Source organism: Clostridium sp. MCC353, from assembly GCF_018785315.1.
Classification (GTDB): Bacteria; Bacillota; Clostridia; order Lachnospirales; family Lachnospiraceae; genus CHH4-2.
In genome coordinates, this window is the sequence record NZ_WQPN01000127.1 from 1 (window position 1) to 115,343 (window position 115,343).

A 115,343-nucleotide genomic window follows, 5' to 3' on the forward strand; every position below is an offset into this window, starting at 1 on the left:
AGAAGCCGGAAATGTATTATCCGGAACCATCGCGGGAGACGGAAGCCTGGTGCTGAAAGTATACTTTAAACAGCAGTTCAGCGTAACCTATGAACCGGGAACCCAGGGAACCTTTAAGGCTGAGACCACAGAGAACCTGGATTACAACACGGCAACCCCTGGATTTAAGGGAACCACAACAGGAAACGCCGGATACACCTTCGCAGGCTGGGAGCCTGAGGTTGCGGATACGGTAACGAAAGATGCCGTCTATGTGGCCCAGTGGACAGCCGATGAAGATACCGAGTATAAGGTAGAGTACTACTATGAAAATGCGGGAGTATACGCAGATACAACCGAAGAGTATACGAAGAAAACCGGAACGACCGGAACATTGGCCGAGGTAACTGCCAGCGATAAGATCCCGTCAAAAGAGGGTTATGTATATGACGGAGAAGCCGGAAATGTCTTATCCGGAACCATCGCCGGAGACGGAAGCCTAACCTTTAAGGCTGAGACTACAGAGAACCTGGATTACAATGCGGCGACCCCGGAGTTTAAGGGAACCGCAGCAGGAAACGCTGGATACACCTTTATGGGATGGGCGCCTGAGGTCGCGGATACGGTAACGGAAGATGCCGTATATACAGCCCAGTGGGCGGCCAACGAAGATACCGGGTATAAAGTAGAGTACTACTATGAAAATGCCGGAACATACAGCGGCACAGCCGATGAATATGCTTTGAAGCGGGGAACTACAGACACCCTGGCAGAAGCAGATGCAGCCGATATGACCCCGGCAAGAAGCGGATATATCTATGACGGAGAAGCCGGAAATGTATTATCCGGTGTGATTAAAGGGGACGAAAGCCTTGTATTGAAGGTATACTTCAAACAGCAGTTCACGGTTAAATACCAGCCCGGAACGCACGGAACCTTTAGCGAACAGACCTATGATTCCCTGGGGTATGGCGATGCAACTCCTGGATTCAACGGCCAGATCACAGGAGCTGCCGGATATGAATTCGGCGGCTGGACACCGGCGGTTACAGCCCAGGTTACACAGGATGCAGTTTATGTGGCAACCTGGAACACAAAAGATTCTACAAAATATACGGTAGAATTCTATTACCAGAGCCAGGGAGCTTATCCTGCGGCTGCCAGCAGCGCTCAGGTGAGAAGCGGCAGAACGGACGAGAAAGCGGCTGTTACCGATGCTGATAAGTCCCCGGCAGCAGGCTATATTTTGGATACTGCGGCATCCAATGTATATGAGGGAACCATTGCAGGAGACGGAAGCCTGGTATTGAAACTTTACTTTAAGCAGCAGTTCACGGTAACGTATGAACCGGGAACCCGCGGTACATTTGGGGTACAGATTCACAGCGGTTTAAGCTATAATGATAAGACGCCTTCCTTTAACGGAAGTACAACAGGTTCAGGACGTTATGTATTTGACGGCTGGAATCCTGTGGTAGCGGATACTGTGACAGGCAATGTTACCTATGTGGCACAGTGGCGTTATGCAGGACCTTCCGGCGGCGGCGGTGGCGGCGGCAGCACCGGCGGCGGCCCCAACTACAATGCATCGGGAAGCAGTGACGGTCCGGGAGCAGCAGTAACGATTCCTCCGTCAGAAGTTCCCATGGCGGATGTGCCGGATACCAATAATATGACGGTGATTGACGACGGATTAGTTCCGTTAGCGGCGCTGCCTAAGACTGGAAACCGTACAGGCGCGTCAGGCTGGATGCTGATCTTATCCGGTTTACTGCTTTCCGCCTATACGATTGTGGCTAAAAAGAAGGAAGAAGAGAATTAACAGCAGAAATCACCCACGGTGATAAAATTTAACAGCAAAGCACAGCAGCCTGCGTCAGATACTTTTTATCTGACGCAGGCTGTTGCTTTCTTTGAAAATAACCGATATAATTGTAACAACTCAGGCGGCTGATCTTCCTGACCCAAAAGGCCGGTCAAGGAGCACTGGATGTCCGTCCGATGCGAAAACTGCGTTAAAGATTATACGTTACAGAATGGAGCTGAACTATGGGATATAAAATACTGTTGTTTGATTTAGACGGGACATTGCTGGATTTTGATGCCAATGAAGCCGATTCTCTGAAAAAGTTGTTTGAATCCAAGGGCCATCCGTTTACAGATGAAGTCCGCCGGACCTACCATTCCATCAATTCCAGATTATGGTCAGACTATGAGAAGGGGAAGATCGGCCAGCCGGAGGTGCTGAATACAAGGTTCGCTGAAACCATGGCCTGTTTTGGAGTCTCTGCAGATGGTGAGGAGTGGGAGCGGAGGTACAGGGAACTTTTGGGTAACGGCGCCCAGTTGATTGATGGAGCATTGGAACTCTGTCGCCTGCTTTCTGCCTCCCACCGGCTGTTTGCGGCCACCAACGGAGTGACAAAGACCCAGCTTAGGAGATTGGAACTGTCGGGGTTGTCTCCATTTTTTGAAGGTGTATTTACTTCCCAGGACATCGGTATTCAAAAGCCGGAGAAGGCTTTTTTTGAGCATGTTATGAGCCGCATAGAAGGTTTTGACCGCAGGGAGGCGTTAATGATCGGAGATTCCCTTACAACCGATATAGCCGGAGGAAATGGAGTGGGAATTGATACCTGCTGGGTGAACCTGAAGGGAAAAGATGCTGACGGCGCAGGATGCACTTATATGGTCACCAGCTTAGAAGAGCTAATCCCCCTCTGCGGATGAGAATCTTTAATAAATCGTAAGTGTTTCTTTTGGGTTTTCCTGTGGTCTGATAAGGGGAGTTTGTTTTATAATAGAAGCAGGAGGTGAAGCCCGTGAGAAAAACCGTGAAATTACTGACAGCCGTTGTGCTTCTGTCACTCAGCGCATCTATGGTGTCCTATGCCGGAAGCTGGAAGCAGGATGAGGAGAAAAAGAATATGTATGGCCCTGAAAACCAGGCGGAAGTGAGCAGCTGGTGGTATCAGGAAGACGATGGAAGTTATCCTGCCCAGTGTTGGAAACAGATCGGACAGAAGTGGTATTATTTTAATCAGGACGGCTGGATGCTTCAGGACACGATCACACCGGATGGAAAAAAGGTGGATGAAAGCGGCGCATGGGTGCCCGGATTTATCCAGTCATATCCGGTTGAAATCGGATATAATACCCAGCCTCCCCGCTTCAGCCACGGGAAGGAGAACGGCGTAACATTTACATCTCCCGAGATAATCGGAGATATTTTAACAGGCCTGGACCAGATAACACTGGAGCCATTGGATGAAAACTATGATGTCAGCTCCGTTGGAATGGTTACGGTGCTCACATTGAAATTTACGGACGGAACCAGCCAGGAGATCCACTATTCCGGATCCTATTTGGTGACCGGAGATAAAAAATACAAGATGGCGGATAAAAATGAAGCTTCTGTCAATGCTGTTCTCTACCAGTCCTATGCGAAAAAGCTGAAGGCTGAAGGGTATGAATCCACTCCGTTGGGAACTGTGGACAACATTAAAAAGGAAGACAGCGGCTGGGAACTCAGTTTCCGCCTGAACTGCCGATATGAATTAGGTGACGGGGACACCACCGGGATAACCTATCAGGTAAAACGCGGGGAGGCCCCGGTACTGGACGCAGCCGGAGACCATTGGATGGTTCTCCACTCCGGTGATCAGGTTCAGGTTATCTATGACAGCAGTGAAAATGGAGAGCTGACTGCAAAAGCCATATTGATAACAGAACATGCTAAAAATTATTGAGAAACAATCCCGCTTGAAGAAGATGAGCCCGGAAAAAGGCCAAAACAAAAGACCGTATGAATGAACAATACGGTCTTTTGTCTTTTATTATAAATTAAAAAATTAGGGGGGCTGTTTAACCGGCCAAAAGAGTGACATGACATTACTAAGGTCTTTTGACATTTCCTATTGTAACGGCTTTTGAACCGGAATGGAAGGGGTTAGGCCGCTCTTTAACGATTTTTTTATGGTATGTTAACAGTTTATTTATAGGACAGGAGAAAATGAAAAGAAAGCACATATTGATTTTACACGGATGGATGCATTCGGCGGCCCGCTATGAGCGGCTGAAGGATGCGCTGAAAGGATATGAGACCACATGTTATGAGTTTCCGGGGTTTGGAGACAGCCCGGCAGTATTTAAACAGCTGATTCTGGATTGTTATGCCAAAGAGCTGGCCTGTTATCTCAAATCCCATGAAACGGATGTGATCATCGCCCATTCCATGGGAGGCGCGGTGGTTTTAAGGGCGCTGAACCGTTTTTTACCCAAGAAGAAATATACGGTAATTTTGATCAATCCGGCTTACGGCGGAGTGCCCAAACTGCTGCCCGCGCTGTTTTTGCTGCCTTTGGTATGGGCGGGAATCTGGATACTGCGCCTGCTGCCTTATGGAGTTTCAAAACGGATTTACCGGCTATTGTCATTGGCCACCATTAACCGGAGTCAGGATATGGATGAGCTGATCTGTCTGGATGCGAAAAAAGGGGATCCTCTGACAGCGGCACTTCTTTTGGCGGAAATGGCCGTGGATCCTTTTCGGACCGGGCCTGTAAAAAGCCATGTGTTCCTGATCGTCAGCGGTAAAGACCGGGTTTTGTCCCGCAGATCCATGAAGAGGCTGAGACAGGATCTGGGCGGCTGTCCATGGGTGAGCTACCCACAAATTGGCCACACTCCTGTATTGGAAGCTTTTGAACATCTGGCCGGGGATATCAGGAAGATTGCCGGCAGTTGAATGGAGATTAAAAGGCAATAAAAAACCAGCGCATGGGAAAATGACATGCGCCGGTTTAAAGAAGAATTATTACATAAGATATTTTAAGGAAACGCATTGGATAAATCAAGTAGTTGCTTAAAAATTAACAAAAAATTAGCGGAAAAACGAGGAAAATCAGGCACAAAAAATACTTGCAATTTTTGCCATATCACTTATAATAAGGTGTAACTTTTAACGTCAGATGATGATTACCGTGATCTGGCGTTTTTGTATGAAACAGTTTGCTATTTAAACATATTGAGGAGATACCGTTATGACAAATGATATGACCTCCGGCAGCCCGGCCCGTCTGATTATACGCTTTATGATCCCCATGTGCCTGGGAAATATATTTCAGCAATTTTATAATTTGGCGGATTCCATCATCGCCGGCCGATTTATCGGAGTGAACGCCCTGGCTGCCATCGGAAGCACAGGTTCCTTGATTTTCCTTGTGATCGGCTGGCTCAACGGACTTACCAGCGGTTTTGCGATTTTAGTTGCGCAGTGTTTCGGCGCTAAAAAATATGATAACATGAGGCATTATATGGCCATGTCCGTCTACCTCTGCCTGGCCTTTGTGGTAGTGATGACGGTGGGGCTGATGGCATTTAATTACCCAATCCTCAGGATGATGAATGCGCCGGAAGATATTATTGGCGATATCGGAGGCTATATGGCGGTTATTTATGCAGGCCTGGCTGTTACGGCGGCTTATAATGCGCTGGCGGCGGTATTGAGGGCCCTTGGCGACAGCAAGTCCCCGCTGTATTTCCTGATTATTTCCGCTATAATCAATGTAGTGCTGGACATTGTATTTATTGTATCCCTGGATATGGGGGTTGTGGGCTGCGGGTATGCGACCGTAATCGCCCAGGGCATCTCAGCCCTGCTCTGCCTTATTTACATTGGGAAGAAATTTGAAATCCTGAAATTGAAAAAAGCGGATTTCCGTTTTTCCTGGGCCAGCATAGGACGGCTTTTGGGACTGGGAATCCCTATGGGGCTTCAGTTTTCCATCACTGCAATCGGGACCATAATTGTACAGGGAGCTGTTAATATCTATGGCGCGGTGTATATGGCCGGATTCTCGGCAGCAGGAAAGATACAGAATATTGTATCCACTGTATTTGTTTCCTTCGGCGCTACCATTGCAACCTATGTGGGCCAGAACCGGGGAGCAGGCAAGATTGAACGGGTGCATGAAGGCGTCAAAAAAACCCAGATCATGATTCTGATCTGGAGTGTGGCCATGATTGGGGTGATCCATTTCTGGGGAACCTATTTGATAAGGATTTTTATATCAGGATCTCAAACGGATGTGATTGAAGCGGCCAGAGTTTATTTCAGGACAGTGGCCTGGTGTTATCCCCTGTTAGGGAGCATATTCCTTTACCGCAATGCGCTGCAGGGGCTTGGGTACGGCCTGGTGCCCATGATGGGAGGCGTATTTGAGCTGATTGCCAGGGCTGCGGTGATCATGGTGGTGTCCGGGAAGGTCAGTTTTGCCGGTGTCTGTTTTGCAGATCCCATGGCCTGGATTGCGGCATTAATACCGATAGTTCCTTACTATTTTTATAAAATTCGCAAAATATAGTGTACATTTTGCTCTGAAAGCTTTATAATTATTGAAAACAATAAAAATGAGAGGTGATAGGTATGAAGATTATTTACGCAATCGTAAGTTCTGACGATGGTACCAGGGTGACGGATGTGCTGAATGAACATCATTTCAGTGTTACAAAGCTGGCAACTACCGGAGGATTCCTGAAAAAGGGCAACTCCACACTGATGGTAGGTACAGATGATGATAAAGTAGATGAAGCGATCGAACTGATCAAGGACACCTGTGGAAAGCGCCAGAGAATCACCTGCAACGTTCCTGCGCCTAATATCGGATCAATCTCAGCCGGATACATGATGATGCCTATGACTGTAGAGCTTGGCGGAGCCACAATATTTGTTACAGATGTAGAACGTTTTGAGAAAATATAATAACAGCCGGCTTTTATAAGCCGGTTTTGTGAAGAGAAGCCGGTTACCTGATTCAGCCTTTGGCGATTTAGGGGGCCGGTTTTCTATTTTACCGCAGAAAAAGATATTAATTGTTCGAAAATGAGAGAATAGGTGACTGTTCACAGCCCACGCTGGCGGACCCGGCCTGACGGCCGTGCCGCTTTGCAGGGCTCCACCTTCCGCCGTTTGAACTCATAGTTTCGGCCAGGACAACTCTAAGACCGGAAGGGGATAGAAACAAGGGGACCGATGACATTCATCGAGAAGTCCTGAAGGCCTTCTCGATTCAGGTCCTCTGAAAATCTGACTTTGAAGGTCAGATTTTCCCCCTTATTTCTATCCCCTTCCAGTCTAAGAGTTGTCGATGGCCTGCAAAAATCGTTCAAACGGCGGAAGGCGGAGCCCCGCAAAGTGGCACGGCCGTCAGGCCGGGTCCGCCAGCGTGGGCTGTGAACAATAATGAGAATAGTCTGAAAATAATAAAAATGCAAAAAAGAGTATTGACAAATGCAAGGCTATTGGATATAATAAAGACAACAAAAAGAAATACAAAACAAAATCTAAACAAGGAGGTACGGACCACCAAAATATTAAGCTTCGTTTAGTTTATTACTTGAATAAACTGAACAATAGGACAAACCAATCTACCAAAGCAAAAACAAAAGAGAATCAAATCTAAGATTTGTTTATCGAATGAAATACGAAATGGATCGTTTGGTGATATGACGAGAAAGTATTGCTGGTGCGATAAGAAATTTCGAAAAGCTAAAGATAACACTTAGAAAAAAGATGTAAAAGAAAAAAGATTCAAAAAGGTAATAGCAGAGGTAAATGGAAAAACTGAATAAAGAAAATGTACATATCAACAAATGATAAGACGATGTACAGCATACTAAAGAATTGTGAGGTATTACTCCAATGGACGAAATAGTTTGAGAACGAGTATCGAAGGTAATAATTAATCGATACTCGTTCTTATTTTGTTTCTGCATTTACTTGATGGGCAGGCGGAGGATAAAACGGGAACCTCCGGCGGCGCCGTCAGTAACGGCAATAGAACCGTTATGGAGCAGCATCAGTTCTTTGGCGATGCTGAGCCCCAGCCCATAATGCTGTTTGTTGTTTCTCGAATCATCAGCCCGGTAAAAGCGTTCGAATACGTGTTTTTTTAATTCATCGGGTATTCCGCAGCCTTCATCCTCCACCCCTATGATGAGGCTGTTTTTTTTGTGGTTCAATTCAGCCTGTATCCTTATGGTTCCCTGGACGGGAGAATAAGTCATGGCATTGTCCAAAAGAATGGTGAACACCTGCTGCAGGCGCTGTTTATCGCCCCTGACATGGGGCAGGGGAGTTTCCGGCAGCAAGAGATCCAGTTTTAACCCCTTTTCCTGGCAAAGCGGCTCAAAACACTCGTAGATGTCAATGAGCAGCGTGTCCATATCCAGACTTTCCGGATGGAAACTCCAGGTTCCGGTATCCGCGGAAGCTAAGAGAAGCATGTCATTGATCAGATGAGACATGCGGCAGCATTCATTGTCAATGTTTTTCAAAAACTGTTCCTGCCGGTCCGGGGCAGCGGTAACGGCCGATAAACTGGAACGGATAACCGAAAGAGGGGAACGTAGTTCATGAGAGGCGGCGGCAATAAATTCGTTCTGTTTTTTTCTGCTCTCCTCAATGGGTTTTAAAGATCTTCCCACAAAGAACCAACTGACTGCAAAAAGGCCTGCAATGCCCGCAATTTCCAAAAACAGCAGGAAAAACCGCTGCTTATACAGGCTGGAGGCGGCCGGGTCCTGATAAGATAACAGGGTCAGGCTTTGGAATCCCTTCTGGGAGGGGAAAACCAGGACAGAGGCATAGTATGTGTCATTGAAGTCTCCGGAAACCGTAAAAACAGAACTGCGGAGAAAGGAAGAGGATACCGGCGCGCGTTCGGTACTGATCCCTTCCGAACGCGCATATTCCCAGGCGCGGTCAATCAGGACGGCGCGGCCGGTCAATGGCTGCCAGCTTCCATTATACAGGAGAGGGAAACCATTATCTTCAATATGTATGATCAGCCCGTTTCTGCTTTCTGTTTTGGAAAGCCAGGTCCAGTCTATGCCTGTTCCCGATTGGATACGGGAAGTGATGTTTAAGATGTTATTCTGAAAATTGTCCAGATTCTTTTTTTGGGCGTCTTTGGCGCTGACTAGCAAAACTCCGATCACAACCGCAGTCAGGATCAGGCCGGTGGTGACGGTATAGAGCGCGGTTAGCTGCCGCCGCAGTTTTTTTATCATGCAGCGCCTCCCTCTTCCAGCCGGTACCCCACGCCATGTATGGTTTTAATCTGTACCAGAGCTTGTACGGATTTCAAACGCCTTCTTAAAAAATAGATATAATTATCCAGGTTGCCTTCTTCCACTTCTGAATCAGGCCCCCATATGTAGGAAAGAATTAATCCTCTGGGCAGAATCTGATTGGCATTCCGGATCAGATATTCTAAAAGCGCGGCTTCCCGTTTGCTGAGGGTGACAGTGCCCCCAGGGCCGGTCAATTCATGTCTGTCCGCATCCAGGGAGATATTCGAGAAGGATTTGCATAATGCGGGTTCCAGTCTGGCCGGGCGCCGGGTCAGGGCGCGGATTCGTGCCAGAAGTTCTTCCACCGCGTAAGGTTTTACCAGATAATCGTCTGCTCCCGCGTCCAGTCCGTCAATTCTGTCATTAATTCCGTCCAGGGCAGTGGTGATAATCACAGGGGTGGAAATCTGCTGCCTTCTCAGGCTTTTTAACAGGCTGATCCCATCGATTCCCGGCAGCATGCGGTCCAAAATGATCACATCGTAAGGGTGCCCGGCAGCGTAGTAAAAGGCATCCTGGCCGGTATAGCAGGCATCCGTTTCATAATTCGCATGGATCAGCTGCAGTTTGACCGTATCGCATAATTCTTTATCATCTTCGACCAATAGAATTCTCATGATAATTTCCTCATCTTTAAATAGATTTATTTCTTCATTATAACAGACAAATCTCTAAAAAACCTAAAAGAAATTGTTTCCATTTAGTAATAGTTCAGACGGCTCATCTTCCTGACCGAAAAAACCGTCTAAATTTTTATTCTGTTTTACAGATTTTTTAGAGAAGTATTTGATATGATGATGGCAGATACGAAAAACATGGATTGGAGGAAAATTATGAGAAAAAAACAGATCATACCGATTGCGCTGGCAGTGAGCATGGCTGCCGGCCTGCTGGGAGGATGTTCTCTCGGATCAAATACAGATGCGGACACAGATATATCTGCGGATACAGATTTATCTGCGAATACCAGCAAAGCGGCAGAGGCCGGGGAAACCAGCCCACAGGGGGAAATAACGGCTAAGGGCAGGTACGCGGAGAGCAATATCGCTGTTCCGGGAGGGGCAGGTGATATGGTTGCGGATATCATACAGCTGGATGACGGCACTCTGGAATTATATATGAATAATGAGAGTGAATACAGCCGTTATCAGCTCCGTGACGGCAAGTGGGAAAAACAGGAAACGTCATTTTTAGAGGAAGTGAAATTTCCTTATGGTTTTAATATGATATACGGACAGGATGGCATCCGCTATGTGGCTTACAATGATATGGAAGATTACAGGTCGCATTTGCTGAAGCTGGAAGAAGGGCAGCCGCCGAAAGAACTGTTGGAAGATATTTTATCCGTAAAAAAAGAAAGCGGATATTACGCGGTGCATCCCGATTATTATGGGATCATGGCTGACGGGACTATTTTGATGTCCGATAAAGATAAAACCACCGCTTATACACAGGATGGAGTCGAAATTTTCTCCATGCCCCAGCAGTGGAGTTCCATGGACTGGCGTCAGGGCGGTTTCCTGTACGGAGATGTCTATATGACAATCGGCGATAATGGTTTTCTGGAATATAGCGTGAAGGAACAGTCAGGAATGGCTAAGGCGAATTATCCCTTCCAATCCAAATCAGAATATGGCGATCATTTTTCAGCCATGGCATCCGACCGGAAAAATGGTTTTTATGTATTGAATGCGGAAGGCATTCACCATATGAATCTGGGAGGGAGCATTTGGGAAACAGTTGTGGACGGAAAATTGAATTCCCTCAGCATGCCAAGCGCCAGCCTTAATAAATTGTTTGTGGGGACTGAGGATGATTTCTATGTTTTGCTGGGAACTGCGGACAGTGACGAAATCAAACATTATGTGTTTGATCCGGAGATGCCTGCCGTACCGAGCAAAACGCTGACCGTATATGGCCTGGATCTCAGTGAAAATGATACAATCCGCCAGGCCGCATCCATGTTCCAGCTCAACAACCCGGACGTCATCGTAGAGCTGATAGACGGCAGTGAGGCATCGGGAAGTACCACGGTTTCTGATACGATCCGGACACTTAACACGGAGATTTTAGGCGGAAATGGGGCGGATATCCTCATATTGGACGGACTGCCTGTGGATTCCTATATAGAAAAAGGCGTTTTGGATGATATGAAGGATCTTTTAAAACCCATGATTGATTCAGGAGAACTTTTAGATAACGTGACAAGGCCTTTTATGGAAGAGGACGGAAGCCTTTACCAGATTCCCGCCAGAATGATTCTGCTGGCGTCCTATGGAGACCAGAAGGCCATAGACAGCCTGGGATCATTGGAAACCATACGGGCTTATCAGCAGAATCCGGCCAATAAACCGCTCCGGCCCAAGACCAATTACGAAAACCTGCTGCGTCAGATGATCAGTCTGACCTATGATGAAATTGTGGATCAGGACAGTAAACAATTGGTTCCGGGAAAGATCAAGGAGCTTTTGGAAACCGTCCAGATAGTAGGAGAAGCCTGTGGGGCGAAAGCCATTTTTGATGAGGATGAAGATTCGGGCAAAGGCCGCGTTTATAACATGATTTTCGGAAAGGGAGGCTTTTCAATCGGTGAATATGACCGGGTGGATACCGGTAAATCCAGCATTGCCATTGAAAATATCAAAGGCCTCAGTGATATGATGCTTCCGTTTGCGGTCATTAAAAAGAATCATTTTACCCTCCAGCCTGTGAACCGCTCTTACATGCCGGTCGGAATCCTGGGGATTAATAAAGGAAGCAAAAACCTGGAACTGGCCCGCCAATTCGTACAGTATGTGGTGGGAAGCGAGGTGCAGGGCAGTGATTTAACGGATGGGCTTCCCGTCAATACCAAAGGGATTGAGGAATGGATGATTGATAAAAAGACCAGCATGTATTCCATCGGTGTTTCAGGAGGGGATGGATATGAGTTGTCAGGAGAATGGCCAAATTATGAAGAGAAGAAACAGATATTCCGGCTGGCGGAGGATGCAGACCATCCGATCGTCGTGGACCGTGTATTATTGGGGATTATCATAGATGAGACAAAAGGATTGTTTGACGGGACCCTGTCGCTTGAGCAGGCGGCCCAGAATGCGGAAAACAAAGCGAAATTGTATTTCTCAGAATAAAAAAGCATTTCTTTTTCTGGCTCCCAGCCTGATTGGAGTTTCTGTTTTTGTATTGGCCCCTTTTCTGAATGTGGTATTCAGATCTTTCTATCAGGCAGTTGGAGGCAGATTTGTAGGCCTTCGTAATTTCAGAGAGGTTTTAAACAGCCAGGCATTCCGTCTGGCTGTTTGGAATACGTTCCGTTTCACTGCGGTCTGTATCCCTGCGCTGCTGGCGCTGTCTTTACTGCTAGCGCTCTTAGTACGGGCGGCTAAAAATGGGGCGGGGCTTTACAAGACCAGCATCCTGCTGCCCATGGCCATACCTGTGGCCTCCATTGTATTGCTGTGGAAACTGGTATTTCACAATAAAGGGATTCTGAACCAGATATTACTGCTGTTTGGGGCGGCGGGAAAGGATTGGATGGGCGGGAAGAGCGCGTTTTATGTGCTGGCCGCCACTTATTTATGGAAAAATACAGGGTATGACATGGTGCTTTGGCTGGCCGGACTGGATGGGATTTCCGGAGAGCTGTATGAAGCGGCGGAAGTGGACGGGGCCGGCGTGGTCCAGAAATTTATCTACATCACTATGCCGGGGCTGAGGCGCACGGTGCTGCTGGCGGGTATCCTGTCAGTGGTAAATTCCTTTAAGGTATTCCGTGAAGCCTACTTGGTCGCAGGAGATTACCCGGATGAGAGCATATATATGCTGCAGCATCTGTTTAACAACTGGTTTGTGTCCATGGACATTCAAAAAATGAGCGCCGCTTCCGTCCTGATAGAAGCCGTAGTGCTGGTTCCCGTCATTTTGTATATTCTGGCGGGCAGACGAAAGAAGAGGGGGATGGAAGAGTGAAAAAGGTCTGCGTCAAGGTGATCCTCATATGCTTCAGCATTCTTGTGTGGCTTCCGCTTCTCATGATGGCAGGAAATTCCCTGATGTCGGAAAGTGAGATGCTGGACCGGTTTGCTGTGATATTCGGAAGCGGAACAGGGCCGGTAAAGCAGGCATTCCTTCCGTCTTATCCCACCCTCAGGCCGTATGTGGAGCTGCTCATCGATTCACCGGGATTCTATGTGATGTTTTGGAATTCCTGCTTTCAGACAGGAGCTGTTTTAGCGGGCCAGATGCTCATCGCCCTTCCCGCCGCCTGGGGATTCGCCAATTTTTCTTTTCGGGGAAAAAGGGCCTTATTCTTTCTTTATATTGTTTTAATGGTTCTCCCATTTCAGGTGACCATGGTGCCGAACTATCTGGTGCTTAAAAACATGAATCTGCTGAACAGCCACTTTGCGGTGATTCTGCCGGGGATATTTTCCACTTTTCCGGTGTTTATTATGACGAAGTTCTTTGAGGGCATCCCAACACCTCTTTTGGAAGCGGCCAAACTGGACGGGGCCGGGGAAATTACCATATTTTTTAAAGTCGGGATTCCTTTGGGGATACCGGGAATTGTTTCCGCCCTTGTTTTGGGGTTTTTGGAGTACTGGAATGCGATTGAACAGCCGATGGCATTTTTAAAAGACAGACGGTTATGGCCGCTGTCCCTTTACCTACCGGAGATTACGGCGGATAAAGCAGGGGTGGCTTGGGCGGCCTCAATTGTTATGATGATATTGCCGGTCACCCTGTTCATACTGGGACAGGGAAATTTAGAGCAGGGAATTGCTGCTTCCGGAATAAAGGAATGAGAAAATGGATCGAAATAAGACGGACAGGAAAAAATTCGATAAAGAAAAAATTGGAGTTTGGTGCAAAAAGACATTAGCCATTTTTCTTGTATCCATGGTGATCCTCACTTTTTTATCCAGGGTGATGGATGCGGTAACGGTAGCGAAAGTACAGACCGGACTGGCAGGACAAGGGGTGGTCGTCTATGAGTTTACAGGTGATGGAACTTATACGGCGGATGATATGGTGTACATAAGCCTTCCGGAAGGGATGAAGGTTGGAAAAGTGGAAAAACAGCCGGGGCAGGAAGTGAAGGCCGGTGAAGGCGTTCTATCCCTTCAGATGGAATCCCTGACAGAAGAAAAGGAAGCTCTGGAACTGGAGCTGGAAAAGGCCAGGATTCTGCTGGAACAGGAACGGCTGTCATCGTCCCCCATACCGAGAGTGACCCAGGAAACCCTGGCGCTTCAGGCCGTTGAAGCGGATCAAAAAGCGCTGGAGCTTGGAAAACAGGATTTATTGGAGGCGAAGGACGAATATGCCGTAAAAACAGCCGATTTAAAACAGGAATATCAGAGAAAGCTGGGCAGATCCAGGGAAGAGGTAAAAGAGGATGCCAAACGCACGTATAAAAGCGCCAGACGTTCCTATGAGACGGCCAGGATCAGCCGGGATTCGGCGGTAAAGCGTGCGGAGCGGGAAGTGAGCGACAAACAGAAGAAGCTGGATAAACTGATTGAAAAGGATGAACCGGAAGAGGACATCGCCGATGCGGAACTGGAGCTTGCAAGGGCAGAGGAGGATTTGGAGGAAATAAAGGAAGAACAGGATGTGCTGGTGGAAGAAGCCAGAGCCAGGATGTATGCGGCGGAAGAGGATTATGAGGATGTGGATTACGGCAGTGAAGAGGCGAAGGAAGAATTGAGGAAGAATTATGAGACGGCCGTTGAAGCGGAGGAAGATAAGTTAAAAGAGGCAGAGCGGAAGGTAAACTCTCTGGAAGAAGCGCTGTACCAGTCCATGCAGAAGCTGGAAAATGCCAGGGTTTCGGATGCGGGTACTATGGCTGAGGAACAGGCACAGAAAGAGGCGTCCCGTCTGAGGCAGAGGTCCATGGAACTGGATATCCGGGAGATTGAAAAGAAGCTGGAGAAAATCAATGGCCTGATCGGCCAGGAGGGAATGATTTTCGCTTTGACTGACGGCATTATCGTGGATTCGGAGCTGAAAGACGGAGAACTGATTTCCCAGGGAAAACAGATAAAGATGGCCTGCGGAGCCCTTTTACTGAAAGCCCGGATCAATAAAGAGGATGCAAAGCTGATAAAGCCGGGGCTGAAAATGACGGTAAAGAATCCGGGAGAACAAAAAGGGATAGAAGCTGAGATCGGGATGGTGAACCAGATGACCGGCAGCGATGAGGCGGAAATAACGGCGGTTATGCAGGAAGGCCAGGGAGTGCTCGGTGGAAATGCCGGTTTTAAAATCAGGATGGAATCAGGGCCCTATCCCACAGTTATCCCCATTGAGGCTTTAAGAGAAGACAGCACAGGATATTTTTGTCTGGCAGCGGAGCCGAAAAAGACCATATTGGGCGAAGAGTTAACTGCAGTGAGAATACATCTGGAAGTGCTGGAAATGAGCAGCACGTCGGCAGCCGTTTCAGGAGCCATAAGCCCGGAAACCAAGCTGATCATATCCGGAAATAAAACGGTCGGTGAAGGAGACCGGGTACGGGTGGTGACGCAATGAGACGATGGACAGCCATAATGGCGGCGGTTATCTTTCTGGGAATCGGTCTGGCGGCCGGTTTCTCCCTGCGCGGTTACAGCGGCCAGGTTTTCCTGCATTACCCGGATGGAAAAGGGCCGGATCAGAAGGCCATCGAAAAAATGGAAGACGGGGAAAAAGAGGCGGCAGAGTGGAAGCTTCCCCGTTTTGCAGCCTGGCGGATGGAAGAAGGGGTGGAAGTGAAAGCCAATACGCCGGGTAAGAAAATTATAGCTGAATGCATGACCGTTTATGGAGAAAAAGGGCTGGCGGCGCCTCTGCCGTTATATGCCGGGAACTTTGGATCTGCAAAGGACAAGGTAGGGTGTGTAGTCAGCCAGGGCCTTGCCATGGAATTATTCGGTTCCGGCCAGGTGGTGGGAATGGAACTTCTCTGTATGGATAAAACCTATAAAATACGCGGAGTGATGAAAGAAAAGAAAAACCTGGTTTTGCTGCCTTCTTCCGGCCAGCCGGCATTTGAATCTCTCCTTTTCGATTATGGGGAAGGGGAGAGCGGTAAAATGGAGGTACAGAAGCTTTTATTCCGCTATGGGATTGATTCGGAATCCCTCAGCGCGGACGGGGCTCTTTTCTTTTCGGGAACTATGTTCTTCGTATATCTGGCCGCCGCTTCTTTTTTTTTCTGCGGCATATATGAGTTTGGAAGGCAGTACAGGGAACGGGATGCCATGGACGTGATTCCTGTATTTTTAATTGTATTTTCCGCAATGGTTTGTTTCTTTCTCCTCAGCCGGGGGGGAGCTTCGGTTCCCCAGGAGTTCATTCCGACCCGGTGGTCGGATTTTGATTTTTGGGTCAATAAATATAGAGAAATAAAAGGGTGTTTAACCCAGCTTTTTAAACTCATGGATCTGTATTGGCCGGCCTTTGTGGTAAAAAGGGCAGCGGTGGGCATAGGATCGTCCTTTCTGGCGGTTTTGGCCATGACTTTCAGGTGAAAATGTTTTACAAATCCTTCTGTATTTGGTATTCTTTTAAGTAAGAAAGAAACATTTCAGAATGGAGGAAATTATGAATTACAATGAAGAAGCACTGAAGCTGCATGAAGAAAACAAAGGAAAGATCGGCATTGTGAGCAAGGTGCCGGTTCAGACCAGGGATGATTTGAGCACAGCCTATACGCCCGGCGTCGCAGAACCGTGCAGAAAAATCCACGAGGATAAAAAAGACGTTTACAAATATACGGCAAAAGGCAACCTGGTGGCGGTCGTATCCGATGGAACCGCCGTTTTAGGACTTGGAAACATCGGGCCGGAAGCGGCCATGCCGGTGATGGAGGGAAAAGCCATATTGTTTAAATCCTTTGGCAATGTGGACGCCTTCCCCATCTGCCTGGATACCACAGATACGGAAGAGATCATAAAGACCGTAAAGTACCTGGCCCCCACCTTTGGCGGAATCAACCTGGAAGACATCGCTTCACCCAAGTGTTTTGAGATCGAGGAGAGGCTGGAAAAAGAACTGGATATTCCTGTATTTCATGATGACCAGCATGGTACGGCCATTGTTGTTACGGCAGCTTTAATCAATGCGTTAAAGGTTGTGGACAAGAAGATGGAAGAGATCCATGTAGTTTTAAATGGTCCGGGATCTGCGGGAACGGCTATCATTAAAATGCTTCTTGCAGCAGGGGTGAAGCATATCATCGCCTGTGATGAGAATGGAATTTTATATAAAGAACGTGAAATAGGAATCAAAGATCACAAGAAGATGCTCTGTGAAATCACCAATCTGGAGGATAAGAGGGGAACCCTGGCCGACGCTTTGGTCGGAGCCGATGTGTTTATCGGAGTGTCCGTGGCAGGCGCGCTGAAACCGGAGATGGTCAAAACGATGAACCAGGATCCGGTGGTATTTGCCATGGCAAACCCAACTCCTGAAATCATGTATGAGGAAGCGGTTGCGGCAGGCGTTAAGGTTATGGGGACAGGGCGTTCCGATTTCCCAAATCAGATCAACAATGTATTGGCATTCCCGGGAATTTTCCGAGGTGCGCTGGATGCGGGAGCCAGGGATATTAACTATGAGATGAAAGTTGCGGCAGCCTACGCGATTGCCGAACTGGTTGAACCGGAAAAACTCTGCGCGGAATATATCATTCCGGCGGCTTTGGATCCGAGAGTGGCCCCTCATGTGGCAAAAAGGATAGCGGAAGCGGCGGTAAAATCAGGCGCTGTGAGAAAATAATGAGGATTTACGGCGGGGCCGGGCGGTGATATCCCTATCATCCCCGGCCCTGTTTCGGTGAGTTATTGGATTCCTTCCAGATTAAAGGGCGGCGTGTATTCTTCTTTCGCGCTGCTTTTTTCTTGCATAAAACCCTGGTCAAGCCCCAGCTCAAGGGCCAGGTCCACCACTTTTTGATACTCATAAGACGTGATCCGGCGGTTGATTTCAGGATGGTCCTTACTGTGGTAAAAGGGCGTGTACTGGCTCAGAAGGCTGATATAATACCGGCCTTTGGGCAGATTTCCGGCAATCCAGCGCAGGATGGCAGACGAATCGGCCCTGCATCCGGGCAGGACCATGTGGCGTATGATGACGCCCTTTTTCATCATGGGAATTTTGGGGTCCTGGCAGTCAAAAACAGGGGAACCGGTTATTTCTATCATATGGGCGACGGCCTGGGATGCGGTTTCAAAATAATCGGGAGCGTTGGAGTAGCGTTTGGCCAGTTCGCCGCTGTAGTATTTAAAATCCGGCAGCCAGATATCCACGTAACCGTTTAACAGGTCAATGGCCTCTGTGCGTTCATACCCTCCGGTGTTATAGACCACGGGGATGGACAGCCGGTGTTTCACCAGGTCAAGGGCTTTGATGACAGAGGGCAGGAACTGGGAGGCGGTCACCAGGTTGATATTATGAGCCCCCTGGTCCTGGAGGCGCAGAAAAATGTCCGCAAGCTGATTGACTGTGATTTCTTTTCCGAACCCTTCCTGGCTGATGGAGTAGTTCTGACAAAAACAGCAGCCCAGGGTACAGCCTGAAAAGAAGACGGTTCCGCTGCCGTTTCTGCCGCTGATACAGGGCTCTTCCCACATATGTAAAGCGGCCCTGGCGACTTTTGCTTGGGAGCCGCTTTTACAGTAACCTGTAGTTTTTGTCCGGTCAGCCCGGCATTTTCTGGGGCATAATTCGCAGGATTGATAGTTCATTGGACAACCTCATTTCTTATCTGATTGACAAAGAATCGGATTCTCTGTAAAATGATTTTTAATGGCTTTTTTAGAGAGGGGTTTATAGCTGTTGAAAAAATAGTTTTTAAGCCTATTCTAGTATACGAAAGCTGGCTCAATTACGCAAGACAAAAGGGAGCGGACAACGGAATTTGCGTAACGTAATAAATGTGCAACGTAATAAATGTGTAACGTTATAAATGTGTAACGCAATAAATGTGCAACGTTATAAATGTGCAACGTTATAAATGTGAAACACAATAAATGTGAAACACAATATATGAAAAACACAATATATGCGAGACACAATATATGCGAAACACAATATATGCGAGACACAATATATGCGAAACACAATATATGCGAAACACAATATATGCGAAATACAATATATGCGAAACGCAATATTTGCGAAACGCAATAATTGCGTTTCGCAGTAGTTGTGTAAAAAAACGCTCTGGAATGGAGATTATTATGGAAAATAAAAGGACGGCGGCTTTAAAATATGCGTTTCCGAGAACCGTACCGGTCATGGTGGGGTATTTGTTTTTGGGAGCGGCATATGGAATTTTAATGAATGTAAATGGATATGGGATCTGGTGGGCGCTGGCAATGAGCGTCTTTGTGTACGCTGGAAGCCTGCAGTATGTGGGAATCACCCTGCTGGTGGCGGCCGTCAGCCCCATAACCGCTTTTTTAATGGCCCTGATGATAAACGCCCGTCATTTATTCTATGGGATATCCATGCTGGACAAATACAGGGATGTGAAAAAATTCAAACCGTATCTGATCTTCGCCCTGACGGACGAAACATTTTCCGTTTTGTGCAATGAGAGGGTGCCGGGAACCCTTGACAAAGACTGGGTTTATCTGTGGGCCTCTCTGCTGGACCAGTGTTACTGGGTGGCAGGAACTTTGATCGGGGCGCTGCTGGGCAATCTGATAACCTTTGATACCACAGGGCTGGATTTTGCCCTGACCGCATTGTTTATCGTGATTTTTGTGGATCAGTGGAAGGCCAGAGAAGGACATGTCTCTGCAGTAATCGGTGTGCTGGCCTCAGTGGCCTGCCTGATGATCTGGGGAGCGGATGCCTTTATCATACCGTCCATGGTTTTGATTCTGGTGATACTGACCGTTAAATATAAGAAGGGGGAGAAGGGAAATGAATGATGTAACTCTGGGAATATTGATAATCGCGGCTCTTGTGGCAGGTACGGCCATCACCCGTTTTCTTCCTTTTCTTTTGTTTCCGGCCGGAAAAAAGACGCCCAGGTATGTGGAATTTCTTGGAAAGACCCTTCCTTATGCCACAATCGGGCTGTTGGTGGTGTATTGTCTCAAGGGGATTTCCTTCCAGGCATACCCTCATTCTCTGCCGGAACTGATCGCTGTGGCGCTGATCGTTGTCCTTCACCGATGGAAGGGCAATTCCCTTCTCAGCATCGGAGCGGGTACGGTGATTTACATGATATTGGTTCAGGTGGTATTTGCCTGAAACGGCGCTGCCGGAGGGCTACATAACGTAGTCCTCCGGCATTTTATGTTGTTCTTTAAATTCTTTTGGGGAAGCGCCGAACTCCTTTTTAAACGCCCGGTAGAAGCTGGTGTAATCGTTAAAACCATACTGCTGATAGACCTGTCCAAAGGGAATTCCGGAAAGAATTCCGTTTTTGCTTGCCTGGAGCCGTTTTTTAGTGATGTACTGGTGAAGGGAAATGCCCATGTTATCTTTAAAAATGTGGGAAATATGGTATTTGCTCACATAAAAGAAGGAAGCAAGCTGTTCTAAAGAGAGGTCCTCGTCCAGATGATTGTTGATATAGTCGCACAAATTCAGGTAAAGCACATTTTCATAAGAGGCAGGAACCTGGTGGAGGAGATCGTAGCTTAAACGGTTGATATAGAGCAGAAAGGATGCGCTCATCAATTGGCTCTGCATCTCTTTAAAGGGCCGGTTTCCATTGCATTCTTCGATCAAATCCAAAAGACGGCCCTGGATTTCCTGTGCCGTAATAAAATCCGGCCTGAAGTGATAATGCTGGTTTTTCAGGGCATAATCATAACCATAGGCAAAATCCCGTCCAATCTGGCAGAGTTTGTCAAAATAGGACGGATTCATCCAGAAAACAAAACGCCGGTAAGGGATATCGCCGCTGTGAAAACGGGGCTGGTGAAGGATGTCAGGGGGAATCAGCATATAATCCCCATATTGGAGGGAGTAGGTGATCCCGTCCACTTCGTAATCCATATCGCCTTCCATAAAAAAATAGAATTCATAATGGCTGTGGGAATGGGCTGAAATCCGGTTGATTTTGGCGTCGCTGTAGTAAAAAATTTCATAATCCCCGGGCATCATATACTGCCTGGTATCAAATCCGGTGGAGAGATCTTTTTTCATCAGGGTTCCTTTCTGATCGTAATGATTGTATTTATTATAGTGCATTACAGCAACTTTTGCAATGTGAACGGCAATTATCTCAATGGTATTTGGAGGCAGTTTTGTTATAATGAGACCAGAAACAAGAAAACGTGAAACTGCTCAAGAGAAGAGCAGGAGCGGTTTGAGCAGAGCCGTTAGGGCGGCGGAATGGAGGAAAAGATGAAATTATCATTCAGATGGTATGGCGAAGACGATAAGGTGACCCTGGAGAATATCAGACAGATACCGGGGATGAATTCAATTGTAACGGCGGTTTATGATGTGCCCGTAGGCGAGGTGTGGAGCAGGGAGAGCATTGCCAGGCTGAAAAAAATGGTGGAGGACGCAGGGCTTGCCTTTGACGTGATTGAAAGCATACCGGTGCATGAGGATATCAAACTGGGCAAACCGAACCGGGACAAATATATTGCCAACTACTGTGAAAATATCCGCCGTGTGGCAGAGGCGGGAATCAAATGTATCTGCTACAATTTCATGCCTGTATTCGATTGGACGAGAACCCAGTTAGACCATGTTCTGGATGACGGTTCCACATCCCTTGTCTATTACCAGGAACAGGTGGATCAGGTGAACCCGCTGGAAAGTGAAAGTGATTTAACCCTTCCCGGCTGGGATTCCAGCTACACCAGGGATGAATTAAAAGCGGTTGTGGCGGAATACAACGCCATGAGCGAAGAGGACCTTTGGAACAACCTGAAATATTTCCTGGAAGCGGTTATTCCGGTAGCTGCCGAATGCGATGTAAATATGGCCATTCACGAGGACGATCCATGCTGGAGCATTTTCGGCCTCCCAAGAATCATCACCTGTGAGGAGAACCTGGACAAATTCCTGAAACTGGTGGATGATCCCCATAACGGAATCACGCTCTGCACCGGTTCTCTTGGATGCTCCGGAAAGAACGATGTTGTCAGGATGGCAGGAAAATATGCGGCTATGGGCAGAATCCATTTTGCCCATGTGAGAAATGTGGCTGTTCTGGACAATGGTTTTGAAGAGAGGGCACACCTTTCCAGCTGCGGTTCCCTGGATATGTTCGCTATTTTAAAAGCGCTCCATGACAATGGTTTTACGGGATATGTGAGACCGGATCACGGACGGATGATCTGGGGTGAGACGGGACGCGCCGGATACGGCCTTTATGACCGGGCCCTTGGGGCAACCTATATCAACGGATTATGGGAAGCGATTGAGAAAATGAGCTGATTCTGCCGGGTGGAAATATAAAGCAGAAATTATGAGACGGAAATCATAAAGCAGAAATTATGAGGCAGAAAACATAAAGCAAAAATTATTATGAAGCGTTAATTATGAGACGGAACTATTTTATAAGGAAATATTTAACAGCCAATAAGCTGCGGCGAAATTTTAACAGGGCCGCAGCGACGGCAAAAATAGAAAAGGAAAGCGGGTATTTATCATGGGATTATCATTCGGAACAGATTTAACAGGTAAAGTGGCGGTTGTAACAGGCGCAGGCGGAGTTCTTTGCGGTATGTTCGCAAAAACCCTTGCTGAGGCAGGTGCGAAAGTGGCTGTGCTGGATTTGAATGAAGAAGCGGCTAAACAGGTAGCGGATGAGATTCAGGCGGCAGGCGGCGCTGCCCGGGCATACAAAACAAATGTGCTGGACAGAAACAGCCTGGAAGAAACCCATGCCAAAGTATTGGTGGATTTAGGTCCATGTGATATTTTAATCAACGGCGCAGGCGGAAACAATGCGAAAGCCCAGACGACGAAAGAATATTTTGAAATCGGAGATATTGAGGCGGATACGGTTTCCTTCTTCGATCTGGATCAGGGGGGAGTGGAGTTCGTATTTAACTTAAACTTCATCGGAACCCTGCTGCCGACCCAGATATTTGCTAAGGATATGGTGGAAAGAAAGGGCTGCAATATCGTCAACATCTCTTCCATGAATGCATTCACACCCCTTACGAAGATTCCTGCATACAGCGGAGCCAAGGCTGCGATCAGCAACTTTACCCAGTGGCTGGCAGTTCATTTTTCCAAAACCGATATCCGTGTAAATGCAATCGCACCGGGATTTTTCGTTACAAAACAGAATGAAAAGCTTCTGTTCAACGAAGACGGAAGCGCCACGGCCAGAACCGCTAAGATCCTGGCTGCAACTCCCATGGGCAGATTTGGAGAGGCGGAAGAGTTAAATGGAACGCTGCTGTATCTGCTGAACAATCAGGCGGCTGGATTTGTCAATGGGGTTGTGATACCGGTTGATGGTGGATTTTCCGCGTATTCAGGGGTATAAATGTTAAAATTCCTTCCGCAGTCTGGCTGACGGCAGTTACGCAGAGAATCGTCCGGACGCAGGAAGTTCTAAAACAAAACAGACGTAAAAAAGGCAGAACCAGCGCCGGTCGAGAAGATACCAAACGGCATCTTTTCGTCCGGCGTTTTAAAATTGATTCGAAATTCAGTTCTAATCTGCCTTTTTTGCGTCTATTTGTTTAAGTCGGAGCTGCGGTCTATGTAATGGGTGTGGAGGAAGTTTTCCGCCTTAGGGCTCAGCGGGGTCCCGTAGAAGTCCCTGTATATTTTTTGAATATCAGGGTTTTCGTGGCTCAGGCGGAGAGGCATGGAGCTGTCACGGTTGTAGAGAGAGGCGATTCGGGCGAAGCGGACCATGTCGGTCAGGGGGACTTCGGTTTTTGGCTGGCCGCCGCCTCCGATGCAGCCGCCGCGGCAGGTCATCACTTCGATGAAATCATAGGGACTGCTGCCATTTCTCAATTGTTCCAGAACAGGAATGGCGTTTTTGATTTCGTGGATTACGGCGATTTTAAGTGAAATGCCGTTTATGGTTACGGCGGCTTCCTTAATGCCGTCCACTCCGCGGACAGGGACGAGGGAGTAGTAGTCTTTTGGCGGATTTTCCCCGGTGATCAGGTAATAGGCGGTTCTGGCAGCGGCTTCCATGACTCCGCCTGTGTTGCCGAAGATTACGCCTGCGCCGGATGCTGTGCCCATGAGGGAATCATAGGTTCCTTCAGGAAGGCCTTTTAATTGAATGTTTTCTTCTTTCATCCATTTGGCCAGTTCTCTTGTGGTGATAACGTAATCCATGTCCCGCATATCTTCTAAGCCGTGGTATCTGCCTGCTGCATTCATCTCTTCACGGCGTATCTCAAATTTTTTAGCGGTGCAGGGGGTGAGGGCTACGTTGACGATCTTTTTTGGATCAATGCCCATCTGTTCCGCAAAATATGTTTTGATGCTGGGGCCCTGCATTCCTATGGGGCTTTTTACGGTAGAGATGTGGTTTCTCAGGTCGGGATAAAAGGTTTCTACGAATTTAACCCAGGCCGGGCAGCAGCTTGTGAATTGGGGAAGAGGGGCGGATTTCCCCTGAACCCGTGATACCAGCTCGGAGGCTTCTTCCATAATAGTTAAGTCGGCGGCAAAATTTGTGTCCAGTATGTAGTCGCCGCCCAGCGCCCGGAGAGCGGAAATCATCTTACCTTCCACAAAACTGCCGTTGGGCAAACCAAAGGCTTCTCCCAGTCCCACCCGGACAGAGGGGGATGTGCTGAAAATAACAATGGCTTCCGGATCATGAACGGCGGCTTTCACTTGAAGATATTCTTCTTTTTCTGTCAGGGAATTCACAGGGCATACGTTGGTGCACTGGCCGCAGTGGATGCAGATTGGCTCGTCATTGGTCTTAAACAGATCGTAAAGCCTGCCCACCGCCACATCTTCTTCACAGACCCGGCGGCATTGGCCGCATTTTACACAAAGGTCTTCATGGCGGAAAATGGATGGATTGGATTCTGATACGGGGATGCGGATGTCGGAAAATAGATGTTTTGTCATGGATGATTCCTTTCTTTTGTTTAATATAATAATAGTAATTAATACTAATATTATAATTGAGATGGAAATATATGTCAAGGAGTTTGATGGAAGATTGAAAAGTAACCAGACAGAAGTTTGATGGAAGATTGAAAAGTAGCCAGACAGAAGTTTGCAGGAATATGAAAAAAACAGATTTCCGCCGGTGTTGTAATTCCCAGAATCCGATGCCTCGAAAATGGAAGACATGGAGGACCGTGCAAAAATTTAAAAATGCTGTGCGGCGGAAAATCTGTTTTTAAATGCTGAAATCACGGCTTCAGCGGCTGAATAACATAACGTTATGCCACTGCCCGATATAGGCCCCTGAAAGTTAGAACCAGATTAAAAATCAGCTTTTGGCTTCCGGTTCAAATGGGTAAAGCTGGTTATAATTTTCCAATTCCTCATCGGTTTGAGGAAGAGAGGGGATCAGGCCGGTGCAGTCTGTTGTGGAACAGGCCATGATATCGATATCGTCCAGTTCCGATACTTTTTTTTCTTTCATGAGAATCTGCCTCCTTCATTTGATGAAAGGTTCCTGACATATTGGTGCATTTCATCCCTGGTTTTAACCTGGCGCGCTCCATCGATGACGTGTTCCTGCTGGCTGGCGGTCATGTTGGAGAATCTGATCATGGAATCCGTATTTTGGGACAGAGCCATGGTAAAGCCAATGGGCATTTCTTCGTTGTCGATCATTTGCTCCACCTTCTTTCTGATCGTTTGGATTATTGATTGGGATTATTCTTTTATTATGTCCGGGAAGAGGATTTTGATTAGGCGTGTGATGAAAAACCAGAAGACATTTTTAGTATCTTCTGGTTTATTTTGAAAAATATATGGGAATTGTTTCAATGGTCTGTTTTATGCGTTTAATGCCGCTTCTATGAAACCTTTGAACAGCGGATGAGGGCGGTTGGGCCTGGATTTCAGCTCCGGATGGGCCTGAGTGGCGATGAACCAGGGATGAGAGGGGATCTCTATCATTTCCACGATCCGGCCGTCAGGGGAAATGCCGGAAAGCAGCATGCCTGCTGAAGTCAGGACGCTGCGGTAATCATTGTTGACTTCATAACGGTGTCTGTGGCGTTCGTAAATGGTTTCTTCCTTATATAATGCGTAAGCCTTGGAAGATTTGTCCAAAACACAGGGATAGGAGCCTAAACGGAGGGTTCCGCCGATGTCTTCGACGCCGTTTTGATCCGGCATCAGGTGAATCACCGGATGGGTTGTGGAGGGCATCAGTTCAACGCTGTGGGCATCTCCATATCCGACCACATGTCTGGCAAATTCTACAATCGATAACTGCATCCCCAGACAGAGGCCCAGGAATGGAATGCTGTTTTCGCGCGCATACTGAATGGCAAGGATCTTTCCATCGATGCCCCGGTCGCCAAAGCCGCCGGGAACCAGAATCCCTTTTACATCCCCCAACAGCCCTTTTACGTTATCCGGGGTCACTGTTTCGGAATCGATCCATTTGATGTGGACGTCAGTATGGTTTGCCACGCCGCCGTGTTTCAGGGCTTCCACAACTGAAATATAGGCGTCGTGAAGCTGGGTGTATTTGCCCACAAGAGCTACGGTGACCTCGTGCCGGGGATGTTTCCATGCTTCGATCATAGCCCGCCATTCTTCCAGGTCAGGTTCCGGACAGTCCAGTTTCAGGCATTGGCAGGCCACCTGGGCTAAATGTTCTTCTTCCATAGCCAGCGGGGCTTCATAGAGGACTTCCACATCCAGATTCTGCAGCACATGGCTTTGGGGAACATTGCAGAATAAAGCGATTTTTCCCCGGATGCCGTCGTCCAAAGGTTTTTCTGAGCGGCAGACTAAGATGTCGGGCCAGAGCCCCATGCTCTGCAGGTCTTTTACGCTGGCCTGGGTGGGTTTCGTTTTTAATTCGCCGGAGGCTTTTAAATAAGGGATTAAGGTGACGTGAATCAGGATGGCGTTTTCCCGGCCGGCCTCATGCTGGAATTGGCGGATTGCTTCCAGAAATGGCTGGCTTTCGATGTCGCCCACAGTGCCGCCCACTTCAATGATGGCGATTTCTGTTTCATTTGCAGAATAGTTTCTGTGAAAACGGCTTTTGATCTCATTTGTTATGTGAGGGATAACCTGTACGGTTCCCCCGCCGAAATCGCCGCGGCGTTCTTTGGAAAGTACGGTCCAGTAGACTTTTCCAGTGGTTACATTGGAATTTTTTGTCAGGCTTTCATCGATAAAACGTTCGTAATGGCCAAGATCCAAATCAGTTTCAGCGCCGTCGTCCGTAACGAAAACTTCCCCATGTTGAACAGGGTTCATGGTTCCCGGATCGATGTTGATGTACGGATCAAATTTCTGCATGGTGACTTTGTAGCCGCGGGCTTTTAACAGCCGGCCTAAAGATGCGGCGGTGATGCCTTTTCCTAATCCGGATACAACGCCGCCGGTGACAAAGACATATTTTACTGGCATAATCTTAACCTCCTTCATGTGTACGCAATATTGTGTCTGCAGCGATTAACTGGTGTTTATTATGTGCATATGGGTTTCGGCATATGTACGCCGGCCTCTATGCCGTTTTAAAAAATAACTTTCATATTATACAACTAGGGATTAAAGAAATCCAGAACTTTTTGAAAAAGTTAAAAAAGTAAAGTGGGAGGCGCCCGGCTCTGCGGTATCCGGTTCTGAGAGCGGAAAATCCTGCGCCAGACGGGCCGTCACAGTTATTTTCAGACAGTAAAAAGGCCAGCGGGGTAGCTGGCCTTTTCAAGGAGAAGGTATTTCGTTTCTTATGGGGTGTAGCAAAAACTATATAATGTATTGGGGGGGTTTACGTTAATTATAGTATCATACCAGTAAAAAAATGTCGATTAGAAGGATGCACAAACTTTTGGAAAAAAATGAAGTTTTTTTATTCATTTTCTGCAAATGCCGGGTTACTGATCACAACCCCTCAGGCGGACCGGCCTGTCGGCCGTGCCGCTTTGCGGGGCTCCGCTTTCCGCCTGAGGGGCTGTGAACAGCGACAATGCCGAATCTCTTTATAACAATTTTATATTTCTTTTCTTGATTTATGTTTAGAGGAACACTATAATAGAAAAGAATGGTCATATCAGGCTGTTCAGATAGGAGATTATACACATATGGAGAATAAGAACAATCAGGATAATAATAGCAAAACGCCTAAGAATGGTCAGACGATACTCATACTGGTGATTGCTGCTGTGATTACATTCTTTTCTATCAGTTTGATGAAAGATTTGATGACGAAGAGCTCAACAGAGGAACTGACCTATGATAAATTTGTCAGCATGCTGGAGAACAAGGAAGTGGAATCGGTCATCATTGACAGCTCTACAATCCAGATTATACCGAAAAAGGATGTGGCAGGATATTCAGCCTTTATCAAATATTATACGGTACGCATGAATGATTATAAATTATCTGACCGTGTTCTGGAATCAGGCGCTGTAGTGAAACAGGCCAAGCAGGACAGCAGCATGATTTTGGAAACGATTTTAAGTTTCCTGATCCCGTTTATCTGCATCGTGTTCTTTATGAACCTGATGATGAAGCGGATGGGCGGCGGAGGCATCATGGGCGTTGGCAAGAGCAATGCCAAAGTCTATATGCAGAAGGAAACCGGCGTTACATTTAAAGACGTGGCAGGACAGGATGAAGCCAAGGAATCTTTGGTTGAGATCGTGGATTTCCTGCATAATCCGGGAAAATATACGCATATCGGCGCTAAACTTCCAAAGGGCGCTCTGTTGGTAGGCCCTCCCGGAACAGGTAAAACACTGCTTGCAAAGGCCGTGGCAGGTGAGGCAAAGGTGCCGTTTTATTCTTTGTCCGGTTCTGATTTTGTGGAAATGTTTGTAGGTGTGGGCGCATCCCGTGTCCGTGATTTATTTAAACAGGCTCAGGAATCCGCACCGTGTATCATATTTATCGATGAGGTGGATGCCATCGGTAAAAGCCGTGATTCCAGATTTGGAGGCGGCAATGACGAACGGGAACAGACACTGAACCAGCTTCTTTCTGAGATGGACGGGTTTGATTCTTCCAAAGGTCTTCTCGTTCTGGCGGCCACCAACCGTCCGGAGATACTGGATCCCGCGCTTTTGAGGCCGGGCCGTTTTGACCGCCGTATTATCGTGGATAAGCCGGATTTGAAAGGGCGTGTGAATATTCTCAAAGTCCATGCAAAGAATGTCTCCCTGGACGATACCGTTGATCTGGAGGCCATTGCGCTGGCAACTTCGGGCGCGGTGGGATCTGATTTAGCCAACATGATTAATGAAGGCGCAATCCTGGCCGTGAAAAACGGAAGGAACGCGGTTTCCCAGAAGGATCTGTTCGAAGCCGTTGAAGTGGTTTTAGTGGGTAAAGAGAAGAAGGACCGGGTGCTCAATAAAGAAGAGAGAAGAATTGTCTCTTATCATGAAGTGGGCCACGCGCTGGTAAGCGCCCTGCAGAAGGATTCGGAACCGGTTCAGAAGATCACCATTGTCCCCAGAACCATGGGCGCTCTTGGATATGTAATGCATGTGCCGGAAGAAGAGAAATTCCTGAACACGAAAAAAGAAATCCATGCGATGCTGGTTGGATGCCTGGCAGGACGCGCAGCGGAAGAAATCGTATTTGATACGGTGACCACGGGAGCTGCCAATGATATCGAACAGGCCACCAGACTGGCCCGGGCCATGGTTACCCAATACGGCATGTCGGAGAAATTCGGATTAATGGGCCTTGCGACCCAGGAAAACCAGTATCTGACCGGCCGTACCGTAATGGACTGCGGAGACGCCACAGCAGCAGAGGTGGATCAGGAAGTGATGCGGATCCTGAAAGAATCTTATGAGGAAGCCAAACGCCTTTTGAGTGAAAACAGGGGAGTGATGGATAAGATAGCGGAATTCCTGATTGAAAAAGAAACCATTACCGGTAAAGAATTTATGGAAATTTTCCATGAGTATAAGGAAATGGAGAGCAGGGCGGAAGCTTCGCCAGAAGCCAATGAAGAAAAAACTGCTGATTTTCCTGAGGAAATCATGAACTCTGAAGCAGATCCTGCTGCGGAGGAAAAGATGGAGGCGGAAAAGATGGAAGCGGCAAAGATGGAAGCCGCAAAGATGCCGGATGAGCCGGAACTGCCGGGGAAGACAGAAGAGGCATAAGGGATGAAAACTGGCACTTTTTGTGCCAGTTTTTTAAATGGTATTTTATATAAAAGGAAAGGAAAAAAGAACATGAACCAGAAGGAACGAATGCTTGCAGGCCTGCCGTATAAAGCGTGGGAGGATGGACTGGAAAAGGAGAGGATGGATAATAAGCTGAGAATTTATGAATATAACAACACCTGTCCGGATGATGCGGATAAATTGTCCGCCATGATGAAAAAAATCCTGGGTAAAACAGGGGAACAGGTATATATTGAACCTCCATTCCGCTGCGATTATGGCTATAATATTGAGGTGGGAGAGAATTTCTATGCGAATTATAATGTGGTGATATTGGATGTGGCAAAGGTGACCATCGGTAAAAATGTGATGTTTGCCCCCAATGTGGCTGTCTACACAGCGGGACATCCCATCCATCATGAGCCGAGAAATATGGGATACGAGTATGGAATACCGGTGACCATCGGAGATAATGTATGGATTGGCGGCAACACGGTCATCAACCCTGGTGTGACCATTGGCAGTAATGTTGTGATCGGTTCGGGCAGCGTGGTGACTAAAGATATCCCCGATAACGTGATCGCAGCAGGAAATCCCTGCCGGGTGATCCGGGCCATCACGGATGACGATAAAAAATACTATTATAAAGACAAAGAATTTGATATGGATGACTATGATCTGTAATCGTTCAGACTGGCCTGAACAGGAACGCTTTTGGGAATAATTATAAAAATTTAAAAGATATTTTAGATATTATTTGGGAGTTTTGTGATATACTGGTTGTGACAAAAGATAACAGATAGGAGACCGGATATGAATATATTGTTTTTTTTGACACCCAAAAGTGATGTGGCTTATATTTACGATCATGAAACCCTGAGACAGGCGCTGGAAAAGATGGAATACCACAAATATTCCGCCCTGCCGATGATTAATAGACATGGAAGATACATAGGAACCATTACGGAAGGCGATCTGCTTTGGGGAATCAAGAACCAGTTTAATTTGAATTTAAAGGACGCCGAGACGGTGCCTATTACGGCAATCCACAGGCGGCTGGACAATCAGCCGGTGCGGGCTGACGCCAAAATGGAGGATTTGATGGACAAGGCCCTGAATCAAAATTTTGTTCCGGTCATCGATGACCAGAAGAACTTCATTGGGATTATAACAAGAAAAGACATTATTAAATTTTTATCTGGAACAAGAACAGTGAAGTAGGCCGGCGGCCTACTTCATTTTTTCTTTTTCTTCATTTAAAATCTGACGGGATTCTTCAAGGGAAGTGTCCATAATGCTCATCAGCACTTCCTGGCTGAGGGTTGGGGAGTAATAAAATCCCTGCTGGTAATCACATCCGAAAGCAGTGAGCTGGGAAATCTGGTTTTCCGTTTCCACGCCTTCTGCGATGATATTCAATTCCAGATGTTTTGCGATCTGTACGAGGCCGTTGATGATGTGGGCGGATTTGGGATTCGTTTCCAACTGCCATACGAACAGGCGCTCTAATTTTAACGTATTCACCGGCATGTCCAGAATATTGGAAATTCCCGAATAGCCGCTGCCGAAGTCGTTCAGAATCAGTTCCACTCCCATCTCCGAAAGCTGCTGCATCATGATATTGATATTGAGAAATGCGGTGGTTAAAGCGCTTTCCTGGATTTCCAGCGCCAGTTTACCTTTGGGAATCTGATATTTTTCAATAATATGCGTTACTTCGTCTAAAAAGTCTTCCTGAAGGAACAGGACGGAAGAAATGGGAAGGGCGATGGACTCGAATTCTTTCCCTGCCTTTATCAAATCTGCGATACATGCCCCCACATGATCCAGAGCAAAATATTCCACTGTGCGGATTTGGCCGGAATCTTCCGCAATAGGAAGGAATTCCGCAGCTCCGATCAGGCCAAGGCCTTTGATAAAAATGCGCATATAGTATTCTGCCCGTGTAAAACGCTTCCGGCCGATATGATAAGTGGGGCGGTAGCGGACTTCAATTTCATTGTTCTCCAACGCGGTGGAAAGATACATGGCTATGGTCTGTTTGCGGATATACTTGTTATGCAGGGCGGTGTCGAAGACTGCCGACTGGTTTGGACCGTGTTCGGAAGCCTGGGCGATGGCCAGATCCAGATATTTTAATAATTCAGAGGCGCTGGCCGGATGGCCCGGATAGGAACAAAGTCCGATCTGGACGGAACACAGACAGTCTGTGTTATCGATTTTCCAAACGGAATCAAAACGCTCCAGCACTTCATCAGCCAGTTGGGAAGCCTGTCCCTGGGTAAATCGGTCTAAGATGATGATAAATTCCACGCCGATATAGCGGTAGACTACGGACCCGGTGGTTTCCTCCAGATAATGAATGATCTGCTTTAACAGTTCCTCACAGTAATTATAGCCAAAAACGTCATTTAAACGTTTGAAATTCTCTATGTACAATTTAAGCACAACGCCCTTGGAACTGCTTTCGGGCATAAATAATTTCTCAAGCTGTTTATAACATAAATTACGGCTGTTGTCGGCAGATTCAGCAGGAGCAGCTAATGGTGAAACCGGTTCAACAGACGCCTTCGTTCTTTCATTATTGTCTTGCTTTTTCCGAAATAAGCTCATGGTAGTAACCCTCCTAAGATTCACTAGTTATGTTATTAATTGTAATACAGATTACCAATAAAAACAAGGATAATCAGTTTTTGAGAGTTTTCCAACGTTAAGAGCTGTCTGAATAGTTAAAAAGATTCCGGGGGAGTGGAACGAATTCCATTCCCCCGGAATCGTGAATTAACAGCTTCCGTTACAGCCAGAGTTGCAGCCGCCGGAGCAGGCATCGGCGATTACAGGGCCAGGGCCGTCAATCGGCATCGGCAGGTTGGTGCGTGCACCGTCTGCAAAACCGTTCTGATAACCATTCTGGAAGCCCTCGCGGTAGCCGGCGCGGAAAGCACGGCGGGTTGCCGTGTTGCCGCATCCACAGCCACATCCGGTATTGCTTGCGCATCCGCTGTTAACGCCGCATCCGGTGTTGCTTGCGCATCCACAGCCGCTGTTAATGCCGCATCCGGTATTGCTTGCGCATCCCCATCCGCTGTTAACGCCGCATCCTGCGTTGCTTGCGCATCCGCTGTTTACACCGCAGCCGCATCCACTGTTGATACCACAACCATTGTTACATCCACATCCACATCTATTACAAGAATTCCAACATCTATTACACATAATTTATATCTCCTTTTAATTATTTAGGTTTGTACTATATCATATGAGAAAGCAGACAAAGTGTTCCTGTTTAAAAGGAGATGTCCATTTACCGGTTTAAATGATTCCTATTATAGAAGAAACAGAATATTTACGAAGCCTTGCACAAGAAATAAGGTCTTACATAGATTAATAGTATAAGTCTCAACTATGAAAGGAGCAATCTATATATGGATTGTAATTATACGAATCAGAGACGTTCGCAGTTAGGATGCCCTCAATTTAGTGACGGCGCCGGCCAAAGCTGCGGATGCAATGCAGGAATGCCGCCGTTAAGGCCTCCTGTAATCCAGCCGCGCCAGGCCGTGGAGCCGGCCCGCAGCGCTATGCCGATGCCTCAGGTACCATCTGCCTGCCCGGATACTTCAGTGGGAGGAATGGAACGCTACTCACTGGCCATGGCATATGTGCCCTGGCAGCAGTGGAAACAGACTTACGCTTTAGACCGCGGATTCCAGAGGGGAACTATTTTCCCGGAACTGGATCTTCCGTTTGTGATGGGGAGGTGCCGTTAATGAACTATGACTGCAGCCAGCTTTTGCAGATAATCTATCAGTCCAGTTTTGCGCTTGACGATGTTACACTTTTCCTGGATACACATCCATGTGATACAGAGGCATTAAACTATTATCAATATGTAAGGAAACTCCGTGAAGATGCGATGAACGCATATCAGGCACAATGCGGCCCTATCATGAAAGACCAGGTTAATCCGGGTAACTATTGGAATTGGGTTAATGATAAATGGCCTTGGGAAGGGGGAAGCAACTAGTATGTGGTCTTATGAAAAACGATTACAGTATCCTGTAAATATCAGCACGCCGAATCCTAAAATGGCGCAGTTCATTATGAGCCAGTATGGCGGCCCGGACTGTAAAAACTGATAATGGTTCCGAAAAGCCTTATTTTATGCGGGTTTGCGGGGCACGGTGAAATAGGACTTAACAGAAATGTAAAGAATTATGTCAATAAACGTTTTTTTTGAAAAAACCTGGTGCATTCTCGTGACTTCAGACATAAGAGCAAGTTCACAAGTTACACTATACATAGTAATGGAAATGGAATGCATTATTTTTGCGGTCAAAGTCAATCTGTTTTATTATGTGGCGAAGGGAGTTTCCCTTAATCTCATAGTCAACATTTGGATCAGACAGCAGGTCATACACATTCTGGATGCGGGAAAGCACTTCCTGTTTTGAAGGCCCTGAATCCTGATCTTCTTCTTTTTCAAGAGTGGCCGCTTCTGCGATAATCCGGTCACGCTCTGCCCGTAACCGTAATTTATTATTCTTGTATTCCTCCAGCGTATCAATTCCGTTCTCATACGCATCTTTTATTCTTTCTTCTTTGATGTCAATGCGTGCCAAAGCTTCTGATAATAAGGCCTGCCGGTCAAGTGTTTCAGGATCTTTTTTCTCCTCATATTCAAATTCAAGCTCACCGGTTTCGAGTACTGATCTGAGAGATGCCATAATGGCTGCTTCCGCCCTGGAAACGGATATGGAGCAGGAAGTTTCATGCGCCCCTTTTGAATATTTCCAGCATTGGAAGTAATCCGGCCGCCTTTTAGGATCATTTGACCGGCAGTATCCAAGGCTTGCCCCGCAGACCGAACACTTTAACAGGCCAGATGCCCAATGGCGGCAAGATGAGACTTGGCGGCGTCCCTGGGGCTTAAACTCATGTTTCATCCGCTCCTGATTATCTTCAAAAATCGATGTAACCGATTCACGGGTTTCGTGGTTTCCCTGGAAGCTGATTCCGTTCCAGGATACGGTTCCCTTGTAAAATGGATTAGAGATTATACCACGGACCGTGCGCAGGGTGAATTTGTTGCCGCGCCGGGTACGGTATCCCCTGGCATTGGCAGCCCTTGCAATAGAGGTGAGATCCATCCCGTTATGATAACTTTGCTGGATAAACTCAACGATTGCATAGGTTTCCTCATTAATGATAAAGGGTTTTCCTTCACCTGCTGAATCATAGCCCAGGCAGGGCGTCGTCTGATAGCCCTGCCGGAGGGCTTTTTCTGTCATGCCGCGGACCACTTCTCCGGACAAATTATAGGAGTAGTATTCATCAAACCATTCGATGATTGTTTCAATCAAACGTCCGAACATCCCCTGGGCAATGGGTTCGGAAACGCTTATGATTTCAATCCCGCATTTTTTACGGAGAATCCCTTTATAAAAGGTGCTTTCGTCCTGGTTTCTTGCAAACCGGGAGAATTTCCACAGATACAGCCGTTTAAAAGGCGAAGGCTGCATTTTTGCAGTTGATATCATCCGCTGGAACTCTGGCCGGTTATCGGCCCGGCGGCCGCTGCGGCCTTTGTCCTCAATAAAAATAAACTCTTTTGGTATTACATATCCGTCCGCTTTTGCCGTCTTCAGAATTTCCCTCAGCTGGGCATCCGGTGATAACTCCGTTTGATCGTCCGTACTGACGCGGATGTAAGCGGATGCGATTTCCAGGGTGGAAGAGGGGGCAGATGCGGGGATACCATCAAGCAGCTGGCTTAAATTATCTGGCATATTATATCACGCTCCTTATTGATTGTATTAAAAAAAGGTACAAAAAATACGCCTATACAGGCGCTAAAGGTTTGTGATAGGTTCTGGTTCTTCTGCATTTGCCAATGCAAATGTTCTTCATAAGATAATGTCTAAGAAGAATGGGGATTAACTCCATAGATATCATTGATAGAAACATTTAGGATTTTGCAAACTTCATATAAAATATCTATGGTTGGACAAGTAATACCTGTTAACACAGAAACCACTGCATAGAGCGTAACCAGCGCTAATTTGGCAGAAATTATAAATCCAGGCAACAAGTACAACCAGCAGCACATAGAATCTACCAGAGGGGGCGGTGATATGGCGGAACCTAAAATTGTAAATTCTATTGAGATCGATGGTAAGGAGGTTCCTTTTGAATCTTTACCGGAAGAGAAAAGGAAAGAGCTTGCGGAGCTGATCCAGGAACGGATCATGTTCCTGGCTGGCTACAAAAGAAAAACCGGCTAATGCCGGGGCATATCGCAGGACAAGCTTATGAGTGTCCGGCAGAAGGAGGGCAAGCCTAATAAGATTTTTCATGGGTATGGGAAATCACCGGGCCTGCCTGAATAGAATAATAAAAAGGATATGGTGAATTTATGAGAGATATAACTTTATGCCATCCGCGTCTTCAGATGCTGGCCGGACGATTGCTGGATGAGTGCAGCCAACAGGGAATAAAAATAAAGATTGGAGAAACCTTACGCACCGTAGCTGAACAGGATGCTTTATACGCCCAGGGACGAACACAGCCAGGGAATATCGTAACCAATGCACCAGGAAACAGCTACAGTTCCTATCATCAGTGGGGGACTGCGTTTGATTTTTACCGTAATGACGGCCAGGGCGCCTATAATGAATCGGGGAAGTTCTTTGAGCAGGTCGGGGCAATCGGTGTTGCCCTTGGTCTGGAGTGGGGAGGAAATTGGAAGAGCATTGTTGATAAGCCCCATTTTCAGCTGCCGGATTGGGGAAGCAGTACCAGCGGCATCAAAAAACTATACCGGAATCCGGAAGAGTTTATGAAAACATGGCAGTCAGAAGACAGAACCGGCTGGATCAGAACAGGGATCGGCTGGTGGTACCGGCGTCCGGACGGAAGTTTCCCAGCCAATCGGTGGAGCATCATCAACCATCATTGGTATCTGTTCAACCGTGACGGCTACATGTGCACCGGCTGGCACCGGTGGGACGGTAAGATCTGCGATCCGGATGATGGTTCAGGGGCCTGGTACTATATGGATCCGACATTAGGCGGAGCGCTGGAAGGAGCCTGCTGGCACAGCCGGGATAACGGGGCTATGGAGATCTGGTATGTGGAGCAGGAGGACAGCATATAGATGATAAGGAGCGGTGCCGTTTACACAGAGGAATTATCTATTGTGGAAATTTTCCAATAAGTCTTTAATGATTTAAAACTAATAAGTAGTTGCTAAAAGGCAGAATCGGATTATGGATTCTGCCTCTGTAGACCTTGCGGTTACATAGTGATTGACGAATTATGTCGAATTAAAAAGATTGTTTTCCATTATCATCCATTTTACGATATTTTTGCGTTTCTATATTATAGAAACTATTTATTTAGGGAGGCAATCTTAAAATGAAGCATGAAGAGATAGTGGCAAAAATTCTGAGACACTTCGAGGTAACGTCGGTATATCAAGGGTATGATTATACAATCTATGCGATGGAGTTAACTATTAAAGACAATGAGTGTCTAAAATATGTTACTAAAATGCTTTATCCTGAAATAGCGAGGAAGTACAAAACCAGTTGGAGCTGTGTGGAGCGAAACATCCGCACAGTTGTTGAAATTGTCTGGAAAAATGGGGGAGATAAGTTTTTCTATGAGGTTACGGGAGAATACATAGAAAAAAGGCCCAGGAATGCAAAATTCCTTGAACTGATGATGGTATGCGTATTGTGTTTGGAAAACAGTGATCCGGAAGTGTTCGAGGACCGCTGCAGAAACTGCCCGATTGTCAAGGCGGTGGAGAGCGGTGCTGAGAAATTGGAAAAGAAAAATAAAGAGCTGAGCAGTACCATAAAGTGGATGCATGACCTGATTTGGAATTTGATTAATAAATCAGGAAAAGAGAATATGGAGGATTAAGTCCTGCTGAGTATGTAAAAAATAGCCCCGGATAAATGAAATCAGGGGCTGTTAATCATTATCGGTTTTTGATGTCCGGCGGCCCGGACGGTGAGTCTGCGGCAGCAATGCGTTATCTCTCTCAAAGGTACGCCATGCCTTACAAAGAATGCAAAGCGGTGCTTACTGACATCGGTACGGAAGAGCAGGGCGTCTGAGGGCGTCTGTAAAGGACTATAGTTTTACATGGATGACCAGTTCAAAGCTGTCATTTTTTTCCCCATCCCTTCCTCCTCGTTCAGTTTTTGAATAGTCGATTCGTTTTATGATCAGTTTCAGCAGAGTGTTTTTATAGAGGGGATCGTTGGATTTACGGTAGGAATCGAGTATGTGTTCGCAAAATTGCGGAAATGCATCTTGAGCTGCCATCCGCTTTCCGGCGTCTTCGAGTTCGCAGTCCAATTCTTTCCGCTGTGCCAGTTTTTCTTCCAATTCGTGTTTAATGGCCTGGCTGCGGGCCGTAAATGTTTCCAGATCATAGATCTCTTTTTCAAAGTAATTATGAACTTTGGAAAGCTGACATTCCAACGACCGGATGGCATTGTCTGTTTCCTGCCTGATGTGCAGTTTGTAATCCAGGACGGATTTCCAATTCTCGGGTGCATGGGCATTGATCTTCACCTCATAGTCTTCGAGCCATTGATCCAGAACTGTTAAAAGCCGGTCTTCTACCAGGCTGTAATAGGATCCGACAGTGGAGCAGCGGCAGGTCCGGCATTGGAGGGTATCTGCCTTACACCGTTTCCCGGCCGGGCGGCGGCGCATGACTTTGCCGCAGACGGAACAGTATACCAGCCCTGCCAAGGGGCTTTGGATGGTAGGGAAGGCCCTGCTTTTAGTGTTGGCCTTCAGTTTTTGGCATACCCGGTCATAGAGGGCAGGATCGATTTGACCTTTCCAACGGGCCGGAACCAGGATGCAGTCGTCATTTATGGGGCGTGAGACTTTCAGGCTTCCATGTTCCATGACCTTTTTCTGTCTGCGGTATCCGATTCTCACCAATCCTATGTTTGCCGGATTTTTGACAATTCTTGTGATGGAACCGGTATCCCAGTGTTCGCCTTTCGGCGGCTTGATCCCCATGCCGTCCAGGGTGCGGGCGGTGACGGAGGCGCCCGCCGGTATGTAATTGGTTTCGGAAGTGCCGGAATCCATGAGCGTGTAGATGAGCTTTAACACCCAGCCGGTATCGGGACACGGTTCCAGAATATAACCTTTCTCGTGATCCAGTTTTTTTCTGATCCAGCCGTAAGGAGGGATATTTCCGATGTATTTTCCCTGCATGGCGGATGTGGTCCGTCCATTCTGCATTCTGCGTTTTATGGTCCGGTATTCCATGCGGCTGCGCATTAAGCCGAAATCCAGCCACTCTTCATCATTCTCTTTTTGAAGATCGTAAATTTTCACAGGTGTTATGATCAGAGTGCCGGCATATTTAAAGGTATCGGTCACTCTGCCCTGATCCTGTGGATTGCCGCGGCTCAGACGTTCCACCTCTACCACCAGGACTCCGTCCGGATGAAGGCGTTCGATATGGGACAGCAGAAGCTGCATCTGCGGCCGGTCCGTGATGGTTTCTCCGGAAACGACTTCCCGGAACCATTTGGATATGGTGATGTGGTGCCGGGCGGCCAGGTCATTTATGATGTATTCGTGACGCGCCAGCGTGTCTTCTGCACCCCATTGTTCCGCGTCCCTGTCTTCCCGGGATTTTCGTAAATAGGCGAAATAAACGCCGTTTGGATTAAGCATTCGATCATCTCCTTATTGATTGTATGTGGATGAGGGCATGAAAAATGCACTCTTTGCCGGAGCGGTGCATAAATGGAAGCAAAAAGTACAACCAGGGCCGCATACATTTTAACAGGAGGTGGAATACGTGGTTGTTATGGAAATGAGAGTTGGAAACAGCGTATTGAAAATAGACGACGATTCCAGGCCAGTCTGTGAGAAGGAACGGGAACATTTGTTGGAAATGGTTGTAAAACTGATTACACAGTATTATATGCGTGAAGGGGAAGAAGATGGGAACTGGAGGGGATAGCGTTTTGTATTATCAGAAGCAGTTGTATTATATGCGCGGATAATGCTGCTGGAGAAAGAGAGGCTTATGCCTCTCTGTTTTATTCTCCGCCGGGGCCGTCTCTCCGTGGCCTGGTTGATTCCGGCAGCGGCTCCACGATCTTCATTTGATACGGTTCCGTGTCAACTTCCGGGACGTCTCCGTCCCCATAAGAATCGGTATCATTGTGCACATATAAATCGTCCATTTTTATCACCTCCGCTGTTAGTATGTGATAAAAAAGATAAATTATGATTGTAGAAAAACGGATAAAAGCTGAAAATTCACCTTTTTGTAATAATTTGTAAAAATAATTTGCTTAAACATAAGGGATGTATTATATTTAGATTATGTAAGGAGATGATAGCATGACAATACAAGAGGCAACAATCAAAAGGGTGAGGGAACTGTGTGAGGAACGGAAACTGTCGGAATACGCATTGATTTATTTGACCGGGATGCCGTCTTCAACTGTAAAAAGTATTATGAACGGAAAAAGTAAAAATCCTGGAATTGCAAACATTAAGAAAATTGCGGAAGGTTTGGGGATCAGCATTCGTGAATTCTACGATTCAGATATATTTGACGATTTGGATCCGGAGGACTAGACTGTGAAGGGTTTTTCAAATGAATTCTAAGGTAAAGGGCGGGAAATGAAAATTTCCCGCTTTTTTTCAATAGGAAAGTGCTCTTATTGAATAAAAAAGCCCTTCTATGCCAGCTTTGCAGGCTATGGGATCGCTCTGCGTATCGCATAGAATGCGTTGGAAAGGAGTTATGCCGCTGAAGCGGCCCGCTGCAGGCGGAGAATCCCGTGAGCGGGATTCCTTTCGGTTTACAGGTGAATACAGCCGCTTTCAGACGCCCGGCGAACTGGCGCACTGGGAAATCATTGCCGCTATTGTCCACCAGTTAACCAAAGGGCTGACAGCGGAGCAGATCGCAGATTCCGGCTTAGGTCCTTACTATATCGACCATACAAACGGTATCTGGCCACAGGCGGCAGCAGGGATTCCTTTCAACGCCTGTGAATTCCAGTCCAAAGGTGATATTATTACAGACCTCCATGAAGACATGGCGGCAGAGCAAAAGGCCAGAACCACATATGACAACATCCTGCGTGTGGTGAAAGATCCTGAAGTATGTGATCCAATCCGGTATTTAAGAGAACGGGAAATCGTTCATTTCCAGCGTTTCGGCGAAGCGCTCAGGGTTTGCCAGGAGAAGCTTGACAGCAAGAATTTCTACGCATTTAACCCGGGATTTGATAAACCTCAGGGCGGCGTTATGAAATAACAAGTTTGTAACAGTTCAGACGGCGGAGAAATTGATATAGAAAGCAGTGTCAAGTCCGTTTGTAAGCTGCTTTCTGTATCAATTTCCACATCGGATGGGCAGTCGTATTGATGTTCAAAATAGGAATTGTTTTTCTTCACAAACTACTTACAAAACGTTCATATTTTTGCAACAGACTGCTCATATTTTTTGTTTATACTTTATCTTGTAAGACAAAAGCTTTAAAATTTTTTTCATAATACTTGGCCGGCGGGACAGATCCTGACCGGCCTCCTCCCTTTTATAGAACCAATTCTGTTCTCGTCCTAAGACTTATCTGTGTATCGTTACCAAAATCCCAAACGCAGCCCGGATTCGTATGAAAAACGGTAATTTTTGCCATTATATTATCGGTGTATTTGATAATAATAATAACAAAATCAAAAGGAGGTGTACGATCAATGAAGGAAAAAAACCCAAGCATTATGTGTTCTATTTATAACTGTGCCTATCATGCGCAGACTGACGAATACTGTACTCTGGACAGAATCAAAGTTGGCACTCACGAAGCAAACCCAACCAAAAAAGAATGTACGGATTGTGAATCATTTGTAAATAAGGAGCAATAAGTATATCTGACGGCTTTTGATTGTGCACGATAATTTGTTAAATTTGAGACTGCATGTATTGATTGGTCAAAGAGTATTAAACCAGCGCGGACCCATGGGATTAACCCACGGGTCCGCGTTTATTTTTAACGTATAAGTTCAGGCATCAGGCTGTGCAGGTAAAGCTGTTTCAGTAATACACGCTAATGAAAGAACGTTTTAATTGAAGCATAAAAAGCAACACAATATTTTATAACAAATGTTAAAATAACCAAAGCGATTAAAAGCTGACCCAGCATAATAACACCTCCTCATGGTAATATATGCCCGGATCGAAAAATGGATAAAAATACAGATGAAGACAATTAATCGGTCAGAGCTATATTATATTTTAATTTGCGGTAGAACTTCCAGATGATCAGACCCGGCATGCCAAAAAAGAGAAAGAGAGTGGAAAGTCCTCCAATTATTCCATATACAATCATTATAAGCAAAATTCCTATATTCATAGGGGTATACCTCCTTTTTGTTATCATTTCTTTTATGCTTATATTGTAGTCTTATTTGAGCCGTTATGAAAGGGATTGACAGGGTTTGTAACGAGATCTGAACGGTTTATTAACGGATTATTAATATGCCCGGTTTACGGCTTCAGAGGAGGCGGATTCATTGCCGCCTACATAGAAAAAGGCTGCCTGGCGAATACTAAAGTTTGTATGGAGAGTGTTTAAAAAATGCTTTCGTAGATAGGTATGGGCTGTATTGCCGGGCCTGCAGACACCGGCAAGATTTTTTACAACACACTCCGGTAAATGACCGATATTATCTGCCGGTAAGGAGGAGAACGCAATGGACAAGGATAAACAGGAAAAACTGAATCAAAAGAAATCAAATGAATTATTTAACAGCATTACGGAAAAGGTGAAGCCTGAAAATCAGAATCAGACACACAATTCCAGACGGGAAGGCATGGGGCCCAATACAAAAAGAAAACCTGGTTAACGATATGCTGAAAAAGCCAGCTCCTTATTATGCTGAGATGTTTCGGGCAGGAATAGGAGCTGGTTTTTTCGGCATACCGTGATGGGCTGCGGGGATATTTTGTAATGGAGGTTTGCAGTTTAAACAGAGGCCCCGCCGTGATATGAATGAGGGAATTAAATGGACGAATGGAGGATCGAAATAGGAATCTGTCAAAATGCACTAAAATATTTTTGGCCTTTGTATAAATTAGGTATTGCAAAAGCCGTTTAGATGTGCTAATTTATATACATAACAACTTGTATACAGATTATAAAGTTTGTATACAATCAGAACCTTATAATTATTTATTAAGAAAAGGAGAATGAACCATGAATAACATTAACAACTTCTCATTGGACGGCAAAATTGCTTTGATTACAGGCGCATCCTATGGAATCGGTTTTGCAATCGCAAAATCCATGGCTGAGGCAGGAGCGACAATCGTATTTAATGATATTAAACAGGAATTAGTGGACAAGGGAATTGCAGCATATGAAGCAGAGGGCATCAAAGCTCACGGATATGTTTGTGATGTTACGGATGAGGACGCGGTTAACGCGTTAATCGCAAAGATTGAAGAAGAAGTGGGAGTTGTGGATATTCTGGTTAACAATGCCGGCATTATCAAACGTATCCCTATGATCGAAATGTCAGCAAAAGATTTCAGACAGGTGATCGATGTGGACTTAAACGCTCCATTTATCGTTGCCAAAGCAGTGATTCCGAGCATGATCAAAAAAGGAAGCGGAAAGATCATCAACATCTGCTCCATGATGTCTGAATTCGGACGTGAGACAGTTTCTGCATACGCGGCAGCTAAGGGCGGACTGAAGATGTTAACAAGAAACATCGCATCTGAATACGGTGAATACAACATTCAGTGCAACGGCATTGGGCCTGGCTATATCGCAACCCCTCAGACAGCTCCTCTGCGTGAGAAACAGGCAGATGGTTCCAGACATCCATTTGACCAGTTCATCGTTTCCAAAACACCGGCAGGACGTTGGGGAGAGGCTTCCGACTTAGGCGGACCGGCTGTATTCCTGGCATCTGAGGCATCCAACTTCGTAAATGGACAGATCCTGTACGTAGACGGCGGTATTCAGGCTTATATTGGAAAACAGCCACAGTAATTATTTTCAGTCAGGAGGCTGACATGGTGGAGAAAACCTATAGGAACCGCGGGGAGATGGTATTCGACATTCTCAAGCGGGAAATTCTGGATCTGGAATTGAAACCAGGGCAGTCGATCAGTGAAAATGAAATCTGTGCCAGATTTGAGGTGTCAAGGACGCCCGTCAGGGATGCGCTGCAGAGACTTCAGGAACAGGGATTTGTACATACGGTTCCTTATTCAGGCACCTATGTCACACTGCTGAATCTCAATAACATCAGGCAGATGATCTATATGAGGATGGCGGTGGAAAGCATGGTGCTGAGGGATTTCCTTGAGATATCCACACCGATGCTTCTGGAAGATATCAGATATATGATCAGGAAACAGCAGCTTTTGATCGAGCAGCCCGGTTTTGAAGCGGAGCAGTTTTACCGGATGGATGCCCAGATGCATGCCCTTTGGTTTGAAGCGACGAACAAGATGAAAGTCTGGGCTGTGATCCAGGAGCAGCAGCTCCATTACACCAGATTCCGGATGCTGGATTTTGTGACGGAAACGGATTTCACCAGAATTATAAAGGAACATACGGAGCTGTTTGAACTGATCCAGGCGAAGGATATGGAACATCTGGAAAAGGCATTGAGCGCCCATCTTTATTATAGTATGGAGCGGATGAGACATACGATAGAAGTGGATTATAAAGATTATTTTGAACAACAGATATAGAAGAAGAGGACCGGGAAGCAGAAAGGAGAGATCTGCTTCCCGGTTTTTGATAATTTATCGGTTCTTTGTCGGTTATGGCTGCAGATCGTTGGTTACGGGCAGTTATGAGCAGAATACAATGATTTTATGTGGAGTGGTTTGAGGGGGAACACTGCGGGTGGTGGCCTGATAGTAGACCATCAGGATATTTCCTCCCGGATTGCAGGTGAAATATTGTCCGTTAGCAGTCTTAATAACAGTGGAATCGGACAGATTGAGCATTAAGCTATTATCAGAGGCCACCAGGTTATTGTTAAAATAATGCAATGTCACGTTGTCGTTGTCTTTTATGCTTGTGACAGCCAGGGCCTGATATGAAGGCGGATAGATGAGTGGAACCGGCTGATTTGGATCGAAAAAGGCAGCGATGGTCATGCCCAGCTGAAGGGTTTCATTCTCTGCTACATAAGTATCGTTATTCAAAATGATGGAAGCAGGGCCGTATCCTGTGTTTATTGAGATCACCTGTCGGCTGCAGTCATTATCATTGGGTTTTATTTCGTAAATGGTACCGATTATTTTGGAATAAGAGAGTGTGGACATAAAAGATCCTTTTTTATTTAGGATATGCGGGAGTGTGGGGAAGTGTTAAATGAAAAAAGAAAGGCATTGGTCCAGTGAAATGCCGCCAGCAACCGCGTGTTCTCGGGATGGTTTTTTTGTGAGACCGGACACCGGTTATACGGGCAAAACCGCACTCTTTCCAGAACTGGCGGATATAAATAATTATGGAATAATTATTTATGTTAGTATATTAACTGATCGCAGGGTGTTTTGACAAGTGTTTTTTTGTAAAAAATCGTATTTATATGAAAAGGAAATTTTAACAGTTGAGTTTCATCGGATTTTTCAGAAGTTATGCTTTGGTGAAATCGTATGGAATGATACTCTATTCGGCGATTGAATAACCGGCAGGGGAAGAGGTATCTTTTTCCGGCCGGTAGATGCCGTCTCTATCTGCGAAGTAGTAGACATCCCTGTAACGATCTTTAATCCAGGCGTTTTTGGCCATTTTTCCCGTGTTGGATAAATAATACCAGTTCCCATCTGGCTGCTGTATCCACTGGCTGGTTTTCATAGCTCCGGTGGAAGATAAATAGTACCAGTTTCCATCAGAGTTTAAAAACCAGGTATTACAGATCATTTTTCCTGAATTATCAAATACATACCAAATACCCTGGACGTTCAGCCACCCTGTTGCGGCAGATCCCTCCTCTGTGAGATAATACCAGCCGTTGTCTGTCTGAAGCCAGCCTTTGTGCATTTCACCGGATTGGTTTAAGTAATACCACTTATCATTGACCTTTTGCCATCCCTGGGCCATGCCGCCGTCACCGCACAGATAGTACCACTGGTTATTGGAATCCAGATACCAGCCGGTGACCATGGCGCCGGAGCTGTTGAAAACGTACCAGCGGTTATTTATGTATTTCCATTGGTTTTTGACTGTGGAACCGTCGGAAAGCTGGTATTTCCATATCGTACCGGATTTCATCCATTTTTCGCCGGACGGATCTCCGTAAATGGGCCTGCAGAATTTGTGCCCTTCTCTTTTGACCGCGGCCAGGGAGTAGGTTTTTGGGGCGTAACATCCGCCGCCATTTCTGAGTGCGGAACCGGAAGAAGAATTTACGGAAGTATTTGCACCAAAGGTTTTGATTACATCCCCTTTTACATCTAAAACAAACTCTGCGTGGTAAAATCTTGTTCCGTTCCAAAATACCATGATGTCGCCGTATTTAGGGGTGATGAATACCCGGCCTTTTGATTTAAATAGATTGTAGGTGGTTTGACAATTAATCATGTATGATTGCAGGCATAATTTCTGGGCGGTTTCCAGCCCGTAGGCTTTTGTCATGCCCCAGAAAAGGGCGGCGATACAGTAGTAGGAACCCTGGTAATTTGTGAGCCCCAGATCGGCCAGGTCTTTCCAGTATTTGGTCCAGTTGTCGGATCCGTCGTAAGCGCCGGTTTTTTCGTATAGATTTTTGGTGGGACAGTTTTTACTTTTTTCTATGTAGCCGGATTCTGCTAATAATATGTTTTTTAGGTGATCGATATTATACATTTTATCCTCCATGCCGGGGCAGGTTTTGTGTGGGTTTGCGCGGGGAATTTCAGATTCCCAGATGTGGTTAAAAGTTGTGGCTCCGGCGTAAATTTTGGGGTGAAAATAATTCTGGCGACTGATTATTTCATTAGTCTATGGGGGCCGGGGATGAGAAGAGGGCGGAAATGATGGGATGAAATGATAGGATGAAATCATTTCCGCCTGTTTTTGAGATGTTTAGTATAAATAATTTGATTGATTTATTTTGTGATTAAGAAGTGGCATTAAGAATCGATGCGACTTCGGCCCGGATTTTTTCCGGGACTTGTTCTAGGGTTTTGATTCCTTTGCGGATTAAATCTGCGTATACTTTAGCCATGGGTTATGCCTCCATTTTTTCATATAGTTCGGTTAGGGCTAGCTGGGTATTGGTTACTTCTTGTTCAAGGATTTGATTGGCTTCATATTGTTCGGCTAATGCTGTTTGAGTGGATGTTAGCTGGTCTTCCAGTATTAGATTTTTATTTTGTAATAGATTAATTTGTTCATCTTGTGTTGGTATATATTGAGCGGGCAATTCTGTTCCATCTTCCAATTTATTATATAAAGTCCCATTTCTATAAATATCCCCCTCCTGTACAAGATATCTATATTCTAATGCTAATGCATTATTGCCATACACTGTTCTTGCAACAACATTGGCCTCTTCATAATTTAAGAACAGGGCAATATTTTGCACTAATCCTGTTTCATCTATCAATATAAATGGCTTACTTAATTCAACGATCATCGATTACCTCCATCTGTATTTATTCATTAATAAAGTTTTATTAAAACAACTCCTGAACCACCGGCTCCACCAGCGCGATATAAATAATTATATCTTCCCCCATAGCCACCGGCTCCACCACCGCCGCCGCCAGTATTGGCTGAACCAGCGGAACCATTTGTTCCCAAACAACTATAAGGATACTCGTCACTATCACTTACTGTCATGAAACCAGAATCCCCACCACGACCTCCTCCGGGCCCACCATTTCCTCCTCGTGTATCTAATGGTCTATTGACTTCATCATAGGATGAAGAAGGAAACTGATTATCATAGTTATATTTTCCGCTAGCACCACCACCACCACCAGAGGCATATAATGTGCCGGAAGATAACCCAAATGCCCTTGTTGTCGTGCCCTGTCCTTTTCCAGGATTGTAATAATAGGAAGAGCTTGCACCATTCGCGCTTCTTGAGCCAGAGCCTCCATCAGACCCGCCATTTCCTCCAGATTTGCAGTTAACTCTATAGTATCCGGCGGCTCCACCGCCAGAACCGCCGTCACATCCGGCAGCCCCTGAACTAGTATCGGAACAACCGGAAGCATTGCATAAAATGACACCACTTCTGGTTATTGAAGAGTTTCCACCTGCATTTGCTGGTCTGCCGGAATAATTTTTATCACTTGTACCAGAATTGCTTTGAGTTTGAGCGCCGCCGCTTCCGACCAAGACGGATAAGACTTGACCTGACGAGACTGCAATTGTTTTTACAGTGGAAGTATATCCGCCGCCACCACCACCGCCGCCATCAAATTGAGCTATTCCACTTCCACCACCGCCGACACAAAAGATATCCATTGTATTGTAGCCATTTGGAATCGTATAATTTTGTGAAGATGTAAAAGTTTTGTTAAGGATATTACTTGTTGTAACAGTGGCATTGACAGCGCTGCCTGTTAATTCTCCAACGCTGCATGTCACGTAAGGATAAGCGGATAAATAATATTTCGTACATAAATTGGGCAATGTTAAATAAGCAGTGGATGTCCCTCCGCTGGATGTATTATTTCCAGATCCTTTATATATCTGAGTTCCGCTTGTTTTTCCTGGATATCCGCTTGTACTGTAACGGATATAAATTCCACTATAAGGTTTACCGGAAGCCGCCGTTGGATTTTTCCATGTCGCAAGAACTCTGCGGCCGGAATTGGCGGCTACACTAAAAGACAGTAAACTGTTAACTGTCATATTCCCGGTTATTTTACTCCCATTCACCCAAGCCGTTTTCCCACTATAAATATATCCAGCCGTAGCAGTAGCGGAAGTCTGGCTGGCTAAGCTGTTTGCTGTGATTTTTCCGGAACCGTTATGATAGCCATTTGGTATCGTATAACTTCCGCCGGCATTTAATGCCTGGGTTACTGCACCGCGGTTAGGCATGCTGCCTGTCTGAGGCTCATCACTTCCGGAGCCGCCGAATGATTTACCAGTTAAAACGTGTTCAGGAAGCGCATTCAACTCATCAGGGTCAATCCCCCCGCCTCCGCCAAAATTAATTCGTCCGGTTTTAGCCATTTTTCTTCACCACCTTATAAAAATCAACTGTTATTGTTCCAATCGGAACCTTTTTTGCTTTTAACATAAAATTCCCTGGGCCTGAGCTACTCATTACGCGTATTTGGGCCTTGGAGACGGCTGTGTAGCTGTCTGAATTGAAATAAACCTCTACGATATCATCTTCACCAATGGAAGCGTCCTCGTGGGTATACGTAAAATCACTGCTCCAATCGGAGACGGCGATTTCAAATGAATTGGAATAGTATCCGGTCAGCTGGTCTATTTTATTGGCGGAATAGGTATTTGTGATTTTTTCGTCACCGGCCGCATCGTCTTTGATTCCGATTGTGTGCTGGGCCACGCGGTCTATAAATGTCTGTACGTCATTTAAATAAAAACGTTCCATGGAGATAATGGCATCCCTGAGTTTATTCCATTTGTCGGCATTGAATATTGTGTTTACCAGTCCGGGATTATTCTCTAATAAGGTATTGGCGCCGGTTACATCACCGGATTCCCACAGCGTGTTATACTGCTGGGCCACGGTGATTAGGTTAACCGTGATGTCCTGCATTCTTGCCCAGGTGTCTTCTGTATCAGGAAAATTTGTTAATGGAAGATCGTTATATTTTGCCAAGTTAATCACCTCTTTCTATTTTTTGGGTTCCTTCTGTCATAGACAAAAGAAAAACTCTCCAAAAATTTATAGAGAGTTAATGTCATAGTGCCTGATCCTGTGGACCAACTGAAATTTTTAATGATGTATTGGTTGGTTTCCCTGCTATATTTTGGGGTATACCTTATTTTTGTATTGACTTCTAACCAGGGGATAACGATTGTATTTAAGGTTATGGTATCCATCATGGCGGTAGAAGTGTATGCTAAATATTCCGCCTGGTTGTAACAGGCTGCGTCATCACTTAAACTTTCATAATCCACGGCGTTCATGATTTCGTAGCCTAAGTTTTTTACTGAGAAGGGGCATTCATCTGAATTTTCGATGTATTTGCCATAACATTGATACTGGCCGAGGAGGAATAGGGCGGATGTGACCCCGGATTCGCCGGCATTTAACCTGCGGTAGCGGAATACATAAGCAGTATCCGGCAGCAGAGTTCCGGCAGCTAGGGGGCTGCCGTCTCCATCGTAAATGGGGATCGGAGCGTAGTTATTGACGGAGAATTTCGGGGCATCCAAATTTGTAGCATTTATTTTAATGCCAAATTGTGTCAGGTGGTCGATATCATTCCAGGATGAACAGCCGTCTAATGAGATTTGATAGGTGTTATTGGTATAAGTGGAAGTATCCGCATAGCGGTCAGACGCGCTTAATTCCAAAACTTTACCCCATACTTCAACAACGTTATAGATATTGTCAAATGAAGTGCTTGCGCTTTCATCCAGTACGATATGCTCCATGACAGAATCGTCCAACAGGACGGGATCAGAGGCACAGTTGGGGATTTCCCGCCATATGAAGGTGCCGTCTGCGTCAAAGAAGAATTCCCATGAATCGTACAATTCACAGATTTTAGTCCAGATTTCGCAGTAAGTAACGCCGGTATTAAACTCCAAATCATATGGAACTTCTTTTCCTATGTCTTCTACAATGTACCGTTCAATATTTGCGTCATCCAGCAGAGCTATGACGGACTGGCGTATATCCTGGCCGGCGGGAATTTTTAATCCCTGGGCTATATTGTTGGATTCTGAGTTGGCGGAACCATAGCCGCCAAGCTGTCCATTTAAGGTGCCGTCATATTCGGCCATTAAATCGGCACAGGTGAGAGAGAGGGTGCGTTCATTTTGGGAGTATTTGTAGTTCATTGAAACGTAGACAAATGTACCGATTCTGTACCAGATGATTTCATTTTGACGCAGTGATTTTATCCCATAATATACCTGCAGCCGTTTATCCAGCCAGATTTTTTTATCCTTTCCTATGATGAAGCTGGAATTGGTGAGAACCAGATCGCAGGTATAGGACCTTCTCTGTACGGAATCATTATTTACGCTGAAGCTGTCATTGATGATGGAACCTTCAAGGGAATCGAGGACTTTAAACTGTTTGTTCAGCAGTTCGACCCGGATGTATACTTCGTGGGTTCCCTGCCGCAATAAATCAAGATCACTTTGTTTTACATCATACATAATTTTTACCTACCTATCCAGATCCGTATCTATCAAATCATTATCGTATAAATCGCCAACCTCGTAAGCGTCACCGCATTCGGTCCAACTGAATTTGGATTTTACATAATAAAAACCGCCGGTGTCTCCATAGACATATTGGCGGTCTGATTCGCTTATGCTTCCGGTTACATTGACCAGCAGCAATTTGCCTTCGCTGTCCTTTAAAATTTTAGGTTTTCCGTTGATCAGCATCTCATAAATGATGTTCCGGTAATGAAAGGCATGATCGGTATCTGCAAAATCCTGATCGAACTGGAGAAACAGGCACTCCATTTCCCCGGATTTATAACCGCTGCTGCCATTGATGACTGTGACGGGGTATTTTCGTCCGAATGGTTTGACCTGGCTGGTTTCATAGTTAATGGTTTGAGTGTAAGACGCATCCAAAATCAGCGGGTAGGATCTGTCTTTTTCACATAAAAAGAAATTGTCGAAACTGGATTCCACCTTGCTGACGATGTAACTGTTTTCACCGCCGGAAATGACAGGGACGTAGGCGTATTCCACAGTTCCTATGGGTTCAAAGTAATCGATCAGTTCGACGGAGAGATCATCATTTTTCTCTATTTTACGCTCAAAAATAGTTTTGAATTTATTGTCTTTGGCTGTACGTTTCTTGATTCTGATGGAATCTACAATGGATTCGGTGAAGTTAACATTACCGCCATACAGGGTGTCATTGAAGATCGCATGAAAACGGGTGTCAAATGTCCATTCTGTGGGGATTGTACCGTCAAAATCGGTTATTTCTATTAGTTTTACCGCTGCATAGATTTCGTCAAAGACCGCATTCTGTATTACTAATTTCTCAACTGTATTGGGATTGGCGGCATGGGAAATAAGAGTATCGTTACTGGATGCAAAAATGTGTCCGCAAAACATTGGATCACCTCCTTTCTGGTGCTGTTATTTTGGTATGATAACAGCTTTTGTATCAAAATATGGGCCTTTTCTGGTTATACAATAGCTGATACATTCCGAATCTGTCGGAATGCTGAAATAGTTGCTGTATAAAGTGTAATTCACGCCCGATGAATTGGCAGTCAGTTCTATTACGCCCTTCTTGCCATTGGAATCATCAAAGATTCCTTCTCTATAAGAGCAGCTGATCTGCATTGTATCATCAGCATCCTTTAAGAGAAGAAGCTGCTGGTTTACTGCAGGTTCATAAAATTTAAATACATGGCTGAAATCACCGGTGATCTGATAGCCGATGTCGAACTGAACAGAATTGTCTCTCAGATCGGCGTATCTGCCGTCAATGAATACCACATCTTTATCAGGTATTCCTTCTGTAGAGATCAGATTGCTGCGCAGTTCAATCGCTCCAATATCGGGGTGATTGTTGGTTTCCAGAACCGCGAAGGGCTGCAGGTTTTCATAAGCAACGGTAAATAAGATTTCAGGCGTTTCTAAGCGCATACCCTGGACAGTTGTACCGGTTGCTTTGATATAGTATTGGTTGGCATTTTCGAGAGAGGATATTATGTAAGATAAATCTCCGCTTGTGAAGTCCTGCGGCGGGTATACGGTTCCGGAAGTCTGCAGGGCTACTTTTTGATAGGAATATAAAGTTATGGTATAGGACTGCAGGAGTTCATTTTCTGTTTGGCTGTAGTGAAGGGCAGTTTCATACACGGAGGTCCTGATTACATCGTTAGGCTGGATTGACAGTTGGAACGTTGGGGCGGAGTAGCTGTAGAACAGGACTGCATCCGAAGTATCTGATTCGAGATCATTCATGTCAAATACAGTGATGTAGCAGGTGTAACAAGCGCCGTTTACCAGGCCGCTTTCAGTGGGTAAATGATACTCTGGCCTCATGGTTTCCGTGATTTCGTTGTATATGATTGTTCCAGATGTTTTTTCTTTGATGATACACCTGGATTTAAAGAACCGGTTTCCGTTCCAGGTGAAATTGATTTTTGTGCCCAGAGAGGAATCAAAAGGTTCTATTGGGTGGATGATTGGTTTTATGGGGGTCACCTCTTTCTGTAAATTGTTCTGTTTTTATTTGAGAAATGATATTTATAAAGCGTGTAAAGGTTGTGGAAAATCAATTCTAATCCTTTAGGCTACACGTTTCCACATATAGCAGGTAATATATGGCTGAACGATTGATTGAGAAGACGATAGCTGGGCATTTGTACCGGGACCCGTAACGCCTGTGTTGCCATGATTATGAGCCTGGTTACCACCGATATACTGGGTTTCCCAAATAGTGCCCTTTTTCCATTCCATAAACCAGCCGGAATTGTATAAGGAGCTAAAACCTGAAACGCCTGCGTCGAACTGATTGGTTGCGCTATTGCCGTTATTCACAACAATTGCCCCATTTGCTAACCAATGGTTGTGGGATGGTATCTGGTTAATGTTTAAAGTACAGTTATTTGTACTGTGTGTATGGTTATTAACGGCATGGCTGTGGCTTAGATTAACGATTTTTGTTCCGCCTTGTTTTTCTGGTAAGGAGAAATCAGGATCATTTTCGTTGACGCCTGTCGGTATCCGGCCATTTCCCCAGCGCTCCCATGAGCCTCCAATGAAGGTGCTTGGATTTACATTGTTTACGCTGAGGTATATTGATCCTATGGGATAATATTTTGACAGATCGTTTTTTAGGGACAATAGTTCATTGTTTAGGTAATGAAAGCATTTTTTGATAGTTGAAAACAGGGTGGATATAAGGGAAGAACTGATGAGTTGGCTTTGTAGCGTGTCGAATGACGGGATATCATCGGTAGCTGCCAGATCATCGAATGTGACTGTGTAATTGGACAAATCATTTTTGAGTTTGTCGGTTGCTATATTTCCGGCAACTTTTTTCTGGCCTTTGTATAGAGACATGTATATCACCTCCTTTTGAAATCGAATGTGATTATGATAGTTTTCTTGCAGACAGCAATATATGATTCGCATTAAAAGCGATAGCACCCCAAGTATGGATATAAAATCTTTCTGCAATTGTGGCCATAACCACCATATCTAAAGAAGCTGAATAGATATTACTATCTGCAGCAGTTACAGATTGACGGCCTAATTCTTCACTTCCCTTTAATAATTTAAGAGTGACACGATTATTTGTACCTGCTATGTTGATTTGTGCATGAATGCTGTAAACCCCAGGTGGTAAATCTATATATGCGCTGTTGGTCCATGAATTGGTTATGGAAGGATTTGTAACTGTTCCATAATATGGTATGCCAGAAGATGCAGAATCTATTTTATATAATAAAAAAGAATCTATTTCTTGTTCAGTATAATATCTTTCGTCATGAGTGTGTGAAATGTTTGCTTTATTATCTAGCCGTTGATTTAGAGTATTTGCAGTGTATTCTAAGGCATCGTTTAATAATTTTATTTTATTATTAAGAAAAGAAAGACCATTTTTAAATAAAGAAATTAGTGATGAGAGTTTAGAATTACTGGTTATTAAATTCTGTATGGTATCAAATAACTCTATTTCTTCTATAACACTATCATTAAATGTGACTGTATAATTCGCTAAATCACTTCTAATTTTCTCATTTGACGTATTTCCAGCTACTTTTTTTCTGCCTTTATATAGAGATATGTTTATCACCTCACTTTAGAAGTTGGAATAGTAGTTTATGAAAGATCACTACCGCAAAACTGTGGGTATTTTTATAAATTCTGTAAATTCGGCGTTATCTATTATTATTTCAGTGTCCCGACTATTGTATACCAAGAATGAGTTATACCTCCTGTGGTAAGTGAATTACTCATATAAAATTTAAGAACTGTACCATCTGCGAGTACGGACACGTTTTTTTTGTCTGGAATACCAGAAACGAGAGTTGCTGTAACAGAACTTATACCTGAAAATATGGAACTCATATCTAATTCTTTAGCCGCTACACCATTGGGAACTTGTTCTATTGGGATTGCCCCATAATAGATGCCCATTTTTCCAAATTTAATGAGATGATCAGTTTTGTCAATATCAGTAAAATCCACATTTGTCATATAGCTGTACCAATTAGACCATACATGGCTGCTGTTATAATAATTTCTTACTTGAGTATTAAAATTATTTACATTATAAGTGCCATGCCGTAAGGCGATTTGTTTGCTTGACTTATTGCTGCCAATTGAATTGGGAAGGCATAACAGCCAGCCATTACTCCATGGAAAGTTTATACAAGCCTCGCAAAAATAAAGTTTGGGCATTAAATCATCAAAAGATATAAAAGTGTTAATATCAATACCAGAAATTACTTTGACACTTATATTATTGCTTATATCACTGATTTTTGTATCCATTTCAGTTTCCGTATAATATCTATTGTCGTGATCCGATGAGCGTTGATGAGTCTCCATTTTGTTTAATAATGATGTGTTAAGATACAGAAGACTAGTTTTTATTAATTCCATCAATGATGATACTAATGTACCGGTGGCTATTTGACTTGAAATAGTATCAAATGATTCTACCCCTTCAATAACTGTGTGGTCATTAAATGTTACTGTATAATTACCTAAATCATTTCTGAGATTCTCGTTTGCTACATTACCTGCAAGCTTTTTTTTACCTTTGTATAAAGAAATAAATATCGCCTCACTTTCTCAAAAATAAATTGTTTTGGTATTAAGATGTTGATGCAATGATAATGGGGGATAGGGGGCTTATCAGGCGCATATTCACCGTGCTGATGCTTGGTTTATGTATAATTTGGGATACCTACTATTTTAATAGAATAGGGGCAGATTGGGATATGAAGCCCCAATTTTATCTGCCTCAGAAGTATATATATTCAAATCATAAGAGGCCAGTAAAATATTCTGTATAACATTCAAAATATAGTCTTAACTTTTGAGTTTAAAACTATTTATTTACGAATTTAAATTTGATTCTTCAGCTCTCTCTTTACTGTAAAACATTGTTTTAATTACCATTATTTATTAGAATGTTTTTCATTTTAAACTGTACTTTTTGGGGATTTGATGGAAATGTGGTGATTTTATGCGTGTTTTTATTTTGTAATTAGTAATGACTAAATATTATAGTGATTTGGATAAAAAAGTATCAGTCTCATATTATGCAAATAATTCTGATTATCCAGAACAATATTTCGTTAACATAGCCGGATATATCTCGGATTATGTGGCACTGGAGATAGGTAGCCGATCTGATAAAGGCCTTCCTTATGTGCGGTCAAAAAGCAGTGGCGGTTATACTGAATGGAAAAGAATTCTAACTAATGATGATTTAAACGGGCATCTTTATATTACACCTGGCGGTAATGTTGCCATAGAAGCCGCCGCAAATGGTAGTAATACTCGATATAGGCTACAACTTGGTACTGCTGGAGATGTGGCAATATTTCGGTCTACCGATGGTGGTAAAACTTGGCCGGATTCGAAAAAAATCGCATCCTATATATAATAATTTTTTACTTGAATACTAAGTGATTTAACATTACCGTGAGTGTTACTGTTGTTGCAAATTCGATGTATGATGTTATTGAAATAAATGGATACCTATTAGCGAAGCGATGCTATGTATTTTGTTATACCAAAGTAAAATCAACAGAATCTGCGGATTTAATAACAATTACAATTGGGCTACCAGTAATAGTACCAAAACAGATTGTGAGGGAATGGTTTTCACCGTTAAACAATGTTCAAAGGCATTCCATGGGAATAATTATGACACACTTATCACCTTGGTTTTAATCCAACTTTCTCCGTTATCTTCTGTTTTATATATAGCGATTTTACCTAAAACATTAATCCGTAATTGATAAAATATATTACTAAAAATGGTAATTGTGTTACTAGAGTAGTATCATCAAAAACAAGCCCCCACTCATAGCTACGCTAATATGATAACTGTACCGATTAGACCATACTCGGTTACCTTTATAATAATTTGTTATTTGGGTATTTAGTTATTTGCTATACAACTACTCTGATTGAGAAATTAAAGTGAACACAGTTTATAAGCTCTAAATTAGGTGTTCCTTGTGGTAAATAAAAAAATAATCGGCCATCAGTCTCCATTTTTCCGACACCAAATGCTGCCGCTACCCCCGGTAAATTTCCTTCGATTGTGTCAGGCTGAACCGTATAAGTAGTTGGAAAATAGGTTCTTCCGGCATATGAATATCCTGTTACTTGGGCAAGAGCTAACCACATTCCTGTTTGCCGTACATCAATACCATATAATGCATAATTTAAATACATTCTACCATTTTCAATATAGCATTGATTAAGAGCTGCATTTAGTGGTTCACAAGAACTACGATTAATTGTTACCTGTTCCCACGACACCTTATTATTATCTGCTTTATCACTATAATACTAAGTACTCATTCTGCAATTAAAATCGCATCATACAGCCATTTAATAGAAATAAGGGTAAACTTAATAAAGCACCTCAATTCAGCCGCTTAAAATCGCCATATTTTTCTATAATCTATGCATATTTCCGGAAAGATTCCCTGACATTCTGCTCTTTGACAGTACAATAAATCATTGTAGTGTCCAGTTTCTCATGCCCCAGGTATTCTTTCACTTGTTCTACCGGCATTCCACGGCTTAAAAGATCCGTTGCAATCGTTCTTCTGAATCGGTGAGGATGTACGTGGGCTACACAGGCTCGGTTTCCCAGTTGTCGGAGCATATACTGCACCCCAGCAACGGTAAGACGGTTAAAAGGACGATCTAATGTCACAAATAGCGGCTGCTTTTCAAGTCCTTCCATGGATATACCAGCCTGGCTACTGCGCTCACGCAAATATCTTTTCAAATAAAACTTTGCATTATCTGTTAAATACACCCTTCTTTCTTTACTCCCTTTGCCATAAACAATTAATTCCTGTTTTCCCATCTCAATATCCTGAACATTCAGCGCTACCAATTCGGATACACGGACGCCAGTGCTGTACAAAAATTCCATCAGGGCACGATCCCGTAGTACCCCGCAATTAATCCGTAAGGCTTCTAATTCCTCTTGGTTGAATGGCTTTTTAATAGTACGTTCCAGCATTAAACTGCCGATCCTTCTCACTGGATTGTCTGTAACCATCCCTTCCACATTTAAAAAGTCCCAAAATGATGACAGATAATGAAGCCGTGTCTGCATTGTAGACATTGCGATCCCATTTTGCCTTGAAATGCTGTAATAATACCGGAGATCCATGGTTGTCACATCCTCAATTTTCTTTCCAAGGAACTGTAGCATCTTATGAATCTCCGTACTATACTGTTTTAATGTGTTCATTTTCCGGCCAGTTGTGTGTTTGGAGCCAATAAAAGCGTTTATTTTAGCTTCATTTCCGTTGATGGATTCTACTAGTTCATACTTTTCTTCGGTTACTTGGATTCCATGGAACTGGATATACAGTACATTTTCCAATTCATCCAGTTGATCTGGCTGTAGACTTGGCGTCATAGCCTGAATAACTGCCTGTAGTATCTTTTCAAGCATAAAAATAACCCTCCTTTCACAGACAATTGTAAAGGATGGAATCCAAAAGCTCCACTACGTACTAAATATTATAGTGATTTAAATACGATCAGTATTAATCAAATTATTGTAACAGTTAAAGATTATGAGATGGCAACAAAAGCGGATAGTAATGTCTTAGGAGGTTATTCCTATTCTTGTTCACTGGTGTCAATGGGAGAAGTTCCTACTGGAACGATACTTGTTGTGCCAATAGCATGTGGCCAAAAGGATAACTGGAATAATAATGGCCTGATATCTGTTCATCAAAATGATTTTGTTCGTATAAGTGCAAATAAAGCAACTACATATTCTGTCCGCATTGCTTTTATCAGACGTGGTAAAGTTTAAGCAAAATAATAATTATTATGATGAACCAAAAATTATAGCCTCAACCCATATTTTCCCATTAAAATTAGTGCCATCATTTAACCATTTGGCTGTAAAGGTTATAACTGAACCTGATATAGAATAGTCCATCATTAATACCTCAATTCTAGCTATATTATCTTTGTATGCCTTTGTCTGTCCGAATAAAAGCGCCTTATATGAACAGTCACCTATTCCATAAGCAACAGCATCATATACTCCTTGTCCATCTATAAAAGTCACTTCATCTACAAAGTACTTAATAATGCTGCTTCTGATCCCTAAACCTAAATAGTAAGATTTTATGTTACTATCAGATAGATACTGTTCCCATCCACACCATATACCTTCGCACTTTTTAGCTTTATAAAAATAGTGTATGGCAGGCGAGGCTGGAATTGCTTCAATAATTTTGTTATTATCGTTAACCAAGTTAACATACAGCCAAAATGCCTCTCCAGATTCACGTGGCGGCATATTGGTACACTCCGGATAAGCATAATACAGCCCTTGTCCGAGAGTGAGAATATCGCCACTCTTTAACACTTTGTAATTCAAATCACTATTTAATTTAGCCACAGAACTATTCAACCCCGTCAACGCCGCCACAATATTCCCAAGTATAGTTTTAAACTTCCCCCCTTTGGTAATATTTGCAATATTAGCAGATGTATTAACATCCACGTTATCATAAGCTGTATCCAGTTGTAATTCGCCATTATCGAGTATGTTTATGTCATTGCCGCCCTTAACTAAGCCTAATGCGGAGTTTGTAGCTTTTGAGCCGAGATCGGCTATTAATTGTTTCATAAAATTCCATCTCCTTACTCTTATTCTGGGAAGTTATAGTGTAATTTTTTAGTTACATCGTCAAAATAGAAAGGGTTCACTTCATCATCGGGATAATATGCATACAGTTTTCCATTCTCAAAGGACAATGTATAAATTCCTGCCAAATTTACAAAGGTATTTTTAACTTCATCATCTGTTACCATGTAGAGCTGATTTTCATCGATGGCGTCGTTTGTAATGAGAGCATCATATTCATCCTGGGTCAGATAGATAATATTGTCGGCAACTTCGATGTCGCTTGTACCGTCAAAGGGAACACCATTTATATTTCTTGGCGTCGATAATTTTGTGGCGCTCAATACATTTTTTTCAGAATCGGAAGTATTATCTGCATTTCCAAGGCCCACGTCATTTTTGGTAACTCCATGAGGGTTGTTTTTATCTGAAATGTGGGTGAAGGCGAAATTCCATTTGTCAATGAAGGCAGAAGTAATGGTATTCAAAATACTTTGATTTTCATGTTTATGACGGTTATTTAAAATATCTATGTAATTTGAATCAGATTCATTAAGCGGTGTATATCCAAGTGCGGAAGAAATATTTTGTGATGTTAATTCGCTGAGGATGGTGGAAGAGGACTTGTTTTCTACATTGCCAAGCCCCAGATTGGCGGGAGTGATGTTAACATTTCCTGTTCGGTAGCTTGTTTCGCCGGAACCTTTTACGCCGGATACGCCGGCAACGCCGCCGCTGCTGGAGGTATTGTTAACGGTTTGTATAAATAGTTCGCTCCAGTTATTTTGTGGAGCGCATACGATGACAATCTGGTTGGTGGATAATTGGGCATCGCATGAGGCGGCAAATGTTTTGCCTCTGTATGAGATTTCATATCTGCCGTCGGATATTTTTCCAATTATTTTGGCTTTAAATGTCCTGTCAAACTTTGCATTTTTATTTAAATAATTATCCAGGTAATCTCCGATAGAGGAAGATACTTCGTCTATTATTTGTCTATAATTTATCTTTTCTATTTGAATCCCTCCAAATAAAAGAGACGGCAAAAGTGACTGCCGCCTCTTTTTAAATTTTAAAATTACTAAAACTGTGCTATCTGCGTCCCAAGTCTATTCTCAGAGAAGATCTGAGTTCAGATCCCAGAGCTTTGGCAAAGCCATCAGGATTATCACATTTTTGAATTTGAATGTCGCCAAAATTAAACTGCTGCATAGGCTGATCCTTTTTGATGGTGGTTAAACTGCTGTAGTCAAGGGACGGAATATCCAAATCTGGTATGCAATTATATGCAAATGCAAAATTGTCTAATAGCATTTTCTGCTGAAGTGGATTATAGACGGCTTCTCCTTTATGAAGTATAGCCTTCACTTCATCATTATTGAGTTTTTTCAGGCCGAGAAGTTTTAAGACAGCTTCACGGCTGGTGGCACTGTTGCTGCCAACAAGACCATGTTTAATACCTTCAGCTAGAGATACGCCGGGACCGACTTCTGAGGATTTGTCATCTCCTTTGTAACTGTGACCTCTCTTTTTGCTACGGTTTTCATCATCATCGTCGTCGTCATCCCGTCCTTCTAACGCATCCGCCAGATTCTCCCGCACATCTTCCAAGATGTCCTTCATATTGGCAACATTATCCGTGAGCTGCTGCCAACTGGATGTATATTCTGAGATCATACCGCTGTTTTCATTGTACTGCGCCATGGATTTGAGCAGTTCATCGGCAGTCTGTGAGAGAGACTGCTGTACTGCGGCTAAAATGCTTTCGGCATCAGCAGATGTGCCTCCCACCGCGCCCAGATAGTCATAGATATTCTGCAGATTGTCTTCTGCGGACATTTTTTCATTTATCTGTGACAGCAGATCATTGATTCCGGTCATGGCCTGATCGTAGGAGAGCGTTCCTTCTTTGTATGATGTAATATAATTTTCCAGCAGGGAAGAAATGTTTTCGGTGGTGTTGATCTGTTCCTCATAATTTGTCATCTGCTGGGATAAGGATTCATTCAGACCTTTGAACAGGTTATAGAGCTCCGTATCATCGCCGTTTAAAATGGTATTTTTCCATCCGGCGCCGAGGTAATCTGCGGCCAGGGCTTCATTTTTGGCTGTTTCAATATTGTCTTTGATTTCGGACCATTTTTGGGAGATCTTTTCCAGCTTTTCTACCTGGCTGTCATAGGCTTCATTGATTCCGTCCAGTTCTTCCTGGAGGCCGTCCATTTTAGTCTGGAGATTGTATTTTTCCAACTCGTATTGGGCGTCTGCCAGGCTGTTTTCTGCATTTCTGACTGCTTCGGAATCGGATTCGTATGTGGTCTGGCCGCCACGGATGACCCGGGTTGTCTTCTGGTTTCTGGCCTTTTCCAGTTCGTACAGGGCCTGCTCTACGGAGAGCTGGTACTGGCGGGCTTCATTTGCTTTATCCAGGAGATCCAATTGTTCCTGTAAGGCGTCAATCTGGTTTTGGTAGGTATCGTTGGTCAGCTCATTTTCCTCTTGGAGAGCGTCGATTTGTTCCTGGATCGCGCCGGTGACAGCGGAGAGGACTGCATCGTAGTCACTTTGCAGATCGGTCATTCCGTCCAGGGCCTGCTGAAGGGTGGAAGAGTACTCCTTTATTGAATCCAGGGGCATTTGGAGAAGGGCTTCGTTCCACTGGTGGAGATTTTGGACCATGGAGGACATTTCGCTGTTGATGGACTGTAATTTGCTGTATAACTCGTTCCAGGTTTCACTGCCTTCTTTGTATCTGCCCATGAGGTTTTGGACGGCGTCGGCCTGCTTTTTGTGGTGGTCGATGATGGTGGCGCCGTTGGTGATTAGGGTTTGGTAGTAGGATGTGTCCAGCTTTTTGCCGGAGGCTTCGTAGACGGAGCCCCAGTTTTCGATGGCTGAGGTGATGTCGTTATACATGTTGATGATGGTGTCGAGGTTGTCGATGGGCATACGAAGAAGTTCATTATTCAGTTTCTTTTGTTCTTCTTTCGTTCCAATCAGCTCTTCATGTAATGATGATATCTCATTTTCAATATTATAATATTCCTCTGTACCTTCTTTGATCTCGCCAGAGCTTAACAGTGCATTTAATTCAGCTTCTTTATCTTTGATTTTACGGTTAATGAGGTTTTCCTGCCTGCGTAAATTCGAAATAAGGATTTCATACGAGGCGGCATCAACAAGACTGCCAGATTCTTTAAGATAGCTGATTTGTGCTTCGATGAGTGAGTTGTTGTTTTTTAGCTTTTCAGTTTCAGCATTTGCATATGCGATGTCATTTTCATAATAGGATTTAGTGGTTCCGATATGCTTTTTCTGTAAATCTTCCTGGTCTTTTAATTTACTCTGCCATTTATCATAATAATCAATGACTTTCAGGATCTCTTCGCCTTGATCTCCTGGAAAGAGTTCAATATCATCGCCGCCATTCTCGATTTTATTTTTGATATCATCAGGAAGCTTAGCAACTGCATCTTCATATTTCTTTTGATAATCCGGGAGAAGTTTATCATATTCAGATAAAAGCGTTTTTTCCAGTTCGAGCTGGGAGAGGAGAGAACTGCGGCGGGATTCCGTGCCGCCGTCTTCAATTGCCTTATAAAATTGGGACATTGACATACCGGCATTTGCGGCAATTTCAGATAATTCTTGTAAATCACTGCCTGCTGGTGAGACGGTTTGCGATAAAATCTCTTTTGCACGGTTTAGTTCGCTTTCAGTCAGACCGAGATAGGAGAGGAAAGACGAGGAAGATTTCTTTTCAAGATTTGAATCTTTATCGGAGAGCAGCTTTAGTTTTCGGTCGCTCCAGTTGATTTCCTGTTCGGATTGAACTTTGCCAGATCCCGTTGCGCCAGAATTAACGAAATTATTTATACCATTATAATCGGTATTTCCTAAATTAGAAAGAACGTCGTTAATTTCTTTCTGGGCTGCAGAAAGAGTTTCTTTTCTTTTCTGTTCCTTTTCTTTTGCAGATTTATAAACTGAAGGGTCTGCCATTAAAGGCATGGAAAGTGCCTGCATTTCCTCAAAAGTTAGGAAATCAGAGGTATTGCCCGATTCAAATCCTTCTTTAGCCGTAGCCAATGCATTTAGAGCAGTTACTCCACCACCACATGTTGCAACTAAGCCGGCAATATTTTGGATATCGGCACTTGTTTTTAGCGCAATATTACTTGTATTTAGTTTAGCAAGACCAAGTAGTGCGATATTCTTTTTTGCCTCATTGGAAATGGAGGCCATTTGGGAAAGCCTTATTATTTCTTCAGTTGTAGCATCAGAAAGGTCGTAACCATAATACGCAGCCTCCTCAAATGCTCGAGCCATATTAATGGTTATAAGATTTCCGGCATTTGATAAACCGTTGAGTTCTAATTGGGCAATGATTTGATCGCGAGTTTGGGTGTTTAATCCTGTTAAAGCTTTTGTAGCGAATAACCATTCTGTTACTAATGAATTGAATGCTTTTTGCAATGTTTCCTCGGTACCGGTACCATTTGTAAATAGTTTATTAAATTCTTCAAAGGAAGGAAGATCTTTAAAACTACTGTCAAGCCCTTGGAGATCCACTGCATCAAAAATCAGAGGTTTGTTATTGTCTAGTTTATTATGAAAGTTACTGTATAGTTCGTCTATAGTGTGTAACTGTTCAATAACATTAGCAAAAGTACTTGAGGTAAATACATTTTTATCTCTTCTGTCATCATTAAGCTGATTTTTGTAATCTTGAATTTTTGTAAGTAAATCATCCCAGGATAACTTTGTACCTTTTGCAACTGAGATTTTATTAAAGGCAATTTCCAAGTCTCCGAGCGATAATTCACCTACTTTATAATCAAATTCATTTTTTAATTTCTTTTGGACATTGTTAACCATTGTTTTAATGTCAGAGCCGTCCGAGGAAGTAACATTAAAAATTAAGTCTATAGTCTTTTTTGTTTGATCGTCAAGATTACTTAGATGGATTTTGAGATTAGAAATAGCTTCCAGATATTCATCGATGTTAATCAAGCCGTTATCCAGTTGGACTTTGAAATCTAGTGCGTTTGAAATTCTTTCACCATTTTTTCCTTGGAATAATGTAAAAATATTTTCCCGTATATATTTTTGAGCATCATCCCAAGTGGAAAAATCCAATGAGCTCCAATCAATATTATAAATTACCTGTTGAAGAGATGCCTGCATAGATTCAGACAGGGAGGAATATAGAGTGTCTGTTTTAAGCCATGATGCAATGATACTTGATAAAGATGACCAATTACTTTGGATTTTTTTATTTTCTGCTTCAATTTCGCTAGTTAATTCATCGATTTTACCAGAATATTTTTTTTTCAGTGCGTCAATCCCTTTTTGAAGTGAAGCTTCCGCTTCTTTAATTTCTTCATCGGATGATAGAATTGAAATTGTGTAACCAATAGGTATTTCGATGCCATATTCATTTATAGAGGTATCTGCTTTTAATTCTATGGATTCAAGATTATTATCTTTTAATAGGTTTAGTAAATCATTATTTAATTCTGAAAGATATTCATAGTTATCATTTTCAATATGAATCCATTTTTCAGATAATCCATTGGATAAATTTGCTGTGATGTCATCATCAGATATATAACTAAGACTTTTATTGATCGCGTCTACATCATTTTCTAAATTGTTGATATTTTCTACATATTTCTTTGAGTCTTCGGCTGTATTTTTAAATAAATCGCTTAATGCTTCTGCATTTTGCCTATTAACGATATCTGCTTGAGCTTCAACTAGATTATTTAAAGAACCTACAATTGTATCAATATCTCCGCTTAATTGTACAATGGCATCTCCATTTTCAGTATAGTTTCTGCTTAAAGTGGGGAAAACTTCTGCTAATTCATTACTGAGATTAAGAAATTCTCTGTATTCATCATCATTTAAGGAAATATTTTTACCTGTTAACTGATCGACACCTTGTGCAAGTTCGGCATATCGTTGTCCGCTGTCGGATACAAGCTTTCGATTATCTTTTAATTCATTGTTTAGAGCTGTAATTTCCTGTTTTGTTTTTTCAGCAGCGGCTTTCATAGTTTCTGATTTGTTAATCCAGGAAGATATTGCAGTGACAACGCCGGAAACAATCAATGAAGCACCCATTGTTAAAGCTGTATTAAGAGCGATTGTTGCTACTCTTAGGGCAACTGTTTTTAATGTTACGCCAATAAGTGACATTATATATCCGCCCAGACTGGCTTTAGCTCCATTTAATCCTAATAAATAGGCGCCAAGCGCTCCGTTTGTGATACCAATGGCAGATGCAAATGAGGACTGTTCTTTTATGCCTGATGATGACATTGTATTAAACTGCTGAATAGCCGTAGAAACCTTTCTGAATCCGGTCACATTTCCCTGCAGTGACATTGTATAAGCCGCCATAGAAGCATTAGTGCCTTTTATATTTGCCAAATATGTCCTTAGTCCACTGTCAGATTGGGCTAATATTCTTTCCCAGCCCTGCTGTGATAATGAATTGTGTTCGATCGCCTGATTATATTTCCAGATTATTTGTTCGGCATTTGCAAATGGCCTTATAACTCTATCATTTATAGAAGAATTAATTCCATTAAACCACGAATTTACTGTTTCTTGTTTAAAGATCATACTATATAAATAATCATAATGTTATGACACAAAATCATAACGATATGATACAATTTTAATGCTTGTTTGGAAAGCAATTGTTTTTTGTGGTTTATTTTGTTATTATACCTATAATAATAGAGGGGGGATCAATGCATGTTAAAGTGTAAAAAACTAATAGTTTGTGGTGTGTTCAGTGTGATTTTAATTAGCCTGGCCGTTTCAATATTTTTATTTTACCAAAGGGATACCCGAGACTGCCCTTTAATAGATATAAATCTTGGAACACCTTATGAAGAGGCAATTCGCATATTGGATAGGAAAAAGCTTGAATATGAAATATTTGATCATGATAGGAAGCATATTCTAATTGACGATATAATGCTCAAGGATATTTCTGGAAAGATTGAACTACGCACTGAGGAAGATAAAAAGTACATCAGTTCAATTGGGTTTCTTGTTGAGGCTATATCGGATCAGGAACTTTCAGATTATACAACTGAAATGATCAAATATCTTACTGATTTATACGGATCAGATAGAGAGTATTTAGCTTTGGGGATGGAGGAGTTATATACGTATAAATCGGATGATTTAAGTATTTATATTATGTATCCAAAAGAACATAAATATAAAACTAGTTCTATTCAAATTGGTTGGCAAAAAATTGTACGATAGCAAAACATAGTTATATAGATTTATTTTTGTATACTGCTCGCCGAATATTAAGAATAACCTGTCAAAGGAGTTCTTAACTTGTTTCAGTGTATGAATCGTCTTTATTGCAGTTAAGTTGTGTACATATAATAAATGGAGGCATAATGCATGTTAAAGCGTAAAAAACTAATAATCTGTGGTGTGTTCAGTGTGATTTTAATTAGCCTGGCCGTTTCAATATTTTTATTTTACCCAAGGAATACCCGAGACTGCCCTTTAATAGATATAAACCTTGGTACACCTTACGAAGAGGCAATTCGTGTATTGGATAAGAAAAAGATTGTATATGAAGCAATGGAACATGATTATAAGCATATTTTCATTAAGAATATAATGCTCAAGGATATATCTGGAATGATTGAACTTCGCACTGATAAAGAGAAAAAAAACATCAGTCTAATGGGGTTTATTGTTGAGGCTACATCGGAACAGGAATTTTCAGATTACACAACTGAAATGGTCAAATATCTTACTGATTTATACGGGGCCCCTAAACAATATTTAGATTTGGGGACAAAGGATTTTTATACGTATATAACAGATGATTTAAGCGTTAGTATTATGTATCCAAAAGAACATGATTATGATTATAAATCTTTTATTCAAATTTCATGGAATAAAGTTGTGCGATAGCAAAGTACGGTTTTTATAAATTCTTGTTCCGTATACAACTCGCAGAATATGAGGAATAAGCGGTTCATCTAAGAATCATGTTTTTAATGTTTATCTAGGCTTGCCGAAATAGCAGGCCTTTTTATAGTTCGAAGCACCATTCTCCGTTTCTTCCAAACTTACGGCTAGGAGAAATCCTGAGTGCTTTTGCGGTGCACAAAACCGAGTACCGAGCGCATATTACCATAGTATCATTTCATATAGCTATGGCCGCCTGTTGTCGCTGCAGTGAGGGCTTTTCTCATAGAGAACTGTCCCTGCTGACCCAAAGAGCGTAATCTCTGTTCCAAATCTAATATGTTGCCATAATAGAAGAGGGTATTACGTTGTACAATGTTCCCAGCATATTGAGGCTTCGTTTACCTTAGTGTATTTCACTAAGTATGTTATGAAAACTGCTGTATCCAACAGAACACATAACATTGTCGGTAATTTAGATCAAAAAACAGTAATTGAGGGAAAACATTCTATCCCTGCCGACGTTTTTAAGTGATGCAAATATTCCAATTCCGGCTGCTAAAGTGGGGATAGCGCCAAATGCATTTGATAATTCTTTTATAGCAATTGCAATTCCATTAATAGTTTTAAGAATTCCGGTGACAGAATCATCAGTTACGAAAGTTTGAACGAATCCCGTCCAGTTGAATGCAATTTGCTGCAGCAGTCCTCCCCAGGAGTTTGCAGTTGTCATTGCATCTTCTAAAGCAGATCCTTCTGAATTATTATAATCAGAAAACATTTTGCTATAGCTGTCCCAGTTTTCTAAAATTGAACTTAATACATCGCTTCCATATTCTCCGCCAATATCTGAAACGATACTGGCTCTGTCTTTACTTCCTTTTGGTAGTGAATTATAGATATCTGCCAGTTCATTGAGCAATACAATAGGATCACGAAGTTCAATGATGCCATTTTTCATATTTTTAAGCTCTATACCAAGGCTGCGGCATCTTGTTTCTGCTTTTTTTAATGAGGTTTCATCAATAATTTGGCCAACCGCGGTTTTACCTGTTATTTGTTGGAGGTTCATTACAATACCATTTATGGCATTGCCCACAGCTTCGCCAGACTTGTTTGATGTAGATATCCCTACACTGAGCAATGCTGTTAATTCTTTTTCGTCAATACCCATTTGAACGAGTTGGCTGGCGGCGGCTTTTGTGCCGGCTGCCAGTTCTGAAAAACTTACAGCATTCCTGTTGGCCACTTGATTTTGGGAGTCTAAAAGAGCATTTAACTTTTGAAGATTGCCATGATACCCATAGGCTGCGTCAGAAGCAATTAAATAGCTGTCTGCTAATTCAGCGGTCATAGCTCCGGCTGATTGGGCGATGGCGGACAGTTCAGCAAGCTTTTCGGATCGGGTGTCATGAAAACCCGCTTGGGACATTTCCTGTACACTATTCAAATAAGTACTGGGAGATGTTCCATATTTACTTGCATTGTTTACTGCGGATATTCCTAAGCTTTCAAGGGAATCTTTTGTTTTTGGGGTTGAAACTGAAATATCAGTTAAAATGTCATCGATTTTCTTTAATTCACCAATGGAATTCTCCGTAAGCTGAAAGACAAATTTTTCGAATATGTTTAGTTTCAAAAAATCTGCTATTTCAGAAAAAGTGCCTTTTAAGGTATCGCTCCATGATTCTGTTGCACGATCTGCAGCATGAACTTCAGTCTGGAAGTTTCCTAGCTGTTTGTTTAATTGATTCAACTTAGTTTCAGTGGAGAGTGCATTTAATGCTGTTACGATTTGATCCAATTCCGCCATCAACTCAGGATTCTTTTTTAAGGATTTCCATTGTTTATTAAATTTTTCCGTTTGGGACTGGATCAATTTAATTGCCTCATTCAATCTATTTAGTTGTAAGTTAGAATTAGAAACACCCAATTTAATTTGTGAGGTGTTTGAGTAGCGTTTACTGTCTATTTTGCGGTCTTGGGGAGAAGTTTTTATAGAATTTAAAACATTTTTTGCAGCAAGATTCAACTCTCTCTTTTTAAAGATTTTATCCATATCTTTAGATATTTTAACAAGATCTTTTTGAAACATTTTTCTGTCTATAATGGGTTTTATCATTACGTTTTGAGAATTAAAAAATTTCTGTATATCCTTAAATTCCTTCCCCAATTTCGCCTTATCCAGCACCGCCTCTATTAATACTTTAAAATCATCCACGATATTTAATCACGTTCCTTTCTTATTCATAGCAGCAAAAAAGAGACGCCGTTGAAACGTCCCTTAATTTAGCTCCGATAAAGAGAAGGGTTTATCAAATGGTGATAAACCGGAATCTCTTCATATCCGTATAGTTCTGTATGTAATCAGCGGCCTCCTCAACAGGTATGATCACTTCATCATAAACCTCGGCTCCTAATACTTTTGTTATATCGATTACCACAATCCTTATCAATCCCATAATCGCCTCCGTTAAAGAATTATTGCTGTTTTGAGATAGGTATCTGTGTGCATACAGGTGCTTCCTGTACTGTATTCGGGTTTCATATCCTGGAACACCTCTATCACATTTGTTAAATTATTAGATAAGGGTGAAACATTATGATCGGTCAAATATTTTCTTAAAATGCGGTATATCGCCTTTGAATCCGTATAGGGATAACAGGTCCAGTCCTGCATTTCCACTTGGTCTGCACGGGAAGCAACCTTTAAAAATGCATTGGTAAAATCCCGGTTGGGTTCACTTTTTTCTAAAATCCTGATGATACAATTGGAATATCCCATGCTGAATGTTTCAATATATAAGGCCTTGGCAGTGGGAAAGTTATAGGAAAATAAGTTTTCCAAAACCAGCCTATAAGGGACATGCTCCAAATCCGGCATGAGGGAAACAGCAACAGCAGCTTTTTCCTTCGGGAATAAAGGTAAAACACTGATTTCATAAAGGATTTGGGAGACAAAGTTTTTAGTGTGCCAAGCAGTAGGATAAAGGTATTTACATCTCAGATACTCTGCGGCAAAGTTCACCAGATCCCCGGCTTTGTAATAGCTTATCATAGCGTTTTTCATCATTTCAGCTTGGGCTGGCAGACCGATTAATTTGAATGTAGATTCTACTAAGGCCACTGCTTTTAGAATCCTATTCTCAGGACTGTCAATTTTAAGGCTAAGTTCCGTTTTCATTTTTACCTCCTAATTGATGATGGTATGAATATGTGGTATAATATGTAATATATAAATAATGCCAAACCATATATGGCGATTTATAAATAAGTAATACCAAATATGGGCTGATATGAATTTAATATACCATAAATTATATTGTTCGTCAATGGGAGAGGAGCCATAAATTGAAAGAAAAGGAATCAATACCATTTTTGCTTGATAATATTCGGTATTTATGCAGAATGCGGAAAATAACAATACACAAATTAGCGTATGACTTAGAAATACCGGTTTCAACAATTTCAAAATGGAATTTTACAACACCGTCGGTATTATATGCATTGAAGGTCGCTAAATACCTTGATGTGCAGTTGGAAACGCTCTGCGATACTTCATTGGAGATGAAAGAATATGATCTGTTTATTGAGAGTTTGATTACAAAAACACAGAGCAACGAGGTATGTTGGAACTTGAACACGGATGATGCTATTACTAATAGTATTAAATGGCATGAAAAAGTGACTGCAAATGTAGAGAATTTTTATAGCCGGCCATGGGATGAATTCAAGGATGAGGCATATGGAAGTTTCGGCGGCATCTATATTTTGAAAAAAAATGATGACAGCGCTGTTGTTTTTGCCCATCAGCAGGAACCTTATACTCCAGAGGATGAGGAACGGTTCCACGATTTTTATCACCTGTTTTTATATTATGATAAAAGGCTGCACTATATAGACTGCAGTAAAAAAGAAACCCTGCTGAAAGCGATTCAAAAGCAGGTGCATACGGATGTTGAAGAGAAAAAAAATAAGGAGTTTATCGAGAGCTTTTTTGATTGATGAAGATGGGGGATACGCCGGATTTTCTGCCGTATACCCTGTTTTTCTGCCGTTTATTTTATAATGATTCCTGCCTTTGCCAGGTTTTCTTTTAAAAGTGCGGCAATTCCGGCTTCACCGCCTAAATCCCGGATTGCGAGATCCGCCAGATCCTGGCTGCCGCCGTCATTTATATGGATATTTTGGCCGTCATTGAGTAATCCATACTCTCTGCCGGCCTGCGAAGCTGTGCTGCGTCCGGCAGGAGAGGAAGCAGGTTTTAACAAATCAGGATCGGAAAAGAGATCGTTTGGAGATGAGCTGTCGATTATTCTCTGCGTGTGTTCTAAGGCAGTTCGAATTTTAACGTCCAGCATTTTATCCAACTGGGATCTGTTTTTTACTGTTATGGCAGCCATAATCAGCCGGCATTTTGGGAAGTTTCGTTATGTATGATTTCGCTCAGGGTCTTAACGAATTCTTCCTGATCCACGCCTTTCATTTTTTCAGCCATTTCGAGGAGGGCAGAAGTGTCCACGGATCCATCTAAAAACTCGATTGCTCCGTAAATTTTGCTGAGGATTATTACCTCATATCTCAATTTTGCCGCCTTTAATTCTTTCAGTTCTTTTCTGGTTTTCAGCCATTCAGTCATAATTGATCTCTCCTTCATAAATTGTATTATTATTTATAGAAGCCCAGCTTCATTTTTTCTTTGTAACATTGATTTATAATATCCATGGAATTGGTGACCTGTCCATTTAATAATTTATTTTCTTTGATATACGCTTCGTATTTATTGTGGGTGCCGATTACGTGGTCAAACTGCTCTTTGCTGTAGTTTCTTCCGGCAGATAGTGCTGAGGCGAAATCTAAAATTTCCCAACGCATATCTTCCACATTTTTATCAATTACCATTTCTGTCAGTTTTTCTAATCCGTCCTTCAACTCTTTGTCGTGCCGTATGGACTGCTGTACATCTTTTTCCCGTTGGTTTTCCAGAGTTTCCAACCGTTTTGCAACGCTGATGATCAGTTCGTGTTCTTCCCGTTTTTTCCTTGTGGATTTAAATTCCAGACCAATTTTTGTGGTAAACCATTCTAAGACCGCCCAGGCGTATTTTAATCCGATTAACACGATGAAGATGTCCATAATGAAGGAAGAAAAATCGACCTGGGTCAGCATGTTAATTTCATTCACTCATATGCACCCGCCCTTTCTGTAATCCGGTATGTAATGAAATCCGGTGTGAGAGGAGGCTATCTGCCGGATTCTGTGTTGGGTCTACGTTTCAGCCACTCCGAATAAAGTTTTTTTGTTTCACCTTTGTGGAAATAGCAGCAGATATGGCCTTCATTATTGGCGCTTTCACAGATCCATTTTGGCTGTATTTTGTGGCTGGTGTAGAAAATAATCTGTTTTAGAGCGGTGACGGGGATAATATTATGTTCGCCATAACATTCATATACTTCTTCTAAATTTTTAAATATGTTCAAACGAAAGTCTCCTTCAGGTGTAAAAAATGAGGTAAGCGCTGTTTACAATTGTATTGTAGAAGCGCTTACCTCAGGCTTGTGAAAATACAATTATTATTATTTTTTTACATAGAGGGCGAAGGCATTTTCGAAAATGGCTTCACCCTTTACATTAAATGGCTAAGTCATTTTCAGAAATGGCTTCACCCTTTACATCACCCTTTACATAAAAAAACACATTATTCAGCCTCATCCGCCAGTTCAACCATATCAATCACATTCCCGTCTTTGTCTTCCATCACCGAGAACGTAATCGTAACAGATGCCGGATCTCCCTCGGAAGAGAAGGATAAATCTAAAGATTTCTGTGGTTTTGCTTTATAAGCTGTAATGATATAAGGAGTTAAAACGCCGGATTCATCTTTCTCAACGGTATTCATTGTGATATAGTAATCCAACGGATTCCGGTTGTTGTTGAAGGAAATTCTCTGTACGCCGTCTGATTTAGAAACCAGGTAACCCACTTCATAGCTGGAGCCCACAGCGATTTCATCTGCTGTTGTGGCAGTAAATGTATTGTTGGCACAAGTGCCTTTGATCTCTTTTCCAGCGAAATCGTCGGCCGGATAAACGAAAATGGTTCCGGCTTTGGCGCCTGCGGGAAGAGTGAGAGTTCCGGCTGTTTCGCATTTGAGAGTCTCTCTCCTGGCGACAACTGCGGTTGTTTCGATGACGCCGTCTGATAAAAGCGCATAGAGTTTGAACGGAGCTACCTGGGCCTCGATGGTCATGGTTCCTTCCATAGGATTTGTAAATGCGATCTTATTGGCGCCCTTTGCCTTTGCGTATGTATCTTCAGATGAAAAACCTGCAGTAGTCGTATTGGCTGTATCAAAGAATAAAAACGGTTCCATGGTCTTTAAAACTCTGATATCCACATCACATACCTGTCTGTTTGCTTTATTAATGTTTGCCATAAAAAAATCCTCCTTGATATAAAATGTTTTTTAGTTTTAGTCGTCAATTGGCTCAAACCATAGTGTTTCTTTAAAATTACCGTCAGAATCGCCCCATGCTGCCACGTTCATGGACTGGATTTCATAGGAATCCAGATAGCGCTGTCTTTTAAACTGGTCGTATAGCTGATATACGGTGAGATCCCAAATGTTGGTCATGTTGATACTGGAATGACGGGAAGCGAGAGCGGATATCAGATTTGGAAGTTCCATTTTCCCTTTGTCCCTGGAATCTTTGGTTTTTTTGGCTTGTTCCATTCTGGATAATAATTTCTCAGCCGTTTTATTTTTGATTTTGACCGGCTGGGATGCCGGATCATTTTTAGAAATTCCATTGAGCTGCAGAATAATATGAATGACTTCATTATAATTTTCCCTGTTAATCCAGCCGGTAACGAGTTTTTCCTTCTCGTCATTTTCGGTGCCGTTATATAAGAGAAAAGCGCTTTGGCGTGGGTCATATTTTATTTCATCAACAAAAAAGAATTGTAAAGCGGCCATAATTGTGCCCAGTGTCATTTGGTCAAGCTGTGCTAAATCCCAAAAGGATAAGGTTTTTCGTTCCTCCGGTGATAAGTTCCAGTATTCTTCTTTGACCTTTTTTAGCAGAGATAATTCGTCTGTAGCATACAGTTTATAATATTCTTCATTTATTCCGTCAATGGACCGGAAGTAGGAATCGATGTCCATTGACAGAAAATTCAGAAAGAGAGAGTACGCCGAAAACGTTATTTTTGCAATCTCTTTTAGTAAAGGTGATTTAACGCTTCCAACTTTGGGAATGTTAACCGGTTCATAGCTGAGCAGTGTGAAATAGTCTAATTTCGTAGTGATCACCTGCTTTTTACTTTGAAATCCGAGATTGTGTAGATCAGCTGACGGCCGTAATGATTGTCATTTGGGAAAAAATGAGTGTCGGATTCCAGTGCGGGGCGTCCGATTCCAAAGTCATCAGAGCCTGTAATGCACCGGTCCGCCATGTCCGCCAGAATGTCGGCGCGGGTTCCCCGAAAATCATCTCTGGAATACTTCATAATGCTTTTGTGGCAGTATGCCCATACAATGATCTTCATGTCTTTAATCATTTTAGTAGGGATTCGTGGCACCTCTACTTCAATGCAAAGATAAGACTGTTCTTCGGTTTGAGTGTTATTGACATATAGATAGGGGAAAATCCGGCTGTAGACCAGATTTTCCACGTTATCATCGGTGATCGTATCATTGAGCAGTAAGGAAACGATATCCTGAGAACCGGTCAGAAGTGAGATGATCCGGTCTTTATATGCTCCTATATCTCGTAAAACTGAATCCATGTTGTCCTCCTTAATAGAGACTTTCTATATTAATTTCAAATTCGCAGCAATAATTGGAAAGCTGCAGGATAAGTACGGAACCGGCGGCATTTTCATCGTTTATTTCGAGCAAAATGCAGTTCTCATCAATATGATGAAATACCTTATAATCGCAGATAATGTTCCATTTTGCAGTAATGCCGGTCAAAGGCCTGTTGTCCTGGCCGGTGAAATGAGCGCTATAGGCTGCGGGGCATCCTATTTTCAACGTGGGGCTGCCATGGATAGAAGGAATCACCTGCCTGTCCGATAATGCGGATTCGAAATGATCAATAACTTCAGCAGCCTGGGTATGATTGTTTTTCACACGATCACCTCTTTACAGTTTTTCATTTTCACCAATTAAGTTTCGAAACGCTTCATATAATCCTGTGCTCGCCAGTCCGGTAACGGCGCCGGCCACAATGGAGTTTAAGGTGACGCCCCCTGAATCGATGCAGGTTAAAACAGCTCCCGCTATCGCTAAGATAGAAGGAATGTACTGGTTGCTGATCCTGTCTAAGCAGGTGATGTGTTTGACACAATACCCGATCACTAAACAGGCAGCCATGACGATTGGAACATACATTTGCGTGATATAATTCAAATCCATAACCGTTACCTCCTGATGTTGATTTCTTGTATTTCCATACTTGATATATACACACATAAAAATGGAGGAAAGGGCCGGAAATTCAAGGCTTGGCGGCAGCTTTCAGCTTTTCCACACGGTAGGTTTTCTGCTTAATAGTCTTGTTTTTCCTGGTAAATCTGCTCTGGCAGTTCCCGCACCTTTTCTGGTTTCCGGTTTTTTTGATATAAAGGCCGCCGCAGTCTGCGCATCTGCCGTATTGCTTTCTGGTATTCTGGGGCAGGCCGTAATATTTCTTCTGCCATTTCCGTATTTCGCCGTCCAGACACCGGTTGATGTATTTTACGTAAAAATGGTCTTCCGTCAGGAAGTCCAATCTGGTGGGAACGGAGGCTTCCCCTTCATAATCCCCGATTAACATACAGTGATCCAATATTTTTTGCAGAAATGATTCCATGAGCGTTTTATATTCACTCCAGGATAAAGACATCTTTTGTTTCCCCAGTTTTTCCCTGGTCTCTTGGGAAATCTGCATCGCTTCCTTAATTAAGGAAACAGCCTCATCTTTGTTTATCTCGGTTCCGGATATCCAGTCAAAATACAGTTTTTTCGGCGTCTTTATGGAATCCATATATTCTTTTCCCAGAATGACCTGGCTGTCAAAATACCTTGTATAAAGATTGTTTATCTTTTGGCGTATGAGATCATACCATTTATCCGATGAGGTTACGGATTTATAATAATTGTATTCCACAGAAGACCAGGCGGCAAAAACCTGTCCCAGTTCCGTTTCCAACAGATCTTTGCGGACGTTAAAATGAATTGTTTTGCTGTAGATGCGTCTTTTATTATCGCAGCACCAGATCAGAGAGCAGAATGACCTGAATAGTTCCTCTTTTTCCGCATCTGATCCGGCGTATTTATAATCCTCAATGATTTCATATAGATAGTTTTCCGTATTATATATGGCTGTCACCTTCCTCAAATTCGTAATATTTACCTAAATACTCATAGGCGCCCTCTGTTTTATGGGAGACTTCTTTTATGCGCACATGTTTCTGCGGGTCCGTATTGGCTTTCAGATTTTTAATGATATATTGGCCAAATGCGGACCAGGCCAGGGATTTGCTGATCGACATGCTGGAATAGGATATGTCGATCACGTAATTGGCGGCGGCTTCTTCTGAAAGCGGCAGTTCGCAGAGCAGTCTGCTTTTAAAATCATCGGCAACGGTTTCCAAACTGAATTTATAATCGTCCTCGTCGGAATTTTCATTTTTTAAATCCATATGCCTTTTAATCTCCCGGGCGAAATCGTTGATGTAACGCCGGCATATGCGGATGATTTTTCTGTCGGTCAGATGAAAATGGGGATTCACGATCAGGTTACGGGAATTGACCAGCCCATCAATGCACCCAGACCATAAAATATGCTTTTTTTCCCATGAACAGATGTAATCGCAGAGTTCATTCAGGGGGGATGGGGAACGGTAAGCGTTTAATTTGAGCTTTTTGTCCTTTTCCGCTATGGATTTATTTTTTTCACGGACATTTTGGTAAGTCTTCATTTTATCAGGATAATTGTAGAGGAGAAAATAGGGCAGTTGTTTGGACTGCCTTTTGATTTTCTGGGGAATATTCCACCTGAGCCCTGTTTTCAGATAATCGATTTCCTTGCCCTGAAGGATGCGCAGCAAACTGGAATAGTCGGAAAAAAGCTGTTTTACCGGTTCTTCGGTTATATAACGGTTTTCTATGCTGGTTGCCGCATTGGTGATTTCTCCAATACGGCTGTCCCGGGTCATCAGTTCGTATTCAATGATCGTTTCTTTTGTATATTTTTGCGGAACAGCCATGGCCTTGTCATTGATGTCGATGATAATCGGCTTGTCGATCCTGGATGTTACGATAACCGGTTCATTGCATAGGAAAACAATATCCCCGTCACAGTCTGCGCCTCCCTGCTGGGGCAGGGACAGATCGTACATGTTTAACATCACCACATCCTGATCCTTAAAATGGGAAAACCATTTTTGGATGACTGCGTTGCCGACGATTTTAACCTGATTGACTTCCGATTGGTCGACCAATGGAGAGCGGAAGGACAGGCAGTCGCCTTTTTCCATGGTTTCGCAAAAAAATTCATGGGCTTTTAAACAGCCCACAGGCTGTCTGCCAACCGCGTACTGGAGATATCCGATCATGTCCCCGACAATCGTATGGTAGAAGCCGTCCGCATAGATTTTCCCCACCTTGGCTTCATCGATGGCCTTTTTCAGTTTGCGGTAGATGAACTGTTTGACGGCGGGATCTTTCAGCATCCCATCATTGATGAGGGCGGCCTGAAGATAGGCGCTTTCCGGTTCGTAATTTTCCGTATCGCTAATTCCCATGAATTTATAGGTGTAAAATTTGTCGCCGGAAATGATTTTTTCAAACAGACTGGTGGTGTACTCCGCAATTTTAATCACCTTTCCTTTATTCTCTTCGGATAAAATATCATAGGAGCCGGGTCTGCCATTTTCAAAATAATCAATGTATTTTGGATTCCACAGATCCAGGCATTGGAGATACTGGAAGTTGGTCCGTATTTTTTTATTCAGATTTTTCATGTGGTGGCTGTATTTGCTGATTCCCAGCTTATACTGATATTTATTTACCGTCTCAATGTATTTTTCCCACGCGTCATTTCCGTATGTTTCTTTGAATATCTTATGGCCTTTGAACATGGACGTGTTCCAGATACAGTCGATATCGTCCACCCGGTGACATTTTCCATAAATGTCCGTTATGGTTTCGCAGCCCCATTCATGCAGGATCTCTTTAAATGGAACATAAACGGAATATCCTTTGATAAACGGCATACGGATTTGTGAACCGATGGGCGGATAGTCTAAATCCAGCGCATTTTGTACCTTTATCATGAATTTCTTTTCGTGACATCCGCATCCGTCAAAGGGGGACAGTTTTACATCCCTGTATCCCTCTTCAATTTCCCGGCTGTTATATACCCCGCTTTCGCCGGTTTCATTATTCTTGAACTGCCGTTCCCTCTCCACGACGTATTTGATAAACTGGCTGCTCAATGTCTTTTCATATTCTCCTATGATCACAATATTGGGAATGTAATCGGGAACAATGGTACAGGAACTGAAGGGCAGGCATCTTTGGGCTTCGTATTTGGATATCACACATTCGTCTATCGAAATGTCCATCTGGGTAATTCTGTACAGTTCGTCGAAAATCTTGTCGCATACAAAAGCAGTAATGCCTTGTTTGCCTTGGGAAGCCGATTTGCCGAACCTGGAATAATGAATGCCGTTGTATGTAAATCCATCCCTTAAAAGCTGTTTTAAAAGGTTTGTTTTCTCTTCTTTTTGTTCTTTTTTTGCCACGACCAGAATGACTTCATTGATATGCGAATCATTTTTGCCCGTTTTGCGCAGCCTGAATATCTGGTCGAACAGGAGGGAAGAGCCTTGGGCGATCAGATATTCATTCTGTATTTCATACTCCCGGGTGAGTGAGACATTAAAATTCTGGCTCACAATTTCCTTTACAGGCAGTTTGATCAGCGTATATTGGGTTTTGTCCATTTTTATTTCCTCCGTTTTTATTACCATTTGGTTTGCCATTGGATCTGTTTATTGGCAAATGTTTCATCAAACCGCATGTTGGAGGCTATACGGTTTGCCATTACAGAGCCGGTTTCTGAAGCATTTCCTTTATACTCCGTATTAAAATCCGATTCATACAGGAAACCGCCAAATGTCCGGTGGCGTTCTTCCCGGGTTAAGGGGCGGGCCGGGCTAGCAATGCTTCGCGCTTTGGCGGTTATTGGCGCTGTTTTTGTATTTGTCTTCATTTCGATTTCCTCCTACTGATTATTAAATTTCTTATAATCCCTGTTCCGATTCAAAAGTAAGGAAACGGGAATGGGATCATATGGGGCATATTGTTTATTTCTCCTTTTTAAAATTTATTTTTGCAAAATGAATATGCCGGGAGGAAAAAGCATTGCTGTCCAATGGATATAGTAGAAGTTTTGATATTAGAAATGCTTTGACGTCAGGAATTTTTTCGATTTTAAATGAAATTGGGAAGTTTATGTTCGAATACAGAAGAAATTTTGTTTCTATATACAGATGCAGTTCAGACAGAATTTGATATCGGAAATAGTTTGATACCGGAAAAATTTACGATTTAAATGAAGTTGAAAATTTTATGCTTAATATAGAAGGTATTGTGATATCCGGATGTGGTTGATAGGGATTTTGAGATTGAAAAACTTAGATATCTGCATAAAATTATTTTTTTAATACAAAACAGAACACACGTTCGAAAATGGGGTTGACAAGAACGGATGTTCGCCGTATAATCTAAGTATTCCATAGAGGAAAATTTCTTTGAAACAAGAAAGAATCCCATGAGCGGATTATCCGCCTGGGGCGGGCCGCGTTGGCGGCAGGATTCCTTACCGCCGCTGTGCGAATCTGCCCTGGAGGGCTTTTTTATTCAGTAAGAGGATTCTCCTGATTGAATAAAAAACGACCCATCCCTCAAACGTGTTCCAGCACATCGGGATGAGTCGCACTCAGCATAGCAGAAACTATACTTCACTTATTATCACACAATCATATGCCGCCAGTCAAGTGAATTCCGGTTTTCTGCCAGCAGTTTCCAATTATTACGTTGTGTTTCAGATCGTTTTTATTAACTGAACATTTTTAGCCCATTGGCCAGGCAGCAGGGCATGAGGTGGTGCCGCGCATGTCACAGGCGGGAACCTGTATGGGCTGTTTATTTTCTGTACGAAAATTTCAGTAAATGATGAAAGGCGGATGTTTGATGCAGGATATATTAGAATATTATTATGTGGACAATGCGAAACGTCTGCATAAAACGGTGGACAGGATTTTATGCAGATACGGAGGGATAACTTCTAAGGATTTAGATGATTTTTACAGTCTGGCCAATGAAGTATTCGCCGATGTATTGGAGAAATACGATAAGAAACAGAGTTTTGATGGATTTCTCTATTCCTGCCTGTCCAATAAGATTAAAACAGAGATTACAAAGCGGAACAGGGAGAAGAGGAGGGCGGATAGAAACTCGGTATCCATGGATGAACCGGTGGGGGAATATGAAGAAACGACGATTGGGGAGCTGATTGCATCTGATTTCGACCTCGAAAAGGAATTGCTGGAAAAAAGTGATATGCAGAAAGATGAAAAGATAGAGAGATACTTTGAAAACCTTTCAAAAAAGCAGCGCCGTATTGTGGAATTGCTGATAGAAGGATTTACTCCTTATGAGATACGGGAAACGTTACATTTGAAAGATAAAGAGTACTCGGATCATTTGGCATGGATCCGGTCTTATGAAAACATATCAATTTTATTTTAGCGGGGGCATGGAATATGGAGTTAGTGAGAGATAAAACAAAGCATGATACCTATATGAATTCTACTCTTCAGAAGATGTTTAAGCGCGGAGAGCTGAGGAGGGATCATCCACAGCAGAGAAAAGCGGATCAATGGGATATCCAGACCAGGGATGGGTTTGTGGCAACTGTCATCAAGCACGAGGATATAGATTCCATCAAAATATGCGAACAGCTTGGAAAGAATGGTGTGACCTTATGGCTGATCGACGGATTACAGAGATTAACAACCCTGGAAAAATACCGCAATGGAGTTTTCAAACTGGGAAAGTCAGTGGAGATGCCTATCGTACACTACCAGGTGGCAAAAAAGGGCGGGAAGGATGAACTTCTGACGGATGATGAAGGAAATCTGATGTACGAGAGCGTACAGTATGATTTGAGGGGAGCCGGATATGAGGATCTTCCGGAAAAACTGAAAGAAGAGTTTGATAACTACCCGGTGGATGTAGTCAAGCATCTGGACTGTACCGATGAAGAGATCGGCTACCATATTCGCAGGTACAATCATCAAAAATCCATGAATGCGACACAGAGCAGCATTACCTATATGGATTCGGTTGCAAGATATGTTAAGAATCTATCAGGCGGACACCGGTTTTTTAAAGACTGTGGTAACTATACTGCCAACGAAAAAAAGAAAGGTGTGATCGACCGTGTGATTTCCGAATCAGTAATGGCCATGTTTTTTATCGATCATTGGCAGAAACAGAGCAAAAAGATGGGAGAATACTTAAATGACCACGCAGGCAGGGAAGAATTCGAATTATTGGAGGAGAATCTGGACCGGCTGAAGGAAATTATTGATGAAGATTTGGGGCAGATGTTCAACAGCAAGAATTCTTTTATTTGGTTTACCCTGTTTTATAAATTCACCAAACTGGGGATTGATGATCGTAGATTTGCGGAATTTCTCCGCGAGTTTATGAACCGGCTGCATGAAATGAAGCTTCCCCAATATGATAATCTGTCTTTTGACAGCTTGGATGCCAATAAATCCACAAAGGATAAGAGCATCATAATGAAAAAACTGAATTTACTGGAATGTCTTATGTTAAATTATCTTCAAAGGGAGGAGTCCGCATTCTCCGCATTCCCGGATGAAGGCGCCGCAGGTTTGGCCGGTTTTGTCAGGGATAATGTGAGTATGGATATCACAGAGTATGATATAGACCAATATATGGAAGTGCTGGAGGATTTGACATTAAATGTGGACAACTCCTCTAAACTGCTGGATGAAAAAAACAGGATGTCGCTGATTGCAATGACAGCCTATTCATTCCAGGCGGATATTGACCTGGATGACTGGATTGTGGACTTTTTTAAACGGAAGAAGACCTATATTAATGACCAAAAGGAGAATTATTTGGATATGAAAGCTGATTTGCTGAACTATATAAAAAGGCATTAAGGAAGAACCGTTAAAGAGTGAACTATTAAAATATGACAGGAGGAGCCGGCAATGGAAAAATTAAAACCATGTCCTTTTTGTGGAGGAAAAGCTTTGTTTTGTATTAAAGAGAACAGGACAACGAATTGCGGTGTAGGATTTGTTTTTGAGGTGGAATGTGAGGCATGCAGGATGAAACTGCCCGGCAGGTATGTTGTAGACTTTAATTTACAGTCCGAATCAGGAGAGATCGATATTCTGAATGACAGAAGACAGGCAGCAATTGAAGCATGGAACAGGAGAGCAGATTGAAAGGCTGGCACATATTTTATATAGTATTGAAATTCTGCCGGCAGGGAAATAAAAAACCCCGGATTCAATTAAGAATCAAGGGTCTGCATTCATCGGAGTAACAGGATTTGAACCTGCGACCTCTCGGCCCCCAGCCGAGCGCGCTACCAAGCTACGCCATACTCCGTATGTCTTGTGTTATTATAGCAAATGAATTGCAGATTGAAAAGAGGAATTTTAAAAAAATTTAAATTTATTTTTCTTTTTATCAGGTGACTGATTTCAAAATACCGCCACGGGCCGCCAAAAAAGTATGTTTTATAAGGGATTTCCGATAGAAGACTTCACAATTGTTTCACAATTTTTACAAACTTTAGTCACAAAATATCGGTATATTATGTACATCAACAGGTTAACAAACCTTTTACATAGATTCTTTTTCATACTCTGGGGCAGTTCCGTATGGGGACTGCCCTCCTCCTTTTAGCTGGAAATGGGATCAGGAGGCATTGGGGTATGATAGAAAGGGAAGGGTTCATGATTTAGCGGAAATCTGAACTATCAATCTGAAATATCGCAGATGACTGAGATTGCAGGAATTAACTATTTATGATATTGTATTTACTAAAGCATGGTTGAAATTATTTTCCCTCAGAGCTGGGTTTTGTCCAGGGGGAAAGTGAATTTTAAACAGTCCATAGAATTGGATAGGATGTCCGGAGGTATGATATGAAAGCAATTATAAGTTTTGATTTGGATATGACATTATTGGATCACGGGACATGGACCATTCCGGGCAGCGCGTTGGCGGCCCTGGACCAGCTTCGTAAAAATCATATTATTGTCCTCGCCACCGGGCGCGATATGGATAATTATTACAGCCGCCCCTTTACTGATATGGTGAAACCGGATGCGATTATACATATGAACGGCACGAAAATTACGGTAGGTGGCAAGCTGATCTATGAACATTATATGGAGCAGGAACTGCTGCAGAACGTGATGGAGTATGCAGAAAAACAAGGGCACAGCATCGGCGTTACCATAGGGGATGATGATTATTATATACATCCGGAAAAAGTGGTGGAGCATGATATGAGACGCTGGAATGAATCCGGCAGGAATTTTAAGGATCCCAGCAGGCTGTTAACTCTGGGAGTGCGGACTCTGGCCTATATCGGGGATGAGACGGGGGCAAGAGACATGGAAGCCCGGTTCCCTGAACTGAAGCTGCTCATGTTTGCCGGGCGCTGTGGGGCTGATGTGGTGGAAAAAAAGGCGTCTAAGGCCCAGGGCCTGATCCGGCTTTGTGAATATTATAATATTCCTATGGAACATACCTTTGCGTTTGGAGACAGCATGAATGATTATGAGATCGTAAAACAGGCGGGAACCGGAATTGCCATGGGGAATGCGCTGCCGGAATTAAAGCAGGCAGCCGATTACGTGACCTCTTCCGTGGATCAGGATGGAATTTGGAACGCCTGCAAACATTTTGGGCTGGTGGAATAAGGGGGCTTGACGCTGCGTTCTTTATGTATTTTCACGCCGCTTGAACGGTTGCCTAAAAAATCCTTTTAAAAATCCTTTCTCATACATCTTGCTTTTTTGCCATATTGTGGTACAATAAACTCCATGGGGATGTAGCTTAGCTGGGAAAGCGCTACGTTCGCAACGTAGAGACCGCGGGTTCGAATCCCGTCATCTCCATTTGAGCAAGCAGATCCGGACTCATTCTTGGGTTCGGATTTCTTTTTATCTGTTCTATTCAAAAATTTGGGTCCGGATTCTTTTGCAAGGGTGCGGATTTTGCATTATCAGCCCCATGTTCATCTGCTTATCAGAATTTTCCTGAACTTTTATTTTTTCAGTCTGTCCTGGGTTCCTGGATGAAATACGGCAATTTTTCTGGACAGGTGTTCCTGTGCTTTCATTCCTATATTTGGAATACCCGTCCTTAAAAAATAAATGGTCAGATGGATTTCCCTATGATATAATTGTCTCATGTGTAAAACACCTGGAACGGGAATGAGGTTATGACAGGTGGATGCCGACATACCTTTTACCGGGTCTGCCGGTATTTTTATTATATTTTATTTAAGGAGAGCTTTATGTTAAGGATTGTTGAACGTATCAGACATACAGGCCAGCCGTATACGAATAAGCAGAAGTTTATGGTGCTTGGCTTGCTCCCCACATTTTTTATGATTGCCGGGCTGTTTTTGCAGCCGCCGGCCAGTATAGTGGAAGGGATTATTACGATAATCAGGGAGCCGGATTTCCTGATTACGGATTACATTGCGATCGGCGGAGTCGGGGCCGCCCTGATCAATGCCAGTCTTTTGACTTATATGTGCATTGGTATTGTCTATTTTTTAGGAATGGAGATGGATGGGCATACCATTACTTCCAGTTTCCTGATGTTCGGTTTCTCTCTGTTTGGAAAAAATATTCTGAATATCTGGACCATTTTGCTGGGCATCTGGGTATATTCCAAATACCACAAAACGTCTGTTACCCGTTATATTTATATCGGTTTTTATGGAACCAGTTTGTCACCCATCATTACGCAGGTGATGCAGATTTGGGACCTGCCGGTGAGCGTAAGGCTGCTTCTCAGTTTATTTGTAGGGGTCAGCATCGGATTTCTGCTTCCGCCCTTATCCACTCATGTGTATTATACCCATAAGGGATATTCGCTTTATAATGTGGGGTTTTCTTCCGGTATCATTGCTACGGTGATCATTTCCCTGTTTAAATCATTCGGTATTAAGACGGAGAGCCGGTTGATATGGGCGACAGGATATAATGAGCTGTTTATCGTTCTGCTGACCATCTTTTTTATGGGGCTGATTATTGCGGCAGTGGCCTCATCACCCCATGTATTTGAACGATACCGCCATATTTTATCCACCTATGGATTGGGCGGAACCGATTATGTGAAAAGCGAGGGGCTGGCCCCGGTTCTCATGAATATGGGAATTAACGGTTTATTTGCAACCGCTTTTGTCGCTATGATCGGAGGGGATTTGAATGGGCCGACCCTTGGCGGAATCTTTACAATCGTCGGTTTCAGCGCCACGGGCAAACATCTGCGCAATATTGTGCCCATCATGATGGGCGTATGGCTGGCCAGTTTTTTAAAGACCTGGAACATTACGGATCCGTCTCCTATGCTGGCTCTGCTGTTTTCCACCACGCTGGCGCCCATTGCAGGAGAGTTCGGAGTGTTTGCCGGCCTTCTGGCGGGATTCCTGCACTCTTCCATGGCGCTCAATGTGGGGAGCGTGTATGCGGGCATGAATTTGTATAACAACGGTTTTGCCGGAGGTATCCTGGCGGCGTTTATGGTTCCGGTGATTTTATCCATCCGGGACAGAAAGGCCCGGGCGAAAGGAAATATTTCGCTGTAAACATGTGCTTATATGAGAATCCCCTGAGCCGGTTTTTTGACCGGTTTGGGGGATTTTTAACGTGAAAAATTAGTCAAGCAGGATAACGGTTGCACCTTTTCCATTTCTTTATTATAATCCTTATTAGTGAAGAGGAGGGCTTGTATATGGCAATTAAATATGATCTGATTATTATTGGCGCGGGGCCGGGCGGATATACGGCGGCGCTTAAAGCGGCTGGATTCGGCATGAAAGTCGCTGTGATAGAAAAGGAAAAACTGGGCGGGGTATGTTTAAACCGCGGCTGTATTCCTACAAAAGCTTTGCTCCATGCCTCCAGCATTTTTTCCATGCTCCAAAGGTGCGATGATTTTGGGGTTTCGACGGATTTCATCTCTTTTGACTTTGGCAAGATACAGGATTATAAAAAGAGGGCGGTGAAGAAATACCGGGATGAGATACACAGCCTGTTTGAGAAAAACCACATCGACCTGATAACAGGAACCGCGACAATCAGAAGAAATAAGACGGTTGAAGTCAGAAGTGTGGATGGAAAAGACTATTATGAAGCAGATTATATCATTATAGCGACGGGCGCCAAGCCGTCCAGCATTCCGGTTCCGGGGGCTGATCTGCCGGGAATTTTAAACAGTGACCGTCTGCTGGCCGCATCCAACTGGAATTTTGACCGCCTGACCATTATTGGCGGGGGCGTAATCGGTGTGGAGTTTGCAACCATTTTTAACTCGTTGTGCTCTAAGGTGACGATTATCGAAAAAGGAAGCCATCTGCTGGGGCCGATGGATGAAGTTGTGGCAAAGGAACTGGAAAAGGAGCTGCGGGAAAAGGGGATCACCATCTACTGCGACGCCACAGTGACCGGAATTACGGAAGAAGAGGGGCTGGTCTGTCATATACGTCATGAAGGCCGGGAGCTGAACATAAAATCGGGCCAGATCCTGATGTCCGTCGGCAGGAAACCGTGTATGGACGAACTGTTCGGAGCGGATGTGGAGTTTGAAATGAAAGACGGGAAGCTGGCGGTGGATTCGGAATTTATGACCAGCGAACCGGGAATTTACGCCATTGGGGATGTGATTGCGTCCATCCAGCTGGCCCATGTGGCAGCGGCACAGGGAACCTATGTGGTGGAAAAGATTGCGGGAAGGCCCCACGGAATCCGTTTGTCCGTAGTGCCAAACGGTATGTTCGCCCGGCTGCCCATTGTTCCCAACTGTATTTATACGGACCCGGAAATCGCTACGGTTGGAATTACGGAGGAGACCGCAAAGGAATTAGGGATGAAGGTGCGGTGTGGAAAATATTCCATGGATGGAAATGGGAAGTCGATCATAAGCAGAGAAGAGAACGGATTTATCCGCCTCGTGTTTGAAGCCTATTCCAATAATATCGTAGGCGCTCAGATCGTATGCCCGAGGGCCACGGATATGATTGGAGAGATGGCTACGGCCATTGCTAACGGCCTGACGGCGCAGCAGCTTTCCATGGCCATGCGGGCTCACCCGACTTACAGTGAGGGAATCGCGGCGGCCATTGAGGATGCGATGAGAGAAGGAGATGAATGAGTTTGAAAATAGCGGCATTTAACTGCAGAAAAGACGAACTTGAATTTTTTGAGCTGTTTGGCAGAAAATATGGAGTGGAGATTGTCACCTGTCCATACAGCCCGGCCGGAGCCAATTTGGAACTGGCAGAGGGGTGCCAGGCGGTGAGCGTGATTACGGTGCCGATTGACGGGGAAACCGTTGAGAAGTTTCACGAAAAAGGGATTCAAGTCATTTCCACCAGAACCGTTGGATTTGAGCACATTGACTGCAGGCGGGCATCGGAATTGGGGATTGTGGTTTCCAATGTGGGATATTCCGCCCATACGGTGGCTGAATATGCGGTGATGAGCATTTTGATGGCAGTTCGGAAGATGAAGGCGATTATGACCAGGTATATTGGACAGGATTACGGTCTCGAAGGAATCAGGGGCAGGGAGCTTTGCTCCATGACGGTGGGCGTGATCGGAACCGGACGGATCGGTGAGACCGTAATCCGCAATTTAAGCGGGTTTGGATGTCGGATTCTGGCCTATGACCTTTATCAGAAGGAAAGCGTGAAGCAGTATGCTTCCTATGTTACGCTGGAAGAGTTATGGAAACAGTGCGATGTGATCACCCTTCACACTCCGGCCACGGAGGAAACCCATCATTTGATCAGGAAAGAAACCATTGGTAAGATGAAGGACGGAGTGGTGATTGTCAATACGGCCAGAGGAGTCCTGATCCGGACGCCGGATTTGATTGAGGCGCTGGAATCGGGAAAGGTGGGGGCCGCTGCTCTCGATGTCATTGAAAATGAGGGAAAGATCTATTATAAAGATCATAAATATAAGCCCACGGGGCATCATGAAATGGCTGTGCTGAACGCGATGCCCAATGTTCTTATGACGCCTCATACCGCATTTTTTACGGATAAGGCGGTTGGGGATATGGTGGAACTGTCCATCAAGAGCTGTGTGGATACAATAAATGGCGGGGAGAATCCCTGGAGGGTAAATTAAATGGAAGTAACGAAACGGATTGAATGTTTGAGAGCGCTTATGTCGGAACGGGGGATTGATGCGTACCTGATTCCCACGTCTGATTTTCACGAATCCGAATATGTGGGCGGCTATTTTAAATGCCGTGAATATATGACGGGATTTACCGGTTCTGCCGGAACGGCGGTGATAACCGGCAGTGAAGCCCATTTATGGACAGACGGCCGGTATTTTGTACAGGCGGCCAGGGAACTGGAAGGCAGCGGTGTTATTTTGGAAAAAATGGGGCAGCCGGGAGTTCCTTCTGTGGAAGAGTATTTGCAGCAGGTTATGCCTCAAAACGGGGTGTTGGGATTTGACGGAAGGGTTATCAACTGCAGCCTGGGAGAAAGTCTTGGGGACGCATTGGAAGAGAAGAACGTGAGATTTTCATTTGAAGAGGATCTGGTGGGGATGATCTGGAAGGACCGCCCCCAACTCAGCGCCCAGCCGGTCTGGATACTGGAGGAAGCTTATGCCGGCATGCCGGCTTCCCATAAGCTGGCCAAACTTCGTGAGGAGATGAAAAAGGCCAGGGCGGATCTGCACATTCTGACCACCCTGGATGATATCGTATGGCTTCTCAATATCAGGGGAAATGATGTGCCCTGCAATCCGGTGGTTTTATCCTATGCCGCTGTTTCGGCGGATGAAATGATATTGTTCATCCAGGAACAGGTATTAAATCATGAGGTCCGGACCTATCTGTCGGGTCTGGGTGTGTCGGTGAAGCCGTATGAGGATGTGTACGAGTTTGTGAAATCATGCCGGAACAAAGCGGTCCTTCTGGAAAAAGGAAAGGCTAATTTCGCTGTCTGCAGTTTGCTGGATTCCTCCAACAAGATCATCGACAGCATGAATCCAACGGTTATGGCAAAAGCGGTAAAGAATCCGGTAGAAGTGGAAAATATGAAGAGAGCGCATATCAAAGACGGCGCTGCCATGGTCAAATTCATCTGCTGGCTGAAGAAAAACATCGGAAAAATCCCTATGGATGAAGTGAGCGTATCGGATTATCTGGAAACATTGAGAAAGGACCAGGGATGTCTGGATCTGAGCTTCTCCACCATATCCGCTTATGGTGCCAATGCGGCTATGTGCCATTATCATGCGGAGAAGGAAACCTGCGCGGTTTTGGAACCCAGGGGGCTTTATCTGGTGGATTCAGGCGGACAGTATTATGAGGGAACGACGGATATTACCAGGACGGTTGCCCTGGGGCCGGTGAGTGAGGAAGAACGGAAACATTTTACCCTGGTTGCCATGAGCATGCTGCGGCTGGGAGATGTGAAATTCATGTATGGATGCAGAGGGCTGAACCTGGACTATGTGGCTCGGGAGCCCCTTTGGAGAGAAGGGCTGAACTTCGACCACGGCACGGGCCATGGCATCGGATATCTGCTCAATGTCCATGAGCGCCCCAACGGAATCCGCTGGAAAATGGTGCCGGAGCGCCAGGACAGCTGCGTGATCGAGCCGGGAATGATCTGCTCGGACGAACCGGGCATCTATATAGAAGGGAGCCACGGAATCCGGACGGAAAACCTGATCCTCTGTGTGGAAGATGAGGAAAATGCATTCGGAAAGTTCCTGAAATTCCAGTATTTAACTTATGTGCCCATTGATCTGGATATAATCGATAAGAATTTGATGGATAAACGGGATATTGAGCTGTTGAATGAATACCACAAGGCTGTTTATGAAAAAATCTCTCCTTATTTGACTGAGGAAGAGGCAGAATGGCTGAAGGTGAATACGAGAGCGATATAGGGGAGTGTGGGAAACAGGGCTGCTGTGCAGCCCTGTTTTTTTGGGCGGCAAGGGCCGGGGGAGATTTGCGGTAGGGCTGGGGAAGATTTGTAGCAGGGCCGTGGAAGATTTGCGGCAAGGGCCGGGAAAGATTTGCAGCAGGGCTTGGGAAGATTTGCGAAAGAGCCGGAAATCGGGTGGCAGCAGGAACCGTTGGAGAAATATGATCCAACAGGCTTAAAAGCGGACACCCGGACAGCGTCCCCGTCTGATAAGCCTCTGCCTGGATCGATATTTTGTTAAATATTATTAAGGTTCAAGATAAGGAAGATCAACCAGGGTGTAATCGTGTTCTACATAGGGCAGGAACCGTTCCAAAAGATCCCTGGTTTTCACACGGATGCTGGAAGTATTGATACAGGGATGGCAGCCGATATATTCATGATTTTCTACCACATCTTTATCGATCAACAGCCGGACTCTTTTATTTTTATCGTTCATCAGGCCCAGTACGCTGACGGAGCCGGGGGTGATGTCCAGAAATTCTTTCATGTATTCAGGCGCTGCAAAAGACAGGCGGGAACAGCCGATCTGTTTGGTAATAACCGCGGTTTTGAATTTTTTACTGCCGGGGATCATGAGCAGATAAAAGTCTGTTTTCTGGGCATTGCAGAGAAACAGGTTTTTGCAGATTTCAATATCCAGCAGTTTGTCCACATCATGACAGTCTTCAATGGTCGCGGTGGGAGAATGATCCAGCCGTTGGTATGTAATATTAAGCTGATCCAGCAGATCATAGGTGCGTATTTCTTTTAAAAGCCGTCCGTCCGTATTGACAGGTCTTCCGGTATATAAAACAGGATCCAGGTAAAAAGTATCCTGTAAAGGTTCAGCAGCGCTCATGATGGCACCTCCTAAATGTATTTTAGGATTTATTATACAGAATTAGGAGGAAAATGCAAGTGGTTTATCAGGATGGAGAATCTGTTGTGGGAGGACAGGAAGCGGGAGAATTGTGGGAGGCTGAGGATAGATAGGGATTATACATTTTAAAAGCACAAATAAGATTAAAAAAAGTTTAAGAATCGCAACAGTTCAGACCTGTCCGAACTGTTACTGAAAATCGATTAAAAAGGTATGTTTAATATGGAAAAGATTGCGCTTGACTGAGGAATCGATTATAATTATCAGATTGAAAGTAACAGACAGACGCTGTTTATATAAGTAATTATGGTGATGCGAATCATTTAAGTGTAACAGGTCAGACGGCAGGGAAATGAATAAAGAAAGCAGCGTTAAGCCTGCTCGTAAGCAGCTTCCCTTATAAGTTTTTACGCCGGATGGATAACCGAAGTTTCCTGACTGGCTTTTTCGGTCAAGAAAATCAGCCGTCTGAACAGTTACTTTTATATTTAGGATAACAGGAGAAGATATCATGGATGAGAAGAAGAAAAAAAGTAAGTGTCCGGTGTTTAAGCAGTGCGGAGGATGTCAGTATCTGGACATGCCTTATGAAAAACAGCTGGCGTTAAAACAGGAAATGCTGGAAAAACTGCTGAAAAAACACTGCAAAGTAAATAAAATTATTGGGATGAAAAATCCGTATTTTTATAGAAATAAAGTCCACGCCGTGTTCGGACATGCAAAAGGAAATGCGGTTTCCGGCATTTACAAAGAAGGAACGCATATTCTTGTTCCGGTGGAAAAATGCTGGATTGAGGATGAAAAGGCGGATGAGATCATCGGTACGATCCGTGGAATGCTGAAATCATTTAAAATCAAAACTTATGATGAGGACAGCGGTTACGGCCTTCTGCGTCATGTTTTGGTGAAACGGGGCTTTGCCACAGGGGAAATCATGGTGGTGCTGGTTACCGCATCCCCCATTTTCCCGTCCAAGAACAACTTTGTAAAGGCGCTCAGGACAAAGCATCCTGAAATTACCACGATTATCCAGAATGTAAATGACAGAAATACCAGCATGGTGCTGGGAGACAAGGAAAAGACGCTGTTTGGCAAAGGATATATTGAGGACGTGCTCTGCGGCTGCCGTTTCCGAATCTCTTCGAAGTCATTTTACCAGGTCAATCCGGTTCAGACGGAGGTGCTTTATAAAAAGGCCATTGAACTGGCCGGGCTGACCGGCAGGGAACGGGTGATCGACGCCTACTGCGGGATCGGTACAATTGGAATCATAGCCAGCCAAAAAGCCGGACAGGTGATCGGAGTGGAGTTAAACAAGGACGCGGTTAAGGATGCGGTCGAAAATGCGAAATGCAACGGCATAAAAAATATCCAGTTTTACTGCAATGATGCTGGAAAATTCATGGTGAATATGGCGGAGCAGGGAGAAAAAGCGGATGTCGTGTTCATGGACCCGCCGAGAAGCGGCAGTACGGAGGAGTTTATTGATTCTCTGGCTAAAATGGGACCGGAGAAGGTAGTCTATGTATCCTGCGGACCGGAGACGCTTGAGAGGGATTTGAGGTTTTTTGAGAAGAAGGGGTTTAAGGCGAAGGAGGCGTGGGGGGTGGATTTATTCCCGATGACTTCTAGCTGCGAAGTTTGTTGTCTTTTAGAGAAAAAGTAAACAATTGTATTTTAAATTTGGCTTTTTTGTTATAGGCGCATAGTAGAAAAGATATTAATAATACAGAGGAATGAATATGAAACTTGGAAAAGCGTTTGAGCTATTTGTAAAACACATTCTTATAAGCGTAGGGTTTTCTGACGTGAAATCCGATGGATTATATATTTTTGATGGAGCTCCTGGTCAAATGATTCAAGGGTTAGGGGAAGCACATAATGCAGATGTATTATTGGAGCCTCCAGCCCAAACTCCTTTTTATTCTTGTACAAGGTTGTTAATTGAATGTAAAGACTACCGCAAGAAAGTAGGTTTGAATACGATAAGAAGTACATTGGGTTTGAGAGAGGATATTAATAATTTTGACATTGTAGATGTAAATAGACTCATGGCTAGAAGGAGGCAAAATAGAGCGGGAATTGTCTATCCCTATGAACGTTACACTTATCAAGTTGCAGTTGCTTCACTCAACGGATTTACTGTTCAAGCGCAAGAGTTTGCAGCAACGCATAGAATTCCTTTGCTGGAATTCGATAAAATGCCTTTTTGGAGTGATTTTTGGATGCTGCTTGGTTATGATAATGATTCTATTGGTGATAGTATAAGGGGACATAGAATACCTGCTGTGCATATGACTGAAAATCAAATCATTGAATTCGCTAATGAAATCGGGAGACGTATGGCTGTTGCTGTAACAAATTCAGGTCAATTGTTGTTTTTATACCGGGTAACAGGGGGAAATAATGATTTTTCTGACTCATATACATTGCATTGGAGTAATCCATCTCATCCCTGGGAACTGCAATCAGGGAATCAAGTATATTTATTTCAACTTCCTAAAAGTATCATGAAGCTATGGTTAGAAAATTCTACAAATGATCTTGAACTAAAAAAAGAGGCTATTAACTGTAAGGCAGGTTTTTTATCAAGTATGATTGTATATTATTCGCACCATTATCTGCCGACTGCGAAAATGATTTCAATTGATAAATATGACTTGGAACGAGCCAGACAAAATTTATAGAGATGAGCTAAAATGGGGAGAGGAGAGCCGTTTATGTCAAAAAGGAAAACAGACATTACAATACACAGCTCTGCCGCGGAGTATTTGACTTACGTGGCTTCAGTAGGGGATAGCAACGATAGCTTTGAAATGCGTTATGAGGATGAAAATATCTGGTTGACGCAAAAAATGCTTGCGACTTTATATGATGTAGATGTGCGTACAATCAATGAACATATCAAAAAAATTTATACAGATGAAGAACTGACACAGGAGTCAACTATCCGGAAATTCCGGATAGTTCAAACAGAAGGTTCACGGCAAGTGAACCGGGAAGTGATTCACTATAACCTGCAAATAATCATTGCCGTTGGCTTTAAAGTGAACAACGACCGTGCCGTAAGATTCCGCAAATGGGCTGGTCAGATTGTCAAGGATTATACAATTCAGGGCTGGACGATGGACAAAGAGCGCCTGAAAAAAGGGCATATGTTCACCGATGAATATTTTGAACGTCAGTTGGAAAATATTCGTGAGATACGCCTATCTGAGCGCAAGTTTTATCAAAAGGTTACAGATCTCTATGCCACAGCGTTTGATTACGACAAAGATGCCAAGACTACCCGGCAGTTTTTCAAAATGGTACAGAATAAGTATTCCAACTTCCGTTATATTCCGATTCTATCACATTAGATGCTGAGAACACAAGGCAAACAAGTCGTTTCCAGCATCTAATGACATGATTAGTCGGAATATTATTTGAGATCTAACCCGAGCAATTGGCGGATCATGTTGTCATTACCGTCCCACATTCTTTTTTCCGCCTCTGGCAATACCGGACGGCCTATCGCCTCCGCTTTTTCAATCGCTTTGCGTTTCATTTCTGTATCAGCACGGGCATAGATTAAAGTTGTCTCTGGATCATTATGCCCAAGCCATTCAGAAATAAGTGATAGCGGCATCCCTGATCGATATAGGCTCATAGCTCTGGATTTTCGGAACATATGAGGATGGACATTATTCGGAACATCCGGGCATATGACTTTGGCCTGCCTGCCATACTTTCGAAAAAATCTAGCCACGTTATCATCCGACATTTGATTTTTTTCGCCGCGATGGATGGTATAAAACATAGGGGCGGTTTTATCTCCAAAAGGGTGGTACAGTTTTACGTATTTTTGAAAATGGTCAATCGTGGTTTGATTAATCGGCACATACCTCGGCTTATTTCCTTTCCCTAAAAGATAGACTACTTTTCTTTTTATATCTATATCGCACAACCGCAGAGATAGCATCTCGCAATCACGCGCCGCAGAATCAAACATCAGTGTCATAAAAAAAGTATCGCGCACCCCCATTTTTCCGGAGGTATCCGGCTGGCTGAGGATTACAGAAACTGTCTCCGGTGACATGAATTCTAAGACAAACGATTTATCAGGCTCCTTTTTCAGATGAATTCTCTTAAGTTCCGCCAGATGGATAACAAGCGTCGGATCAAACTCCGCAGCATATCGAAAAAATGAGCGGATGCGTGATAACCGGTGATTTCTGGTTGCTGGTTCCCAGTTTTTTTCTGTTTCCATTTTGTCAAGGAATCCTGTTACTGTTTGGTAGTTAAAATCAGCAAAGTCAAGCTTTTCCAGTCTTTTTCCAGTCGACACACAGATATAGGGAAGCAACATGCCCCATATATGCACTCAGATATGGGAGCCATGTGTTTAAGTCTTTTCCCTCTTCGAGCCAGCACATCAATACTCTTGACGCATAATTGTGTCGGAGATCATATGGGACACATACCCCTCGGTCATCTCCATTTCCGCTCATCTTCCAGCATCGGTGGAAAGTTTGCGAAAGCCATGAGTTTGAGTATGCACCGCCTGAAGGAGACTGAAAAAAGTATTTCCTGCCGGTAATAGACGTATTGGCAATCCCATCGTACTTTTTGCACAGTTCCATCGTGTTAGTATCAACAGCCAGTTTTCGATCCTTCCTGTGTTTTCCCTCTGCGATATAGATTGTTTTATCTGCGAAATTAAAATCTATACGACGAAGATTCCGTACTTCCTGCGGGCGCATTCCACAGGAGTATTGCAGCCGGAAAATGACAGGAACTGTGTACTCAAGCAGCGGATTTCTATAAAGACGGTAACCATCTGTGGCACGAAAGAAATTTTCCAATTCATTATCTGTTAGAATATATGGCGGAACAGGCTTTGGGGTAGGAAAAAACATCTGCGGCATAATATAAGCCGGTTCTCCAGCCAGGGACAGATATCTGCCCAGGTTTCGGAGGATACATGCCCTTTTCGTAGCGCTTGCGCCTTTTCCCCGAGCATCATTGCACCAGGCAAATGCAAGATTTTGAGTGAGGGAAATTTCATCGGGATAATTTTGCAGGCAAAACCGGTCAAAGTGTTTAAGGTGTTTTTGGTAGTCCGATATCTCACGGTCCATTCGCTTTCTATGCTCCAGAAAGCTGCTTATGTGCCCTGCCAATCTGCTTTGAAATTCATAGTTCATGATAATCCCTCCTTGCCTGTCGCGTATCTGGAAATATCCAAGCAGCAGACCCGAAGTGAATCGTCATCCAATGCTATATATTTTTTAGCGGATTCAACACATTCACTCTAAATAAATCCCGGTTTGTCTTACTAAAGAATTTATGATGATATTGATCTAAATAATAAAATGACACCAGGGGGGAATTCTGTCCTTCTGGTGTCATAAGGTATGTGACGCGATGGCGCTTGAAAAGAACATCCCATTACAAGTTAATTGATAATTAAAGAAGAAAGAATAAGAACATGCAGGAATAAGGATATTTGTTGACAGCCTATGTCCGCCGCATAGAATTTGACGGGTGTTATACAGGCAAGGCAGGGGGTGAAGTGATGGAGCACTTCTGAACATTTTGTCCAGTGGCAACGAATTTAGGGAGTTAATTGACACAAACAAAAACAGGGCCATCCTTGAAGTCGTAATTTTGAGATGCTATACTATATCTGCTGGAGAACAGTAAAATCTTTAATTCTTGTTTGTCAGGGAGTTGTACAAATCGGGATTGAAAGGACAGATAGTATGATTACAACAAAAGATTTTCCATTAAACCGTTTCAATTTTTCAAATCTCATTGAACATATTAGAACAGAAAGGTTGATACCAAATATAATTACTGATAATGAAACAGGAATAGAATTTTATGGGGCGGATACCATTTCAAAAAAGGCACTAATCGATTTGCTTGAAAAATTTAATATGATTGATAATCTTGCTCAACAAGACAACAGACAAGAATATGAAAAGCACACACAACTTGATATTAAAAACTTTCAATTTGAACCGTCATGGGTAGAAATTACTCCTGACAATATTACCGTTGGATATGTTGGCATTTATATGAACTCTGATTTCAAATTAACCTTTTCAAAAATCAACGGTGAATGGGTTTTGATGAAATAACAATTCCAGTTTATCGGGCTGATTAAGGACGTCATAGGCGGATAATGCGTCCTTGCCAGACAGACGTTACAGGAGAACAATCATGACTTATGAAGAAATGAAAAGGCAGTTAGCTGCTTATAATTGGGATGATGGATTTGACTTGCCGCAAAAAATTATTTCTGATAAAAACTGCGACTTAGCTATGGCATTAGAAGTTTTTTATCTTGGAGATGGCTTTACATATTTTTTGACATATGCACACAACATTGGAGGGACAAAAGAATGGTTCTGCTTTATAGACAATTTGTATGAAGCAATTAGAACTGGCAGATATGTAAAATCAGAACATCATTACACAATCCCATTGAACCAGGTACAGCGATATAAGATGGGGATAAATAATATACCAAATGTATTTTTAGAAGATGTTTAATTCTGGTTTGCTGGGCTGGCAATGGTGTTGTGCATTTTCAGCCCGACTATGGGAAAAAGAAGAAATCAACTTTGTGAAAATAAAGAAAAATGGAGCATATAGTATGGAAAAAATTCTTCTGGTTGAGGACAACCCCGCTGCCTCAGAACGAATCAGGAACTTCATTCAAAAAATAGATCCCGGATACGAGGTCATCGTCTTTCCGATGGCGGGGGAGGCCTATTCCTATGCCTGCGTGAATCACGTTTCCCTGTTTATTTTGGATATACAGCTGGCCGATTACAAAGGGACGAATCTTGCGAGGCAGCTTCGGGTGCTGGAGGCATATAAGTACACCCCGATTCTGTTTGAAACAGCGCTGGCCGGAGAGGAGCTGACGGCATACCGGGATGTGCAGTGCTATGGATTTTTGATCAAGCCTTTTACAGAAACAGAATTCCGGGAGGCATTTAGCAGCGCTATCGGCTTATCCAGACAGCTTCGTCCCGCCGGGAAAAAGCTTTGCCTTGAGCAAAAGCAGTTTATTTTAGAGTATGACGTGTCCAGTATTGTGTATCTGGAGGCCTATGGCAAAAAAATAGTCATTCATACCGACAGCCCGCAGCTTGGGCAGAAGCAGGATACCATTTCGGGGTATTCCCTGGCGCGGCTGCTGGATATGCTGAACGATCCGTCTTTCATCCAATGCCATAAAAGCTATCTTGTTAACCGGAGCTATATAGAAAAAATCAACAAAACGGACAGGCAGATTGTGCTTAGAAACCACAGCGAAACCATTCCTGTGGGGACAAAGTACCAGTCTGCGCTATGGTGAACGGCATGGATACAATCTTAAAACTGCTGCAAATACTGCTGGACGCGGGACTGATTTTGCAGTGCTGTCAGGCCGTCTTTAAACAAAGAGAGGACAGGGAGAAAAAAGACTTCCTGCTGTTACCCATCATTACGATTTTTTTTATGGCAGCGAGAGCGGAGCTGTCGGTTGGAAGCAGTCCGTCAGGACCACAGTTTGCCGCAGAAGGGTATGAAATTGCGCCCTCCAATAATGTGGTATTGCTGCTGATCCTGATCCTGCTGATTTTACTGATGAACAGCGTCTATTATAAATTACCGGATAATGGCTGGGCGTTTTGCGGAACCATGGCAGTTGTTTCACTTTACCTGCTGGTTCGGACCGTAAGTATGGCCCTGCTCTCCCTTTGCGGCATATCGGGAAATGGAATCCTGATCGGCAGCAGGCTGTTGTCGCTTCTATTTATCTTCCTTCTGTCCTGTACAGACGCCTTTGACCGGGTCAGAGATACGATCAAAGATGGCGGCTTTACTGCAAGGCTTGTATCTGCCAATATTGGAATTGTCCTGATTATGGCCCTCTCCATTTTTTCCTTCGATATCAGCCGTTTTATGGGGCATTTAAGAATCATCGGCGGGATTCTGCTGTTCTGTCTTCTGGCTGACGGTGTGCTGCTGCATTACAATCAGCGGAGAATCCAGGAGCGGAAGTACATCCAGATGATAGAACAGTATGTACCGATTGTGGAGGAATTGATTTCCCAGGTCAGGGCGCGTCAGCATGAATTTAACAACCGTATGATGTCCATCGAATCCGCCGTAAGCTCTGCCGCAACACTGGAAGAGGCGAAAGAAAATGTGGCGGCATTGATGAAAGGGATATCGCTCTCCCCCAGGGACCGCGACTTGCTGGTCTGTGACAGTAAAATAATCGCAGGAATGCTGTATGGCAAAGTAAAACAGGCTGAGTTTTTAGAGATCAGCATAGAACTTGACTTTCAAGGTCTGTTTAAGAAAAGCGCCACACCGGAGACCGAATGGATTGAGGTGATCGGTATCCTGCTTGACAACGCGCTGGAAGCTTCTGCGGCCGGGGATACCGTTTATTTGAAAACCCGCCAGGAGGACCGATATCTGGAATTAACCGTGTGGAATCCGGCAGCGCCTTTGTCCAATACGGAATTTATGAAACTGTTTGGCAAAGGCGTTACCACGAAACAGGATCGGTCTTTCCACGGTTTTGGGCTCTACAACGTGTTTAAGCTGGCGGAACGCTGCCATGGGAAAATTGTGACACGGAATGAAACAGTGGGTCAGAAGAATTATGTGGTCTTTGGCATTCTACTTCCGTAAGGCCGAATGCTAACGTATAGGTGAAGATTTGAGGTATAAACATGGGGTTTAAGGGAATGAAAATCATTTTGTTCCCCTAAACCCCACACTGGTTCCCGGCTTATTGATGTGACCCAAGCATACTGATATACTTGAAAAAAACAAGAAGGGAATGATTGTAATGCTCTATTTAATGAAAACGGAATGGAAAAAGGTCCGGGTGCCTGTATTGATGATAACGCTGCTTTTGACTGTAGTATCCTGTATTTTGACCTGTACGCTGGATAAGAGTTACCGGCTGTGGTTCCGGCTGGATTCCTGGGAAATCGGAACGGCATTTTTCGCCCTGCTGTTTCCCTTATTTGTCGTAATACCAGTGTGCTGGAATCTATATTATGAGCGGAAAAATAACTTTTTACTGTATGTGCTGCCGCGTGTCAAGCAGACAAGGTATTTGACCGCAAAATGGCTGGTCTATGCGTTATCTGCATTTTCAATCCTGTTCATCCCCCTGATGCTGTCGGCCGCCGCCGCATTATACGTGAATCAGCCGGTTCTTTATGAAAATGATTCCTTTAGCCATGTTCTGGTGGAAACCTATACTCAGGCGCCTCTGCTCTATGCATTTCTCCTGTCACTGTGGAAGGGAATAATTGGGGTCCTGGTTATGACCTTGGGGTTTGTCTTATCCATGTATGTAAAAAATATCTTTGTGATTCTGACAGGCCCGTTTATCTATCTGATACTGGAAAATTTTATTCTGTCCATCCTGCAGATACCCAAGTACCGGCTTGTTACAGCTTTTGAACCGACGAGTATGGCAGACGATGCGATCACGGTCGGTTCTATGATTGTAGGGCCTGTGCTGCAGGTCATCGTGATTATTGCTTCGGCGCTTTATTTGACGAGAATCAAAAAGGCTTCAGTGGCAGAGGGTTAGGAGGAGATGGCTTTGAGGATGCTGGCAAGAAACCATATACGGCATACCGTGCGCGGGAAACTGCCTGTTTTTCTCGCAGGCTGTCTGGTTTTTTCACTCAGCTGCAGGATCAATACCAGACTGACTTTTGAACAGTATTTACTGTCTGTTGTCTCCGACCACTATTACCTGATTTATTTTGTAATTCCAATGGTACTTCTTACTTATTATTCCTGGATGGAAGATGACAGCGAAATCACCATCCTGCGTTTTCGCAGCTATTTCTCCTATTTTTGCAGGAAATGGCTGGCTGCCGGAGCGGCTGCACTTGCAATCCTCTCGGTTCAAACTGCGGTAATTCTTTTGACCGGCGCCGGACTCGCCGGCGGCAATCATTGGGGGCTTTTAGAGGGGACGGCCGTTTCGGAACTATTTTCTGTTCTGGAACGGTATTTTAAAAATCCGGCATCTGCGTTTGCAGCGTATTCTATGTTTCAACTGGCGGGAACCTGGTTTATGGCAGGCTTTTGCATGTGGCTTGGCCACTTTGCCGGAAGCAGATGGACGGTGCGGATTCTTATGTTTCTCTACGTGCTTGCCGCTGTGTGGATCAAAATACCGCTTCTGCAGGGGGTTCCTGTCACAGGACTGAATCATCTGCTGATCCTGCATCACAGCCTGGGCGGCGGCCGTATGGCTGTCACAGTCGTCACGGTCGGTCTGCTGACAATTATAATGCTGGTGACGGCACGTATTCTATGGCGGTTCCGGTTTCGATATGTACCTGTCTTTCACCGGGGACTGGTTCCGTATTATATGAGAAAATTATGCTCAAAAAAGAATCTGGCGGTTCTGTGTGCTGTGATTGCCGTGATCGCAGGATATAAGGGACTTACTTATCCGAACGAAAGTACGGCAGAAGATTGGGTCTTTCTTTTGTTTTCCGGACATGGGACCGGCTATCTGCATATTTTATCCTTCCTTGAAATGCTGATTGTAAACGGTGCTCCGATCTATCTACTGGCGGCTTTCATGGAAGAGACGGTGAGCGGTCAGTCGCTGTTCGTTTCCATCCGGGCGGAAGGGAGGCGGCGAATGGTGATCTCTCTATGGACCGCAAGTTTTCTGTTCCTTTTTCTGTACTGCGTGTTCTGGCTGTTTGGCGGTTTCTTTGGAATTAAGCTTTTGGGATTTCCGCTTACTATAAATGGGTGGAAATGCCTCACCGGCTCCGTCAGCCTGAAATTCTGCGATATGCTGTTTCAATATATGGTGATGTTTACCATCTATCTCTGTACGAAACAAATCACGGCAGGGTTTCTGGCGGTCATCGGGGGCAATTTTTTATGCGTCCTGCCGATGGGGATTGCGGCATTTTGTCCTTTTGGCTTATCGAGTACGGTCAGGATGGGGGCAATAGGGACGAGCCAGGGGATCGTGTTTTTGATTGCTTTTGACATTCAGATCTTTCTCATTCTATTTTTAGGGCTGTGGAATTTGAGATATGGATGCCGGAGGCTGTTACGTTAAAAGAGAATGAAATGATAGAACCATGAATTCAGGAGGAAGTAATGGACGCATATATCGAATTGAAGAATATAACAAAAAGCTATGGACAAAACGTTATATTGGAGAATATCTCCTTTGCAGTGAAGCAGGGAGCGGCAGTGGGCCTTGTGGGGGCCAACGGGAGCGGAAAATCCGTACTATTTAAAATTCTCTGCGGTTTTGAAAGTCCGGATTCAGGCCAGGTTCTTATTCGCGGAAAACAGTTGGGGAAAGGGAGGGATTTCCCTGAACATGTCGGTGTATTTATCAATTCCCCTGGTTTCGTTGGTATCTATAGCGGCCTGCAGAACCTGAAATTTCTAGCTGCTATTCAGGGCAGGATTGGTGAAAAAGAAATTCGGGAAGCTATGATGAAGGTAGGGCTGGACCCTGACAACAAAACAAAAGTGGATAATTACTCTCTTGGGATGAAACAAAAACTTGGCCTGGCACAGGCGATTATGGAAAACCAGGATATACTTGTTCTGGATGAACCGTTTAATGCGCTGGATTATAAGACTTATGAGGAGATGAAGCAGATGCTGCTGGAACTAAAAGCGGAAGGAAAAACGATTTTTCTCACATCCCATCATTACCAGGATATTGAATTGCTGTGTGACCAAATTTATCTGATTGAAGATCATAAAATTGTCGGTACGGACCGGGGAGATGGGAACTGCCCCGGCACAGGAAATCAAAGCTCTCATTTTTGAGAGGGCGAAGCTGCAATACCAGCGGTCCAAAATCAACGATTACGAATTCCAGACGGAGAAAATCAGACAGGTGCTGGCAGGAATCGGAGAGCAGTCCGAATCACCACCTCTACCCAATGCGAGGTCTGTGTCGGATTGTGCCGGAAAAGGAAGATACAGAATTCACTTTCTGCGTGCCGGCCTCTGATGCCGCGCTGAAAATTGAAGCGGCTGATAATGGAAAAGGTATGAGGCCGGAGCTTGTCGAGCATCTTTCCGACCGTTATTACCGGGGAACCAGTACAGACCAAAAGCCGGAACGACTTTTCTCATTGAATTTTTACTCGGTTACGGTTAATTATGGTTATCTGAAAGTTAGAAAAAGGTTGGCAGACTATCATTGATTTAGTGATAGCCTGACAACCTTTTTCTAATTAAGAGGATGATGATGTGACCGCCTATTTGGGTGATGTGTTCCGGGAGGCGGCCAGCAGCGGGGGGGCCATCGCCTGCGGGCTGATCGGCAAGCCTGAAATCCTGTATGTCGATGAACCCACTTATGGTGACGCATTCCCCATTTCACCCAAAGACCGCAGCAAGTCAGATTAACGCTCACCGCGCTCTGTATTCAGCGTCGGTGTTTTCGTCCTCATCAGCTTGCCCAGCGTAGAACAGAGTATGCCAATATCCACAGGCTTTGCAACATGTGCATCCATTCCTGCCTCGAGTGCGGCCTTGACATCCTCCTCAAATGCGTTTGCGGTCATGGCGATAATGGGAATGGTTTTAGCATCAGACCTTTTATTTGACCGTATGGTCCGGGCGGCCGCATAGCCGTCCATCTCCGGCATCTGAATGTCCATCAGGATAGCATCGTAAGTCCCGGGGAATGCGGTGAAAAACGCTTCCACGGCCAGGGCTCCATTGCCCCTTACCACAGTCTCTGCCCCGCACATCTGCAGGATCTCACAAATGATCTCCGAGTTGATTGCATTATCCTCCGCGATTAAAAAACGGCGCCCCGCAAAAAGGCCCTCCTCAATCCCGCCCGACGGCTGTAGTTCGGGAATATCCCGCCATTCTTCGGCCGGCATGATCTCACAATTTAACTCAAACAGGAAGGTGGAGCCCATCCCCGGCGCGCTCTGCACCTCTATTTTGCCCTCCATCAAGTCCACCAATCCCTTGACAATGCTCAGGCCCAGGCCGGACCCCTCCACACGGGACACGGCGCTGCTGCGGACAAATGGTTCAAAGAGATGGGACTGGATCTCTTTTTCCATTCCGACCCCTGTGTCGCTGGTGGTGAAACGGTAACGCGCCCAATGCATGTCTCCTTGTGCGGGAAGCTCCTCGACGGATAGCCGCACCGTACCGCCCGACGGCGTGAATTTGACCGCGTTGCCCAGGATGTTGATCAAAATCTGGCTGATGCGCAGGGCGTCTCCATAAATAAAGGGATTTTTGATCTCGCTGAACTGAATGTCATATTGGAGACCGGCCCGGTCGGCCTGGGGCGCGATGATGGCTCCGATCTGCTTCACCAGGTCCGGCAGGTAAATTTTCTCCCGGTTCAGCGTAATTTGGGCCCGTTCAATCCGGTTCATATCCAAAATATCGTTGATTAAACTGAGCAGGTGATTGGAGGAGACGGATATTTTTTGCAAGCAGTCCAGAACCCGGCCTGTGTCGCCGATGTTGGCTTTGGCCAGCGTGGTCATCCCCATGATGGCGTTCATGGGCGTGCGGATATCGTGGCTCATGGCCGAAAGGAAATCGCTCTTGGCCCGGCTGGCCTCCCGGGACAGTCCCAGGGCCCGTTCTAACTCCGCCTTCGCCGTCCGCTCAGCGGCCAGCATATCGGTCACGTCAGAGCGCACCAAACAGACCGTCTTGCGGTTCTGATCGCCCCACAATACGTTGACCTGCTTGTACCGCAAACCGTCCCGCGCGCAGTAGGGCAGTACAAAATCATAGCCCCCGGGCTTTTGCGTCAGACTGCCAAGCAGAGTCTGCAGGTGAAACTGCTGTTTCACCGTCTCGCGGTTCTTAGCCGTATCAAAATACCCCGCTAAATTGTCCAGTACCGCGTTATAGTCCCGGGCCGTGTGGGGAGGCAGATTTTCCAGAACCATCTGCCTGGTATACATAGAAAACTCCCCCGTAACGGCGTCAATGAAGCAGGCCAGCTCACAGGTATAGGCGATCACCCGGAGCAGCCGCTGCTGCTCTCTGATGGAATCAGTGATGTCCGTCCTGGACAGACACACCCGGCCCAGCCGCAGGTCGATGGGAGAGACAGTTACATTTTTGGCCCGGACATCGCCCGCTTCGTCCACCATTGAGAACGCAAACGTATAGGCCTGTCCGTGCTGAAGCAGCGCCAACATACGTTCGGTGTCCAAATGTTCCCGGTACTGCTCCCGGTCCCGGGGCACGACCCTGGATTCCAGCATTCCGGCCACCCAAGCCGAGTGGACGCCCTGGCGCGGGGGAACACAGTTTGTTTTCTCATCCTGGGAGAGTATGAGATAAGTGTCCCTCTTTAGATTCAAATCCGCTACAAAGTCATAACCGGTGACAGAGAGCTGATGGACGATGCGGTCGGCAACGACCTGCTCGGTGATATCGATCACCGTGAGGATTCCGGTCACGTCGCCGCTGTCCGGGGTTGACACCATATTCATCTCTATTTGCACATACCGCCCGGTATCCTCATTGGGAAGCTGGACAAAGAAATTCTTTACCTGCTTGGTTTCGCCACGTTGAAACGCAGCCAGGGAAGGTTCCCGCAGGTAGGTGTCCCGGAATACACGCCGCTCATTCTCGTCCGCGACCAGGGTGGAAAGACCGGCAAAAAATGCCTCGCGGACAGCTCCGAAGGTCTCCAAAAGCCCTGCGCCGGTCTGGTCGCTGATCTGAATGATCCGGTCTTGGGTAATATTGCAGTGGCCCGTCACCAGCACGTTGGGGTCGGTCCTCTGATGGTGGCGCAGCAGCAGCTCGTTGTACTGCTGCCGGACACGGGCGCGCTCCTCCCGCTCCTTTGTCATATCGTTGTAGACGGAATAAATTTTCCGTTCTCCGCCCTCGTGTTCGATGAGGGAGAGCGTATTCTTGACCCATACATAGTCCCCTGAGCCTTTCAAAAGCCGGTATTCAATCTCCCAGTGGCTTTTCCCGCTGGCAAAGTACTTCTCCAGCTCCGTCCGGACGCGCTCCAGGTCCTCCGGATGTACCCCTGTCAGGGCGTCTTCACGATACAGTTTCCAGGTTTCTTCCAGCGGCATTTCCGTGGTTGCCGCAAGCCCTTGTGATATATACTCAGGGATAATGCTCCCATCCGTTTCATAGCGAACCACCACCACGCCGCCGGGGAGGTTTTTCAGGGTGTTTTGAAAATACTGCTCTAACCGGCGCTGTTCGGTCACGTCACTGTATGCCACGTACAGGAGCTCGTTCCCATCAGGCCGCACCCTCCGGGAACCCTCTATTTGGATCCACCGGTATTCCCCCAGCCCATCGTGGAAGACCCGGCAGGTATGCCGCATCATCTCCCCGCCGTTCAGCAGGCCGTTCAGGTTTTTAAGCAGCACGGCGCGGTCGTCCTCATGGATGCCGATAAAGGTTACCTGCTCCCTGACTTGAGTAATATGCGTGTTGTTATACCCCAGCACTTTATAAAAGGCGGGGTTATGGTACTGCGGGTAAAGCCGCCCCCTGTGCACCTGATAAATGCATAGACCGCTGGGGATGCTGTCCAGGACCGCTTTCAATTCGTTGGTCAGTTCCATTTCACTCCACCTCTTTCAGCAGCTCCACCAGACCGGCGGCCCGTTCAAATTCTTCCTTTACGGATTGGAACAAGACAGCCCAATCCTCCTCCGGCACTTGGGTGCGCAGAGGCTCTATGATGGCGCAAACCGCCTGATAAAGCCTCGCCAGACCAAGGTTGCCGGCCATACCCTTTAATGTATGGGCCGCGTCAAAAGCGGCGGGATAGTCTCCGGCCTGCAATGCCTGGTCCAGTTTATGCAGATTCTCATCCCGAGGCAGCATGGCCAGTATTTTCAAATACATCTGTTCGCTGCCCATAAACCGGGACATTGTGGTTTCGTAGTCAGTACCGTATTTCTGAAAGACTTCTTTTAGAACTGCCATTTTCTATTCCTCCTCCTGGCTTAAAATAAAGTCGTAGAGGATCTGAAACAGCCTCTCCGGTTCAATGGGTTTGGCCAAATGCGCGTTCATGCCGGCCGCCTTGCTCTTTTCCATGTCGTCGTCAAATGCGTTGGCGGTCATGGCGATGATGGGGATGGTTTTGGCGTCGGCGTTGCTCATGTGGCGGATATTATTGGCCGCCGTCAGGCCGTCCATCTGCGGCATCCGGATATCCATCAAAATGGCGTCATAAAAGCCTGCCTCGGTTTTGCTGAACAGCTCGATTGCCCGCAGCCCGTTCTCCGCCGTGTCCACGGCAAAGCCTTTGCTCGCAAGCAGGGCCATAGCCACTTCGGTGTTGATGGCGTTATCTTCGACCAAAAGGATCCGGCGTCCGGTAAAATCAAAGACCGCAGGCTTATTTTCTGTACTGATTTCCTCTTTTTCACCCAGCGCCTTGGAGAAGGCGGAGATCAGAGAGGACTTGAACATGGGCTTGCTCATCAGCAGATTGACGCCTGCCAACGTGGCCTCGTGCTCGATGGATGCCCAGTCATAGGCCGTTATAATAATGATGGTGACCTCCGGCCCCACGATAGCACGGATGCGCCGGGCAGTCTCAATGCCGTCGATATCCGGCATTTTCCAGTCGATGAGGATCATATCGTAATGCTTTCCTGTGTCCCACATCGATTGTACCCGTTCGATGGCCTTGCGTCCGCTGTCCACCCATTCGGCGGTGATTCCCATTTCCTTGAGCGTGTCCACAGCGCTTTCGCATACCGCCACATCATCGTCCACCACCAGAGTCTTCAGAGCGGAAAAATTGGGGAGCGCCTTTTTCCTGTTGTGGCGGAGCAATTCCTCCTCCGTGATGCCCAGTTGTACATCCACTGTGAATTCAGACCCAATGCCCTTGATGGACCGTACGGCGATCTTTCCGCCCATCATGTCCACGATGTTCTTGGAGATGGCCAGCCCCAGCCCGGTCCCGCCGTACACGGCCGTAGTGCCCATGGACTCCTGGGCGAATGGCTCGAACATGTGGTGGAGAAAATCCTCGCTGATTCCGATCCCGGTATCGTTGACGATAAAGCGGAGGGTGGCGCCACCCTTGCCCTTTCTATGGGCCGCGGCGGAGAAGGTGACCTTGCCTCCCTCGCCGGTAAACTTGATGGCATTGGACAGGATGTTGAGCAGCACCTGCTGGAGTTTCATGGCGTCCCCCATATAAAAGTCGTCCAGGGTGGGATCTACGATGCACTCGTACTCAACGCCCTTTGCTGCCGCCTGTCCGTAGCAGATGGCGTTGATCCCGTTGAGAAAGTCCTCCGTAGGGATCTTATCATTTTTCAGCAGCATTTTTCCGCTCTCGATCCGGCTCATATCCAGGATGTCGTTGATGAGGGAGAGCAGGAAGCGGGAGGAGATGCCGATCTTGGAGATACAGTCGGCCACGCGCTCCTCGTTGTCGATAGACTGGGCGGCGATGGCGCTCATGCCGATGATGGCGTTCATAGGGGTGCGGATTTCGTGGCTCATGCGGGAGAGGAAGTCCGTCTTGGCCGCGTTGGCCTGCTCCGCGGCGGCCAGGGCGGCGGCCAGAGCCTCTTTCTGCTGCTGCTCCTGGCGGATGATATCCGTGACGTCGGTGCGCGCGATACACACCCGGCCCAGCTCCCGGCTGATGTAAAAGACCTGATACCGCTTGACCCGGGTATAGCCGTGTTCGCCCCGTGTCTCTAGCATAAAGCTGTAGCTGCTCTGCTCGGCCAACTCACGCTGCATGTAAGCGGGGGTCAGTCTGGCGAGGTATTCCCGCCCCGCCTCGGGCTCCATCGTGGCAGCAGCAATGGCCTCTGCCTCCGCCTGGAAACGCCCTTTCGCCGGCATGAGGGTCTCCATACCGGCGTGGTATGAGACCACATGGAAGGTGTCCCGCCGGATGTCGATATCGGACAGGACTTCATAGTCCAGCTCGGTCACTCTGCTCAGAAGCTGCTCCTGTATTTTTTGCTCCGTGATGTCGATGGTGTAGAAGAATGCGATCACATCGCCGCTCTCCGGATTTTGGTGATACTTGAAACTCGTCCTGCTCCAAAAAGCGCTGCCGTCATTCCGTTTTCGCAGAAATTCAAAGTGGAGGTCTGTTTTACCGGCGGAAAACTCATTTAGTACCTGTGTTCTCTCAAGTGACTGGCGCAGGTATTCCTCATATGCCGCGTCTGCGGCTGAGTCAGCCAGTTGACTAACCGCCTGCTCGTAGGTGTCTCCCGTCCGGGCGATGGCGCAGTCGGCTGTGGATTGGTAGCTCTCGACCCTGTCCTTAGTGACATTGACCCGCCCCTGGATGCTGCCCTCCAGCGAAGCGGCCTGAGCAAAGTAGGCCAGTTCCTTTTCGTACAGTTCCCGGACATGTTCCTGAGCCAGTTTTTCGTCGGTGATATCCACGAGGAATCCGTAAAAATAAGGCGTCCCGTCGTCTCCGGGCATCACCTGGGTCTTCAGCGAGATCCATTTGACCCGTCCGTCCTTACAGACAAGACGGTGCTCATCCTGTATAGTAATATCCCGGTTCTCTGCAGCCAGCAGCTTGTCCCGCACAGCCTCCAGGTCATCGGGATAGATCACGGCGGCGATCTGACTGCCCAGCGCGGTAAATTCCTCCCGGGTATAGCCCAGCAGTTCATACAGCCCGTCGTTGGCGTCCGCAACGGAAAAATCCGCATCATACCTGACGCGGAACACCGCGCCGGGGATGTTGTTATAGAGATGCACCACCTCGGCCTGGGCCTTTTTCTGGGCCGTAATGTCGATGCACACGGAAATGATGGCCGGCCTGCCATTTTCCGCCGTGACCTCGCGCCCCAGGTCGTGAACCCAAATGTAGGAGCCATCCCGGCGCTTCATCCGGTATTCCACCATGTACTCTCCGCGCTCCGCCATTTGACGGGCTACCTCCCCGTCCACCATGGCCCGGTCGTCCGGATGCATACAGTTGGAGACCATGCCCTCGATATCTGCAACAAACTCCGCCTCGCTGGCATAGCCGAGGTATTTCAGCATCTGGTTATTCACAAAATAGAAGGGGAACCCCTCCTCGATATACCCGCCCATCATGCCGCCGGGCAGGGAGTCGTTGAGCAGCTCCTGCCTCTGTCTGGCGACGTGCTCCATCACCAGGGCGCGGGGATAATGCTCCCCGCCCCGTTGGCTGCTGCTGGGTTCGGAAAACCACAGGGTGCGCAGCCGCCAGGCCGTTTGCCGCCGGACCAGGGTAAAGAATCCCCGCAGCCGCCAGCGGTACTGGGTGTTTTTAAGGACCATTCCCACGGACAGATTGCGGATGTCCGCATCGATCTCCTGTTCCTGAAAGAGCGTAAGATCCACCGTGAAGGGCTCGGGGATCTCCTGTATGTCCCGGGCCAGGTAATCTCTCATCTCCTGGGGGCTGTGGGCAAATTCGTCCTCCCCGGTGCCCACAAAACAGAATTCATCGCCTAAAAAGCTATAAACCTCTTCGGCGTTTCTCCGCTCGAACCAGGCGCTGCAAAAAGCCTGAAACGTCTCCCAGTCCGTCATTGTTTTTTCCATCGATCTCATCCTTTCCATGACCAGCAATGGTCTTGCTCACGCCGGCCGCCGCTGGGTATGGTATTTTCTTTTAAGACTTTTCCTGCGCTTCAGAAAGAGGCTCTGAAAACGAGTAAAAGTTTTTGTTGCTTTTTTTGATCCTGTACATGGCTTGGTCGGCGTGGGAGAGAAGTTCCTTTTCGTTCTGCCCATCCCTGGGATAGACGCTGACCCCGATACTTGCAGTCATTTCAACAAACAGGTCCTCTGAGAGCCGGAAAGGCTGCCTGATCTCAGAGAGAATCCGTTCGCAGACGTGCCGGATCTCTTCGTCCGCTATGATCCGGCTCAGCAGCAGAACGAACTCGTCGCCCCCCATACGGGACACGATATCGCTGCCGCGCACGGCACGGATCAGCCGCCTGGCTGTCTCCTCCAATACCAGGTCCCCCTTTTCATGGCCATAGGTATCGTTGACCTCTTTGAATCCATCCAGATCCATGTAGAGGACAGCAAGGAGCTGCCCGGTAGTTTCCGCCTCCAAAAGCAGCCGGGACAAAATTTTGTGAAACAGTCTGCGGTTTGGAAGTCCGGTGAGTGAGTCATAGTTTGCCATATGGGCTAACTTTTCCTCCGCCCGCTTGCGTACCTTGATTTCCTCCAGCAGCGCCTTTGTCCGCTCGTCCACCAGAAAGCGCAGATGTTCATATAAATAGGCGTTTTCAAGAGAAATGGCCAGCTGTGCCGCAATGGGCATGAGGTTTTCTTTTCTCCGCTGGTCAAAGACACCTGCGGCCAGGTTATTTTCCAAGTAGAGGATGCCCTTTAGCTCCCCCTTACTGAGGATGGGCATGCACAGGACCGACTTGCAGTGGTTCTCTTTGATATGGAGGTCCTTCCCGAAGACCCTGGAGTTCTCACCGTCTTCCAGGATCACGGCCTCCAGCGTTCTCTCCACATACGATACGATGCTCAACGGAATATCCTGGTCCTTGGCCGGCCGCTTTGATACGATGCATACGTCCTTGGCCCCGGAATGGCCCTCCGCCTGGATCTCATACCCGGAATCCGTCTGGCTCAAATAGTAGATATGCTGTGCTCCCGCGCATTCCAGGAGACTGTGGATCAGCTTTTCCAGGATTCCTTCCAGTTCAAGTTCCTCCGAAATGGCCTGGGACGCCTTCAGCACAGAGCGCATATCCAGCGATGCGGTGGTTCGGATGGAATCTTCCGACAGGGTGCTCTGCCGGTTATCGTTTTTCCATAGGCCCGCCAGTTCCGGGTAGTCCTGCCGCATCCGGGCGCATTTGCCCTCTGCCCCCCAATGGCTGTACAGCCGGTAGGTATCCGTCAGGTAATGCCTGGCCGACGACTTGATCCCCAGCCTCTCATAGCGCAGTGCGGCCACATCGCAGAGGATGGCATGATGAAGGCGGCGGTCATGCTTTTTCGCGGCCTCCAGGGCTTCTTCGTAAAGCTGCAGGGCCTCTCCAATGCAGCCTTCCGCCGTTTTCCGTTCTGCCTCAATCACAAGATAGAGATGTCCATAATTGCAGAACGCGTCGCGGCTGCGTTCCTTCAGCCAATCCTGGTTTTCCTCCAGGATACGCAGAAAGCCATGCCTTGCCCCCGGCTCATAGTCCCCTGTCTCCAGGACCTGGCAGATGGACAGGGAATACAGGAAATTGTGGAGCGCCACGTTGTAAAAGCTGGAGACATACGGGAGCAGGGGCACAGCGTCCCTGCACAGCCGGCAGGCCGTGGAATAATCCCGGTAGATCACTGCCGACAGGGCCCGGATGACATGGTAATAGCTGATTGCCTGCAGATTATGGGAAAACCGCTCCAGATGGGCCTGTTCGGAAAAACCGTCCCCATCAAAGCTTCCGGTGAGAGAGAGTTCCCCGCGCATACTCCTGCACAGCTGCTGAAAACTCAAAAAGCTGCCCAAAGCATGGTCACTGCCGGTCTTCTCCGCAAACTTGACTCCGGCCTGTACCTCATTCCACAGCTCATCCACATGGGCTGCGCTTTCCATAACCGCCATCATGAGCCCATAATAGCCGTAGCAGGCGTACTCAAAGTCCCCCATCTGGGCGTTGCCCTTGATGGACTCCTTAGCATAGGGAATCTCATTGACCACATCTTCGAACCAATGGCCGGTATGGAGAGCAAACATACAGTAGATGGAGTGGATTACCTCCCTGTACTGGTGCTTTTCGGCCAGACGCATAGCCGATCTGCCGGCCGCGTAGGACGTCCGGTAATCCCTGCGCAGTTCCCCCAGAGGCATCATCAGATTGGAATACATCTGCAGGGCATGAGGAGTATAGCCATGCCGGAACATGCGCCGCACAGCCGTAAATACCGTCCAGTAGGAATAATCGGGATTAAAGAAAAAGGTCGGGCCGCACAGGCGGCAGAGCAATTTACTGATCCCAGCCTCTACCGGGTCTTTGGCTTCTTCGAGATTCAGGATATCTTCCGTTCCAAGAGCCTCCCGCTCCTGATAAAAGGATGCGGTTTCCCGTTCCAGGGTCAGCTTTATATTTTCACTGGGAAAGGTGACTCCCAGATGTCCAAGCAGGGTGCGCCCGATCTCAAAGGCGTCCTCATACCTGCCCCGGTTGGAAAAGCTTGATATCTGCAGGCGGCAGTTGTCAACCAGTTCAGTGGGCTCCGTCACCAGATTGCAGAGTATCCCGTAGATCCGGTCGCATTCATCCTCCTTAACCAGATTGCACAGCGCCGCATGATATTCCATGTAAATTTTGGTGAGGAGCGGGCGGTTTTCCGGGCGCTTCAGCTCCGGCTGGGAGAGCAGGAGCTGAAGGTACCGCTCCGCCGTGTCGAAGGCGGATACCAGCCCGCACCGGTGCGCCGTACCCAGCAGGAACTCCTGAATCCGGCGACGTTCTTCCTGATCCTCCGCCTCCCCAAGCCCCATTGCGTAGTGGTCCGCGATCTCAAACGCCCGTTCATCCAGATCGCCTGCAGCGCGCGAACGTTCCTCATACCGCTTTCCAAGCAGGTAATGGACACTTGCCCGCACATTCTCAGACAGAGCCGTATAGAACACCTGCTGGAACCGGTCGTGGGTAAACTGATACATGGTCTGCAGGCCTGTTTTCCCATCCTTCTCCATGGGATATACCGCCTCCTGTGCCACCGCCGCAATCAGCCTGCGGTTGATTTCACGTTCCGGCAGGCCGCAGACAGCGGACAAATCCTCCACAGAAAAGCTCTGACCGATGCAGGCGCCAAAGGACAGCA

General features: G+C 44.9%; 109 protein-coding genes, 2 tRNA genes and 3 pseudogenes (1 of these 114 running past the window's edge). 60 read left to right on the top strand and 54 right to left on the bottom strand.

Annotated features, from left to right (window positions below):
• The 6 genes from GPL15_RS20070 to GPL15_RS20095 form a co-directional block, all read left to right on the top strand.
• Positions 1 to 1,801, top strand: a 1,801-nt coding sequence (locus tag GPL15_RS20070; RefSeq protein ID WP_215700452.1) for a doubled motif LPXTG anchor domain-containing protein, incomplete at its 5' end; no start/stop codon positions are given.
• A 227-nt stretch (positions 1,802 to 2,028) separates the two neighbouring features.
• The gene (locus GPL15_RS20075; RefSeq protein WP_215700453.1) at positions 2,029 to 2,709 is read left to right on the top strand and encodes a YjjG family noncanonical pyrimidine nucleotidase; all 681 of its coding nucleotides are present in this window, start codon (positions 2,029 to 2,031) and stop codon (positions 2,707 to 2,709) included.
• Between the two features lie 92 nt (positions 2,710 to 2,801).
• A complete protein-coding gene (locus GPL15_RS20080; RefSeq protein WP_215700454.1) occupies positions 2,802 to 3,728 on the top strand; it encodes a hypothetical protein in 927 nt (308 codons plus the stop codon).
• 263 nt (positions 3,729 to 3,991) lie between these two features.
• Entirely contained in the window at positions 3,992 to 4,726 is a 735-nt protein-coding gene (locus GPL15_RS20085) for an alpha/beta hydrolase (protein ID WP_215700455.1), read from the top strand.
• Between the two features lie 295 nt (positions 4,727 to 5,021).
• The gene (locus GPL15_RS20090; RefSeq protein WP_252198526.1) at positions 5,022 to 6,344 is read left to right on the top strand and encodes an MATE family efflux transporter; all 1,323 of its coding nucleotides are present in this window, start codon (positions 5,022 to 5,024) and stop codon (positions 6,342 to 6,344) included.
• A gap of 62 nt (positions 6,345 to 6,406) precedes the next feature.
• The gene (locus GPL15_RS20095; protein WP_215700456.1) at positions 6,407 to 6,742 is read left to right on the top strand and encodes a cyclic-di-AMP receptor; all 336 of its coding nucleotides are present in this window, start codon (positions 6,407 to 6,409) and stop codon (positions 6,740 to 6,742) included.
• Positions 6,743 to 7,755: 1,013 nt separating this feature from the next.
• Here GPL15_RS20095 and GPL15_RS20100 read toward each other — a convergent pair.
• Together GPL15_RS20100 and GPL15_RS20105 are read right to left on the bottom strand one after the other, a co-directional pair.
• Positions 7,756 to 9,051 (bottom strand): HAMP domain-containing sensor histidine kinase, encoded by a 1,296-nt coding sequence (locus GPL15_RS20100; protein WP_215700457.1) that lies wholly within the window; start codon positions 9,049 to 9,051, stop codon positions 7,756 to 7,758.
• Positions 9,048 to 9,731 carry a response regulator transcription factor gene (locus GPL15_RS20105; RefSeq protein ID WP_215700458.1) on the bottom strand — a complete coding sequence of 228 codons (684 nt, stop codon included), beginning with the start codon at positions 9,729 to 9,731 and terminating at the stop codon, positions 9,048 to 9,050. Before GPL15_RS20105 ends, GPL15_RS20100 begins: the two co-directional genes overlap by 4 nt.
• 216 nt (positions 9,732 to 9,947) lie before the next feature.
• On the opposite strand from GPL15_RS20105, the gene GPL15_RS20110 reads away from it, so the two are divergent.
• The 6 genes from GPL15_RS20110 to GPL15_RS20135 all read left to right on the top strand — a co-directional run bounded on the left by GPL15_RS20110 (position 9,948) and on the right by GPL15_RS20135 (position 17,880).
• Positions 9,948 to 12,245, top strand: coding sequence for a hypothetical protein (locus tag GPL15_RS20110; protein WP_215700459.1), 2,298 nt, complete (start codon positions 9,948 to 9,950; stop codon positions 12,243 to 12,245).
• A complete protein-coding gene (locus GPL15_RS20115; protein WP_215700460.1) occupies positions 12,208 to 13,083 on the top strand; it encodes a sugar ABC transporter permease in 876 nt (291 codons plus the stop codon). The genes GPL15_RS20110 and GPL15_RS20115 overlap by 38 nt, the downstream gene beginning before the upstream one ends.
• Entirely contained in the window at positions 13,080 to 13,919 is an 840-nt protein-coding gene (locus GPL15_RS20120) for a carbohydrate ABC transporter permease (RefSeq protein ID WP_346345011.1), read from the top strand. The genes GPL15_RS20115 and GPL15_RS20120 overlap by 4 nt, the downstream gene beginning before the upstream one ends.
• 4 nt (positions 13,920 to 13,923) lie before the next feature.
• Positions 13,924 to 15,651, top strand: coding sequence for an HlyD family efflux transporter periplasmic adaptor subunit (locus tag GPL15_RS20125; protein WP_252198527.1), 1,728 nt, complete (start codon positions 13,924 to 13,926; stop codon positions 15,649 to 15,651).
• Positions 15,648 to 16,631: an ABC transporter permease gene (locus GPL15_RS20130; RefSeq protein ID WP_215700461.1), complete on the top strand. Its 984-nt coding sequence runs from the start codon at positions 15,648 to 15,650 to the stop codon at positions 16,629 to 16,631. Before GPL15_RS20125 ends, GPL15_RS20130 begins: the two co-directional genes overlap by 4 nt.
• A gap of 73 nt (positions 16,632 to 16,704) precedes the next feature.
• Positions 16,705 to 17,880, top strand: coding sequence for a malic enzyme-like NAD(P)-binding protein (locus tag GPL15_RS20135; protein WP_215700462.1), 1,176 nt, complete (start codon positions 16,705 to 16,707; stop codon positions 17,878 to 17,880).
• A 62-nt stretch (positions 17,881 to 17,942) separates the two neighbouring features.
• On the opposite strand, the gene GPL15_RS20140 is transcribed toward GPL15_RS20135, so the two are convergent.
• Positions 17,943 to 18,848 carry a radical SAM protein gene (locus GPL15_RS20140; protein WP_215700463.1) on the bottom strand — a complete coding sequence of 302 codons (906 nt, stop codon included), beginning with the start codon at positions 18,846 to 18,848 and terminating at the stop codon, positions 17,943 to 17,945.
• A 495-nt stretch (positions 18,849 to 19,343) separates the two neighbouring features.
• On the opposite strand from GPL15_RS20140, the gene GPL15_RS20145 reads away from it, so the two are divergent.
• Together GPL15_RS20145 and GPL15_RS20150 are read left to right on the top strand one after the other, a co-directional pair.
• Entirely contained in the window at positions 19,344 to 20,042 is a 699-nt protein-coding gene (locus GPL15_RS20145; RefSeq protein WP_215700464.1) for an AzlC family ABC transporter permease, read from the top strand.
• Positions 20,035 to 20,367: an AzlD domain-containing protein gene (locus GPL15_RS20150; protein ID WP_215700465.1), complete on the top strand. Its 333-nt coding sequence runs from the start codon at positions 20,035 to 20,037 to the stop codon at positions 20,365 to 20,367. Before GPL15_RS20145 ends, GPL15_RS20150 begins: the two co-directional genes overlap by 8 nt.
• 18 nt (positions 20,368 to 20,385) lie before the next feature.
• On the opposite strand, the gene GPL15_RS20155 is transcribed toward GPL15_RS20150, so the two are convergent.
• Entirely contained in the window at positions 20,386 to 21,270 is an 885-nt protein-coding gene (locus GPL15_RS20155; RefSeq protein WP_215700466.1) for an AraC family transcriptional regulator, read from the bottom strand.
• A 201-nt stretch (positions 21,271 to 21,471) separates the two neighbouring features.
• Here GPL15_RS20155 and uxuA point away from each other — a divergent pair, with 201 nt between their 5' ends.
• Both uxuA and GPL15_RS20165 read left to right on the top strand, forming a co-directional pair.
• Complete coding sequence (gene uxuA, locus GPL15_RS20160; protein ID WP_215700467.1) at positions 21,472 to 22,518, top strand: mannonate dehydratase; 1,047 nt, start codon at positions 21,472 to 21,474, stop codon at positions 22,516 to 22,518.
• Between the two features lie 214 nt (positions 22,519 to 22,732).
• On the top strand, positions 22,733 to 23,581 hold the full coding sequence (locus GPL15_RS20165) for an SDR family oxidoreductase (protein WP_215700468.1): 849 nt from the start codon (positions 22,733 to 22,735) through the stop codon (positions 23,579 to 23,581).
• Between the two features lie 191 nt (positions 23,582 to 23,772).
• Here the strand turns inward: GPL15_RS20165 and GPL15_RS20170 are convergent, their stop codons facing one another.
• The 4 genes from GPL15_RS20170 to GPL15_RS20185 all read right to left on the bottom strand — a co-directional run bounded on the left by GPL15_RS20170 (position 23,773) and on the right by GPL15_RS20185 (position 27,630).
• Positions 23,773 to 25,146, bottom strand: a complete 1,374-nt coding sequence (locus tag GPL15_RS20170) for a [FeFe] hydrogenase, group A (protein WP_215700469.1) — start codon at positions 25,144 to 25,146, stop codon at positions 23,773 to 23,775.
• 370 nt (positions 25,147 to 25,516) lie between these two features.
• Complete coding sequence (locus tag GPL15_RS20175; RefSeq protein WP_215700470.1) at positions 25,517 to 25,672, bottom strand: hypothetical protein; 156 nt, start codon at positions 25,670 to 25,672, stop codon at positions 25,517 to 25,519.
• Complete coding sequence (locus tag GPL15_RS20180) at positions 25,669 to 25,866, bottom strand: hypothetical protein (protein WP_215700471.1); 198 nt, start codon at positions 25,864 to 25,866, stop codon at positions 25,669 to 25,671. Before GPL15_RS20180 ends, GPL15_RS20175 begins: the two co-directional genes overlap by 4 nt.
• A 165-nt stretch (positions 25,867 to 26,031) precedes the next feature.
• Positions 26,032 to 27,630 carry a CTP synthase gene (locus tag GPL15_RS20185; RefSeq protein WP_215700472.1) on the bottom strand — a complete coding sequence of 533 codons (1,599 nt, stop codon included), beginning with the start codon at positions 27,628 to 27,630 and terminating at the stop codon, positions 26,032 to 26,034.
• 674 nt (positions 27,631 to 28,304) lie between these two features.
• Between GPL15_RS20185 and ftsH the strand changes: the two genes are divergently transcribed.
• From ftsH to GPL15_RS20200, 3 genes are all read left to right on the top strand, one after another.
• Positions 28,305 to 30,341, top strand: a complete 2,037-nt coding sequence (gene ftsH / locus GPL15_RS20190) for an ATP-dependent zinc metalloprotease FtsH (RefSeq protein WP_215700473.1) — start codon at positions 28,305 to 28,307, stop codon at positions 30,339 to 30,341.
• A gap of 72 nt (positions 30,342 to 30,413) precedes the next feature.
• The gene (locus GPL15_RS20195) at positions 30,414 to 31,028 is read left to right on the top strand and encodes a sugar O-acetyltransferase (RefSeq protein WP_215700474.1); all 615 of its coding nucleotides are present in this window, start codon (positions 30,414 to 30,416) and stop codon (positions 31,026 to 31,028) included.
• 129 nt (positions 31,029 to 31,157) lie between these two features.
• On the top strand, positions 31,158 to 31,565 hold the full coding sequence (locus GPL15_RS20200) for a CBS domain-containing protein (protein ID WP_215700475.1): 408 nt from the start codon (positions 31,158 to 31,160) through the stop codon (positions 31,563 to 31,565).
• Between the two features lie 9 nt (positions 31,566 to 31,574).
• On the opposite strand, the gene GPL15_RS20205 is transcribed toward GPL15_RS20200, so the two are convergent.
• Both GPL15_RS20205 and GPL15_RS20210 read right to left on the bottom strand, forming a co-directional pair.
• Entirely contained in the window at positions 31,575 to 32,957 is a 1,383-nt protein-coding gene (locus GPL15_RS20205) for a bifunctional diguanylate cyclase/phosphodiesterase (RefSeq protein ID WP_215700476.1), read from the bottom strand.
• A gap of 168 nt (positions 32,958 to 33,125) precedes the next feature.
• Entirely contained in the window at positions 33,126 to 33,560 is a 435-nt protein-coding gene (locus GPL15_RS20210) for a hypothetical protein (protein WP_215700477.1), read from the bottom strand.
• A 209-nt stretch (positions 33,561 to 33,769) separates the two neighbouring features.
• Between GPL15_RS20210 and GPL15_RS20215 the strand changes: the two genes are divergently transcribed.
• The 3 genes and pseudogenes from GPL15_RS20215 to GPL15_RS20225 all read left to right on the top strand — a co-directional run.
• A complete protein-coding gene (locus tag GPL15_RS20215) occupies positions 33,770 to 34,114 on the top strand; it encodes a spore coat associated protein CotJA (protein WP_215700478.1) in 345 nt (114 codons plus the stop codon).
• Positions 34,114 to 34,371, top strand: coding sequence for a spore coat protein CotJB (locus GPL15_RS20220; protein WP_215700479.1), 258 nt, complete (start codon positions 34,114 to 34,116; stop codon positions 34,369 to 34,371). Before GPL15_RS20215 ends, GPL15_RS20220 begins: the two co-directional genes overlap by 1 nt.
• A 1-nt stretch (position 34,372) precedes the next feature.
• Positions 34,373 to 34,471: pseudogene (locus GPL15_RS20225) on the top strand (manganese catalase family protein); the annotation flags it as partial.
• Positions 34,472 to 34,639: 168 nt separating this feature from the next.
• On the opposite strand, the gene GPL15_RS20230 reads toward GPL15_RS20225, so the two are convergent.
• The gene (locus tag GPL15_RS20230; protein WP_215700481.1) at positions 34,640 to 36,133 is read right to left on the bottom strand and encodes a recombinase family protein; all 1,494 of its coding nucleotides are present in this window, start codon (positions 36,131 to 36,133) and stop codon (positions 34,640 to 34,642) included.
• Positions 36,134 to 36,478: 345 nt separating this feature from the next.
• Here GPL15_RS20230 and GPL15_RS20235 point away from each other — a divergent pair, with 345 nt between their 5' ends.
• The 4 genes and pseudogenes from GPL15_RS20235 to GPL15_RS20250 all read left to right on the top strand — a co-directional run.
• Positions 36,479 to 36,628, top strand: a complete 150-nt coding sequence (locus tag GPL15_RS20235) for a hypothetical protein (RefSeq protein ID WP_215700482.1) — start codon at positions 36,479 to 36,481, stop codon at positions 36,626 to 36,628.
• A gap of 131 nt (positions 36,629 to 36,759) precedes the next feature.
• On the top strand, positions 36,760 to 37,500 hold the full coding sequence (locus GPL15_RS20240; RefSeq protein WP_215700483.1) for a M15 family metallopeptidase: 741 nt from the start codon (positions 36,760 to 36,762) through the stop codon (positions 37,498 to 37,500).
• Positions 37,501 to 37,760: 260 nt separating this feature from the next.
• Positions 37,761 to 38,273 carry a sporulation initiation factor Spo0A C-terminal domain-containing protein gene (locus GPL15_RS20245; RefSeq protein ID WP_215700484.1) on the top strand — a complete coding sequence of 171 codons (513 nt, stop codon included), beginning with the start codon at positions 37,761 to 37,763 and terminating at the stop codon, positions 38,271 to 38,273.
• 35 nt (positions 38,274 to 38,308) lie between these two features.
• Positions 38,309 to 38,458, top strand: a pseudogene (locus tag GPL15_RS20250) (manganese catalase family protein); the annotation flags it as partial.
• 28 nt (positions 38,459 to 38,486) lie between these two features.
• On the opposite strand, the gene GPL15_RS20255 reads toward GPL15_RS20250, so the two are convergent.
• The gene (locus tag GPL15_RS20255) at positions 38,487 to 40,064 is read right to left on the bottom strand and encodes a recombinase family protein (RefSeq protein ID WP_215700485.1); all 1,578 of its coding nucleotides are present in this window, start codon (positions 40,062 to 40,064) and stop codon (positions 38,487 to 38,489) included.
• 127 nt (positions 40,065 to 40,191) lie between these two features.
• Between GPL15_RS20255 and GPL15_RS20260 the strand changes: the two genes are divergently transcribed.
• A complete protein-coding gene (locus GPL15_RS20260) occupies positions 40,192 to 40,356 on the top strand; it encodes a hypothetical protein (RefSeq protein WP_215700486.1) in 165 nt (54 codons plus the stop codon).
• A 79-nt stretch (positions 40,357 to 40,435) separates the two neighbouring features.
• On the opposite strand, the gene GPL15_RS20265 is transcribed toward GPL15_RS20260, so the two are convergent.
• On the bottom strand, positions 40,436 to 40,582 hold the full coding sequence (locus GPL15_RS20265; protein WP_215700487.1) for an AE-binding protein: 147 nt from the start codon (positions 40,580 to 40,582) through the stop codon (positions 40,436 to 40,438).
• A gap of 160 nt (positions 40,583 to 40,742) precedes the next feature.
• On the opposite strand from GPL15_RS20265, the gene GPL15_RS20270 reads away from it, so the two are divergent.
• The 3 genes from GPL15_RS20270 (at position 40,743) to GPL15_RS20280 (ending at position 42,278) form a co-directional block, all read left to right on the top strand.
• The gene (locus GPL15_RS20270; protein ID WP_215700488.1) at positions 40,743 to 40,982 is read left to right on the top strand and encodes a helix-turn-helix transcriptional regulator; all 240 of its coding nucleotides are present in this window, start codon (positions 40,743 to 40,745) and stop codon (positions 40,980 to 40,982) included.
• A 169-nt stretch (positions 40,983 to 41,151) separates the two neighbouring features.
• Positions 41,152 to 41,670, top strand: coding sequence for a manganese catalase family protein (locus GPL15_RS20275; protein WP_215700489.1), 519 nt, complete (start codon positions 41,152 to 41,154; stop codon positions 41,668 to 41,670).
• A gap of 440 nt (positions 41,671 to 42,110) precedes the next feature.
• Positions 42,111 to 42,278, top strand: coding sequence for a DUF1540 domain-containing protein (locus GPL15_RS20280; RefSeq protein ID WP_215700490.1), 168 nt, complete (start codon positions 42,111 to 42,113; stop codon positions 42,276 to 42,278).
• A 344-nt stretch (positions 42,279 to 42,622) separates the two neighbouring features.
• Here GPL15_RS20280 and GPL15_RS20285 read toward each other — a convergent pair whose 3' ends face one another.
• The gene (locus tag GPL15_RS20285; RefSeq protein WP_215700491.1) at positions 42,623 to 42,766 is read right to left on the bottom strand and encodes a hypothetical protein; all 144 of its coding nucleotides are present in this window, start codon (positions 42,764 to 42,766) and stop codon (positions 42,623 to 42,625) included.
• A gap of 340 nt (positions 42,767 to 43,106) precedes the next feature.
• Between GPL15_RS20285 and GPL15_RS20290 the strand changes: the two genes are divergently transcribed.
• From GPL15_RS20290 to GPL15_RS20300, 3 genes are all read left to right on the top strand, one after another.
• Positions 43,107 to 43,259, top strand: coding sequence for a hypothetical protein (locus tag GPL15_RS20290; protein ID WP_215700492.1), 153 nt, complete (start codon positions 43,107 to 43,109; stop codon positions 43,257 to 43,259).
• A gap of 350 nt (positions 43,260 to 43,609) precedes the next feature.
• On the top strand, positions 43,610 to 44,413 hold the full coding sequence (locus GPL15_RS20295; RefSeq protein ID WP_215700493.1) for a gluconate 5-dehydrogenase: 804 nt from the start codon (positions 43,610 to 43,612) through the stop codon (positions 44,411 to 44,413).
• 23 nt (positions 44,414 to 44,436) lie between these two features.
• Positions 44,437 to 45,123 (top strand): GntR family transcriptional regulator, encoded by a 687-nt coding sequence (locus GPL15_RS20300; RefSeq protein ID WP_215700494.1) that lies wholly within the window; start codon positions 44,437 to 44,439, stop codon positions 45,121 to 45,123.
• Positions 45,124 to 45,225: 102 nt separating this feature from the next.
• Here the strand turns inward: GPL15_RS20300 and GPL15_RS20305 are convergent, their stop codons facing one another.
• Positions 45,226 to 45,705: a hypothetical protein gene (locus tag GPL15_RS20305; RefSeq protein WP_215700495.1), complete on the bottom strand. Its 480-nt coding sequence runs from the start codon at positions 45,703 to 45,705 to the stop codon at positions 45,226 to 45,228.
• A gap of 49 nt (positions 45,706 to 45,754) precedes the next feature.
• Between GPL15_RS20305 and GPL15_RS20310 the strand changes: the two genes are divergently transcribed.
• Positions 45,755 to 45,940, top strand: a complete 186-nt coding sequence (locus tag GPL15_RS20310) for a hypothetical protein (protein WP_215700496.1) — start codon at positions 45,755 to 45,757, stop codon at positions 45,938 to 45,940.
• A 111-nt stretch (positions 45,941 to 46,051) separates the two neighbouring features.
• On the opposite strand, the gene GPL15_RS20315 is transcribed toward GPL15_RS20310, so the two are convergent.
• The 11 genes from GPL15_RS20315 to GPL15_RS20360 all read right to left on the bottom strand — a co-directional run bounded on the left by GPL15_RS20315 (position 46,052) and on the right by GPL15_RS20360 (position 56,017).
• On the bottom strand, positions 46,052 to 47,230 hold the full coding sequence (locus GPL15_RS20315; RefSeq protein WP_215700497.1) for a hypothetical protein: 1,179 nt from the start codon (positions 47,228 to 47,230) through the stop codon (positions 46,052 to 46,054).
• A gap of 253 nt (positions 47,231 to 47,483) precedes the next feature.
• Complete coding sequence (locus GPL15_RS27600) at positions 47,484 to 47,591, bottom strand: CD1375 family protein (protein ID WP_252198528.1); 108 nt, start codon at positions 47,589 to 47,591, stop codon at positions 47,484 to 47,486.
• A gap of 3 nt (positions 47,592 to 47,594) precedes the next feature.
• Complete coding sequence (locus tag GPL15_RS20320; protein WP_215700498.1) at positions 47,595 to 48,002, bottom strand: hypothetical protein; 408 nt, start codon at positions 48,000 to 48,002, stop codon at positions 47,595 to 47,597.
• Positions 48,003 to 48,028: 26 nt separating this feature from the next.
• Positions 48,029 to 49,558 carry a glycine-rich domain-containing protein gene (locus tag GPL15_RS20325; protein WP_252198529.1) on the bottom strand — a complete coding sequence of 510 codons (1,530 nt, stop codon included), beginning with the start codon at positions 49,556 to 49,558 and terminating at the stop codon, positions 48,029 to 48,031.
• Positions 49,551 to 50,177, bottom strand: coding sequence for a hypothetical protein (locus GPL15_RS20330; RefSeq protein WP_215700499.1), 627 nt, complete (start codon positions 50,175 to 50,177; stop codon positions 49,551 to 49,553). The genes GPL15_RS20325 and GPL15_RS20330 overlap by 8 nt, the downstream gene beginning before the upstream one ends.
• 5 nt (positions 50,178 to 50,182) lie before the next feature.
• Positions 50,183 to 51,691, bottom strand: a complete 1,509-nt coding sequence (locus GPL15_RS20335; RefSeq protein ID WP_215700500.1) for a DUF5048 domain-containing protein — start codon at positions 51,689 to 51,691, stop codon at positions 50,183 to 50,185.
• Between the two features lie 9 nt (positions 51,692 to 51,700).
• On the bottom strand, positions 51,701 to 52,615 hold the full coding sequence (locus GPL15_RS20340; protein WP_215700501.1) for a hypothetical protein: 915 nt from the start codon (positions 52,613 to 52,615) through the stop codon (positions 51,701 to 51,703).
• Between the two features lie 24 nt (positions 52,616 to 52,639).
• On the bottom strand, positions 52,640 to 53,557 hold the full coding sequence (locus GPL15_RS20345) for a hypothetical protein (RefSeq protein WP_215700502.1): 918 nt from the start codon (positions 53,555 to 53,557) through the stop codon (positions 52,640 to 52,642).
• 246 nt (positions 53,558 to 53,803) lie between these two features.
• A complete protein-coding gene (locus GPL15_RS20350; RefSeq protein ID WP_215700503.1) occupies positions 53,804 to 54,580 on the bottom strand; it encodes a hypothetical protein in 777 nt (258 codons plus the stop codon).
• A 31-nt stretch (positions 54,581 to 54,611) separates the two neighbouring features.
• Positions 54,612 to 55,316 carry a hypothetical protein gene (locus tag GPL15_RS20355; protein WP_215700504.1) on the bottom strand — a complete coding sequence of 235 codons (705 nt, stop codon included), beginning with the start codon at positions 55,314 to 55,316 and terminating at the stop codon, positions 54,612 to 54,614.
• A gap of 95 nt (positions 55,317 to 55,411) precedes the next feature.
• Entirely contained in the window at positions 55,412 to 56,017 is a 606-nt protein-coding gene (locus tag GPL15_RS20360) for a hypothetical protein (protein WP_215700505.1), read from the bottom strand.
• A 727-nt stretch (positions 56,018 to 56,744) separates the two neighbouring features.
• On the opposite strand from GPL15_RS20360, the gene GPL15_RS20365 reads away from it, so the two are divergent.
• Positions 56,745 to 57,140 carry a hypothetical protein gene (locus GPL15_RS20365; RefSeq protein ID WP_215700506.1) on the top strand — a complete coding sequence of 132 codons (396 nt, stop codon included), beginning with the start codon at positions 56,745 to 56,747 and terminating at the stop codon, positions 57,138 to 57,140.
• A gap of 512 nt (positions 57,141 to 57,652) precedes the next feature.
• On the opposite strand, the gene GPL15_RS20370 is transcribed toward GPL15_RS20365, so the two are convergent.
• Positions 57,653 to 58,027 carry a hypothetical protein gene (locus GPL15_RS20370; protein WP_215700507.1) on the bottom strand — a complete coding sequence of 125 codons (375 nt, stop codon included), beginning with the start codon at positions 58,025 to 58,027 and terminating at the stop codon, positions 57,653 to 57,655.
• Positions 58,028 to 58,172: 145 nt separating this feature from the next.
• A complete protein-coding gene (locus GPL15_RS20375; RefSeq protein ID WP_215700508.1) occupies positions 58,173 to 59,186 on the bottom strand; it encodes a tyrosine-type recombinase/integrase in 1,014 nt (337 codons plus the stop codon).
• A gap of 129 nt (positions 59,187 to 59,315) precedes the next feature.
• On the opposite strand from GPL15_RS20375, the gene GPL15_RS20380 reads away from it, so the two are divergent.
• Complete coding sequence (locus GPL15_RS20380) at positions 59,316 to 59,555, top strand: hypothetical protein (RefSeq protein WP_215700509.1); 240 nt, start codon at positions 59,316 to 59,318, stop codon at positions 59,553 to 59,555.
• 15 nt (positions 59,556 to 59,570) lie between these two features.
• Here the strand turns inward: GPL15_RS20380 and GPL15_RS20385 are convergent, their stop codons facing one another.
• The 3 genes from GPL15_RS20385 to GPL15_RS20395 are packed head-to-tail and all read right to left on the bottom strand — an operon-like array spanning position 59,571 to position 67,013.
• Positions 59,571 to 60,383, bottom strand: coding sequence for a hypothetical protein (locus GPL15_RS20385; RefSeq protein WP_215700510.1), 813 nt, complete (start codon positions 60,381 to 60,383; stop codon positions 59,571 to 59,573).
• A gap of 20 nt (positions 60,384 to 60,403) precedes the next feature.
• Positions 60,404 to 61,426, bottom strand: a complete 1,023-nt coding sequence (locus GPL15_RS20390) for a hypothetical protein (RefSeq protein ID WP_215700511.1) — start codon at positions 61,424 to 61,426, stop codon at positions 60,404 to 60,406.
• Between the two features lie 46 nt (positions 61,427 to 61,472).
• Positions 61,473 to 67,013 carry a hypothetical protein gene (locus GPL15_RS20395; RefSeq protein ID WP_215700512.1) on the bottom strand — a complete coding sequence of 1,847 codons (5,541 nt, stop codon included), beginning with the start codon at positions 67,011 to 67,013 and terminating at the stop codon, positions 61,473 to 61,475.
• A 135-nt stretch (positions 67,014 to 67,148) separates the two neighbouring features.
• Here GPL15_RS20395 and GPL15_RS20400 point away from each other — a divergent pair, with 135 nt between their 5' ends.
• A complete protein-coding gene (locus GPL15_RS20400; protein WP_215700513.1) occupies positions 67,149 to 67,670 on the top strand; it encodes a hypothetical protein in 522 nt (173 codons plus the stop codon).
• Between the two features lie 147 nt (positions 67,671 to 67,817).
• Complete coding sequence (locus tag GPL15_RS20405; RefSeq protein ID WP_215700514.1) at positions 67,818 to 68,342, top strand: hypothetical protein; 525 nt, start codon at positions 67,818 to 67,820, stop codon at positions 68,340 to 68,342.
• 472 nt (positions 68,343 to 68,814) lie between these two features.
• On the opposite strand, the gene GPL15_RS20410 is transcribed toward GPL15_RS20405, so the two are convergent.
• The 3 genes from GPL15_RS20410 to GPL15_RS20420 all read right to left on the bottom strand — a co-directional run bounded on the left by GPL15_RS20410 (position 68,815) and on the right by GPL15_RS20420 (position 71,523).
• Positions 68,815 to 70,560 carry a phage tail tape measure protein gene (locus tag GPL15_RS20410; RefSeq protein WP_215700515.1) on the bottom strand — a complete coding sequence of 582 codons (1,746 nt, stop codon included), beginning with the start codon at positions 70,558 to 70,560 and terminating at the stop codon, positions 68,815 to 68,817.
• A gap of 94 nt (positions 70,561 to 70,654) precedes the next feature.
• The gene (locus GPL15_RS20415; RefSeq protein WP_215700516.1) at positions 70,655 to 70,801 is read right to left on the bottom strand and encodes a hypothetical protein; all 147 of its coding nucleotides are present in this window, start codon (positions 70,799 to 70,801) and stop codon (positions 70,655 to 70,657) included.
• An 11-nt stretch (positions 70,802 to 70,812) separates the two neighbouring features.
• Positions 70,813 to 71,523: a hypothetical protein gene (locus tag GPL15_RS20420; RefSeq protein WP_215700517.1), complete on the bottom strand. Its 711-nt coding sequence runs from the start codon at positions 71,521 to 71,523 to the stop codon at positions 70,813 to 70,815.
• Positions 71,524 to 71,690: 167 nt separating this feature from the next.
• On the opposite strand from GPL15_RS20420, the gene GPL15_RS20425 reads away from it, so the two are divergent.
• The gene (locus GPL15_RS20425; protein WP_215700518.1) at positions 71,691 to 72,344 is read left to right on the top strand and encodes a helix-turn-helix transcriptional regulator; all 654 of its coding nucleotides are present in this window, start codon (positions 71,691 to 71,693) and stop codon (positions 72,342 to 72,344) included.
• A gap of 53 nt (positions 72,345 to 72,397) precedes the next feature.
• Here the strand turns inward: GPL15_RS20425 and GPL15_RS20430 are convergent, their stop codons facing one another.
• The 12 genes from GPL15_RS20430 to GPL15_RS20485 form a co-directional block, all read right to left on the bottom strand.
• A complete protein-coding gene (locus GPL15_RS20430) occupies positions 72,398 to 72,742 on the bottom strand; it encodes a hypothetical protein (protein WP_215700519.1) in 345 nt (114 codons plus the stop codon).
• A gap of 2 nt (positions 72,743 to 72,744) precedes the next feature.
• On the bottom strand, positions 72,745 to 72,978 hold the full coding sequence (locus GPL15_RS20435) for a hypothetical protein (protein ID WP_215700520.1): 234 nt from the start codon (positions 72,976 to 72,978) through the stop codon (positions 72,745 to 72,747).
• Positions 72,979 to 73,007: 29 nt separating this feature from the next.
• Positions 73,008 to 73,523: a hypothetical protein gene (locus tag GPL15_RS20440; RefSeq protein WP_215700521.1), complete on the bottom strand. Its 516-nt coding sequence runs from the start codon at positions 73,521 to 73,523 to the stop codon at positions 73,008 to 73,010.
• A gap of 59 nt (positions 73,524 to 73,582) precedes the next feature.
• The gene (locus tag GPL15_RS20445; protein ID WP_215700522.1) at positions 73,583 to 73,819 is read right to left on the bottom strand and encodes a hypothetical protein; all 237 of its coding nucleotides are present in this window, start codon (positions 73,817 to 73,819) and stop codon (positions 73,583 to 73,585) included.
• A 218-nt stretch (positions 73,820 to 74,037) separates the two neighbouring features.
• Complete coding sequence (locus tag GPL15_RS20450; RefSeq protein WP_215700523.1) at positions 74,038 to 74,775, bottom strand: hypothetical protein; 738 nt, start codon at positions 74,773 to 74,775, stop codon at positions 74,038 to 74,040.
• Between the two features lie 36 nt (positions 74,776 to 74,811).
• Positions 74,812 to 75,651 (bottom strand): hypothetical protein, encoded by an 840-nt coding sequence (locus tag GPL15_RS20455; protein ID WP_215700524.1) that lies wholly within the window; start codon positions 75,649 to 75,651, stop codon positions 74,812 to 74,814.
• Positions 75,648 to 76,127: a hypothetical protein gene (locus GPL15_RS20460; RefSeq protein ID WP_215700525.1), complete on the bottom strand. Its 480-nt coding sequence runs from the start codon at positions 76,125 to 76,127 to the stop codon at positions 75,648 to 75,650. Before GPL15_RS20460 ends, GPL15_RS20455 begins: the two co-directional genes overlap by 4 nt.
• 10 nt (positions 76,128 to 76,137) lie before the next feature.
• Positions 76,138 to 76,473, bottom strand: a complete 336-nt coding sequence (locus GPL15_RS20465; RefSeq protein WP_215700526.1) for a hypothetical protein — start codon at positions 76,471 to 76,473, stop codon at positions 76,138 to 76,140.
• A 12-nt stretch (positions 76,474 to 76,485) separates the two neighbouring features.
• Positions 76,486 to 76,758, bottom strand: a complete 273-nt coding sequence (locus GPL15_RS20470) for a phage holin family protein (protein WP_215700527.1) — start codon at positions 76,756 to 76,758, stop codon at positions 76,486 to 76,488.
• An 82-nt stretch (positions 76,759 to 76,840) separates the two neighbouring features.
• On the bottom strand, positions 76,841 to 77,713 hold the full coding sequence (locus GPL15_RS20475) for a hypothetical protein (protein ID WP_215700528.1): 873 nt from the start codon (positions 77,711 to 77,713) through the stop codon (positions 76,841 to 76,843).
• Positions 77,697 to 80,333 carry a hypothetical protein gene (locus tag GPL15_RS20480; protein ID WP_215700529.1) on the bottom strand — a complete coding sequence of 879 codons (2,637 nt, stop codon included), beginning with the start codon at positions 80,331 to 80,333 and terminating at the stop codon, positions 77,697 to 77,699. The genes GPL15_RS20475 and GPL15_RS20480 overlap by 17 nt, the downstream gene beginning before the upstream one ends.
• A gap of 20 nt (positions 80,334 to 80,353) precedes the next feature.
• The gene (locus GPL15_RS20485; protein ID WP_215700530.1) at positions 80,354 to 80,602 is read right to left on the bottom strand and encodes a hypothetical protein; all 249 of its coding nucleotides are present in this window, start codon (positions 80,600 to 80,602) and stop codon (positions 80,354 to 80,356) included.
• A 983-nt stretch (positions 80,603 to 81,585) separates the two neighbouring features.
• Here GPL15_RS20485 and GPL15_RS20490 point away from each other — a divergent pair.
• The 3 genes from GPL15_RS20490 to GPL15_RS20500 are packed head-to-tail and all read left to right on the top strand — an operon-like array spanning position 81,586 to position 83,882.
• Entirely contained in the window at positions 81,586 to 82,143 is a 558-nt protein-coding gene (locus GPL15_RS20490) for a sigma-70 family RNA polymerase sigma factor (protein WP_215700531.1), read from the top strand.
• A gap of 14 nt (positions 82,144 to 82,157) precedes the next feature.
• A complete protein-coding gene (locus tag GPL15_RS20495) occupies positions 82,158 to 83,591 on the top strand; it encodes a hypothetical protein (RefSeq protein ID WP_215700532.1) in 1,434 nt (477 codons plus the stop codon).
• A gap of 51 nt (positions 83,592 to 83,642) precedes the next feature.
• On the top strand, positions 83,643 to 83,882 hold the full coding sequence (locus GPL15_RS20500; RefSeq protein ID WP_215700533.1) for a Lar family restriction alleviation protein: 240 nt from the start codon (positions 83,643 to 83,645) through the stop codon (positions 83,880 to 83,882).
• Between the two features lie 92 nt (positions 83,883 to 83,974).
• On the opposite strand, the gene GPL15_RS20505 is transcribed toward GPL15_RS20500, so the two are convergent.
• Positions 83,975 to 84,048, bottom strand: a tRNA-Pro gene (locus GPL15_RS20505).
• Positions 84,049 to 84,590: 542 nt separating this feature from the next.
• On the opposite strand from GPL15_RS20505, the gene GPL15_RS20510 reads away from it, so the two are divergent.
• The 6 genes from GPL15_RS20510 to GPL15_RS20535 all read left to right on the top strand — a co-directional run bounded on the left by GPL15_RS20510 (position 84,591) and on the right by GPL15_RS20535 (position 91,610).
• The gene (locus GPL15_RS20510) at positions 84,591 to 85,373 is read left to right on the top strand and encodes an HAD family hydrolase (protein WP_215700534.1); all 783 of its coding nucleotides are present in this window, start codon (positions 84,591 to 84,593) and stop codon (positions 85,371 to 85,373) included.
• A 125-nt stretch (positions 85,374 to 85,498) separates the two neighbouring features.
• A tRNA-Ala gene (locus GPL15_RS20515) sits at positions 85,499 to 85,571 on the top strand.
• A 401-nt stretch (positions 85,572 to 85,972) separates the two neighbouring features.
• Entirely contained in the window at positions 85,973 to 87,274 is a 1,302-nt protein-coding gene (locus GPL15_RS20520) for a DUF1576 domain-containing protein (RefSeq protein ID WP_215700535.1), read from the top strand.
• 146 nt (positions 87,275 to 87,420) lie between these two features.
• A complete protein-coding gene (lpdA, locus tag GPL15_RS20525; protein WP_215700536.1) occupies positions 87,421 to 88,839 on the top strand; it encodes a dihydrolipoyl dehydrogenase in 1,419 nt (472 codons plus the stop codon).
• Between the two features lie 2 nt (positions 88,840 to 88,841).
• Positions 88,842 to 89,822 (top strand): D-isomer specific 2-hydroxyacid dehydrogenase family protein, encoded by a 981-nt coding sequence (locus tag GPL15_RS20530; RefSeq protein ID WP_215700575.1) that lies wholly within the window; start codon positions 88,842 to 88,844, stop codon positions 89,820 to 89,822.
• A complete protein-coding gene (locus tag GPL15_RS20535; RefSeq protein WP_215700537.1) occupies positions 89,823 to 91,610 on the top strand; it encodes an aminopeptidase P family protein in 1,788 nt (595 codons plus the stop codon).
• 288 nt (positions 91,611 to 91,898) lie between these two features.
• On the opposite strand, the gene GPL15_RS20540 is transcribed toward GPL15_RS20535, so the two are convergent.
• Positions 91,899 to 92,492, bottom strand: coding sequence for a prolyl-tRNA synthetase associated domain-containing protein (locus tag GPL15_RS20540; protein WP_215700538.1), 594 nt, complete (start codon positions 92,490 to 92,492; stop codon positions 91,899 to 91,901).
• Between the two features lie 532 nt (positions 92,493 to 93,024).
• Here GPL15_RS20540 and rlmD point away from each other — a divergent pair.
• The 3 genes and pseudogenes from rlmD to rhuM all read left to right on the top strand — a co-directional run.
• A complete protein-coding gene (rlmD, locus tag GPL15_RS20545; RefSeq protein ID WP_346345012.1) occupies positions 93,025 to 94,179 on the top strand; it encodes a 23S rRNA (uracil(1939)-C(5))-methyltransferase RlmD in 1,155 nt (384 codons plus the stop codon).
• 76 nt (positions 94,180 to 94,255) lie between these two features.
• Positions 94,256 to 95,200: a hypothetical protein gene (locus GPL15_RS20550; RefSeq protein ID WP_215700539.1), complete on the top strand. Its 945-nt coding sequence runs from the start codon at positions 94,256 to 94,258 to the stop codon at positions 95,198 to 95,200.
• Between the two features lie 33 nt (positions 95,201 to 95,233).
• A pseudogene (rhuM, locus tag GPL15_RS20555) lies at positions 95,234 to 95,833 on the top strand (RhuM family protein); the annotation flags it as partial.
• Between the two features lie 101 nt (positions 95,834 to 95,934).
• Here rhuM and GPL15_RS20560 read toward each other — a convergent pair.
• A complete protein-coding gene (locus GPL15_RS20560) occupies positions 95,935 to 96,762 on the bottom strand; it encodes a tyrosine-type recombinase/integrase (protein ID WP_215700540.1) in 828 nt (275 codons plus the stop codon).
• Positions 96,763 to 96,808: 46 nt separating this feature from the next.
• Positions 96,809 to 97,699, bottom strand: coding sequence for a tyrosine-type recombinase/integrase (locus tag GPL15_RS20565; RefSeq protein WP_215700541.1), 891 nt, complete (start codon positions 97,697 to 97,699; stop codon positions 96,809 to 96,811).
• A 558-nt stretch (positions 97,700 to 98,257) separates the two neighbouring features.
• Between GPL15_RS20565 and GPL15_RS20570 the strand changes: the two genes are divergently transcribed.
• The 9 genes from GPL15_RS20570 (at position 98,258) to GPL15_RS20610 (ending at position 104,945) form a co-directional block, all read left to right on the top strand.
• Entirely contained in the window at positions 98,258 to 98,638 is a 381-nt protein-coding gene (locus GPL15_RS20570; RefSeq protein ID WP_215700542.1) for a hypothetical protein, read from the top strand.
• An 82-nt stretch (positions 98,639 to 98,720) separates the two neighbouring features.
• A complete protein-coding gene (locus GPL15_RS20575; protein WP_215700543.1) occupies positions 98,721 to 99,053 on the top strand; it encodes a DUF4274 domain-containing protein in 333 nt (110 codons plus the stop codon).
• 103 nt (positions 99,054 to 99,156) lie between these two features.
• On the top strand, positions 99,157 to 99,867 hold the full coding sequence (locus GPL15_RS20580) for a LytTR family DNA-binding domain-containing protein (RefSeq protein WP_215700544.1): 711 nt from the start codon (positions 99,157 to 99,159) through the stop codon (positions 99,865 to 99,867).
• A gap of 5 nt (positions 99,868 to 99,872) precedes the next feature.
• Positions 99,873 to 101,198 (top strand): GHKL domain-containing protein, encoded by a 1,326-nt coding sequence (locus tag GPL15_RS20585; RefSeq protein ID WP_252198530.1) that lies wholly within the window; start codon positions 99,873 to 99,875, stop codon positions 101,196 to 101,198.
• 160 nt (positions 101,199 to 101,358) lie between these two features.
• Positions 101,359 to 102,117 carry a hypothetical protein gene (locus GPL15_RS20590; RefSeq protein WP_215700546.1) on the top strand — a complete coding sequence of 253 codons (759 nt, stop codon included), beginning with the start codon at positions 101,359 to 101,361 and terminating at the stop codon, positions 102,115 to 102,117.
• Between the two features lie 6 nt (positions 102,118 to 102,123).
• On the top strand, positions 102,124 to 103,626 hold the full coding sequence (locus tag GPL15_RS20595; protein ID WP_215700547.1) for a hypothetical protein: 1,503 nt from the start codon (positions 102,124 to 102,126) through the stop codon (positions 103,624 to 103,626).
• A gap of 41 nt (positions 103,627 to 103,667) precedes the next feature.
• Positions 103,668 to 104,357, top strand: coding sequence for an ATP-binding cassette domain-containing protein (locus GPL15_RS20600; protein WP_215700548.1), 690 nt, complete (start codon positions 103,668 to 103,670; stop codon positions 104,355 to 104,357).
• A 137-nt stretch (positions 104,358 to 104,494) separates the two neighbouring features.
• On the top strand, positions 104,495 to 104,740 hold the full coding sequence (locus tag GPL15_RS28155; RefSeq protein WP_215700549.1) for an ATP-binding protein: 246 nt from the start codon (positions 104,495 to 104,497) through the stop codon (positions 104,738 to 104,740).
• Between the two features lie 46 nt (positions 104,741 to 104,786).
• Positions 104,787 to 104,945, top strand: coding sequence for a hypothetical protein (locus GPL15_RS20610; protein ID WP_215700550.1), 159 nt, complete (start codon positions 104,787 to 104,789; stop codon positions 104,943 to 104,945).
• Here GPL15_RS20610 and GPL15_RS20615 read toward each other — a convergent pair.
• The 4 genes from GPL15_RS20615 to GPL15_RS20630 form a co-directional block, all read right to left on the bottom strand.
• A complete protein-coding gene (locus tag GPL15_RS20615; RefSeq protein ID WP_215700551.1) occupies positions 104,942 to 108,130 on the bottom strand; it encodes an ATP-binding protein in 3,189 nt (1,062 codons plus the stop codon). The genes GPL15_RS20610 and GPL15_RS20615 overlap by 4 nt on opposite strands.
• A gap of 1 nt (position 108,131) precedes the next feature.
• A complete protein-coding gene (locus GPL15_RS20620; protein ID WP_215700552.1) occupies positions 108,132 to 108,497 on the bottom strand; it encodes an Hpt domain-containing protein in 366 nt (121 codons plus the stop codon).
• A 3-nt stretch (positions 108,498 to 108,500) separates the two neighbouring features.
• A complete protein-coding gene (locus tag GPL15_RS20625; RefSeq protein ID WP_215700553.1) occupies positions 108,501 to 112,091 on the bottom strand; it encodes a response regulator in 3,591 nt (1,196 codons plus the stop codon).
• A gap of 70 nt (positions 112,092 to 112,161) precedes the next feature.
• A protein-coding gene (locus GPL15_RS20630) for a diguanylate cyclase (protein ID WP_252198535.1) crosses the window boundary here: on the bottom strand, positions 112,162 to 115,343 show its 3' portion. It continues 1,816 nt past the right edge of the window; 3,182 of the gene's 4,998 nt are visible here — the last part of the coding sequence; its start codon lies off the right edge, out of view; the stop codon is at positions 112,162 to 112,164.

Coding starts and splice junctions, on each gene's coding strand:
- GPL15_RS20075 (WP_215700453.1), top strand. CDS start 2,029: ATGGGATATAAAATACTGTTGTTTGATTTAGACGGGACATTGCTGGAT.
- GPL15_RS20085 (WP_215700455.1), top strand. CDS start 3,992: ATGAAAAGAAAGCACATATTGATTTTACACGGATGGATGCATTCGGCG.
- GPL15_RS20090 (WP_252198526.1), top strand. CDS start 5,022: ATGACAAATGATATGACCTCCGGCAGCCCGGCCCGTCTGATTATACGC.
- GPL15_RS20095 (WP_215700456.1), top strand. CDS start 6,407: ATGAAGATTATTTACGCAATCGTAAGTTCTGACGATGGTACCAGGGTG.
- GPL15_RS20100 (WP_215700457.1), bottom strand. CDS start 9,051: ATGATAAAAAAACTGCGGCGGCAGCTAACCGCGCTCTATACCGTCACC.
- GPL15_RS20105 (WP_215700458.1), bottom strand. CDS start 9,731: ATGAGAATTCTATTGGTCGAAGATGATAAAGAATTATGCGATACGGTC.
- GPL15_RS20110 (WP_215700459.1), top strand. CDS start 9,948: ATGAGAAAAAAACAGATCATACCGATTGCGCTGGCAGTGAGCATGGCT.
- GPL15_RS20115 (WP_215700460.1), top strand. CDS start 12,208: ATGCGGAAAACAAAGCGAAATTGTATTTCTCAGAATAAAAAAGCATTT.
- GPL15_RS20125 (WP_252198527.1), top strand. CDS start 13,924: ATGGATCGAAATAAGACGGACAGGAAAAAATTCGATAAAGAAAAAATT.
- GPL15_RS20130 (WP_215700461.1), top strand. CDS start 15,648: ATGAGACGATGGACAGCCATAATGGCGGCGGTTATCTTTCTGGGAATC.
- GPL15_RS20135 (WP_215700462.1), top strand. CDS start 16,705: ATGAATTACAATGAAGAAGCACTGAAGCTGCATGAAGAAAACAAAGGA.
- GPL15_RS20140 (WP_215700463.1), bottom strand. CDS start 18,848: ATGAACTATCAATCCTGCGAATTATGCCCCAGAAAATGCCGGGCTGAC.
- GPL15_RS20145 (WP_215700464.1), top strand. CDS start 19,344: ATGGAAAATAAAAGGACGGCGGCTTTAAAATATGCGTTTCCGAGAACC.
- GPL15_RS20150 (WP_215700465.1), top strand. CDS start 20,035: ATGAATGATGTAACTCTGGGAATATTGATAATCGCGGCTCTTGTGGCA.
- GPL15_RS20155 (WP_215700466.1), bottom strand. CDS start 21,270: ATGAAAAAAGATCTCTCCACCGGATTTGATACCAGGCAGTATATGATG.
- uxuA (WP_215700467.1), top strand. CDS start 21,472: ATGAAATTATCATTCAGATGGTATGGCGAAGACGATAAGGTGACCCTG.
- GPL15_RS20165 (WP_215700468.1), top strand. CDS start 22,733: ATGGGATTATCATTCGGAACAGATTTAACAGGTAAAGTGGCGGTTGTA.
- GPL15_RS20170 (WP_215700469.1), bottom strand. CDS start 25,146: ATGACAAAACATCTATTTTCCGACATCCGCATCCCCGTATCAGAATCC.
- GPL15_RS20175 (WP_215700470.1), bottom strand. CDS start 25,672: ATGAAAGAAAAAAAAGTATCGGAACTGGACGATATCGATATCATGGCC.
- GPL15_RS20180 (WP_215700471.1), bottom strand. CDS start 25,866: ATGATCGACAACGAAGAAATGCCCATTGGCTTTACCATGGCTCTGTCC.
- GPL15_RS20185 (WP_215700472.1), bottom strand. CDS start 27,630: ATGCCAGTAAAATATGTCTTTGTCACCGGCGGCGTTGTATCCGGATTA.
- ftsH (WP_215700473.1), top strand. CDS start 28,305: ATGGAGAATAAGAACAATCAGGATAATAATAGCAAAACGCCTAAGAAT.
- GPL15_RS20195 (WP_215700474.1), top strand. CDS start 30,414: ATGAACCAGAAGGAACGAATGCTTGCAGGCCTGCCGTATAAAGCGTGG.
- GPL15_RS20200 (WP_215700475.1), top strand. CDS start 31,158: ATGAATATATTGTTTTTTTTGACACCCAAAAGTGATGTGGCTTATATT.
- GPL15_RS20205 (WP_215700476.1), bottom strand. CDS start 32,957: ATGAGCTTATTTCGGAAAAAGCAAGACAATAATGAAAGAACGAAGGCG.
- GPL15_RS20210 (WP_215700477.1), bottom strand. CDS start 33,560: ATGTGTAATAGATGTTGGAATTCTTGTAATAGATGTGGATGTGGATGT.
- GPL15_RS20215 (WP_215700478.1), top strand. CDS start 33,770: ATGGATTGTAATTATACGAATCAGAGACGTTCGCAGTTAGGATGCCCT.
- GPL15_RS20220 (WP_215700479.1), top strand. CDS start 34,114: ATGAACTATGACTGCAGCCAGCTTTTGCAGATAATCTATCAGTCCAGT.
- GPL15_RS20230 (WP_215700481.1), bottom strand. CDS start 36,133: ATGCCAGATAATTTAAGCCAGCTGCTTGATGGTATCCCCGCATCTGCC.
- GPL15_RS20235 (WP_215700482.1), top strand. CDS start 36,479: ATGGCGGAACCTAAAATTGTAAATTCTATTGAGATCGATGGTAAGGAG.
- GPL15_RS20240 (WP_215700483.1), top strand. CDS start 36,760: ATGAGAGATATAACTTTATGCCATCCGCGTCTTCAGATGCTGGCCGGA.
- GPL15_RS20245 (WP_215700484.1), top strand. CDS start 37,761: ATGAAGCATGAAGAGATAGTGGCAAAAATTCTGAGACACTTCGAGGTA.
- GPL15_RS20255 (WP_215700485.1), bottom strand. CDS start 40,064: ATGCTTAATCCAAACGGCGTTTATTTCGCCTATTTACGAAAATCCCGG.
- GPL15_RS20265 (WP_215700487.1), bottom strand. CDS start 40,582: ATGGACGATTTATATGTGCACAATGATACCGATTCTTATGGGGACGGA.
- GPL15_RS20270 (WP_215700488.1), top strand. CDS start 40,743: ATGACAATACAAGAGGCAACAATCAAAAGGGTGAGGGAACTGTGTGAG.
- GPL15_RS20275 (WP_215700489.1), top strand. CDS start 41,152: ATGCCGCTGAAGCGGCCCGCTGCAGGCGGAGAATCCCGTGAGCGGGAT.
- GPL15_RS20280 (WP_215700490.1), top strand. CDS start 42,111: ATGAAGGAAAAAAACCCAAGCATTATGTGTTCTATTTATAACTGTGCC.
- GPL15_RS20285 (WP_215700491.1), bottom strand. CDS start 42,766: ATGAATATAGGAATTTTGCTTATAATGATTGTATATGGAATAATTGGA.
- GPL15_RS20290 (WP_215700492.1), top strand. CDS start 43,107: ATGGACAAGGATAAACAGGAAAAACTGAATCAAAAGAAATCAAATGAA.
- GPL15_RS20295 (WP_215700493.1), top strand. CDS start 43,610: ATGAATAACATTAACAACTTCTCATTGGACGGCAAAATTGCTTTGATT.
- GPL15_RS20300 (WP_215700494.1), top strand. CDS start 44,437: ATGGTGGAGAAAACCTATAGGAACCGCGGGGAGATGGTATTCGACATT.
- GPL15_RS20305 (WP_215700495.1), bottom strand. CDS start 45,705: ATGTCCACACTCTCTTATTCCAAAATAATCGGTACCATTTACGAAATA.
- GPL15_RS20310 (WP_215700496.1), top strand. CDS start 45,755: ATGAAAAAAGAAAGGCATTGGTCCAGTGAAATGCCGCCAGCAACCGCG.
- GPL15_RS20315 (WP_215700497.1), bottom strand. CDS start 47,230: ATGTATAATATCGATCACCTAAAAAACATATTATTAGCAGAATCCGGC.
- GPL15_RS27600 (WP_252198528.1), bottom strand. CDS start 47,591: ATGGCTAAAGTATACGCAGATTTAATCCGCAAAGGAATCAAAACCCTA.
- GPL15_RS20320 (WP_215700498.1), bottom strand. CDS start 48,002: ATGATCGTTGAATTAAGTAAGCCATTTATATTGATAGATGAAACAGGA.
- GPL15_RS20325 (WP_252198529.1), bottom strand. CDS start 49,558: ATGGCTAAAACCGGACGAATTAATTTTGGCGGAGGCGGGGGGATTGAC.
- GPL15_RS20335 (WP_215700500.1), bottom strand. CDS start 51,691: ATGTATGATGTAAAACAAAGTGATCTTGATTTATTGCGGCAGGGAACC.
- GPL15_RS20340 (WP_215700501.1), bottom strand. CDS start 52,615: ATGTTTTGCGGACACATTTTTGCATCCAGTAACGATACTCTTATTTCC.
- GPL15_RS20345 (WP_215700502.1), bottom strand. CDS start 53,557: ATGAGGCCAGAGTATCATTTACCCACTGAAAGCGGCCTGGTAAACGGC.
- GPL15_RS20350 (WP_215700503.1), bottom strand. CDS start 54,580: ATGTCTCTATACAAAGGCCAGAAAAAAGTTGCCGGAAATATAGCAACC.
- GPL15_RS20360 (WP_215700505.1), bottom strand. CDS start 56,017: ATGGATACAAAAATCAGTGATATAAGCAATAATATAAGTGTCAAAGTA.
- GPL15_RS20365 (WP_215700506.1), top strand. CDS start 56,745: ATGACTAAATATTATAGTGATTTGGATAAAAAAGTATCAGTCTCATAT.
- GPL15_RS20375 (WP_215700508.1), bottom strand. CDS start 59,186: ATGCTTGAAAAGATACTACAGGCAGTTATTCAGGCTATGACGCCAAGT.
- GPL15_RS20380 (WP_215700509.1), top strand. CDS start 59,316: ATGGCAACAAAAGCGGATAGTAATGTCTTAGGAGGTTATTCCTATTCT.
- GPL15_RS20385 (WP_215700510.1), bottom strand. CDS start 60,383: ATGAAACAATTAATAGCCGATCTCGGCTCAAAAGCTACAAACTCCGCA.
- GPL15_RS20395 (WP_215700512.1), bottom strand. CDS start 67,013: ATGATCTTTAAACAAGAAACAGTAAATTCGTGGTTTAATGGAATTAAT.
- GPL15_RS20400 (WP_215700513.1), top strand. CDS start 67,149: ATGTTAAAGTGTAAAAAACTAATAGTTTGTGGTGTGTTCAGTGTGATT.
- GPL15_RS20405 (WP_215700514.1), top strand. CDS start 67,818: ATGTTAAAGCGTAAAAAACTAATAATCTGTGGTGTGTTCAGTGTGATT.
- GPL15_RS20415 (WP_215700516.1), bottom strand. CDS start 70,801: ATGGGATTGATAAGGATTGTGGTAATCGATATAACAAAAGTATTAGGA.
- GPL15_RS20420 (WP_215700517.1), bottom strand. CDS start 71,523: ATGAAAACGGAACTTAGCCTTAAAATTGACAGTCCTGAGAATAGGATT.
- GPL15_RS20430 (WP_215700519.1), bottom strand. CDS start 72,742: ATGGCTGCCATAACAGTAAAAAACAGATCCCAGTTGGATAAAATGCTG.
- GPL15_RS20435 (WP_215700520.1), bottom strand. CDS start 72,978: ATGACTGAATGGCTGAAAACCAGAAAAGAACTGAAAGAATTAAAGGCG.
- GPL15_RS20450 (WP_215700523.1), bottom strand. CDS start 74,775: ATGGCAAACATTAATAAAGCAAACAGACAGGTATGTGATGTGGATATC.
- GPL15_RS20460 (WP_215700525.1), bottom strand. CDS start 76,127: ATGGATTCAGTTTTACGAGATATAGGAGCATATAAAGACCGGATCATC.
- GPL15_RS20470 (WP_215700527.1), bottom strand. CDS start 76,758: ATGGATTTGAATTATATCACGCAAATGTATGTTCCAATCGTCATGGCT.
- GPL15_RS20480 (WP_215700529.1), bottom strand. CDS start 80,333: ATGGACAAAACCCAATATACGCTGATCAAACTGCCTGTAAAGGAAATT.
- GPL15_RS20485 (WP_215700530.1), bottom strand. CDS start 80,602: ATGAAGACAAATACAAAAACAGCGCCAATAACCGCCAAAGCGCGAAGC.
- GPL15_RS20490 (WP_215700531.1), top strand. CDS start 81,586: ATGCAGGATATATTAGAATATTATTATGTGGACAATGCGAAACGTCTG.
- GPL15_RS20495 (WP_215700532.1), top strand. CDS start 82,158: ATGGAGTTAGTGAGAGATAAAACAAAGCATGATACCTATATGAATTCT.
- GPL15_RS20500 (WP_215700533.1), top strand. CDS start 83,643: ATGGAAAAATTAAAACCATGTCCTTTTTGTGGAGGAAAAGCTTTGTTT.
- GPL15_RS20510 (WP_215700534.1), top strand. CDS start 84,591: ATGAAAGCAATTATAAGTTTTGATTTGGATATGACATTATTGGATCAC.
- GPL15_RS20520 (WP_215700535.1), top strand. CDS start 85,973: ATGTTAAGGATTGTTGAACGTATCAGACATACAGGCCAGCCGTATACG.
- lpdA (WP_215700536.1), top strand. CDS start 87,421: ATGGCAATTAAATATGATCTGATTATTATTGGCGCGGGGCCGGGCGGA.
- GPL15_RS20535 (WP_215700537.1), top strand. CDS start 89,823: ATGGAAGTAACGAAACGGATTGAATGTTTGAGAGCGCTTATGTCGGAA.
- GPL15_RS20540 (WP_215700538.1), bottom strand. CDS start 92,492: ATGAGCGCTGCTGAACCTTTACAGGATACTTTTTACCTGGATCCTGTT.
- rlmD (WP_346345012.1), top strand. CDS start 93,025: ATGGATGAGAAGAAGAAAAAAAGTAAGTGTCCGGTGTTTAAGCAGTGC.
- GPL15_RS20550 (WP_215700539.1), top strand. CDS start 94,256: ATGAAACTTGGAAAAGCGTTTGAGCTATTTGTAAAACACATTCTTATA.
- GPL15_RS20560 (WP_215700540.1), bottom strand. CDS start 96,762: ATGGAAACAGAAAAAAACTGGGAACCAGCAACCAGAAATCACCGGTTA.
- GPL15_RS20565 (WP_215700541.1), bottom strand. CDS start 97,699: ATGAACTATGAATTTCAAAGCAGATTGGCAGGGCACATAAGCAGCTTT.
- GPL15_RS20570 (WP_215700542.1), top strand. CDS start 98,258: ATGATTACAACAAAAGATTTTCCATTAAACCGTTTCAATTTTTCAAAT.
- GPL15_RS20575 (WP_215700543.1), top strand. CDS start 98,721: ATGACTTATGAAGAAATGAAAAGGCAGTTAGCTGCTTATAATTGGGAT.
- GPL15_RS20580 (WP_215700544.1), top strand. CDS start 99,157: ATGGAAAAAATTCTTCTGGTTGAGGACAACCCCGCTGCCTCAGAACGA.
- GPL15_RS20585 (WP_252198530.1), top strand. CDS start 99,873: ATGGATACAATCTTAAAACTGCTGCAAATACTGCTGGACGCGGGACTG.
- GPL15_RS20590 (WP_215700546.1), top strand. CDS start 101,359: ATGCTCTATTTAATGAAAACGGAATGGAAAAAGGTCCGGGTGCCTGTA.
- GPL15_RS20595 (WP_215700547.1), top strand. CDS start 102,124: ATGGCTTTGAGGATGCTGGCAAGAAACCATATACGGCATACCGTGCGC.
- GPL15_RS20600 (WP_215700548.1), top strand. CDS start 103,668: ATGGACGCATATATCGAATTGAAGAATATAACAAAAAGCTATGGACAA.
- GPL15_RS20615 (WP_215700551.1), bottom strand. CDS start 108,130: ATGGAACTGACCAACGAATTGAAAGCGGTCCTGGACAGCATCCCCAGC.
- GPL15_RS20620 (WP_215700552.1), bottom strand. CDS start 108,497: ATGGCAGTTCTAAAAGAAGTCTTTCAGAAATACGGTACTGACTACGAA.
- GPL15_RS20625 (WP_215700553.1), bottom strand. CDS start 112,091: ATGGAAAAAACAATGACGGACTGGGAGACGTTTCAGGCTTTTTGCAGC.